Source organism: Aeromicrobium sp. S22 (assembly GCF_009661045.1).
Taxonomy (GTDB): Bacteria; Actinomycetota; Actinomycetes; order Propionibacteriales; family Nocardioidaceae; genus Aeromicrobium; species Aeromicrobium yanjiei.
The window spans coordinates 506,004-616,928 of record NZ_WJWV01000001.1 but is presented as its reverse complement, the minus strand read 5'-3'; the positions used below and the strand labels follow the sequence as shown (position 1 = coordinate 616,928).

General features: G+C 70.4%; 116 protein-coding genes and 1 tRNA gene (2 of these 117 running past the window's edge). 21 read left to right on the top strand and 96 right to left on the bottom strand.

Translation table 11 applies throughout. The annotated features are described in order from the left end of the window. A protein-coding gene (locus GEV27_RS03040) for a SpoIIE family protein phosphatase (protein ID WP_153933445.1) crosses the window boundary here: on the bottom strand, positions 1-132 show its 5' end (the start). Its footprint begins 3,033 nt before the window's first position; 132 of the gene's 3,165 nt are visible here — the first part of the coding sequence; it begins with the start codon at positions 130-132; its stop codon lies beyond the left edge, outside the window. A 197-nt stretch (positions 133-329) separates the two neighbouring features. On the opposite strand from GEV27_RS03040, the gene GEV27_RS03035 reads away from it, so the two are divergent. From GEV27_RS03035 to GEV27_RS03015, 5 genes are all read left to right on the top strand, one after another. Then, positions 330-701 carry a nuclear transport factor 2 family protein gene (locus tag GEV27_RS03035; RefSeq protein ID WP_153910013.1) on the top strand — a complete coding sequence of 124 codons (372 nt, stop codon included), beginning with the start codon at positions 330-332 and terminating at the stop codon, positions 699-701. 86 nt (positions 702-787) lie between these two features. Further along, positions 788-1,993: a thiolase family protein gene (locus GEV27_RS03030; RefSeq protein WP_153933444.1), complete on the top strand. Its 1,206-nt coding sequence runs from the start codon at positions 788-790 to the stop codon at positions 1,991-1,993. Further along, positions 1,990-2,661, top strand: coding sequence for a 3-oxoacid CoA-transferase subunit A (locus GEV27_RS03025; RefSeq protein ID WP_153933443.1), 672 nt, complete (start codon positions 1,990-1,992; stop codon positions 2,659-2,661). Before GEV27_RS03030 ends, GEV27_RS03025 begins: the two co-directional genes overlap by 4 nt. Further along, positions 2,658-3,341: a 3-oxoacid CoA-transferase subunit B gene (locus GEV27_RS03020; protein WP_153933442.1), complete on the top strand. Its 684-nt coding sequence runs from the start codon at positions 2,658-2,660 to the stop codon at positions 3,339-3,341. The genes GEV27_RS03025 and GEV27_RS03020 overlap by 4 nt, the downstream gene beginning before the upstream one ends. 4 nt (positions 3,342-3,345) lie before the next feature. After that, the gene (locus GEV27_RS03015; RefSeq protein ID WP_153933441.1) at positions 3,346-4,143 is read left to right on the top strand and encodes an IclR family transcriptional regulator C-terminal domain-containing protein; all 798 of its coding nucleotides are present in this window, start codon (positions 3,346-3,348) and stop codon (positions 4,141-4,143) included. A 6-nt stretch (positions 4,144-4,149) separates the two neighbouring features. Here GEV27_RS03015 and GEV27_RS03010 read toward each other — a convergent pair whose 3' ends face one another. The 31 genes from GEV27_RS03010 to GEV27_RS02860 all read right to left on the bottom strand — a co-directional run bounded on the left by GEV27_RS03010 (position 4,150) and on the right by GEV27_RS02860 (position 33,109). Further along, entirely contained in the window at positions 4,150-5,046 is an 897-nt protein-coding gene (locus tag GEV27_RS03010; RefSeq protein WP_153933440.1) for a dioxygenase, read from the bottom strand. After that, entirely contained in the window at positions 5,043-6,098 is a 1,056-nt protein-coding gene (locus GEV27_RS03005) for a maleylacetate reductase (protein WP_153933439.1), read from the bottom strand. The genes GEV27_RS03010 and GEV27_RS03005 overlap by 4 nt, the downstream gene beginning before the upstream one ends. Before the next feature lie 2 nt (positions 6,099-6,100). After that, entirely contained in the window at positions 6,101-7,897 is a 1,797-nt protein-coding gene (locus GEV27_RS03000) for an FAD-dependent monooxygenase (RefSeq protein ID WP_153933438.1), read from the bottom strand. Positions 7,898-8,015: 118 nt separating this feature from the next. Beyond that, entirely contained in the window at positions 8,016-8,984 is a 969-nt protein-coding gene (locus GEV27_RS02995; RefSeq protein ID WP_153933437.1) for a helix-turn-helix domain-containing protein, read from the bottom strand. A gap of 9 nt (positions 8,985-8,993) precedes the next feature. Then, complete coding sequence (locus GEV27_RS02990; RefSeq protein ID WP_153933436.1) at positions 8,994-10,025, bottom strand: branched-chain amino acid ABC transporter permease; 1,032 nt, start codon at positions 10,023-10,025, stop codon at positions 8,994-8,996. Further along, positions 10,022-10,891 (bottom strand): branched-chain amino acid ABC transporter permease, encoded by an 870-nt coding sequence (locus GEV27_RS02985; protein ID WP_153933435.1) that lies wholly within the window; start codon positions 10,889-10,891, stop codon positions 10,022-10,024. The genes GEV27_RS02990 and GEV27_RS02985 overlap by 4 nt, the downstream gene beginning before the upstream one ends. Further along, positions 10,891-11,601, bottom strand: a complete 711-nt coding sequence (locus tag GEV27_RS02980) for an ABC transporter ATP-binding protein (RefSeq protein ID WP_153933434.1) — start codon at positions 11,599-11,601, stop codon at positions 10,891-10,893. Before GEV27_RS02980 ends, GEV27_RS02985 begins: the two co-directional genes overlap by 1 nt. After that, a complete protein-coding gene (locus GEV27_RS02975) occupies positions 11,598-12,359 on the bottom strand; it encodes an ABC transporter ATP-binding protein (protein ID WP_309222001.1) in 762 nt (253 codons plus the stop codon). Before GEV27_RS02975 ends, GEV27_RS02980 begins: the two co-directional genes overlap by 4 nt. Then, complete coding sequence (locus GEV27_RS02970) at positions 12,356-13,621, bottom strand: ABC transporter substrate-binding protein (RefSeq protein WP_153933433.1); 1,266 nt, start codon at positions 13,619-13,621, stop codon at positions 12,356-12,358. The genes GEV27_RS02975 and GEV27_RS02970 overlap by 4 nt, the downstream gene beginning before the upstream one ends. Positions 13,622-13,780: 159 nt before the next feature. Beyond that, entirely contained in the window at positions 13,781-14,557 is a 777-nt protein-coding gene (locus GEV27_RS02965; protein ID WP_153933432.1) for a hypothetical protein, read from the bottom strand. Between the two features lie 7 nt (positions 14,558-14,564). Beyond that, the gene (locus GEV27_RS02960) at positions 14,565-15,503 is read right to left on the bottom strand and encodes a fumarylacetoacetate hydrolase family protein (protein ID WP_153933431.1); all 939 of its coding nucleotides are present in this window, start codon (positions 15,501-15,503) and stop codon (positions 14,565-14,567) included. Then, complete coding sequence (locus GEV27_RS02955) at positions 15,500-16,078, bottom strand: flavin reductase family protein (protein WP_153933430.1); 579 nt, start codon at positions 16,076-16,078, stop codon at positions 15,500-15,502. The genes GEV27_RS02960 and GEV27_RS02955 overlap by 4 nt, the downstream gene beginning before the upstream one ends. 47 nt (positions 16,079-16,125) lie before the next feature. Beyond that, positions 16,126-16,806 (bottom strand): 3-oxoacid CoA-transferase subunit B, encoded by a 681-nt coding sequence (locus GEV27_RS02950; RefSeq protein ID WP_153933429.1) that lies wholly within the window; start codon positions 16,804-16,806, stop codon positions 16,126-16,128. Continuing rightward, positions 16,803-17,537 (bottom strand): CoA transferase subunit A, encoded by a 735-nt coding sequence (locus GEV27_RS02945; RefSeq protein ID WP_228764914.1) that lies wholly within the window; start codon positions 17,535-17,537, stop codon positions 16,803-16,805. Before GEV27_RS02945 ends, GEV27_RS02950 begins: the two co-directional genes overlap by 4 nt. A gap of 31 nt (positions 17,538-17,568) precedes the next feature. Then, positions 17,569-18,270 (bottom strand): SDR family oxidoreductase, encoded by a 702-nt coding sequence (locus GEV27_RS02940; RefSeq protein ID WP_309222000.1) that lies wholly within the window; start codon positions 18,268-18,270, stop codon positions 17,569-17,571. Then, positions 18,263-18,679: an SRPBCC family protein gene (locus GEV27_RS02935; protein ID WP_153933428.1), complete on the bottom strand. Its 417-nt coding sequence runs from the start codon at positions 18,677-18,679 to the stop codon at positions 18,263-18,265. Before GEV27_RS02935 ends, GEV27_RS02940 begins: the two co-directional genes overlap by 8 nt. A gap of 80 nt (positions 18,680-18,759) precedes the next feature. Then, positions 18,760-19,404 carry an NADPH-dependent F420 reductase gene (locus GEV27_RS02930; protein WP_194944111.1) on the bottom strand — a complete coding sequence of 215 codons (645 nt, stop codon included), beginning with the start codon at positions 19,402-19,404 and terminating at the stop codon, positions 18,760-18,762. 19 nt (positions 19,405-19,423) lie between these two features. Further along, on the bottom strand, positions 19,424-20,176 hold the full coding sequence (locus GEV27_RS02925) for an ABC transporter ATP-binding protein (RefSeq protein ID WP_153933426.1): 753 nt from the start codon (positions 20,174-20,176) through the stop codon (positions 19,424-19,426). Next, the gene (locus tag GEV27_RS02920) at positions 20,173-20,946 is read right to left on the bottom strand and encodes an ABC transporter ATP-binding protein (RefSeq protein WP_153933425.1); all 774 of its coding nucleotides are present in this window, start codon (positions 20,944-20,946) and stop codon (positions 20,173-20,175) included. The genes GEV27_RS02925 and GEV27_RS02920 overlap by 4 nt, the downstream gene beginning before the upstream one ends. Next, complete coding sequence (locus GEV27_RS02915) at positions 20,943-22,925, bottom strand: ABC transporter permease (protein ID WP_153933424.1); 1,983 nt, start codon at positions 22,923-22,925, stop codon at positions 20,943-20,945. Before GEV27_RS02915 ends, GEV27_RS02920 begins: the two co-directional genes overlap by 4 nt. A gap of 40 nt (positions 22,926-22,965) precedes the next feature. After that, on the bottom strand, positions 22,966-24,207 hold the full coding sequence (locus GEV27_RS02910) for an acyl-CoA dehydrogenase family protein (RefSeq protein ID WP_153933423.1): 1,242 nt from the start codon (positions 24,205-24,207) through the stop codon (positions 22,966-22,968). 82 nt (positions 24,208-24,289) lie between these two features. Continuing rightward, positions 24,290-25,624 carry an ABC transporter substrate-binding protein gene (locus tag GEV27_RS02905; protein WP_194944110.1) on the bottom strand — a complete coding sequence of 445 codons (1,335 nt, stop codon included), beginning with the start codon at positions 25,622-25,624 and terminating at the stop codon, positions 24,290-24,292. Between the two features lie 137 nt (positions 25,625-25,761). Continuing rightward, a complete protein-coding gene (locus GEV27_RS02900; RefSeq protein ID WP_153933421.1) occupies positions 25,762-26,688 on the bottom strand; it encodes a dioxygenase in 927 nt (308 codons plus the stop codon). 13 nt (positions 26,689-26,701) lie between these two features. Beyond that, a complete protein-coding gene (locus tag GEV27_RS02895) occupies positions 26,702-27,457 on the bottom strand; it encodes a dienelactone hydrolase family protein (protein ID WP_153933420.1) in 756 nt (251 codons plus the stop codon). An 18-nt stretch (positions 27,458-27,475) separates the two neighbouring features. Further along, a complete protein-coding gene (locus GEV27_RS02890) occupies positions 27,476-27,931 on the bottom strand; it encodes a VOC family protein (protein WP_153933419.1) in 456 nt (151 codons plus the stop codon). A 63-nt stretch (positions 27,932-27,994) separates the two neighbouring features. Continuing rightward, a complete protein-coding gene (locus tag GEV27_RS02885; RefSeq protein WP_309221999.1) occupies positions 27,995-29,632 on the bottom strand; it encodes an FAD-dependent monooxygenase in 1,638 nt (545 codons plus the stop codon). Positions 29,633-29,741: 109 nt separating this feature from the next. Continuing rightward, positions 29,742-30,674: a formylglycine-generating enzyme family protein gene (locus GEV27_RS02880; protein WP_228764913.1), complete on the bottom strand. Its 933-nt coding sequence runs from the start codon at positions 30,672-30,674 to the stop codon at positions 29,742-29,744. A gap of 57 nt (positions 30,675-30,731) precedes the next feature. Beyond that, positions 30,732-31,250: a flavin reductase family protein gene (locus tag GEV27_RS02875; protein ID WP_153933416.1), complete on the bottom strand. Its 519-nt coding sequence runs from the start codon at positions 31,248-31,250 to the stop codon at positions 30,732-30,734. Positions 31,251-31,392: 142 nt separating this feature from the next. After that, complete coding sequence (locus GEV27_RS02870; protein WP_153933415.1) at positions 31,393-32,193, bottom strand: IclR family transcriptional regulator; 801 nt, start codon at positions 32,191-32,193, stop codon at positions 31,393-31,395. 169 nt (positions 32,194-32,362) lie between these two features. Then, complete coding sequence (locus tag GEV27_RS02865) at positions 32,363-32,947, bottom strand: NADPH-dependent FMN reductase (protein WP_153933414.1); 585 nt, start codon at positions 32,945-32,947, stop codon at positions 32,363-32,365. A gap of 80 nt (positions 32,948-33,027) precedes the next feature. Further along, positions 33,028-33,109, bottom strand: a tRNA-Tyr gene (locus tag GEV27_RS02860). Between the two features lie 92 nt (positions 33,110-33,201). Here GEV27_RS02860 and GEV27_RS02855 point away from each other — a divergent pair. Further along, positions 33,202-33,693 (top strand): YajQ family cyclic di-GMP-binding protein, encoded by a 492-nt coding sequence (locus GEV27_RS02855; protein WP_153933413.1) that lies wholly within the window; start codon positions 33,202-33,204, stop codon positions 33,691-33,693. Positions 33,694-33,840: 147 nt separating this feature from the next. Here the strand turns inward: GEV27_RS02855 and GEV27_RS02850 are convergent, their stop codons facing one another. The 12 genes from GEV27_RS02850 to GEV27_RS02795 form a co-directional block, all read right to left on the bottom strand. Beyond that, positions 33,841-35,244 carry an NADH-quinone oxidoreductase subunit N gene (locus GEV27_RS02850; RefSeq protein ID WP_153933412.1) on the bottom strand — a complete coding sequence of 468 codons (1,404 nt, stop codon included), beginning with the start codon at positions 35,242-35,244 and terminating at the stop codon, positions 33,841-33,843. Next, positions 35,241-36,668, bottom strand: coding sequence for a NuoM family protein (locus GEV27_RS02845; protein ID WP_194944109.1), 1,428 nt, complete (start codon positions 36,666-36,668; stop codon positions 35,241-35,243). The genes GEV27_RS02850 and GEV27_RS02845 overlap by 4 nt, the downstream gene beginning before the upstream one ends. Continuing rightward, positions 36,665-38,386, bottom strand: coding sequence for an NADH-quinone oxidoreductase subunit L (locus GEV27_RS02840; RefSeq protein WP_153933410.1), 1,722 nt, complete (start codon positions 38,384-38,386; stop codon positions 36,665-36,667). The genes GEV27_RS02845 and GEV27_RS02840 overlap by 4 nt, the downstream gene beginning before the upstream one ends. After that, positions 38,383-38,679 carry an NADH-quinone oxidoreductase subunit NuoK gene (nuoK, locus tag GEV27_RS02835; protein ID WP_153654488.1) on the bottom strand — a complete coding sequence of 99 codons (297 nt, stop codon included), beginning with the start codon at positions 38,677-38,679 and terminating at the stop codon, positions 38,383-38,385. The genes GEV27_RS02840 and nuoK (GEV27_RS02835) overlap by 4 nt, the downstream gene beginning before the upstream one ends. After that, the gene (locus GEV27_RS02830) at positions 38,679-39,179 is read right to left on the bottom strand and encodes an NADH-quinone oxidoreductase subunit J (RefSeq protein WP_153933409.1); all 501 of its coding nucleotides are present in this window, start codon (positions 39,177-39,179) and stop codon (positions 38,679-38,681) included. Before GEV27_RS02830 ends, nuoK (GEV27_RS02835) begins: the two co-directional genes overlap by 1 nt. Further along, positions 39,176-39,700 (bottom strand): NADH-quinone oxidoreductase subunit I, encoded by a 525-nt coding sequence (locus tag GEV27_RS02825; RefSeq protein WP_153933408.1) that lies wholly within the window; start codon positions 39,698-39,700, stop codon positions 39,176-39,178. The genes GEV27_RS02830 and GEV27_RS02825 overlap by 4 nt, the downstream gene beginning before the upstream one ends. Further along, entirely contained in the window at positions 39,697-40,665 is a 969-nt protein-coding gene (locus GEV27_RS02820; protein WP_153933407.1) for a complex I subunit 1 family protein, read from the bottom strand. Before GEV27_RS02820 ends, GEV27_RS02825 begins: the two co-directional genes overlap by 4 nt. Continuing rightward, on the bottom strand, positions 40,662-41,186 hold the full coding sequence (locus GEV27_RS02815; protein ID WP_309221998.1) for an NADH-quinone oxidoreductase subunit C: 525 nt from the start codon (positions 41,184-41,186) through the stop codon (positions 40,662-40,664). Before GEV27_RS02815 ends, GEV27_RS02820 begins: the two co-directional genes overlap by 4 nt. After that, positions 41,183-41,695 (bottom strand): NADH-quinone oxidoreductase subunit B, encoded by a 513-nt coding sequence (locus GEV27_RS02810; protein WP_228764993.1) that lies wholly within the window; start codon positions 41,693-41,695, stop codon positions 41,183-41,185. Before GEV27_RS02810 ends, GEV27_RS02815 begins: the two co-directional genes overlap by 4 nt. A gap of 50 nt (positions 41,696-41,745) precedes the next feature. After that, positions 41,746-42,114, bottom strand: coding sequence for an NADH-quinone oxidoreductase subunit A (locus tag GEV27_RS02805; protein WP_153933406.1), 369 nt, complete (start codon positions 42,112-42,114; stop codon positions 41,746-41,748). 144 nt (positions 42,115-42,258) lie between these two features. After that, complete coding sequence (locus GEV27_RS02800; RefSeq protein ID WP_153933405.1) at positions 42,259-43,086, bottom strand: SDR family oxidoreductase; 828 nt, start codon at positions 43,084-43,086, stop codon at positions 42,259-42,261. 57 nt (positions 43,087-43,143) lie between these two features. Beyond that, positions 43,144-43,731: a bifunctional 2-polyprenyl-6-hydroxyphenol methylase/3-demethylubiquinol 3-O-methyltransferase UbiG gene (locus tag GEV27_RS02795; protein ID WP_153654495.1), complete on the bottom strand. Its 588-nt coding sequence runs from the start codon at positions 43,729-43,731 to the stop codon at positions 43,144-43,146. Between the two features lie 45 nt (positions 43,732-43,776). Between GEV27_RS02795 and rarD the strand changes: the two genes are divergently transcribed. Then, the gene (gene rarD, locus GEV27_RS02790) at positions 43,777-44,685 is read left to right on the top strand and encodes an EamA family transporter RarD (RefSeq protein ID WP_309221997.1); all 909 of its coding nucleotides are present in this window, start codon (positions 43,777-43,779) and stop codon (positions 44,683-44,685) included. A 3-nt stretch (positions 44,686-44,688) separates the two neighbouring features. Here the strand turns inward: rarD and GEV27_RS02785 are convergent, their stop codons facing one another. From GEV27_RS02785 to GEV27_RS02710, 16 genes are all read right to left on the bottom strand, one after another. Further along, entirely contained in the window at positions 44,689-45,678 is a 990-nt protein-coding gene (locus GEV27_RS02785; RefSeq protein WP_153654496.1) for a polyprenyl synthetase family protein, read from the bottom strand. Between the two features lie 35 nt (positions 45,679-45,713). Continuing rightward, positions 45,714-47,333, bottom strand: coding sequence for an NADH-quinone oxidoreductase subunit NuoN (gene nuoN / locus GEV27_RS02780; RefSeq protein ID WP_153933404.1), 1,620 nt, complete (start codon positions 47,331-47,333; stop codon positions 45,714-45,716). Next, positions 47,333-48,877, bottom strand: a complete 1,545-nt coding sequence (locus GEV27_RS02775) for an NADH-quinone oxidoreductase subunit M (RefSeq protein ID WP_153654498.1) — start codon at positions 48,875-48,877, stop codon at positions 47,333-47,335. Before GEV27_RS02775 ends, nuoN begins: the two co-directional genes overlap by 1 nt. Beyond that, positions 48,874-50,751, bottom strand: a complete 1,878-nt coding sequence (nuoL, locus tag GEV27_RS02770) for an NADH-quinone oxidoreductase subunit L (RefSeq protein WP_153933403.1) — start codon at positions 50,749-50,751, stop codon at positions 48,874-48,876. Before nuoL ends, GEV27_RS02775 begins: the two co-directional genes overlap by 4 nt. 10 nt (positions 50,752-50,761) lie before the next feature. Continuing rightward, positions 50,762-51,055: an NADH-quinone oxidoreductase subunit NuoK gene (gene nuoK / locus GEV27_RS02765; RefSeq protein WP_153654500.1), complete on the bottom strand. Its 294-nt coding sequence runs from the start codon at positions 51,053-51,055 to the stop codon at positions 50,762-50,764. Continuing rightward, positions 51,052-51,840 (bottom strand): NADH-quinone oxidoreductase subunit J, encoded by a 789-nt coding sequence (locus tag GEV27_RS02760; RefSeq protein ID WP_153654501.1) that lies wholly within the window; start codon positions 51,838-51,840, stop codon positions 51,052-51,054. Before GEV27_RS02760 ends, nuoK (GEV27_RS02765) begins: the two co-directional genes overlap by 4 nt. Continuing rightward, positions 51,837-52,370, bottom strand: coding sequence for an NADH-quinone oxidoreductase subunit NuoI (gene nuoI, locus GEV27_RS02755; protein ID WP_153654502.1), 534 nt, complete (start codon positions 52,368-52,370; stop codon positions 51,837-51,839). The genes GEV27_RS02760 and nuoI overlap by 4 nt, the downstream gene beginning before the upstream one ends. Next, entirely contained in the window at positions 52,367-53,617 is a 1,251-nt protein-coding gene (gene nuoH / locus GEV27_RS02750; RefSeq protein ID WP_153654503.1) for an NADH-quinone oxidoreductase subunit NuoH, read from the bottom strand. Before nuoH ends, nuoI begins: the two co-directional genes overlap by 4 nt. Next, positions 53,614-56,028, bottom strand: a complete 2,415-nt coding sequence (locus tag GEV27_RS02745; protein ID WP_153933402.1) for an NADH-quinone oxidoreductase subunit G — start codon at positions 56,026-56,028, stop codon at positions 53,614-53,616. Before GEV27_RS02745 ends, nuoH begins: the two co-directional genes overlap by 4 nt. After that, positions 56,025-57,335: an NADH-quinone oxidoreductase subunit NuoF gene (gene nuoF / locus GEV27_RS02740; protein ID WP_153909969.1), complete on the bottom strand. Its 1,311-nt coding sequence runs from the start codon at positions 57,333-57,335 to the stop codon at positions 56,025-56,027. Before nuoF ends, GEV27_RS02745 begins: the two co-directional genes overlap by 4 nt. Continuing rightward, positions 57,328-58,110, bottom strand: a complete 783-nt coding sequence (nuoE, locus tag GEV27_RS02735; RefSeq protein ID WP_153909968.1) for an NADH-quinone oxidoreductase subunit NuoE — start codon at positions 58,108-58,110, stop codon at positions 57,328-57,330. Before nuoE ends, nuoF begins: the two co-directional genes overlap by 8 nt. Beyond that, on the bottom strand, positions 58,107-59,435 hold the full coding sequence (locus GEV27_RS02730; RefSeq protein WP_153909967.1) for an NADH-quinone oxidoreductase subunit D: 1,329 nt from the start codon (positions 59,433-59,435) through the stop codon (positions 58,107-58,109). The genes nuoE and GEV27_RS02730 overlap by 4 nt, the downstream gene beginning before the upstream one ends. Beyond that, complete coding sequence (locus tag GEV27_RS02725) at positions 59,432-60,181, bottom strand: NADH-quinone oxidoreductase subunit C (protein ID WP_153654508.1); 750 nt, start codon at positions 60,179-60,181, stop codon at positions 59,432-59,434. The genes GEV27_RS02730 and GEV27_RS02725 overlap by 4 nt, the downstream gene beginning before the upstream one ends. A gap of 13 nt (positions 60,182-60,194) precedes the next feature. After that, complete coding sequence (locus tag GEV27_RS02720; protein WP_153654509.1) at positions 60,195-60,749, bottom strand: NADH-quinone oxidoreductase subunit B family protein; 555 nt, start codon at positions 60,747-60,749, stop codon at positions 60,195-60,197. Beyond that, positions 60,740-61,099 (bottom strand): NADH-quinone oxidoreductase subunit A, encoded by a 360-nt coding sequence (locus GEV27_RS02715; RefSeq protein ID WP_153654510.1) that lies wholly within the window; start codon positions 61,097-61,099, stop codon positions 60,740-60,742. The genes GEV27_RS02720 and GEV27_RS02715 overlap by 10 nt, the downstream gene beginning before the upstream one ends. Before the next feature lie 141 nt (positions 61,100-61,240). Continuing rightward, entirely contained in the window at positions 61,241-61,933 is a 693-nt protein-coding gene (locus GEV27_RS02710; RefSeq protein ID WP_153654511.1) for a demethylmenaquinone methyltransferase, read from the bottom strand. Positions 61,934-61,966: 33 nt separating this feature from the next. Between GEV27_RS02710 and GEV27_RS02705 the strand changes: the two genes are divergently transcribed. Beyond that, positions 61,967-63,229 (top strand): isochorismate synthase, encoded by a 1,263-nt coding sequence (locus GEV27_RS02705; protein WP_309221996.1) that lies wholly within the window; start codon positions 61,967-61,969, stop codon positions 63,227-63,229. Positions 63,230-63,333: 104 nt separating this feature from the next. On the opposite strand, the gene GEV27_RS02700 is transcribed toward GEV27_RS02705, so the two are convergent. The 7 genes from GEV27_RS02700 to GEV27_RS02670 all read right to left on the bottom strand — a co-directional run bounded on the left by GEV27_RS02700 (position 63,334) and on the right by GEV27_RS02670 (position 73,314). Further along, on the bottom strand, positions 63,334-63,762 hold the full coding sequence (locus GEV27_RS02700) for a hypothetical protein (RefSeq protein ID WP_153909965.1): 429 nt from the start codon (positions 63,760-63,762) through the stop codon (positions 63,334-63,336). Between the two features lie 7 nt (positions 63,763-63,769). Next, positions 63,770-64,531 carry an SGNH/GDSL hydrolase family protein gene (locus GEV27_RS02695; RefSeq protein ID WP_309221995.1) on the bottom strand — a complete coding sequence of 254 codons (762 nt, stop codon included), beginning with the start codon at positions 64,529-64,531 and terminating at the stop codon, positions 63,770-63,772. A 37-nt stretch (positions 64,532-64,568) separates the two neighbouring features. Further along, on the bottom strand, positions 64,569-67,448 hold the full coding sequence (locus GEV27_RS02690; protein WP_194839891.1) for a helix-turn-helix transcriptional regulator: 2,880 nt from the start codon (positions 67,446-67,448) through the stop codon (positions 64,569-64,571). A 194-nt stretch (positions 67,449-67,642) separates the two neighbouring features. Then, entirely contained in the window at positions 67,643-69,160 is a 1,518-nt protein-coding gene (locus GEV27_RS02685; protein ID WP_153909963.1) for an aldehyde dehydrogenase family protein, read from the bottom strand. Further along, on the bottom strand, positions 69,157-70,740 hold the full coding sequence (locus GEV27_RS02680) for a GMC family oxidoreductase (protein WP_153933400.1): 1,584 nt from the start codon (positions 70,738-70,740) through the stop codon (positions 69,157-69,159). The genes GEV27_RS02685 and GEV27_RS02680 overlap by 4 nt, the downstream gene beginning before the upstream one ends. 70 nt (positions 70,741-70,810) lie before the next feature. Next, the gene (menD, locus tag GEV27_RS02675) at positions 70,811-72,373 is read right to left on the bottom strand and encodes a 2-succinyl-5-enolpyruvyl-6-hydroxy-3-cyclohexene-1-carboxylate synthase (protein ID WP_153933399.1); all 1,563 of its coding nucleotides are present in this window, start codon (positions 72,371-72,373) and stop codon (positions 70,811-70,813) included. After that, positions 72,370-73,314, bottom strand: a complete 945-nt coding sequence (locus GEV27_RS02670; RefSeq protein ID WP_309221994.1) for an o-succinylbenzoate synthase — start codon at positions 73,312-73,314, stop codon at positions 72,370-72,372. Before GEV27_RS02670 ends, menD begins: the two co-directional genes overlap by 4 nt. 38 nt (positions 73,315-73,352) lie before the next feature. Between GEV27_RS02670 and GEV27_RS02665 the strand changes: the two genes are divergently transcribed. Further along, positions 73,353-74,009 carry an SDR family oxidoreductase gene (locus tag GEV27_RS02665; protein WP_153933398.1) on the top strand — a complete coding sequence of 219 codons (657 nt, stop codon included), beginning with the start codon at positions 73,353-73,355 and terminating at the stop codon, positions 74,007-74,009. 14 nt (positions 74,010-74,023) lie between these two features. Here GEV27_RS02665 and GEV27_RS02660 read toward each other — a convergent pair whose 3' ends face one another. After that, complete coding sequence (locus GEV27_RS02660) at positions 74,024-75,058, bottom strand: AMP-binding protein (protein WP_309221993.1); 1,035 nt, start codon at positions 75,056-75,058, stop codon at positions 74,024-74,026. Next, positions 75,055-75,615, bottom strand: coding sequence for a hypothetical protein (locus GEV27_RS02655; RefSeq protein ID WP_153909961.1), 561 nt, complete (start codon positions 75,613-75,615; stop codon positions 75,055-75,057). The genes GEV27_RS02660 and GEV27_RS02655 overlap by 4 nt, the downstream gene beginning before the upstream one ends. A gap of 77 nt (positions 75,616-75,692) precedes the next feature. Here GEV27_RS02655 and GEV27_RS02650 point away from each other — a divergent pair, with 77 nt between their 5' ends. Together GEV27_RS02650 and GEV27_RS02645 are read left to right on the top strand one after the other, a co-directional pair. Continuing rightward, positions 75,693-76,577 carry a 1,4-dihydroxy-2-naphthoate polyprenyltransferase gene (locus GEV27_RS02650; RefSeq protein ID WP_153933397.1) on the top strand — a complete coding sequence of 295 codons (885 nt, stop codon included), beginning with the start codon at positions 75,693-75,695 and terminating at the stop codon, positions 76,575-76,577. Between the two features lies 1 nt (position 76,578). Next, complete coding sequence (locus GEV27_RS02645) at positions 76,579-77,073, top strand: metallophosphoesterase family protein (protein ID WP_243838783.1); 495 nt, start codon at positions 76,579-76,581, stop codon at positions 77,071-77,073. A 4-nt stretch (positions 77,074-77,077) separates the two neighbouring features. Here GEV27_RS02645 and GEV27_RS02640 read toward each other — a convergent pair whose 3' ends face one another. Both GEV27_RS02640 and GEV27_RS02635 read right to left on the bottom strand, forming a co-directional pair. Then, a complete protein-coding gene (locus tag GEV27_RS02640) occupies positions 77,078-78,160 on the bottom strand; it encodes a PLP-dependent cysteine synthase family protein (protein ID WP_309221992.1) in 1,083 nt (360 codons plus the stop codon). Then, on the bottom strand, positions 78,141-78,407 hold the full coding sequence (locus GEV27_RS02635) for a DUF4229 domain-containing protein (protein WP_153654523.1): 267 nt from the start codon (positions 78,405-78,407) through the stop codon (positions 78,141-78,143). The genes GEV27_RS02640 and GEV27_RS02635 overlap by 20 nt, the downstream gene beginning before the upstream one ends. Before the next feature lie 69 nt (positions 78,408-78,476). On the opposite strand from GEV27_RS02635, the gene GEV27_RS02630 reads away from it, so the two are divergent. Beyond that, entirely contained in the window at positions 78,477-78,746 is a 270-nt protein-coding gene (locus GEV27_RS02630; protein WP_153933396.1) for a PLDc N-terminal domain-containing protein, read from the top strand. 15 nt (positions 78,747-78,761) lie between these two features. Here GEV27_RS02630 and GEV27_RS02625 read toward each other — a convergent pair whose 3' ends face one another. Both GEV27_RS02625 and GEV27_RS02620 read right to left on the bottom strand, forming a co-directional pair. Next, complete coding sequence (locus GEV27_RS02625) at positions 78,762-79,820, bottom strand: ABC transporter permease (protein WP_153933395.1); 1,059 nt, start codon at positions 79,818-79,820, stop codon at positions 78,762-78,764. Continuing rightward, positions 79,817-80,719, bottom strand: coding sequence for an ABC transporter ATP-binding protein (locus tag GEV27_RS02620; protein ID WP_153909958.1), 903 nt, complete (start codon positions 80,717-80,719; stop codon positions 79,817-79,819). Before GEV27_RS02620 ends, GEV27_RS02625 begins: the two co-directional genes overlap by 4 nt. A 197-nt stretch (positions 80,720-80,916) precedes the next feature. Between GEV27_RS02620 and GEV27_RS02615 the strand changes: the two genes are divergently transcribed. Continuing rightward, positions 80,917-81,903 carry a type IV toxin-antitoxin system AbiEi family antitoxin domain-containing protein gene (locus GEV27_RS02615; RefSeq protein WP_153933394.1) on the top strand — a complete coding sequence of 329 codons (987 nt, stop codon included), beginning with the start codon at positions 80,917-80,919 and terminating at the stop codon, positions 81,901-81,903. 105 nt (positions 81,904-82,008) lie between these two features. On the opposite strand, the gene ccsB is transcribed toward GEV27_RS02615, so the two are convergent. The 6 genes from ccsB to hemL are packed head-to-tail and all read right to left on the bottom strand — an operon-like array spanning position 82,009 to position 87,851. After that, complete coding sequence (gene ccsB / locus GEV27_RS02610; protein ID WP_153654528.1) at positions 82,009-82,944, bottom strand: c-type cytochrome biogenesis protein CcsB; 936 nt, start codon at positions 82,942-82,944, stop codon at positions 82,009-82,011. Continuing rightward, on the bottom strand, positions 82,941-84,548 hold the full coding sequence (locus GEV27_RS02605; protein ID WP_153909957.1) for a cytochrome c biogenesis protein ResB: 1,608 nt from the start codon (positions 84,546-84,548) through the stop codon (positions 82,941-82,943). Before GEV27_RS02605 ends, ccsB begins: the two co-directional genes overlap by 4 nt. Next, positions 84,545-85,297, bottom strand: coding sequence for a cytochrome c biogenesis CcdA family protein (locus GEV27_RS02600; protein ID WP_153654530.1), 753 nt, complete (start codon positions 85,295-85,297; stop codon positions 84,545-84,547). The genes GEV27_RS02605 and GEV27_RS02600 overlap by 4 nt, the downstream gene beginning before the upstream one ends. Further along, positions 85,294-85,872 carry a TlpA disulfide reductase family protein gene (locus tag GEV27_RS02595; RefSeq protein ID WP_153909956.1) on the bottom strand — a complete coding sequence of 193 codons (579 nt, stop codon included), beginning with the start codon at positions 85,870-85,872 and terminating at the stop codon, positions 85,294-85,296. Before GEV27_RS02595 ends, GEV27_RS02600 begins: the two co-directional genes overlap by 4 nt. Positions 85,873-85,876: 4 nt before the next feature. Beyond that, entirely contained in the window at positions 85,877-86,527 is a 651-nt protein-coding gene (locus GEV27_RS02590; RefSeq protein ID WP_153654532.1) for a histidine phosphatase family protein, read from the bottom strand. A gap of 7 nt (positions 86,528-86,534) precedes the next feature. Next, complete coding sequence (hemL, locus tag GEV27_RS02585; RefSeq protein ID WP_309221991.1) at positions 86,535-87,851, bottom strand: glutamate-1-semialdehyde 2,1-aminomutase; 1,317 nt, start codon at positions 87,849-87,851, stop codon at positions 86,535-86,537. A gap of 175 nt (positions 87,852-88,026) precedes the next feature. Between hemL and GEV27_RS17520 the strand changes: the two genes are divergently transcribed. Next, positions 88,027-89,271: a lytic transglycosylase domain-containing protein gene (locus tag GEV27_RS17520; RefSeq protein WP_194944108.1), complete on the top strand. Its 1,245-nt coding sequence runs from the start codon at positions 88,027-88,029 to the stop codon at positions 89,269-89,271. Here GEV27_RS17520 and hemB read toward each other — a convergent pair. The 7 genes from hemB to GEV27_RS02545 all read right to left on the bottom strand — a co-directional run bounded on the left by hemB (position 89,265) and on the right by GEV27_RS02545 (position 96,760). Then, a complete protein-coding gene (gene hemB / locus GEV27_RS02575) occupies positions 89,265-90,245 on the bottom strand; it encodes a porphobilinogen synthase (RefSeq protein ID WP_153933393.1) in 981 nt (326 codons plus the stop codon). The two genes, GEV27_RS17520 and hemB, sit on opposite strands and share 7 nt — an antisense overlap. A gap of 2 nt (positions 90,246-90,247) precedes the next feature. Beyond that, the gene (locus GEV27_RS02570) at positions 90,248-91,858 is read right to left on the bottom strand and encodes a uroporphyrinogen-III synthase (RefSeq protein ID WP_153655129.1); all 1,611 of its coding nucleotides are present in this window, start codon (positions 91,856-91,858) and stop codon (positions 90,248-90,250) included. 44 nt (positions 91,859-91,902) lie between these two features. Then, entirely contained in the window at positions 91,903-92,826 is a 924-nt protein-coding gene (hemC, locus tag GEV27_RS02565) for a hydroxymethylbilane synthase (RefSeq protein WP_153933392.1), read from the bottom strand. Further along, positions 92,823-94,115, bottom strand: a complete 1,293-nt coding sequence (locus GEV27_RS02560; RefSeq protein ID WP_153654536.1) for a glutamyl-tRNA reductase — start codon at positions 94,113-94,115, stop codon at positions 92,823-92,825. The genes hemC and GEV27_RS02560 overlap by 4 nt, the downstream gene beginning before the upstream one ends. Beyond that, on the bottom strand, positions 94,112-94,801 hold the full coding sequence (locus GEV27_RS02555) for a redox-sensing transcriptional repressor Rex (protein ID WP_153654537.1): 690 nt from the start codon (positions 94,799-94,801) through the stop codon (positions 94,112-94,114). The genes GEV27_RS02560 and GEV27_RS02555 overlap by 4 nt, the downstream gene beginning before the upstream one ends. Positions 94,802-94,913: 112 nt before the next feature. Beyond that, positions 94,914-95,186, bottom strand: a complete 273-nt coding sequence (locus tag GEV27_RS02550) for a glutaredoxin family protein (protein WP_153654538.1) — start codon at positions 95,184-95,186, stop codon at positions 94,914-94,916. Next, a complete protein-coding gene (locus GEV27_RS02545; RefSeq protein ID WP_309221990.1) occupies positions 95,183-96,760 on the bottom strand; it encodes an AMP-binding protein in 1,578 nt (525 codons plus the stop codon). Before GEV27_RS02545 ends, GEV27_RS02550 begins: the two co-directional genes overlap by 4 nt. Before the next feature lie 51 nt (positions 96,761-96,811). Between GEV27_RS02545 and GEV27_RS02540 the strand changes: the two genes are divergently transcribed. The 3 genes from GEV27_RS02540 (at position 96,812) to GEV27_RS02530 (ending at position 99,616) form a co-directional block, all read left to right on the top strand. Next, positions 96,812-97,684 carry an HAD family phosphatase gene (locus GEV27_RS02540; RefSeq protein WP_153654540.1) on the top strand — a complete coding sequence of 291 codons (873 nt, stop codon included), beginning with the start codon at positions 96,812-96,814 and terminating at the stop codon, positions 97,682-97,684. A 53-nt stretch (positions 97,685-97,737) separates the two neighbouring features. Continuing rightward, positions 97,738-98,436 carry a sigma-70 family RNA polymerase sigma factor gene (locus GEV27_RS02535; protein ID WP_309221989.1) on the top strand — a complete coding sequence of 233 codons (699 nt, stop codon included), beginning with the start codon at positions 97,738-97,740 and terminating at the stop codon, positions 98,434-98,436. 103 nt (positions 98,437-98,539) lie between these two features. Then, positions 98,540-99,616 (top strand): DUF5667 domain-containing protein, encoded by a 1,077-nt coding sequence (locus GEV27_RS02530; protein WP_153933390.1) that lies wholly within the window; start codon positions 98,540-98,542, stop codon positions 99,614-99,616. A gap of 19 nt (positions 99,617-99,635) precedes the next feature. Here the strand turns inward: GEV27_RS02530 and GEV27_RS02525 are convergent, their stop codons facing one another. From GEV27_RS02525 to proC, 6 genes are all read right to left on the bottom strand, one after another. After that, positions 99,636-100,850 carry a lysophospholipid acyltransferase family protein gene (locus GEV27_RS02525; protein ID WP_309221988.1) on the bottom strand — a complete coding sequence of 405 codons (1,215 nt, stop codon included), beginning with the start codon at positions 100,848-100,850 and terminating at the stop codon, positions 99,636-99,638. Further along, on the bottom strand, positions 100,847-101,830 hold the full coding sequence (locus GEV27_RS02520; RefSeq protein ID WP_153654543.1) for an NAD-dependent epimerase/dehydratase family protein: 984 nt from the start codon (positions 101,828-101,830) through the stop codon (positions 100,847-100,849). The genes GEV27_RS02525 and GEV27_RS02520 overlap by 4 nt, the downstream gene beginning before the upstream one ends. 6 nt (positions 101,831-101,836) lie before the next feature. Beyond that, positions 101,837-101,938 carry a 30S ribosomal protein bS22 gene (locus GEV27_RS02515; RefSeq protein WP_019143756.1) on the bottom strand — a complete coding sequence of 34 codons (102 nt, stop codon included), beginning with the start codon at positions 101,936-101,938 and terminating at the stop codon, positions 101,837-101,839. A gap of 198 nt (positions 101,939-102,136) precedes the next feature. After that, on the bottom strand, positions 102,137-102,322 hold the full coding sequence (locus tag GEV27_RS02510) for a helix-turn-helix domain-containing protein (protein ID WP_153654544.1): 186 nt from the start codon (positions 102,320-102,322) through the stop codon (positions 102,137-102,139). A 153-nt stretch (positions 102,323-102,475) separates the two neighbouring features. Next, a complete protein-coding gene (locus GEV27_RS02505; protein ID WP_309221987.1) occupies positions 102,476-103,672 on the bottom strand; it encodes an acetoin utilization protein AcuC in 1,197 nt (398 codons plus the stop codon). Positions 103,673-103,681: 9 nt separating this feature from the next. Continuing rightward, the gene (proC, locus tag GEV27_RS02500) at positions 103,682-104,488 is read right to left on the bottom strand and encodes a pyrroline-5-carboxylate reductase (RefSeq protein WP_153933389.1); all 807 of its coding nucleotides are present in this window, start codon (positions 104,486-104,488) and stop codon (positions 103,682-103,684) included. 23 nt (positions 104,489-104,511) lie between these two features. Between proC and GEV27_RS02495 the strand changes: the two genes are divergently transcribed. Next, positions 104,512-105,471, top strand: coding sequence for a bile acid:sodium symporter family protein (locus GEV27_RS02495; RefSeq protein ID WP_309221986.1), 960 nt, complete (start codon positions 104,512-104,514; stop codon positions 105,469-105,471). On the opposite strand, the gene GEV27_RS02490 is transcribed toward GEV27_RS02495, so the two are convergent. Genes GEV27_RS02490 through GEV27_RS02480 form a run of 3 tightly spaced genes read right to left on the bottom strand, consistent with a single transcriptional unit; the run spans position 105,468 to position 107,863 of the window. Further along, positions 105,468-106,106, bottom strand: a complete 639-nt coding sequence (locus GEV27_RS02490; RefSeq protein WP_153933388.1) for a LysE family translocator — start codon at positions 106,104-106,106, stop codon at positions 105,468-105,470. The genes GEV27_RS02495 and GEV27_RS02490 overlap by 4 nt on opposite strands. A 35-nt stretch (positions 106,107-106,141) precedes the next feature. After that, positions 106,142-106,927 (bottom strand): sugar phosphate isomerase/epimerase, encoded by a 786-nt coding sequence (locus GEV27_RS02485; protein WP_208430982.1) that lies wholly within the window; start codon positions 106,925-106,927, stop codon positions 106,142-106,144. A 24-nt stretch (positions 106,928-106,951) separates the two neighbouring features. After that, entirely contained in the window at positions 106,952-107,863 is a 912-nt protein-coding gene (locus GEV27_RS02480; RefSeq protein ID WP_153654549.1) for a Ppx/GppA phosphatase family protein, read from the bottom strand. A 64-nt stretch (positions 107,864-107,927) separates the two neighbouring features. Here GEV27_RS02480 and GEV27_RS02475 point away from each other — a divergent pair, with 64 nt between their 5' ends. Further along, the gene (locus GEV27_RS02475; protein ID WP_153933387.1) at positions 107,928-108,671 is read left to right on the top strand and encodes a hypothetical protein; all 744 of its coding nucleotides are present in this window, start codon (positions 107,928-107,930) and stop codon (positions 108,669-108,671) included. Between the two features lie 42 nt (positions 108,672-108,713). Beyond that, positions 108,714-109,352: a VOC family protein gene (locus GEV27_RS02470; protein WP_153654551.1), complete on the top strand. Its 639-nt coding sequence runs from the start codon at positions 108,714-108,716 to the stop codon at positions 109,350-109,352. Here GEV27_RS02470 and GEV27_RS02465 read toward each other — a convergent pair. Beyond that, the gene (locus tag GEV27_RS02465) at positions 109,349-110,035 is read right to left on the bottom strand and encodes a hypothetical protein (protein ID WP_153654552.1); all 687 of its coding nucleotides are present in this window, start codon (positions 110,033-110,035) and stop codon (positions 109,349-109,351) included. The two genes, GEV27_RS02470 and GEV27_RS02465, sit on opposite strands and share 4 nt — an antisense overlap. A 125-nt stretch (positions 110,036-110,160) precedes the next feature. Between GEV27_RS02465 and radA the strand changes: the two genes are divergently transcribed. Beyond that, positions 110,161-110,925, top strand: partial view of a DNA repair protein RadA gene (gene radA / locus GEV27_RS02460; RefSeq protein WP_153654553.1) — the 5' portion only. The gene runs 612 nt beyond the window's last position; the window shows 765 of its 1,377 coding nt (coding positions 1-765); its start codon is at positions 110,161-110,163; the stop codon falls past the right edge of the window.

Below are 110,925 nucleotides of genomic sequence, written 5' to 3'. Positions count from 1 at the left end.
TGCCGCGAGGGCGGCGATCTGGTCCAGTGCAGCCTGGTCACGCGCCGCGGCAGCCAGCTGGCGGACGAGATCCTCTCGCGCCCGTGCGTCGCGTCCCGGCCTCGCCACGGACGTCACGTCCTCGGCCCACATGGCGCTCCCCTCTCAGTGCTCGTGCCCGGAGCGACACAGGCGGCCCAAGTACTGCGAATCCTAACGTCGAGCCGGGTCATGGGCCGCCGCAGGCCCGACCCATCCCGTGCGCCCAAGTGGCTGGCCTGTACGGACATGCCGGGGGCTGAGTCTGCTGCGGACGCACTTCGGGACCGACGGGTCGTAGGCTCCAGCCCATGACGACCAATCTCGAGACCACCGTCCGCACCCTCGAACAGCGTCGGTTCGACGTCATCGTCGCCGACGACTGGGACGCCTTCGCGCCCCTCTGCGACGCAGAGCTGCGTTACGTCCACTCCAGCGGCACCATCGACACCCGCGAGTCGTACCTCACGAAGCTGCGGGAGGGCTTCTACGACTACCACCGGATCGACAGCTCGATCGAGAGCATGATCGTCACCCCGGACCTCGTCCTCATCCGCGGCACGATGTACGCCGAGCTCCGGGCCGGGGACAAGGAGATCACGGTCGACAACGTCATTGCCTCCGCGTGGGTGCGCCGTGACGACTCCTGGCTGCTGGCCACGCACCAGTCGACCGGCGTCTGACCCCTTGAAGGTTGCCCCCTCGGTCCCGTACGCTCGACGTGTTCACTGCTTGAACACTCGTTCGCATATCGAACAACGGAGACTCCATGGCGACTTCATTTCTCTACGCGGCCACCCGCACGCCCTTCGGCCGGTTCGGCGGGGCACTGGCTGGGGTGCGTCCCGACGACCTGGCCGCCACCGCGCTCGCCGGCGTCCTGTCGAGGACACCGGCCCTGGACACCGCGGCGATCGAGGACGTCTTCTGGGGCAACTCGAACGGCGCCGGTGAGGACAACCGCAACGTGGGGCGCATGGCCGTGCTGCTCGCCGGGCTCCCCACCTCCGTCCCGGCCACCACGGTCAACAGACTGTGCGGGTCGAGCCTCGAGGCTGCGATCATGGCCTCGCGGACGATCGAGTCCGGCGACGCCGACATCGTGGTGGCGGGCGGCGTGGAGTCGATGACCCGAGCCCCGTGGGTGATGCCCAAGCCCGCACGAGGCTTCCCGGCGGCCAACGTCACCGCATTCTCCACGACGCTGGGCTGGCGTCAGGTCAACGACCGCATGCCCAAGGAGTGGACCACCTCTCTGGGTGAGTGCAACGAGCTGCTGCAGGAGCGGTTCGGCATCAGCCGCGAGCGCCAGGACGAGTTCGCGGCCCGGTCGCACGAGCTCGCTGCCGCCGCGTGGGACGCCGGCTTCTACGACGACCTGGTCACCCCCGTGGAGGGCGCCGACCTGACGAGGGACGAGTCGATCCGCCCGGGCACGACGGTGGACCGGCTCGCCGGCCTGAAAACCGCCTTCCGCCCGGACGGCACCATCACCGCCGGCAACGCGTCGCCGCTCAACGACGGCGCCGCAGCCCTGTTGATCGGCTCCGAGTCCGCCGCGCGCGACATCGGCGTCGACCCCCTCGCCCGGATCGCCGGCCGCGGGGTGCACGCCCTGGACCCGCAGGACTTCGGGTTCGCTCCGGTCGAGGCCGCGAACGCCGCCTTGGCCCGGGCCGGCATCACCTGGTCCGACGTGTCCGCCGTCGAGCTCAACGAGGCCTTCGCGGTCCAGTCGATCGCCTGTGTCGACGCCTGGAAGATCGACCCGGAGATCGTCAACGCCAAGGGCGGCGCGATCGCCATCGGGCACCCGCTCGGGGCCTCGGGGGCCCGCATACTGGGCACCCTCGCGGCCCGACTGATCGAGTCCGGTGGGCGTTGGGGGGTCGCGGCGATCTGCATCGGCGTCGGCCAGGCCCTGGCCGTCGTGCTCGAGAACACCCGCTCGACCGAGACCCCGGCGGCTCCATGACCACCATCGTTCCTGACACCGCGGCCGCCGTCGACGGCGTCGAGGACGGCGCCACGGTCCTCGTCGGCGGATTCGGGATGGCCGGCATGCCGGTCGCGTTGATCGACGCACTGATCGAGCAGGGCGCCACCGACCTGACAGTCGTGTGCAACAACGCCGGCAACGGCGACACCGGTCTCGCGGCGCTGCTCGCCGCGGGCCGGGTCCGCAAGGTCATCTGCTCCTTCCCCCGGCAGTCCGACTCCTACGTCTTCGACGAGCTCTACCGCGCCGGCCGGATCGAGCTCGAGGTCGTGCCCCAGGGCAACCTCGCCGAGCGGATGCGTGCCGCGGGCGCCGGCATCGGGGCGTTCTTCTGCCCCACCGGTGTCGGCACCCCCCTCGCGGAGGGCAAGGAGACGCGCACGATCGACGGGCGGGACTACGTGCTGGAGATGCCGATCAGGGGCGACGTCGCCCTGATCGGCGCCCATGCCGCGGACCGCCTCGGCAACCTCGTGTACCGCAAGACCGCGCGCAACTTCGGACCGGTCATGGCCACCGCGGCCGCCACCACGGTCGTCCAGGTCACCCACGTCGTCGCCACCGGTGAGCTCGATCCCGAGGCCATCGTCACCCCCAGCATCTACGTCGACCGCGTCGTGCAGGTCGGGCAGGAGCCAGCATGACCGTCGATGCCGCAGACCACGTGACCGAGCACCTCGACCGCGGCCCGCTCACCCGCGACGAGATGGCGGCGACCGTCGCCCGGGACATCCCGGACGGGTCGTTCGTCAACCTCGGCATCGGTCAACCCACGACCGTTGCCAACTACCTGTCCCCCGGCTCCGGTGTCATCCTCCACACCGAGAACGGGATGCTGGGCATGGGCCCCGTCGCGGTCGGCGACGACATCGACCACGATCTCGTCAACGCCGGCAAGATCCCCGTCACCGAGCTCCCGGGAGCGTCGTACTTCCACCACGCCGACTCCTTCGCCATGATGCGAGGCGGGCACCTCGACGTCTGTGTCCTCGGCGCGTTCCAGGTCTCCGAGCACGGCGACCTGGCCAACTGGCACACCGGCGCTCCTGACGCGATCCCCGCGGTGGGCGGCGCGATGGACCTGGCCATCGGCGCCAAGGACGTCTTCGTGATGATGAGCCTCTTCGCGAAGGACGGCACCCCGAAGCTCGTGCCGACGTGCACGTACCCACTGACGGGCCTGGCCTGCGTCAGTCGCGTCTACACCGAGCATGCGACGTTCCTGGTGGGTCCCACCGGGGCACGGGTGGTCGAGACGTTCGGCACCACGGTCGAGGAGCTTGCCGGCCGGCTCGACGTGGACCTCGGTCGACTGACAACCTGAGCACATGCCTGCCCAGCCCGTTGCCAGCGATCAGTTCGTCCAGTCGCTGGCGCGGGGCCTGCGGGTCATCACGGCGTTCGACGCCGACCACGCCGAGATGCCGCTGACACTGGTCGCCGAACGCACGGGGCTCAGCCGCGCCACCACCCGGCGGCTGCTGCACACGCTCATCGAGCTGGGCTACGTCCGGATCAACGGTCGCCTCTTCGCGCTCACGCCGCAGGTGCTCCGTCTGGGAACCGCCTACCTCTCCGGCCTCGGCCTGCCCCAGATCGCTCAACCCCACCTCGAGCGACTGTCCGCCGAGCTGTCGGAGTCCACGTCCTTGGCGGTGCTCGACGGCAACGACATCGTGTACGTCGCACGCGTCGCCACCCGCCGGATCATGAGCGTCGGCATCACCGTGGGCACCCGGTTCCCCGCCTACGCGACGTCGATGGGCCGGGTGCTGCTGGCGGCGCTCGACGACGACGAGCTCGACGCCCGCCTCGCGGCAGCAGATCTCGAGGCTCTCACGGCCCGGACGATCCACCGCCCCGCCGACCTGCGCGTGGAGATCGGTCGCGTCCGCGATCAGGGCTGGGCGCTGGTCGACCAGGAGCTCGAGCAGGGCCTGCGGTCACTCGCGGTGCCGGTGGCCGACGCTGAGGGGCGAGTCCGGGCTGCCCTCAACGTGTCCGCGTCGTCGATGTACGACGACCCCGACGACCTCGTGACGTCCGCACTGCCGCCCCTCCTGCGCACGGCGGGAGCGATCGCGGAGGACCTGCGGGCGGTCGGCGGGACCGACCCGCAGGCCTGACCCGGCTCAGGTGTCGGCCGGCGCGAGGACGATGTCGAAGCCCACCCGCGACCAGGACGACTCGCCCAGGTCCCGGCCGTCCGGCGCCGGTGTGCCCGCAGGCTGCTCGACGAAGTCCTTCACGAGCGAGTCCTTCACGCCGAACACGCTGTCGCTCGCCAGCAGCTCGTCGCCACGCACGAAGATGTGCGTCACCAACGTGCGGCAGCCCTCGGCGTCCACCATGAAGTGCAGGTGCGAGGCCCGCATCGGTGAGCGCCCGGTGGCCGCGAGCATCGCGCCCACAGGCCCGTCGTGCGGGATGGGGTAGGGCGTCGGGGTCACGGCCCAGAACCTGAACGAACCGTCCGTGTCGCTGAACAGGTGCGCGCGTCCCGCGACCCGGTCGTCGGCGTACTGGACGTCGTAGAACCCGTCCTCATCGGCTTCCCAGACCTCGATCCGCGCCCCGGCGATCGGCCGGCCGTCGGCATCCTTGACCGTTCCCTCGACCCAGCAGGGCTGCCCCGAGGCGCTGCCGGCGATGTCGCCGCCGAGCTCCACACGCGGCGAGTCCTCGACGAAGAAAGGGCCGAACACGGTGGCCTCGGTGGCGTCCCCGTACGCCTCGTTGTTGATCGCGATGGTCTGCATGGAGGCGCCGAGCGTGTCCGACAGCAGGATGAACTCCTGACGCCGGTCGTCGGTGATGTGGCCGACTGCGGTGAGGAACTCGATGGCCTGCAGCCACTCCCGCTCGGTCAGCCTGACGTCCCGCAGGAACGCGTGCAGGTGCCGCACGACCCCCTGCATCAGCTCCTTCAGCCGCGGATCCGGCGTCCCGTCGAACGAGGACAGCACGACCTGGACGAGCTCCTCCTCGCGCTCTCGCTGCTCCTCGGTCAGGCGCATGTCAGTGGTCATCGCGGCTCTGCTCCTTCCCATGCTGCGTGCAGCAGCGCGGTGATGTTCTCGACGGTGACGGGGGTGGGGTTGTCGGCCGGCGCGACCGCGAGCACGGCGTCGGCGGCCTGGTCGATGCCTGATTCGGGCATCCCGTAGTCGCGCAGCGCTCGGGGCGCGCCCACGCGTTCACGCAGCGCGGCCAGCCCCGCGACGGCGGTGTCGCTGCCGAACGCGGTGGCGATTCGCTCCGCGGCCCCATCGGCCGCAGGCGCGTTGAACGCCAGCACGTGCGGCAGCACCACGGCGTGGGTCTGGGCATGCGGCAGGTCGAACATGCCGCCCAGGACGTGACAGATCTTGTGGTGCAGACCCGAGCCCGCCGACGCGAAGGCGACCGCTGACAGGTAGGCGCCGTAGAGGGCCTGCTCCCGGCCGTCCAGGCCTTGCGGCTCGTCCACGATCGCGGGGAGTCCGAGATTCAGGGCCCGGATGCCTTCCACCGCGAGCGCCGCGTTGATGGGATCTGCGCGGGGCGCCCACAGCGAGTCCACGCAGTGCGCGAGGGCATTCAGCCCCGAGGCCACGCTCATGTCCGTGGGCAGGGACAGCATCAAGGAGGCGTCGTAGACGACCGTGCGCGGCAGCACCCGATCGTCCACGCCCGTGGTCTTCCTGGCGGACTCGGTCATCCCCCAGACGTTCGTGGCCTCCGAGCCCGCGTACGTGGTGGGGACCGCGACGATCGGGATCCCCGCCGTGAGGGCGACCGCCTTGGCCAGACCCGTGGTCGAGCCGCCGCCGACGCTGACCAACAGGTCGACCCGGTGCTCTGCCGCGACCTGCCTCGCGCGGTCCGCGACGTCGGTCGGCACGTGCATCACGACCTCGTCGTGCTGCACGACCACCGGCAGGTCGGCCGTGATCGTCTCGGCCAGCCCGCGCTCGTCCGCACCCGCGATGACCATGACGCGTTCCGCGCCCATCAGCGCCACCTCGGCGGCGAGGCTCTCGCGAGCACCGCCGGAGGCGAACCGGACCCGTTGGCCCAGCGTCTCGTGGTCGAACCGCATGCTCACGCCTCGCGCGAGAGGATCGTGGTCAACGCCTCGCGCAGCGCACCCTCCGCGTCGTCCGGCAGGCCGCTCGAGCGCCAGCAGATGTGCTTGTCCGGGCGCACCAGCAGCGCGCCGCTCTCCTCCACCTCGCGCAGCCGGGACCAGTCGAAGTACAGGTCCGTGACCTCGCGGCCCGGGCCGATGACGACGGTCCTGACCGGCAGCCCCAGCTCGCGCCCGACGGTCTCGAGCGCGGTCTCCCAGGCGGACCCCGCGACACCGGTGATCAGTGTGAAGTGGTCGTACGGTGCGAGGTCCATCATCGCGACCTTGTGCCGGTGGTCGCCGACCCAGGCGTGGGGCAGGTGGGAACCCGGGACCGTGGAGACCTGGTAGTACAGATCGGGGTCGCGCTCCGGCTCGGGCAGTGTCGAGCCGTCCGACGCGATCGCGGTCGAGGTGTAGAACTGCCCCAGCTCGACACCGTGCGCGTTGAACTCGTAGTTCTTGATCGCCATGGCCTTGACCAGCGCCGCGCGCTTCGCCGCACCTTCGGGCGTGTTCGCCTTGCGCTCCTCGATCTGCTCGATCATCTCCTGCTCGGTCTTGGCGTCCGTGACACCGAGCGCCACGAACAGGTCGGCGAACTCACGACCCGACTGGTTGGCCCGCTTGACGATCCGCTCGGCGACGGGCGCACGCTCGGTCGAGTACGTGTCGAGGAGGGCCGGACCGGCCTGACCCCGCAGCACGGCGGCGATCTTCCAGGCGAGGTTGTACGAGTCCTGGATCGAGGTGTTCGACCCGAGACCGTTGCTCGGCGGGTGACGGTGGATCGCGTCGCCCGCGCAGAAGACTCGGCCCTTCTGCAGGTGGGTCGCGTAGACCTCGTTGTTGCCCCACAGCGACGTGCCGGTGATCTCGACCTCGAGCTCGGGCATGCCGAGGAGGTTCCTGACGATCTGGACGGCGGCGGCGTCGTCGACGACCGGCGGCTCCTGCGTGATGTCGAAGCCCCACACGATCAGCCACTCGTTCCAGGGCCGCACCATGCGGACGAGGCCCGCACCGATGCCGCCGACGTTCGAGCCGGGCTGGATCACCCAGTAGAGCACCGAGGGGCGGTGCCCGACGAGCTCGGCGATGTCGGCCTTGAAGGTGATGTTCATCGAGCCGGCGATGTCCATCGAGCCGACGAGCGGCAGGTCGATGTCAGCAGCGACCTTCGACCGGGCGCCGTCCGCTCCGATCAGGTACTTCGCCCGGATCGTGTACGCGTGACCGGTCAGGCGGTCCACGACCGACACGTTCACGCCGTCGGCGTCCTGCTCGTGGGAGACGTACTCGGTGGAGAACTGGGTCTGGGTCCCACGCATCGTGGCGTTCTTGAGCAGGATCGGCTCGAGGTACGTCTGCGGGATGTCGACCGTCAGGCACGGCGACGCGAGCTGGTAGTCGGCCTCCCGGTCGGCTCCTGTCCCCCAGGTCCGGATGCGGCCGATCTCCTCGCCCGCGATCGAGGTGCAGAACACGGTGTCGCCGACCAGGTCGTGCTCGGTCGCGTCCGCCAGCACCTGGTCGTCGATCCCCATGTCGCGGAAGATCTCCATGGCGCGCTGGTTGGTGATGTGGGCCCGCGGCGTGTTCGCGGTCCAGCGGTACTTGGTGATCATGATGTTGGGGATCCCGAGCGTCGACAGGAAGAGCGCCGCCGACGACCCCGCAGGGCCGGAACCGACGATGAGCACGTCGGTCTCGATCACGGAGGAATCAGGCAGGGCGGTCATCTGCTGACCGTCGTCGAACACGGGCATCCGGGTCACCTCTCGTCATGCCCACTACTCGCGGGCGTCCCGATCAGTGTCGTGCGTCACACGTCGCTGGGAGCCGTGCGGCGCCCCATCACGACGCAAAGCCCAAGAAGTGGCCGATTCAGGAAGCCGATGACGCCGCCCGCGCGGCAGCGGCGTCGCGCCGGACGTCCGACGCACGTTCGTCGAACTTCAGCACGAACGCGTTGGAGAAGTGGGCCGCCGAGGCGAAGCCGCAGTGGTGGGCGATCTCCGCGATCGTCATGGACGCCGCTGCCGGCTTCTGCAGCAGGGCACGCGCGACGTCGAGACGGCGAGCGAGGATGTAGCGCGGCACGCTGATCCCGTCCGCGGCGAACACCCGCGAGAGGTGTCGAGCGCTGATGCCGATCGCGTCGGCCACCATCGTCGCCGACAGGGACGGATCGTGGATCCGCCCCTCGATGAACGCCTTGGCCGCGGCCCGATGGGCGGTGTTCAGGTCGTCCCGGGCCCCACTGGCCAGGACGGAGACCAACTCCAGGATCGCCTGCTCGTCGGGCGGCACCGGCCCGTTCGAGCGCGTGGCACGGTTGACGTGGTGCGCGAGGGCGGCGGCGTGCGCATTGCCGCGCTTGCTGAAGTCGAAGACCATGGGGTCGACCAACGACCTGACGCCTGCCAGGTCGTCGAAGATCGACCGCGGCATCTTGATGACCAGCTCCTCCAGGCCGCGGGAGAACCCCCGCATGAACGCCTTGTCGGCGTCGCACAGCAGCAGCTGTCCCGGCCGGACCGTGCGCACCCCGTCCTCGGAGTAGAAGAACGCATCGCCCACCAGGCTGAAGTACATGACCACGGAGTCCGACGGGCGGCGACGGATGAGGTCCGCGTCGCGCTCGACGACGTGGGACGTGCCGACCACGCGCGCCAGACCGATCGAGTCCAGCTGCACGTTGATCTCGGTGGCCTCGAGCTGCGGCGTGTCCAGGGTCCGGCACCGCAGACCGATCAGCGCATCGGCGTTGTGGCCCTCCCACAGCTCGATGCGCTCCTGGTCGGGCAGCCCCACGGTGGAGAACTCGACCGGGCCCACTGTGACGTGCGTCATATGCGGAGACTACTCGACGGACCGGTCACGGCGTACCTGGAATGCGACCGGGAAGAGCGAGTAGCGACCCCGCGAGACCAGGTTCCAGACGCCCTTGGGAGCGAGAAGCACGATGACGATCGCCACGAGGCCCAGAGCAACCAGGTACCACGTGCCCTGCTGGGCGAGCTGCTGCTGCAGCACGAAGAAGATCACCGCACCGATGATCGGGCCCTCGATCGTCCCGATGCCACCGATCACGACGATGAAGATCATGAACGCGCTGTAGTTGACCGAGTAGATGGAGTCGGGAGCCACGCGCAGCGTGTTGATCGCGATGAGCGCCCCCGCCAGGCCCGCACCCGCCGACGACAAGACGTAGACGATCCTCTGCGACCTGCGGACCGAGACGCCGAGGCTGGCCGCGGCCGTCGGATCGTCCCGGATCGCCAGCAGCGCGAGTCCCATCCGCGACCGCATGAGGAGGTAGGTGCCGACGACCACGAGCACGGCGAGGGTCAGTCCGAGCCAGTAGACGGTGGCGACCCGGTCGGTCCGGTCGACACCCCTGAACGCCTCGAGGGACAGTCCCGAGCCGCCGCCGAGCGCGTCGATCTGGGTCGTCACCAGCTTGAAGACCTCGGCCACGACCCACGTGCCGATCGCGAAGTAGCCGCCGACCAGCCGGAAAACGAGGAACGAGGTGGGCAGGGCCAGCGCCGCACACACCACGCCGGCGAGCAGGACGGCCGCCACCAGCGGGACACCGAGCTGGTCGGCCACGTAGATGACCCCGTAGCCGCCCGCCCCGACGAAGGCCTGCTGGCCGATGGAGACGAGCCCCCCGTAGCCGGCCAGCAGGTTCCAGGTGGTGGCCATGATGATCAGCACGAAGAGCCCCACGAGGTCGGTCAGCGCACCGAGCGACACGTTGTACGGCACCCAGAGAGCCAGGAACAGCACCCCCACAGCCAGCACGCCGAGCCCGAGGAGGGAACGGCGGCCACCTCGGCTGACCTGCGCCGGGGAGGAGGACGTGGGTGTGGGCGCGGTCGTGGTCATGCGGTCACCATCTTTGGCATCAGTCCGCTGGGGCGGAAGGCGAGCACGGCGAGGAAGACGAGGTGACCGACGAGCACGCCGTACGCGGGATCGATCTGCGCCCCGATGGTCTGCGCGACACCCAGGACGAGCCCGCCCAACAGGGTCCCCCAGAGGGATCCCAGGCCTCCGATGATCACGGCCTCGAACGCGAAGATCAGCACGAGGTCGCCGTAGCCCGGGGTGAACTGGGTGCTCATCCCGATGAACGCGCCGGCGAGCGCGACACTGCCCACGGCGATGGCCGTGGCGAGCGCATAGAGATGGCGGTCGTCGATGCCCATGAGCTGGGCTGCCTCGCGATCGTCGCTGGTCGCCCGCATCGCACGCCCCACCCTGGTGCGGGCCAGGAACAGCTGGATGCCGGTGATGACGGCGATCGCGACGACCAGGGTCAGGAGGGAGAACACACCGATCGACAGGCCGGACACGATCCGGATGCTGGCGGTCCCGAGGTCGCCGATGCCGATGCTCCGCGAGTTGGCGCTGGCGGTCTCCTGCAGGACGTTGACGACGATCACGGCCAGACCGAACGTCACGAGCAGGGGTGCCAGCTCACCGCGCGAGAGGGCGGCGTTGAGCAGGCCGCGCTGCAGCGCGTACCCGGCACCCGCGGCGACGGCGACGGCCAGCACGAGCGAGATCGGGAGCGGCACGCCGACGCTGTCCACCAGGAACAGCACGACGTACGCCGATGCCACGGCGAGCGCCCCGTGCGCGAGGTTGACGATGCGCATGACTCCGAAGATCAGGGAGAGGCCGCAGGCCAGCAGGGTGTACTGCCCGCCGAGGAGAAGCCCTTGGACGAGGGCGTTGATCCACTCCATCACCGGTCCTCCAGACCGAAGTAGGCCGATGCGACGTCGTCACGGGTGACCGCGGAGGCCGGCGCCTCGAGCACCGTCCGACCCTCGAGCAGGCACTGGACGTGATCGGCCACCGCGAGCGCCTGGGAGACGTCCTGCTCGACGATCAGGACCGTCGTGCCTCGCGAGCTGATGACCGGCAACGCCTTGTAGATGTCCTTCACGACCACAGGAGCCAGACCGAGCGACACCTCGTCCAGCAGGAGGAGACGAGGGTTCGCCATCAGGGCGCGGCCGATGGCGGTGGCCTGCTGCTCGCCGCCGGACAGGTGGGTGCCGACGCGACTGCGGCGCTCGGCCAGCAACGGGAACGCCTCGAACACCGCGGCCAGGTCCCACGGCCCGGGGCGCCTGCTGTACGCCCCGACGCGGAGATTCTCCTCGACCGTCAGCGACTTGAAGACCCGACGGCCCTCAGGCACGAGCGAGATCCCGGCAGCGACGCGTTGGTGGGGCGCCATGCCGAGCAGGTCCTGCCCGCCGAACCGGATGGTTCCACCCGAGGCACCCATCAGACCGGACACCGCCTTCAGCAGCGTCGACTTGCCGGCGCCGTTCGCGCCCATCACGGCCAAGGTCTCGCCCTCGTCCAGCGTCAGCGAGATGCCATGGATCGCCTGGAAGTCACCGTAGTGGACGTCCACCGACTGCAGGTCCAGCAGCGCGGTCATCGTGTCTCGTCCTCCGGCTCGGGGATGCTGCCGAGGTACACCTCGGTGACCTCGGGGCTGCGCATGACCGTCTGCGGATCCCCGGTCGCCACCACGTCGCCCATCGCCAGGCACATGAGCCGGTCCACGACCTGCAGCAACGCGTGCACGATGTGCTCGATCCAGATGATCGCCATCCCTGAGTCCCGGAGACGAGCGATCACGTCGATCAGCTCGGGCAGCTCCCGGTCGGTCAGCCCGCCTGCGATCTCGTCCAGCAGGAGCAGCCGGGGAGACGTCGCCAGGGCGCGAGCCAGCTCGAGCCGCTTGCGGTCGAGCAGACGCAGACTCCCCGCCTGGACGTTCTCCACGTGCGACAGCCCGGCGGTCGCGATCGCGTCGTGTGCCCGCTCGTTCGCCTCGCCGCGGTGGGCGCGGCCCGCGAAGGTGGCTCCGACGAGCACGTTCTCGAACACCGTCAGCCCACCGAACGGACGGGGGATCTGGTGCGTGCGGGCGATCCCGCGCCTTCCCCTCGCCGCGGCGTCCAAGGACGTCACGTCCTGACCGTCGAACACGATGCTCCCCGCGTCCGGTCGCTGACCGCCGTTGACCATGTCGAGCAACGTCGACTTGCCCGCGCCGTTGGGGCCGACCACCCCCAGCACCTCCCCCGCGTTGACGTGGAAGGAGACGCTGTTGGCGGTCGTGACCCGTCCGAACCTCTTGGCCAGGCCGTCGGCGCTCATGAGCGGAGCGGTCTCCGCGAAGGTGCTCACGGGAGGGGCTCGGCCTTGCCGCCCAGCGGGACCTCGGGGGCGAGCTTGTTGGACACGACCACCAGGTCGTACGGGTGATCGGTGCCGGGCCGCCACTGGCCGCCCGCGAGCGGCGTCTTGGCGACGTACGGCGGGATGCTCGAGTCCTTGCCCCAGGTGACGTCACCGACGACCGTGGGCACCGAGAGGGACTTCATGGCCTCGATGACCGCGTCGGAGTCGGTCGAGCCGGCCTCCTTCACCGCGGCCGCCGTGACCTCGAACAGTGCGTGGGCGAAGCCGAGGGGCTGGGTCCACTGCTCCCCGGTCTTCTTCTCGTAGGCGTCCGCGAGCTCCTTCGCGCTCTGGCCGGTCAGCGAGCTCTCGTACGGCGCGGTCGGCGTCCACCAGACCTCGCTCGACAGGTTGGTCGCGATCTTGCCGAGCGCCTCGACCGAGGACGGGAACAGCAGCGCCTTGCCGATGGTCGCGACCGTGGGCTCGTAGCCCTGCTGCTTGGCCTGCTTCCAGAACGTCGTGAAGTCCGGCGGGATCGGGACGCCCAGCAGCACGTCGCTGCCCTTGAACGCCGAGATCTGGGCCGAGAAGTCCTTCGTGCCGTTCGCGTAGTTGCCGGGGTCCTTGATCGTGACGCCGGAGTCCTTGGTGAGCGCCGGGAAGTTCGCGCCCCAGGCCTGACCGTCCGGATCGTTGGGGAACAGGCCGCCGGCCTTGCCGTTGTTGTCGACCTGGCTCCAGATGTCGGAGTAGACCGCCGCGACGTCCTCCAGGCCCCAGAAGAAGTGGTAGCTGTACTTCAGGTCGGCCGGCTTGTCACCGCTGCGGATCGCGAACGGCTGCCAGGGCGCGACGGTCGTGATGCAGGGGACCGAGTTGGCCTCGCACTGCTCGGACACGGGGTTGACGATGTCGGGGGTCGACGACGCGATCACGACGTCGACGTTGTCGCTGTTGATCAGCTGCGAGGCGACCTCGCCGGCACGCGTCGAGTCGCTCTGCGCGTCGCGCACGACGATCTTGACGTCGTACGTGTCGCTGCCGACCTTCAGCGGGTTCTTCTTGAAGTACGCCTTCATCTCGTCGACCACGAAGGTGTTCGCCTCGCCGAAGGGTGCCGATGCCCCGGTCGTGGTCGACACGAAGCCGATCTTCAGCGTCTTGTCGCTCTCGGAGTCCCCACCGCCCACGGATCCGGAGCAGGCCGACAGTGACACCGCCATGACGGCCGCCGCCGTCGTGACGAGAGTGCGCGAGATTGTCATGGGAACCCTCCTGAAACGGTGTGCCGCGAGCCTCAACGGCGTGCAGAGCCTCTGCGGATCACAGTCTGTGACCTGCGTCATGGTCCACACGCCGCTGCGCGGCATTCACGGCACAACTGCGAACCGATGACCGTTCTGCGCAGGTTCGGCCGCCGTGCGTCACCGCTCAGGCGTGAGCTCCAGGTGCCCCGGGGAGACGGTGACGAACAACATCCAGCGGTCGCCCTGGCCCCGGGTCAGGTGGCCGTCGCCCGTGACGTCATCGATGTAGGCGATGTCGCCGGCTCGGGGCGTCGTCACGGTCCCGTCACCGGTCTCGTTCTCGGCACATCCGTTGAGGGTGATGCCCAGCTGTGATCGCGGCCCGTTGTGCCACACCCCGGGGACGTAGCCGTCGTCGCCGTAGTCGCGCCGGGTGACGAAGGCGCCGCGGGACCTCGGCCACTGCTCGACGGGCGGGACCGGCGCCAGGTCGCCGGGCCACCGCAACGGCTCGGAGCGTGAGGTGCCGGCGTCGTCGTGGATCCAGGTCAGCAACGGCCGGCCGGCGCGCTTGACCGCATCGGGTCGCGCCTCGTTGTCGCCGATCTCGGGCAGCCAGCCGTCGGTCGTGACGTAGAGCAGCCAGGCGAAGCCGTCCCACGAAAAGGTGAGCGCATCGTCGGCATGGACGTCGACGCACAGCACGTCCCCCGCCGTGAGCACGGTGCGCTGCGCCCCGCGCGGCTCCACCCCCACCTCGCCGGACAGCACGACGACCGCGTGGCTGCCCAGCGCGGCCGGGGCCGGCACGTCATCCGTGCCGGCCCGCGTGAGCCAGAACGCCGTCGCCGGGATGACGTCCGCCGGCCCCTTCACCCGCGAGTCCCGGTAGGGCAGGTAGCCGCTCTCGGCCTCGACCCCGGTGGAGGTCTCGCGGACCCGCAGAACCCTCATGCGCTCGTCAGGCCGACGGCGCGTAGGGGCCGGTCAGCTGCGGAGGCGTCCTGCCCTCGTTGCCGCCCTCGGTCCACTCCAGACGCGTCTGGCGGCTCCACGTGCGGCGCAGGTCGTCGCGAATCGAGATCGTCAATCGTCCCAGCTCGCCCACCTCGAGATCGATCTGGTCGCCGTCCTGGAAGGAGTGCAGACCACGGTGGTTGGTGCCGGTCGCGATGATGTCGCCCGGCTCGAGGGTGTGCATGGCCGACACGAAGGCGATCGACTCGGCGATGTCGTAGGCCATGTCACTGGTGTTGAAGTCCTGCTTCAGCTCGCCGTTGTTCCACAGCTTGACCGGCAGGTTCTGCGGGTCCGGCACCTCGTCGGCCGTCACCAGGTAGGGACCGATCGGGCAGAACGTCTCGCGCGACTTCATCTGGTAGAACGCGTTCTGCATGGGCGGGATGCCACGTGCCGAGCCGTCGATCAAGTTGGTGTAGCCGAAGATGTAGTCGAACGCCTCGGACGCGGGGACATTCTGCGCGCGCTTGCCGATGACGATCGCGAGCTCGGCCTCGCCCTCGAAGATCGTGGCCGGGATGTCAGGCAGGACCATGGTGTCGCCGTGCCCGATGATCGAGTTCGGCGTCTTGGGGAAGCCGTTGATCGGCGGACGCTCCGTGAGGGTGCCGTTCTCCATGTAGTTGCGCGCCATGCAGTCGATGTTGAGCGGACGCGGCAAGGGCGGACGGACGCGGACCGCGTCCAACGGGATCCCCGCTCCGGCGCTGACGGCGGCCTCGAGGCGGGCACGGTAGCGGTCGTCCCAGCCGGCGATGACCGCGTTCATCACGTCCTGCGGGTGGGCGGCCGGGATGTCCTTGACCTCGCCGCTGACGTCGACGACCTCACCTTCATGCAGGACGCCGAGCTTGAAGTCGTCGAAGAACAGCAGCTTCATGGGTGTTGCCTCTCTGATGGGGATGACCTGGGGGTGTCGAGAAGTGGGTGGAGATCGTCAGGCTGTTCGTGCGGCACGAAGCGCCCGTACTCACCGCGGAAGAAGACGAGGGCGTGCCCGTCCTCGACGGCGTTTAGCTCCGCGACGCGAGCGACGACGATCGTGTGGTCACCGGCGCCGTACTCGGCGTACGTCTCGCAGTCGAGCCGGGCGACGGCGCCGTCCAGCGCTGGGCCGGCCGGCTCGTCGTGCCACGTCTCACCGGCGAAGCGATCTTCGCCGGGCGCGGAGAAACGGCGACTCGTCTGCTCGTGGTGATCGGCCAGGACGCTGATGCAGAACCGTCCTGCGGACCGGATGCGCGGCCACGACGTCGAGGTGCGGGCGACGCAGATCGACACGAGCGGTGGGTCCAGGGAGACCGAGGTGATGGAGTTGACGGCCATCCCGACGCGCCCGGTGGCGGTGTGTGCAGCCACCAGGACGACTCCCGTCGGCAGGTGGCCGAGAACCTTGCGGAACTCGCGTGCCGGGTCCGTGCCGTCGGGGCTCGACCACGGGGAGGGCGCCGCCATGTGCCGCCTCCGTCCAGTGATTCCGTCTAATGAAATGTGATTTCATCTTAGGGCACATCAATCTGGAGCGTCAACCCTTCGACCGAGCTGTCTGCCAGCACCCGGGCGCCGGTGCTGGCACGCACGTCCTCCACCCGCACACCCGGCGCGAGCTCGCGCAGGACGAAGCCGTCAGCGGACACGTCGAGGACGCCCAGGTTCGTGATGATGCAGTCGACCACCCCGCGCCCCGTCAACGGCAGCGTGCACCGGTCGAGGAGCTTGGGCGAACCGTCCCGGCCCACGTGCTCCATCACCACGATGACCCGGCGGGCCCCGGCGGCCAGGTCCATGGCACCCCCCATGCCCTTGATCATCTGACCCGGCACGACCCAGTTCGCGAGGTCGCCGCCGGCCGACACCTGCATCGCGCCCAGCACCGTGACGTCGACATGACCGCCACGGATCATGGCGAACGAGGTCGACGACGACACGAAGGACGCGCCGGGCAGCACCGTGATCGGCTCGGTGCCTGCATTGATGAGATCGGGGTCCCACTCGTCGGGGTCCGGGGTCGGCCCCACGGCGAGCACACCGTTCTCGCTGTGCACCACGACGTGGACGCCCGGAGGGACGTGGTCGGCCACACGGGTGGGCAGACCGATGCCGAGGTTGACGCACTCACCGTCTCGCAGCTCCCGGGCCGCGCGGCGAGCGAGCTCGTCGCGGCTCCACCCGCGCCCCGTCATGCGATGACCTCCTCGGGCACCTCGACGACGCGCTGGACGAAGACGCCCGACAGATGGACCAGGTCCGGGTCGAGGCAGCCGGGCTCGACGACCTGCTCCGCCTCCACGACGGTGACGCGTCCCGCCATGGCGGCATCGGGATTGAAGTTGCGCGCCGAGGCGTGGAAGACCGCGTTCCCGTGGCGGTCCGCGACGGCAGCCCGGACCAGGGCGAAGTCGGTCACGATTCCCTCCTCCAGCACGAACTCGCGCTCGCGGCCGTCCACGGAGAACTGCCTGACCTCCTTCGGCGGCGAGGCGGTCACGACGGTGCCGTCCGCGGCGTGACGAAGCGGCACACCGCCGTCCGCCACCAACGTCCCGACTCCCGTCGGGGTGTAGAACGCGGCGATGCCGGCCCCTCCGGCGCGGAGCCGCTCGGCCAGCGTGCCCTGCGGGTTCAGCTCGACCTCGATCTCGCCCGCCAGGTACTGGCGGGCGAACTCCCGGTTCTGACCGATGTACGACGCGATCACCCGATCGATGCGGTGGTCGTGCAGCAGCATCGCGAGACCGGCGTCGTTCACGCCACAGTTGTTGGCCACGATGGTGAGCCCGTCCGCGCCCTGCGTTCGCAGGGCGCGGATCAGCGCCCACGGGACGCCGGACGTCCCGAAACCCCCCACGGCGATGGACGCGCCGTGGGGGATGTCGGCAACCGCCTCGGCAGCTGACGTGACGAGCTTGTCCATCGTCAGGGTCCCGCCAGGGACGCCGGCGACGTCACAGCAGCACCAGCCCGCCGTCGGGGCACAGGGTCTGCCCCGTGAGCGCCTGCGCCTCGGGCCGCGCCAGGAAGGCCACGACCTCCGCGACGTCGTTGGGGACGAGCGGGCGCTCGAGTGCCTGCCTGGACTGCACGTCCGCACTGACCTCCTCGGTCATGACCTTGACCGGCGGGGGTGTGAGTCCCGGTGCGACGCAGTTGACCGTGATGCCCGACGAGCCCAACGAACGCGCCAGCGAACGGGCGGCACCGATGAGCGCGCCCTTGCTCATGATGTACGGGAGCATGTCCGAGACCGGTGGTGGGTTGTAGAAGGTGTCCGAGACGAGGAACACGATCCGCCCGAACCCCCGTTCGCTCATGGTCGGCTGGAGCTCCTGCGTCAGCCACAGGGCGGCCTCGACGTTGACCGCCATGACGTCCCGCAGCAACGACGCGCTGAGGTCACCGAGGGCTGCGCGGTGGAACGAGACCCCCGCGTGCACGAGCACGTCGACGTGACCGTGCTCGGCGAGCACGTCACGGGCGGCGGCGCGCACCGCCTGCTCGTCGGACAGGTCCACCGCGAGGTCCCCTCCCTGGAGGTCGAGCACCACGACGCGATGACCGGACGCCCGCAGCAGCTCGACGATCGCCGAGCCGATGAACCCGGCCCCGCCGGTCACGAGCGCAACCGGCGCTTCGGAGCTCTCAGGCACCGAACTGGCTGTTCAGACCGTTCAGGGCACCGTCGATGTCCGCGCCGATGCCCATCCGCGCCATGTCCTGCATCTCGTCGGGCACGTCGGCCTCGATCGCGTACTCGACCTCGGAGCCCTCGCCGGCCTCGCGCACGGTGAACGTCGCAGCCAGGTGCTGCATCGGTCCGGGCTGGCCCGGCACGAGCTCGTAGGTCAGCGTGCGCGCCGCGTCGTCCTGGCTCGCGATGCGGTCGAAGACGGAGTCGCCACGGGCGAAGTCGACCTTGCGGTCGCCGTTGGGCTGCATCTCGACGGCGTCGATGTGCGGCTGCCAGGAGGCGTAGCCGCCGAAGTCGCTCACGAAGGACCACACCTTGTCCGCGTCGGCGGGGAGGGTGGTCGTCTTGCTCAGCTGGACAATGGTCATGGTGGTGTTTCCTCTTCTGATCGGCACCGTGCCTGGTGCACGGTGCGGGGGTTGTCGTGTGCGACGGGCTCCGGAACGAGCTAGTTCTTGGTGGCGTCCGCGAGCCGGGCCTTGGCATCCTCCACGGACTGCATCTCCATGACGCCGGGGAGCGGACCGCTCATGCCCTGCAGGAAACCTCCCGTGTGCAGGTCACCGGTGTCGACGGCCACGCCGCCCACGGTGGCGAGCAGCTCGGCGACCTTCTTCTTGGCGTCGGCGTCGTCGCCCGCGACGTACACCGCGTGCTCGGAGCCGTCGCCGGTGCCCAGCGTCGTGGCCATGATGTGGATGGGGGTCACGTTCAGCGCCTTGACCAGGCGGGCGCCCGGCACGTACTCCGCCACGATCTCGCTGGAGATGCGTCCGTCGATGTCGATCAGTCCGTCCGGCCCCGGTGCGCGCCGGTTGTTCGTCGTGTCGACGACGATGCGGTCCGTCCAGTCGTCGACGACCGAGACGGCGTCGGCCGTCTTGGCCCACGGCGTGGCCAGGATGACGATGTCGGCGCCTTCCACCGCGTCGGTCACCGACCCGGCGCTGCAACGCTCGTTGAACTCGTCGACGACGTCGACCAAGGACTCCGGCCCGCGCGAGTTGCTGAGCACGACGTCGTGCCCCGCCCGTGTGAACAGTCCGGCCAGCGCCTGGCCCATGCGGCCTGCGCCGATGATTCCGATCTTCATTTCGCTCCTCTTGGTGTGATCATTGGTGTGTGGTCGTGGGTGCCAGATCCTCATCACTGGCCTCCCACTGCTCGCCGCCCAGATAGCTGGCCCGGAGCAAGTTCTGGTCCTGACGCAGGGTTGCCGCGTCGTGACTGGTCGAGATGTCACCGTGGGCCATGAGGTAGGCCCGGTCGGCGATGTCGAGTGCCAGCTGCACGTGCTGCTCGACGAGCAGCACCCCGCAGCCGGTGTCGTCGGCGAACCGGCGGATCACCGGCAGCAGGCTCTGCACGATGACCGGCGCGAGCCCGAGGCTCAGCTCGTCGAGCAGCAGCAGCGTCGGCTTGCGCGCCAAGGCACGACCGACCGCCAGCATCTGCTGCTCGCCACCGGAGAGGACGCCCGCCTGCCGCGTCGTCAAGGGCTGGAGAGCCGGGAAGTAGTCGTAGGCGATGCCGGCGTCCAGGTGCTCGCCCCGCCGGCTCAGCTTGAAGTGCTCCGCGACCGTGAGGCCCGAGAAGATGCCCCGGTCCTCGGGGACGTGCGCGATCCCGCGACGCGCCCGATGGGTCGGCGAGACGCCCGCCAGGTCCTCGCCGTGCAGCTGCACGGTGCCACCGAACGACTTGACGAGGCCCGACACCGACTGGAGCGTCGTCGTCTTGCCTGCTCCGTTGGGTCCGAGCAGCGCCACGACCTCTCCGGCCCCGACCTCGATCGCGATGTCGCGCACGACGACGGACCGCTTGTAGCCGGCCGAGAACTGCTGGACGCTCAGCACCGCGCTCATGTCTGATCCTTCTCGTCGTCGGGGGCGGCGTCTTGTCCGAGGTAGGCGGCGATGACCCGCGGGTCCGAACGGACCACCTTGGGCTCGCCCGATGCGATCACCTGGCCGAACTCGAGCACGACGACGTGGTCGCACGTGCCGAACACGAAGGAGATGTCATGGTCGATCAGCAGCATGGGCGTCCCCTGGTCCCCCAGCCGGCGCAGCTGGGTGCCCAGGTGGGCGCTCTCCGTGGTGTCGAGGCCCGCCGCCGGCTCGTCCAGGCAGAGGATCTTGGGTCGTGCGGCGAAGGAGCGGGCGATCCCGACGAGCTTGCGCTGCCCCTCGGACAGCTCGGTCGGAAAGGCTTCGGCCAGCTCGGAGATGCCGACGTCCTGAAGGGTGTCGTGGATGGCCGACATGTCGCCCGATCTCCGGCCGGTCATGTCACGCACGGTCGACCGCAGGCTCAGACGTCGAGCGGCGACCGCCAGGTTCTCCGCCACGGTCAGGTCGTCGAAGAGCTCGACGCCCTGCCACGTGCGGCTCAGACCGGCACGCACTCGTGCGTGCGGCCGCTGGTGGCTGACCTCGTGGCCGTCGATCGCGACCGAACCGGTGGACGGCACGAACCCGGTGACGGCGTCCACGAACGTCGTCTTGCCCGCACCGTTGGGCCCGATCAGGCCCACGATCTGACCAGGGCGGACCTCCAGGTCCACACCCCGCAGGGCGCGAACACCGCCGAAACGGACCTCGATGCCGCGTGCGGCGAGCACGGTGGCGCTCATGCGCGCACACTCCCTTCCAGCTGTCGTTCACGTGAGGGCACCCGTGGCACCTGCGCCTTGCGCTCCTTCTTGACCGAGCTCGCCACCAGCAGTCCGTCCGGGAAGAACCGCAGCTGGAGCAGGAGTCCGCCGCCGATGAGCAGCTGGACGTAGAGGGACACGCGGTCCTCCGGGAGGACCCACTTCTGCAGGATCAGTGGGATCACCGAGCCGATGGCTCCGAAGCCGGCCAGCACCGCGCCCTGGGCCAGGGTGACGCCGAGGACGTACACGCTCGCCACCAGGGTGAGCGCGACGGTGATCGAGTAGCTGTTCGCCGAGACCGTGCCGAACTGGTAGGCGTACATGACACCCGCGACCCCGGCCAACGCCGAGGTGATGCCGAACGCGACGATCTTGACCGAGCGCACGTTGACGCCCGAGGCCGCAGCGGCGCGCTCGTTGGAGCGGACGGCCAGCATCTGTCGACCCAGGTCGCTGCTGCGCAGGTGTGCCACGACGACGTACATGAGCGTCGCGACGACGAGGGCCACGAATCCGAACACCGGGCTGGGCAGCGAGCCGTCGAGACCGCGCAGGCCGGCATCGGGACCGAAGTTCATCCCGAACAGGCGCGGCGAGTCGACCGGTGCGCCCGTCTGACCACCACCCCACTGCGAGTTGGCGAAGACGAAGTTCTCGATCGCCACCGCGGCCGCGAGCGTGACCACGACCAGCGTCACGCCGCGCACCCGTAGTGCCGCTGCCCCGATGCCCATGCCCAGTCCGGTGGCCAGGAGTATCGCGATGATCGGGGCGAGTGGGAAGCCCAGGCCGAACTCGGTCCCGAGCCGCGAGACCGCGAAGGCCGCGAATCCCGCCAGGGCGAGCTGGACGACCGAGAGCTGGCCGACGTAGCCCATGATGACGACGAACGACAGGCACAGGACCGTCGCCACGAGACCCACCGTGACCGCCTGCCGGAACTCTGACGGCAGCACCACCAGGGCCACGGCACCGGCGACGAAGACCGGCGCGACCCGGCGCATGAGGCGTTCCTGGCGGGGAACCGGGGGGAGGGAACGCCCGACGATCTCGCCGCGCTGCGGCAACGTCGATCCCCGCCACCACAGCGCGACCACGATCAGGATGAACTCCGCGAGCTGCTGAAGCCCCGGGAGCGCCAGACCGTCCTGCGACGGGAACCATGCCTGCGTCGAGGCGTACGAGAGCAGCGACTCCGCGACGCCGATGAGCAGTCCCACACCACAGGCGATGCCGAGGGAGGTGAAGCCCGCGAACAGGGCAGCGGCCAGCGCCGGGATCACCAGCAAGGGCAGCGTCGAGGCACTGATTCCCACGATGGATGCAGCCAGGATCCCGACGAAGCCCGCTGTGACGTACGCGAGGACCGAGTTGGCCAGCGAGATCGACGCCGGTGAGAGACCTGCCAGCACGGCTGACCGCTCGCTCTCGGAGGCAGCGCGGGTCGCGACACCGAAGCGGGTGAAGCGGTAGAGCGCCGCCAGCGCGACCGAGATGGCCACGACGACTCCCGCGAGGATGAACTGCGCAACCGGAACCGTCGCACCGGCGACCGTCACGACCGACTCGGTCAGCACCGGTGGGCTGTTGAGCGGCGACGTGCCGAACACCAGCTGCACCAACGACTGCAGGAGCAGCAGCACACCGATCGACGCCACCAGCTTGGCCAGCGGCGACGCCGAACGGAGTGGACGGACAGCGGCAAGCTCGACGAGGACCGCCAGCAGCGCCATGAGCGCCAACGTGATGATCAGCGCCGCCGGGGTCGTCAGCGCCGGGAAGAAGTATCCCGTGCGGAGAGCCCAGAAGAGGTAGCCGGCAACCATCACGACCGCTCCTGCGGCGATGTTGATCGTTCCGCTGCCACGCCAGCTCAGCACCACACCCACGGCGATGCTCGCGATGAGCGCGCCGGATCCGAGCCCGAGCAGGGCGAAGAGAAGCAGAGTCTCCATCTGGGTTACACCTCCTTGGTCATGACCGCGACGGCTCGCGTCACGCGCGAATGTCGAGCTGGAGGCCGAAGTGCTGCTGCGCCACGACCGTCGCGTAGGCCTCGTACTGCAGGCCGATGTTGGTGCGGGCGGTCGAGATGTCGCGGTAGTAGCGCTGCATCTTCGAGCCGTTGCTGCCGCCCTCGCTGGTGCCGGACGTCCGGAACAGCAGCTCGACGGCCTCCCAGATCAGGTTCACCGCGTGGTGGGTGCTGGAGTTGATGCTCTGCAGCTCCTCGGCGTCGAAGCCTGCTCCGGTGACGGCCTTCTCGCTCAGCTCGGCGAAGTACTCGCTCATCTGCAGCAGGACGTCCTCGGCGGCGTGGATCTTGCCCGAGGCCAGGCCCCAGTAGCGCTGGAAGTCCTTGTTGTGGAAACGCGGCACCGGGTTGGGACCGAGCGTCCTCTTCTCCCGCAGGATCCGCTCGTACTCGTCGAGCGCCGCGTAGCCGCAGCCCACCAGGACCGAGGTGATCTCGAGCTGCAGGAAACCGGTCGAGTGCCCCGCGTACATCGCGTTCTTGTGCACCTCGTAGCCGGGAGTCTCGAGCCCGCCCTCGAGCTGGAGCACGTTGCCGCGCACCACGAACTCATCGGGCACGGCAGCGCCGTCGACGATGATGCTGTTCGAGCCGCTGCCCCGCATGCCGAAGGCACGGTGCCGCCAGTCGTCCTGCAGGATCCAGCCATTGCGCGGGACGAGGGCCAGACCCTGCCCGGTCATCTGATCGTCCTCCATCAGGCGAACGCCGAGGATGGCGTGGGTCGCGTAGGGCGAGCCCGAGCAGTAGTCCCACGTGCCGGCGATGGCCCAGCGGCCGTCGTCCTGGCGGGTAGCGGTGCCCATCGGGATGCCACGCATCGGCGCCACGAACTCGCCGTTCTCGCCGATCGCCTGGCTCTGAGCCTTCTCGCCGTACAGGCTCCCGATCTGCAGACCGTGACCCGCGCCGAGGCTCAGGCACCAGCCCGAACCGGGGCATCCGCGGGCGATCTCGACGATCATCTTGACGAAGGTGGTGACGTCGAACTCGAGTCCGCCGAAACGACGCGGCACCAGGGTGCGGTAGAGGCCCGCCTCGCGGAACATCTCGTGCGTCTCGGGAGAGTAGGTCCCTCGGTCGTCGGTCGCGTCCTGCTCGGCCCGGAGGTGCTCGCGGAACGAACGGGCTCGTTCGATGAGCTCGTCGGGGCGCAGACCGGGGTCGGACTGTTCGGACGGGGCGTTAGCGATCGCAGTCACGATGGCCTACTTTCGTGGGAATTGGTGGGGGGATGTCAGAACAGGGCCCCGGCCGGCCAGAGGCTGGCCGGCCGGGGAAGTGCTACTTGGCCGACGGCTCGAGCCAGTCGGTGAGCGCCTTGTACGAGCCGTTGCCGGAGTACTCGAACACTCGGGTCTGCGCGCCGCAGATGCCAGGCGCGGCGGAGTCGCCGCCGCACGCGATGGTCTCGCTGCCGAGCACCAAGGGGCCGGTGAAGGACTTCGCCTGCTCGCCGATCGCCGTGGCCGTGGCGTCAGCGCCGCCGGCCGCAGTGGTCAGGCGGGCAGCGGTCAGCACCAGGCCCCAAGCCAGCGCCGCGTCGGGCGTCGACTGCGACTGGTCGGACAGACCTGCCGCGCTGGACGCCTCGATGTAGGCCCGGACGTCCGGCTGGCTCTTGTCGGCGACGTTGGTCTGGGTCGAGATCTGCTGCCACTTGGGCGCTTCGCCACCCAGGCCCTGGGCCACCGGCGCCGAGAAGCAGAAGGCTCCGGCCGACACGACAGGGGCCTTGACCTTGAGCGTGTCGAGGGCCTTGGCCGCCGCGACGCATGCCGGCGGCGAGGAGACGAGCGGGATGATCGCGTCGGCGTCAGCAGCACCGGAGGCCACGGCCGCCGACGTCAGGTTCGTGGTCGACGGGTCGAAGCCGACCGCCTTGACGTCGATGTCGAGGGCGCCGAGAGCCTGCTCGAGGACCTTCGCGCCGTCGGCGCTCTGAGCGTCCTGCGGGTAGATCACGGAGACCTTCTTGGCCTTCACGACGGTCCCGAGATAGGTGGCGAGACCGCGGAAGATCGTGGAGGGGTTGCCGTTGTAGATGAAGACGTTGTCGGCCTGGGCGTCGGTGGAGCTGATGGAGTTGGCCATCAGGACCGGCTTCTGCCCCTTGTTGACCGCGAGGAAGGACTGGTTGCCCGTGATCGTGGACCCGAACAGCACGGTCTTGACGGCCTTGTCGTTCACCAGCTTCAAGCCGCAGGCGTTGCCGTCCTGCTCGTTCTCCACGACGTAGCACGTCTTGAGCTTGAGGGGGTGCCCGTCGATGCCGCCGAGGTTCTTGTTGACGTACTCGACCGCGGCCTCTGCGCCGTCCGTGGCGCTGGGGAAGCCCAGGGCGCCGCCCTGCTGGTTGACCCAGCCGAGCGTGACGGGCGCCAGGCTGTCGTCAGCTGCACCCTTCGTGCCGCCGGTGTACTTGACCAGGTCGGTCACGGCGGCCGGGTTGTCGGCAACGGCGGTGGTCGTCGTACCGGCCTTCGCGCCATCGTCGGTCTCCGATTCCGCAGCGCATGCTGCGGTCACGAGTGACAGGGCCGCGAGCCCAGCGGCCACGCGTGCGGTCTTGGCCCGAGCGGTCGTGACGACCGTGCGACCCACAAGAGAGTTTGCCATTTCCAGTACTTCCTTCGAGAGCATCCGGCGGACGATGCGCACGCGCTTCCCGAGCGGCTCGTACGACAACTTTGGAATAAGTTTCCGAGGTACGGAATGGATCGTAGCGATGTGGGGCCGGTCACACAACCTATTTGTCAGGATGATTTTTCGTCCGTCGCCACGACGGGAGAAATCGACAAATCTGAGGGTGACTCGAGGCGCGTCGCGCCGGCCGGGGCAAGGACGACGTCGAAGCGGACGCGCGACCACGGGCCGTCGAGCCGCCTCCCGTCGGGCGTCGGGGCGTCGCTCGGGTGGCGGTCGAACTCCTTCGCCAGGCCCTCATGGACCCCGAACACGCAGTCCTCGTCGAGCAGCGGGTGGCCGGCGACGAAGATGTGGGTCACCACGGTGCGGAAGTGCTGCGCCCTGACGCGCAACCTCACGTGCGGGGCGCGTTCGGCCGGGCGCCCCAGGGCAGCGAGCATCCTTCCCACGGGGCCGTCCTGGGGCACCGCGAGCGGGGTCGGCACGGATCCCCAGAACGCATAGCGTCCTGAGGGCCCGGTGACCACGTGGGCGCGCGGAGCTGCGCGCTCGTTGCCGTAGTGCGCGCTCTCCCGGCGGTAGTCGTCCGCTTCCCAGATCTCCAGGCGTGCACCGCGGATCGGTCGCCCCTGGGGATCGGTCACGACGCCCTCGACCCAGCAGGGCTCCCCGTCCGTCAGGGGCAGGACGCCCCCCACCGGCACCTCGGGGCTGTCACCGATGACGTACGGACCGGTCACGGTCGGCGGCGTCACGTCCCCCGTGGGGCCGTTCAACGCCACGACCTGAGCCGACGCGCCGAGGACGTCGCACAGGAGCACGGCCTCGCGACGTTCGTCGTTCGTGAACTGACCGACCGAGACCAGGAACTCGATGGCCTTGGACCACTCCGCGTCCGTCGGACGGACGTCGCGGAGGAAGGAGTGCAGATGCTCGGCGAGCGAGCACATGATCGCCTTCAGACGGGGGTCCTCGCAGTGGTCGAACGACCTGACCACCCGCGAGGCGAGGAGCTCCCCCGCGTCATCGATCATGTGCCCGACCCGCCTAGCTCAGATGCTTCTCGTAGAACTCGAACACCCGGAGCCAGCCGTCGACGGCCTGCGCCTGTTGATAGTGCGGGTGGTCCGAGGCGAAGAAGCCGTGGTCCGCACCGTCGTAACGGTGGAACTCGTGCTCCTTGCCGAGCCTGGTGAGCTCGGCGTCGATCGCGTCCACCTGCTCCGGGTCGGGGTTGCTGTCGTCGTTGCCGAAGATGCCCAGCAGCGGAGCAGACATGTCAGGGGCCCGGTGGATGACGCCCCGAGACGGCGCGTTCGGACGATCCGGGTCGGCCGGCTGCGGCATGATGCTCCCGCCCCAGCAGTCGACCGCAGCGTCCAGCGACGGCACGTCGCACGCGGCCAGGAAGGCCTGCCGGCCACCGGAGCAGAATCCGATCACGCCGGCCTTGCCGTTCGACGTGGGCTGCGCCTTCAGGTGGTCCACGGCACCGGCGATGTCGCCCATGACCTGGTCGTTCGGCATGGCCTTGCCGAGCCCCTCGGCGCGTGCCGCCGCGGCGACGTCGGCCCAGTGGCCCGGGCCACGACGGTGGTACAGGTTGGGCGCCAGCGCGGCGTAGCCACCCTCGGCGAACCGGCGGACGACCTCCCTGCACCAGAAGTCGAGCCCGGGGGCGTGGTGCAGGACGACCACGCTGCCCTTCGGCTCAGCAGTGGTCGGCCTGGCCGAATAGCCTTCGATGATGTCGCCGTGGTGGCCGGGGAACCCGACCACCTCGGCGATCATTCCGTCCTTCATCGTCCTTGTCCCGAGTTCCTAGGCCGCGACCATGTCGTCGAGCACCTTCATCAGCTCTTCCTCCGACAGGTGGAGGTCGATCGGCTCGCTGAACGGCTGGGGCCAGTTGATGCCCGTCTGCCAGTAGACCTCCACGCGGTTCCCCTCGGGGTCGCGGAAGTAGCAGCCGATCGCGTTGCCGTGGTTGCTGATGTGGTCGACCTCGTACTTGCGCTCCACGATCTCGGCGTAGAACTGGCGCAGATCGGCCAGGTTCTGCACGTGGAACGACAGCTGCTGCGGGTCGGTGTGGCGCTCCTCGTTCTTCGCCAGGAGAAGCTCGTGGTGCTCCTCCTCGGGACGCGCACTGAGGAACACGCGGCGCTCGTCACGGTCGGTGACGGTCATCCCGAGGAAGTTGGAGTAGAAGTCGAGCATGATCTCGGGGTCCTTGACGAACAGTCCGACGTGACCGAGACGGGTGACACTGGGCATGATGGTGGAGCCTTTCGTGTGGGTGTTGACGTGGTGGGGACGAGGCGGGGGCGGACGTGCGGGCTAGGCCCAGGACACCGACCCCGTGATGACGTCGAGCAGCCGGTCGAGGTCGTCCGGAAGGGCATCGCCGCGCCAGGCGACGTGATGGTCCGACCGGATGAGTGCCGCACCGGTCTCGTACAGGACCGTGAGCTCCGCGAGATCGGGCTCCTCGACCGTGAGGACCTCGAGCGGGACCCCCCGGGCCTCCGCGCGACGGACGAGCTCTCCGGCGTCGAGGTCGTTGAGGACGAGCAGGGTGAACCCGTTGCCGAGGTGGTCGTACAGCGACGACCCGTCCTTCAGCCAGTGGTGCGGAGCCCGGTTGCCGGGAGCGGACGAGGGCACGTAGTCCTCGAAGGACGGTGCCGGCTGGTCGGTGCCGTCACGGAAGATGATCGGAGAGGACGAGTAGCGGTAGCCGAGCTGACCGCCCATCCGCTTGAACTGGCGAGCCTTCTGGATCTGGATGTCCTCGCCGACCTGGGCACGCACGGCGTCACCGATCGGTCCGTCCTCCTCGATGCCGTCCCGCACGAGCTCGCGTGGTCCGACCGCCTGGTTGCTCTCGCAGCCCTTGAGGATGAACCGTGCCGCTTCGCCGCGCTCGATGCTGTAGCTCGGGATCAGTGCAGGACCGCCCCAGCCGTCGAGGACGGCGGCAAGCTTCCAGCCGAGATCGGCTGCGTCGCCGATGCCGATGTTCATGCCGAAGCCGCCCATGGGCGACACCATGTGGGCGGAGTCGCCGATCAGCAGGACACGCCCGAAGTCGTACCGGGGCGCCTGGATCGAGTGGGTGATGAACGTGCCGCCCGCCAGCGGCTCGACCTCGAACTCCTCGCCGATGGCGCGGAACAGCATCGCGCGGCAGGCCTCCCAGTCGTCGCCGTCGACGCCGTCCGGGACGGGTGAGGCGAAGTAGGCCCAGTGGTCGGTGCCGGACTGGGGCACCAGGCTGTCGCCGGCGCGGTCCTCGTTGTAGAACAGCAGCATCGACGACATCGACGTGGCCTTCCACAGCTCGGCCAGGCCCGGGGCGTAGATGTGCCAGAGGAAGCTGCGTGCCAGGTTCGGGTGGCCTTCCATGCGGACGTTGAGCCCGTCGCGACGCAGCTTGCTGCGGCTGCCCTCGGCCACGACCAGGTACTGGGCGGTGTGCGACTCCTGACCGTCCGGACCGTCGACGGTCACGGTGACGCCCGCGGCGTCCTGCTCGAAGCCGAGGACCTCGCTGTCGAAGCGCAGATCGACCAGCGGCAGGGAGCGGACGCGGTCACGCAGCGTCTTCTCGATCGCTTCGTTCGGCGCCCACTCGGCCACCTCCGACGCAATCGGCAGCCGCTCAGACCACTCGTACGCGCGAGGGAACCGCAGGATCTCGTGTCCGCTCAGGCGGGTCACGAACGCGACGTCCCGCTGGACCTCGGTGCTCACCGGGTCGTTCTCGCGGAGCGCATCGGCAATGCCCCAGCGGCGGAAGTGCTCCATCGAGCGCACGTTGGTCATGTTGGCCCGTGCGACGATCCGCTCCTCCTCCGAGCGCTTCTCGAACAGCACGCTCGGGATGCCCCGCAGCGCGAGGTCAATGGCCAGGGCCATGCCGACCGGGCCCGCGCCTGAGATGGCAACTGGGGGGACATCCTGACGAACTGACACGAGGGCTCCTTGAGAAAGAACAGATTCAGATTCCGTCTAGCGGTATCGCTTTCCACGTTAGCAGCGGGTGAGGTGCAGTGTCCAGCGTCACAGTGCGCGGATTCGCGGCTCAGGACCGGGGGCCGGGCGTCCGCAGGACGCAGCGAAATCCGATGTGCGACATCGACGACTCGACGGGCTGGGCCTGGCGGGCGGCCGGACGGTATCGGCGGCAGTAGTCGTCCGAGCACAGGTGCGATCCACCCTTGAGGACGCGGCGCGGGATCCGGCCGGCTGGGTCGCCGGGATCCTGGCTGCCGTCAGGAGCGGTCACCCGCGGGTTCTGCTGGGGCCCGCAGCAGGCGCGACCCGCCGTCTCCCCGTGATCGGAGCGGTAGAAGTCGGAGGTCCACTCCCACACGTTGCCGGTCACGTCGTAGAGCCCGTAGCCGTTCGGTGGGAACGACCGCACGGGCGTCGTGCGCTGCCATCCACCGGCGTCCACGCGCCGCCACGGGAAATCGCCCTCCCAGTAGTTCGCGAGTCGTCTCCCGTACGGGGACTTCTCATCGCCCCACGCGTACGTCGCGCCGTCGAGGCCCCCGCGGGCGGCGCGCTCCCACTCGGCCTCGGTGGGGAGGTCCTTGCCCACCCACCGGGCGTAGGCCGCGACGTCCTCCCAGCACACGTGGACCACGGGATGGAGCTCCCGTCCCCGGGTGTCCGAACCGGGACCCTCCGGGTGCTTCCAGCTCGCTCCCGCCACGTACCGCCACCACGTGCGCCAGTCGGTCAACGGCACCGGGCCCGACGTCGGCGTGAACACGAGCGACCCCGGGACCAGCAGGCCCGGGTCCACATCGGGGTAGTCACGCGGGTCGATCGCCCGCTCCGCGACGGTCACGTAGCCCGTCGCCTTCACGAAACGCCTGTACTGAGCCACCGTCACGGGCGACTCGTCGATCCAGAAGCCGTCCACTTCGACCGAGTGGACGGGCCCCTCCTCGGGATACTCCGGGATGTCCGAGCCCATCGCGAACCGGCCCGCCGGGATCCAGCGCATGGACCTCGAGGGTGCTGTGCCAGGAGGGGGCGTGGCCGAGCTCATCGGACGAGACTCTCAGACCTGGTCGTGCGGGGCGAACCGCCCGTACGAGCCGCGGAAGAACACCAGCGCGCGACCGTCGTCGACGGAGCCGAGGTCGAGCACCCGCGCCACGACGATCGTGTGGTCACCCGCGCCGAACTCGGCGTACACGTCGCAGTCGAGCCACGCCACGGCGTCCTCCAGGACGGGCCCACCGGTCTGCTCGCGCAGCGGCACGCCCGTGAAGCGGTCCCGGTCGGGTCCGGCGAATCGGCGGCTGGTCTGCTCGTGGTGATCGGCGAGGATGCTGATGCAGAACCGGCCCGCCGAACGGATCCGCGGCCAGGTCGAGGAGGTGCGCGCGACGCAGACCGAGATCAGCGGCGGGTCCAGCGAGACGCTGGTGATCGAGTTCACCGCCATCCCCACCGGACCGTCGGGCCCGTGGGCGGTCACCACGGCGACACCGGTCGGCAAGTGCCCGAGGACATTGCGGAAATGGCGTCGAGGATCGATCTCGGCCGGTGCGGCAACAGACAATGCCACGCTCATGGCTACCCCTTATTTCACCTGGTGGAATTGGATTTCATGCCACACTACGATGTGAGGTCCCGCCCGTCAAGCAGTTCCGGCCCACGGGCGGCGCTGGTGAGGGGTCGGGGAGAGCCGTGGCGGCTGGACTAGCCGGGCAGCGTCATGACGCTGAGCCGGCCACCCCGTCGCCGGCGTCCGGGTCGGCCAGGTCCAGGGCCGACGCGGGCAGGTCGCCTGCACCCTTGAGCCGCTCGGACATCTCCCGGGTCAGGGCCAACATCTGCTGGACGATCTCCGCGTCCTGCGCAGGATCGATCTTGCCCAGGCACAGCATGGCCGCGATCGGACGGCCCTCGGTGTCCATGACCGGCGCCGCGATGCCGCGTCCCGCCGCGAACCGCTCGAAGTCGTCCACGGCGTAGCCACGCTCCTGGATCGTCGCGAACTCCTGCTCGAGAGTCACCGGATCGGTGATCGTGCCGGGCGTGAACGTCCGCAACGGCTCCGCCTCGTACAACCACCGTCGCTGCTCCGCCGGCATGTACGACATCAGCAGCTTGCCGTCAGCCATCGCGTGCGCCGGCTGCGGATGCCCCGGCTCGAACTCGATGAACTCCGTCGCCGAGCCGGCCACGCGCGTCAGCTGGACCGTCTTGAACCCGACCAACGTGCTCAGGACCGCATCATGGCCTGACCACTGCGCCAGCCGCGACAAGAACATCCGCGCATCGTGCAGCACCGGGTTGGACACCAGGCCCACCATGCCCACGCCCACCGTCTGCATCCCCAGCCGGTACTTCGCGGTCCGGGTGTTCTGCTCCACCCATCCCACCTGCACCAAGGTCACCAGGATCCGGTGCACGCTGGCCGGCGACAGCTGCACGAACTGGGCCAGCTCCACGATCCCCAAGGGAAACGGATGCTCGGCCAACGCCGTGACGATCCGCGTCGCACGGGCCACCGCGCGCACCTGACCCCCATTGGCGGACGAACCCGACCCCGCACCCCGATCGCTCACGCCGTCTCCATCCCCCGATACTAACGACCCTGCCACGCCGACACCCCCATCAAAACGTCTCGGGACCCCGAGAACATGCGTGATTCCGGTGACAGCGAACCATCACCGAGGGTCAGACCCTCGCCGTGGCCGGTCGCAGCAGCCGCAGGAGACGTCCGAGCTCGTCGAGCATGGCCGCCGAGCTGCTGAGCATGAGGGGGGACGTCGTAAGCTCGCCGTCCTCGTCGATGACCCGGCGGATGAACGGGATCGCGACGGCGTCGAACACCGGGACCATCCTGACCGTCGTCACGATCTGCAGGAGCTGCTGGACGGCCCTCGTGCCGGCAGCGACCCCGCCGTAGCTCACGAAACCGACCGGCTTGTCCCGCCACTCGGCGTGCAGGAAGTCGATCGCGTTCTTGAGCACCGCGCTCGGGCCGTGGTTGTACTCGGGTGTCACGAACACGATCGCGTCAGCTGCGCCGACGATCTTCGACCAGTCCCGCGTGTGCTGGTGGGCGTAGTCGCCGAGCCGCGGGTGACGAGGCTCGTCGAAGAACGGCAGAGCGATCTCGGCGAGGTCCGCCACGACCGGCTCGAACCCGCCGTGCTCGTGGACGCGGCCCTCGAACCATCTCGCCACGTGATGCCCGGAACGGCCCGGTCGCGAGCTCCCGACGATGATCAGCAGCCGTGGCCGCTCTGCAGGTGACATCCGCACATGATGACACGCAGAGGAACGACTCAGGCCCTGACCGGCACATCTGTGCTGGTCAGGGCCTGAGCTTCGTGCTGTGGCAGGTGCAGGGTTCGAACCTGCGTAGGCTGAGCCGTCTGATTTACAGTCAGATCCCTTTGGCCACTCGGGCAACCTGCCGGGGTGTTGCCGGGGCAACGACAAGCAACACTATCGCAGGCGTTTAGTCTGAGAGAAATCAGACCCACCGCAACGCTTCAGGAGCACCCGTCATGGCCGACTCATCCTTCGACATCGTGAGCAAGATCGACCGTCAGGAGGCCGACAACGCGCTGAACCAGGCGGTCAAGGAGATCCAGACCCGCTACGACTTCAAGAACACCGGCGCCGAGATCAAGTGGAGCGGCGAGTGGGGCGTCGAGATCACCGCGAACGCCGACGAGCGCGCACTCGCAATCCTCGACGTCTTCAAGGACAAGCTGATCAAGCGGGGCATCTCGCTCAAGTCGCTGGAGGAGGGCGAGCCCCGCCAGTCCGGCAAGGACGTGAAGATCAACTGCACGTTCGGCGAGGGGATCAGCCAGGAGCAGGCCAAGAAGGTCTCCAAGCTCATCCGCGACGAGGGCCCCAAGGGCGTCAAGGTCCAGATCCAGGGCGACGAGCTGCGGGTGACCAGCAAGAAGCGCGACGACCTGCAGGAGGTCATCGCGCTGCTCAAGGGCGCCGACCTGGACTTCGCCGTCCAGTTCACCAACTACCGCTGACTGGCCCCCCCGGGGCGGACGCAAGATGAGGGTTTCCGGTAGCTGCGGCTACCGGAAACTCTCATCGTTCGTCGCCGCCGGGACGGAGGGTGAGGGTTTCGGGCGGCAGGAGCTGCCGCAAACCCTCATCGTCGGTCCGCCGGAGGCTCAGGGGAGGTGGCGGAGCAGGAGGTCGGGCCAGGCGCTGAGAGCCAGGAGCGCGGCCGTGCCGATCAGCACCGTGGACTTGGCGACGCGCACCGACACCGGTGGGGACGGGCTCACGTACGGCTCGCCGTGGGGGCGGTCGCACAGCCGCACGACGAGGCGCAGGTAGTACGCGAGGCCCAGCATCACGTTGAGGCCCATCACGACCGCGAGCCAGACGTGGTCGGACTCGACGACCGGGCGGATGACGACGTACTTGGTCACCAGGCCGATCACGGCGGGCGGGAAGCCGGCCAGCACGAGCGCCGCGACGACCAGCGGGATGCCCATCCACGGATCGGTGCGGGCCATGCCCCTGAGCTCGTCGAGGCTCGTGCTCCCCCGCAGCCGCAGCACGACCGAGAGCGCCGCGAACGCGACCAGATTCGCCAGGGCGTACACCGCGAGGTACTGCACCGGGGCGGTCAGGCCCTCGCGCGACAGCACCGCGACGGACGGCGCGATGAGGAATCCCGCCTGCGCGATCGACGACCAGGCGAGCAGGCCGATCGCATCGCTCTGCCGCAGGGCCCCGAGGTTGCCGATCGTCATCGTCGCGGCCGCGACCACCGCGAGCACCGGCTGCCACGCCGTGTACGCGTACGGGAGCGCGACATTGACCAGGATCAGCAGCGCGCCCAGCGCGGCAGCCTTCGAGACCGTCGAGAGGAAGCCCGCGACCATGACCGAGGCGCCCCCGTACGCATCGGGGACCCACACGTGGAACGGCACCGCTCCGAGCTTGAACAGCAGACCGACCAGGATCAGCACGACGGCCACCGCGACGACGCTCCCGGGCACGTCGGGGCGGGCCAGCGCGTCGCGGATCTCGTCGTAGGCCATCGACCCCGTGACCCCGTAGAGCAGCGAGATGCCCATGAGGGTGACCGCGGTCGAGACGACTGACGCGAGGAAGAACGTCCACGCCGACCGGATGGCGACCCGGTCGCCCTGGCGCAGGCCGACCAGGGCGATCGACGGCAGGGAGAGCAGCTCCAGCGAGACCACGAGGGTCACGAGGTCTCGCGCAGAGACCATGAGGACGCCGCCCGCGGCAGCACTCATCAGCAGGAAGTGGAACTCCCCCGGCGGCATCGCGGTCTCGAAGTTCATGATGTTGGCCGCGACCACGACGAACAGCGTCCCGACCAGGACGATCGCCGTCAGCGCGAACGTGTAGCTGCCCAGGTCGTCGCGGTACGCGTGCGCGAGCACCCCCGCGCCGAGGAGGGCGGCCGCGGCGGGCAGCTCCGGGCCGTTCCAGGTGCGGCGAGGGAAGAACGCGTCGACCAGCAGCGCCACGAGGGCGCCGGCCATGACGACCACGGCGGGGGCGACGAGATGCCAGTCGACAGGAATGTTCATCGGGCGAACGACCTCGTGAAGGGCTCGAACAGGTCCAGGAGCGGCCCCGGCCACAGGCCGAGGACGACCGCGGCGACGACGAGCGTGCCGAGCACGGCCACCTCACGCCGATCAAGGTCGCGGTCGCCGTCGTGGGGCACGGGCTCCCCCTGCGCCAGCAGCCGGATCGCCCGGGTGAAGTACGCCGTCGTCAGTGCGATGCCGAGCAGCGCCAGGCCGAGCGCGGTCCACGCGACCGGCCGGGTGAGCACGTCCCCGATCTCGTACGCCGCGCGCAGCGACAGCAGCTCGCCCCAGAAGCCCGCGAGCCCCGGCAGCCCCAGGCTCGCGACGGCGGCCAGGACGAAGGTGACCGCGAGCCACGGCGTGCGCGCGTAGAGCCCGCGACCGATCGCGGCCATCGACGCGGAGCCGAAGCGGTCCTTGAGCGATCCGGCGGCGAAGAACAGCAGGCCCGTGACCACGCCGTGCGCGACCGAGCCGAACACGGCCGCCGCGAGACCGACCTGGCTCTGCGTCGAGATCGCGATCACCACGAATCCCATGTGCCCGATGCTCGAGTACGCGATGAGCCGCTTCAGCTCGTCCTGCGCGTAGCAGGCGAGCGCGGACCACACGATGCCCAGCGCGCCGGCGATCGCGAGGTAGGGGGCGACGTCGGCGAAGCGCAGGAGGATCGGGCTGAACAGGATCAGCCCGTACGTGCCGAGCTTGAGGAAGACCGCCGCGAGCAGCACCGAGCCGACCGTGGGTGCCGCGCTGTGGGCACCCGGCAGCCAGGTGTGCAGCGGGACGACCGGTGTCTTGACCGCGAAGCCGAGCGTCACCAGCACGGCGGCCAGGAGGGACCCCGACGTCGCGTCGCCGACCTGCAGCGATCCGCCGTCGAGCCCGATCGCCACGATGCCCACCAGGAGCAGGCCCGAGCCGGTGACCGTGAAGAGCAGGAACCGCGTCGCGGCCGTCCTGGCCCCTGCGGCCTCGTCGCCCCACCAGGCGATGACGAACCACATGGGGATGAGCGCGAGCTCGAAGAACACGAAGAACAGCAGCAGGTCGAGCGAGCTGAACACGCCGAGGGACGAGGCGCTGATGACGAGCACGAGCCCGACCAGCGCCGGCGCGGCGTCCCGCGCGACCAGCCACAGGCAGCACAACAGGCCGATCGCCGCCGTCATCAGCAGGAACGGCCACGAGACCGCGGTGACCCCCAGGTGCAGCCGGGCACCGACCGGCTCGATCCACGGCTCGTCGACCTCGCCGGAGACGACGTCGCGCCCCTCCCACGCCAGGGCGTACAGGACGAGCGGGACGGCCATCGCCGCCGCTCCGGTCCACGCGGCCACCGGACCCGAGAACCTGGCCCGGCCGATCAGGAGCACCAGCCCGACGACGGCGGGCACGAGAAGAGCGACGACGATCATGTCAGGACCACCCCGACGACCACGAGCACCAGCACGCCCGCAGCGATGAGCGTCGCATAGCGCTGCACGTTGCGGGACTGGGCGAGACCGAGCACGTGGGATGCGCGTTCGGCCAGCCCCGCCCCCGCGCGGGGGTACGCGTCGACCGCCTCCTGGTCGAGGTCGACGACCGTGCGGGAGACCCCCCGCACGACCGCGGGCAGCCAGCGCGAGAAGGGCCGGTCGAGGCCGAGCTCGGCGGTCAGCGGGCCGATCTCGAGGTCGACGGACGCCCCCCTGCGCCGGAGCAGCACGATCGTGGCGACGCCCGCGACAGCGAGCGCGGTGGTCAGCAGGCCCGTGCCGAGATGGAACGGCTGGCCGATCGAGAGCGCGAACGTCGCCACGGCCAGCACGACCAGCGGGCCGGTCATCGCCCATGGCGCCTCGCGGCCCGTGTGGTCGTCGGGCGCGGGACCGAAGAACGCCTTCAGCCACAACCGCGTGGCGTACGCCGCGGTGAGGAAGACGGTCACGAGCGCGGCGGCCAGCAGCGCGTACGCCGTGCCGGTCGCGAGGCCACCGTCGTGGTCGGCCGCCTGCTCGATCGAGTGGAGCACCGAGTCCTTGGTGAAGAAGCCTGCCGTGGGGACGAGACCCGCGAGGGCCGCGAACCCCACGGTCGTCGACCAGAAGGTGACCGGCATCGACGCCCGCAGGCCGCCCATCGCGCTCAGCGCGCTCGAGCCGACCGCGTGCATGAGGCAGCCGCAGCCGAGGAACAGCAGGGCCTTGAAGACTCCGTGCGAGATCAGGTGGCTGAGGCCGGCGTCTGGGTCGGCCGCTGCGATCGCCCCGAGCATCAGGGCGAGCTGGCTGACGGTCGACCACGCGAGCGCCCGCTTCAGATCTGTCTGCACGAGCGCCAGGACCGCGCCCAGCAGCATCGTGATGCCGGCGACGACGGCCATCGCGGTCACGACGACGGTCGACTCGGCGTAGAGGAAGAACAGCCGCGCCGCGAGGTAGACGCCCGCCGCCACCATCGTCGCGGCGTGGATCAGCGCCGTGATGGGTGTCGGGCCGGGCATCGCGTCGGGCAGCCAGGTGTGCAGCGGGAACTGCGCAGACTTGCCGATGACCGCGACGAGGACCAGCAGGCCGATCGCGGTCGCGTGCTGCGGGCTCTGGCCGGCGGCGATCTCGACGCCGATCAGGTCGTACGTCCCGTAGGTCTCGCCGATCACCAGGATCGCGAGCACCAGGCCGAGATCGGCGACCCGGGTCATCAGGAACGCCTTCGCGGCTCCGGCGCGGGCCTCCGCGGTCTGCCACTCGTGACCGATCAGGAGATAGGAGCACAGGCCCATGACCTCCCAGCCGACGAGCAGCACCCACAGGTTGGTCGTGCCGACCACCGCGATCATCGCGACGAGGAACAGCACGATGACCAGCGCGTACGACCGATAGCGCGGGTGGTGCCCGAGGTAGGCCGTCGAGTAGATCTGCACGAGCAGGCCGACGCCGACCGCGAGCAGCACGAGCTGCGCCGAGGCGGGCAGGAGGAAGAGATCGGGCGACAGCGAGGGGAACGGCGGTCGGGTGCCCCCCGGCTCCCCGTCGTAGTAGGCGAACCACGCGGTCTCGTAGAGGTGCGGGATCGCCCAGATGGCTGCGGCGATCGCGAGCGCCGCGGTCAGCGCGACGTACGCCCAGTGGCGCCCGGCGACGCGGCTCATCGGCCCACCTCGTCGACGTCGACCGTCCGCAGGGCGCGGAACAGGGCGAGCACGATCGCCAGGCCGAGGCCGATCTCGGCGGCCGCGATCGTGATCGTGAAGAGGGTCAGCACCTGCCCCGAGTGCAGGGCGTCGGCGAACCACGCGTCGAAGGCCACCAGGTTGAGGTTGACGGCATTGAGCATGAGCTCGACGCCGAGCAGCATCATGACCGCGTTGCGGCGGGCCAGCACCCCGTACACGCCGATCCCGAAGAGGGCGGCCGCCAGCACCAGCGGATAGAGCAGCGGCATCAGCGGTCGGATCCTGACCGGGAGAGGACGATCGCGCCGACCAGCGCGGCCAGCAGCACCCCGCTGAGGATCTCGAACGGCAGCACCCAGTCGTTGAACAGGGCGTCGCCGATCGATCCGGCGGTGCCGATCCGGCGTCCCTCGATCTGCTCGCCGCGGAACCCCGCGACCATCGTGGCCCCCAGCCCGACCGCTGCGGTCAGGCCCACGAGGGCAGCGATCCAGCGGTTGCCGGTCACCTCCGCGGAGCGCGCGCCGCTCGGCTGGCGGGTCAGCATCAGGGCGAAGATCACGAGCACGACGACCGAGCCGACGTACACGAGCACCTGCACCCACGCGACGAACTCGGCCGTCATCAGCACGAAGCAGCCGGCGACTGCGCCGAGCGTCACGACGAGCCACAGGGCCGCGTGGACCAGCTGGCCGCTGGTCATCGACAGCAGCGCGGAGCCGACCGCGACGACGGCCAGGACGAGGAAGACGATCTCGGTGAGGCTCATGCGTCCTCCTGCGGCAGCGAGGCGCGGTACGTGTCGAGCTCCTTGCCCTGCGCGGCGCCCGGGTCGAGGGGCTGCGGCGGCGGGACGGAGTCCATCCACGTACGCAGCCGGTTCATGTCGTGCGTGAGGTCCTTGAGGTCCCCCTCGGCGTACGCGAACTCCGGCGACCAGTGGAGCGCGTCGAACGGACAGACCTCGACGCAGATCGAGCAGTACATGCAGATCGAGTAGTCGATGTCGAAGCGGTCGAGGACGTTCTGGCTGCGGTCGCGCCCGCCCTCGGTCGTCGCCGGGATGATCTCCTTGTGCGAGTCGATCGTGATGCACCACGAGGGGCACTCACGGGCGCAGAGCATGCACGACGTGCAGTTCTCCTCCTGCAGCGCGATCACGCCCCGGCTGCGCGGCGGCAGCTTGGGCTCGACGTCCGGGTAGTGCGCCGTGACGCTGCGGTGCGTGAGATTGCGCCACGTCACGGCGAGCCCCTTCAGCAGGCCGCGGCCCCAGGTCCGGCGGGTCATGCGATCACCACCAGCGTCGTGATCAGCAGCTGGGCGAGGGCGACCGGCACCAGCACCTTCCAGGCCAGCGCATTGACCTGGTCCTCGCGGAGGCGCGGGTACGCGACGCGGGCCCAGATGACCAGGAACGAGACGAGCGCGATCTTGAGCAGCGACCACACCCAGCCGAGCTGATCGGACCAGGGCCCGGCCCAGCCGCCGAGGAACAGCACGGTCGTCAGGGCGGCCAGCACCACGATTCCGGCGTACTCCGCGAGCAGGAACATCGCGAAGCGCATGCCGCCGTACTCGGTGAGCGGTCCCATGACGAGCTCGGCATCGGCCAGCGGCGCGTCGAACGGCGGCCGCTGCAGCTCGGCCAGTCCGGCGACGAAGAAGACGACGAGGCCGGGCAGCTGCACGAGCAGCCACCACGGCTCCCAGGCGTCCGCGATGCCGACCAGCGACAGGGTGCCGGCGGCGATCGCGACGCTCGCGGCGGTCAGGACCATCGGCAGCTCGTACGACATGAGCTGCGCCGCGACCCGCATGCCACCGATGTAGGAGTACTTGTTGCCGCTGCCGAGCCCGCCCATCAGGGTGCCGAGCACGCCGACGCTCATCGCGGCGAGGACGAAGAACAGCCCGAGGTCGAGGTCCTGGCCGATCAGGTTGCCCTGGCCGAAGAACGGTCCGAGCGGGATCGCGAGCATTGCGACGAGGTACGGCACGAGCGCGACCACAGGGGCGAGCTCGAACACGCGGCGGTCGGCCGCGACCGGGGTGATGCTCTCCTTCTGGACGAACTTGATGCCGTCGGCGACGAGCTGGGCCCAGCCGTGGAAACCACCCGCGGCCATCGGCCCGACCCGGCTCTGCATGTGCGCCATGGTCTTGTGCTCCATCTGGCCCACCAGCAGCGGGAGGGTCAGGAACGCGACCAGGACCAGCAGGCAGCGCAGGAGGGTGTCGAGCAGCTCGCTCATGGTCCCCACTCCCCCGGATCGGGCACGCCGGGGGGCTTGACCCGTCGGCGGCTCGGCGAGTGCGTGGAGTCGGCATCGCTCTCACCGGGCTCCTTGCCGCCCGGCCACGGCTTGGCGACGCGCGAGGCGAGCACGAACTCCTTGCGGAGCGGATGCCCCTCGAAGCCGTCGGGCAGCAGCAGGGGCTCGGTGCTGGTCGGCTCGGCGTCGGCGGTCACGAAAGTGATGCCGAACATCTCGTGGGTCTCGCGCTCGTGCCACGAGGCGCCGGCGAACACGTCCGCGACCGAGTCGACGACCGCGTCGTCGCGATCCAGGTAGGTCACCAGGAGCACGTGGTCCAGGGGGCGGGGCCGGGCCAGGTGCACGACGAGGCGGAACCCCTCGGGGTGCTCGTCCACCGCCGAGAGCCAGTCGAAGTACGTGTGGCCGTCCCGCTTGAGCCCCGCGACGGCGTCGTGCCAGCCGCCGCGCTCCACCACCCGGTGCGGGGGGCCGAAGGCGTTGTCCTCGATCGTCACTGATCGTCCACCGGCGGCGCCGGGACGCGCGGACTCAGCAGGGACGTCGCCGAGCGGGTGTAGCGCTGCGAGAGGTCCTCGCCCGCGATCTTGTCCTGCAGCGTGACGATGCCGTTGAGCAGCGCCTCGGGACGCGGCGGGCACCCCGGGACGTACACGTCGACGGGGATGATCTGGTCGACGCCCTTGGTCACCGAGTAGGAGTCCCAGTAGGGGCCGCCGGAGTTGGCGCACGAGCCGAAGCTGATGACGTACTTGGGCTCGGGCATCTGGTCGTACAGACGCTTGATGGCCGGCGCCATCTTGTCGGTGACGGTGCCCGACACGACCATGAGATCGGCCTGGCGCGGGCCGGGCGCGAACGGGATGACCCCGAGCCTGATGAAGTCGTGGCGCGACATCGAGGCCGCGATGAACTCGATCGCGCAGCACGCGAGACCGAAGTTGAAGACCCACAGGGAGTACTTGCGACCCCAGTTGAGCAGGTAGCGGGCCGGCTTGGGGGCCATCTGCGAGCCGATGCCGAGGCTCTGCGGCGCGACGGTCGGCATCGGGAGGCTCACGGGGTCCACGACAGCACCCCCTTGCGCCAGGCGTACGCGAGGCCCACGACGAGGATGCCGATGAAGATGCCCATCTCGGCGGCGGCCGCGCGACCGATGTCGTCCAGCACGACGGCCCACGGGAACAAGAAGACCGCGTCGACCGCGAAGATCACGTAGAGGAACGCATAGACGTAGTAGCGGACCGTGGACTGGGCCCAGCCCTCGCCCACGGGGTCGACACCCGACTCGTACGTCGTGGTCTTGGCGCGCGACGGGACCTGCGGCCGCATGAGCCGGTTGACCCCGAGCATCGCGGTCGCCAGGAGGACGCCGACGAGGATGATCGCGCCGACGGCGGCGTAGTCGTCCAGGTAGGCGCGCATGCCCCCACTCTAGGCCCGTGGCGCCCCCCGGCTGCGGAGCCCCACACGTCCAAGATGTGGCGGTTCGAGCCCGCCAAACCTCACGCACCGTGAGATCTGGAGGGCCCGATCCGCCACATCTTGGGTGGGGTCGGGGTCGGGGCGCTAGCCCTGGGCGAGCTCGGAGACGTGGTTCCACTTCTCCCAGGTCTCGAGGCGCTTGGCGTAGTCGGCCTTGGCGATGCCCAGCGGGGCGGTGCCGAAGAAGACGCGCAGCGGCGGCTCCTGGGCGTCCACGATCTGCAGGATCGCGGCGGCCGAGGCATGGGGGTCCCCCGGCTCGGCGTTGCGGCTCGCTCGGCCCTGCATGGTCTTCTCGCGGAATGCGTCGTACGCGGGGTTCTGCTCGGAGTGCGAGGCCGAGGCGCCGCCCCAGTCGGTGGAGAAGCCGCCAGGCTCCACGAGGGTGACGTGGATGCCGAAGTCGGCGACCTCCTGGGCCAGGGCCTGCGAGAAGCCCTCGAGGCCCCACTTCGACGCGTGGTAGATGCCGACGAGCGGGAATGCCGAGATGCCGCCGATCGAGGACACCTGGATGATGTGGCCGCTGCCCTGCTCCCGCAGGAACGGCAGCGCGGCCTGGGTGACCCAGAGCGCGCCGAACAGGTTGGTCTCGATCTGGGCGCGGGCCTCGTCCTCGGTGATCTCCTCGATGAAGCCGAAGTGGCCGTAGCCCGCGTTGTTGACGATCACGTCGAGACGGCCGAAGTGCTCGTGCGCCTGCGCGACCGCGGCGAAGTCCGCGTCGTGGTCGTTGACGTCGAGCTGCAGGGGCAGGATCGCGTCGCCGAACCGCTCGACGAGGTCGTCGAGGGTGGAGGTGTCGCGTGCCGTCGCGGCGACCCTGTCGCCGCGCTCCAGCGCCGCGATGCTCCACTCCCGACCGAAGCCGCGCGACGCACCAGTGATGAACCAGATCTTGGGTGAGGTCATGCCCCCGACGTTACGACCTGGAGCACACTCCAGCACAAGTCGAGGTGGCCGTGACGCTCACGGCACCCGCAGGAACGTGACCGCGAAGTCCGCGTCCTCGGTCCACGGCACCAGGTCCCACGTCGCGAACCGCTGCTCGTGCACGAGACCGGCCGCTGCGACGTCGGCGTCGAAGTCCGCCAGCGCGTACTCGCGATCAGTCGCGAAGCCCACGACGACCCGTCCGCCGGGACGGACGGCCGCGCGCACCGACGAGAGCACCGACTGCTCGGAGTCCGGCGCGACGAACACCATGACGTTGCCGGCCATGACCGCGAGGTCGAACGGCTCCTCGTCCAGCGCCAGCGTGGCCAGGTCCGCGACGACCCAGCGGGGCCCGGGGTGGTCCTCCTCCGCGGCGGCGATCAGGACCGGATCCGCGTCCACCCCCACCACGGTGTGCCCACGGGCGTGCAGCTCGGCGCCGACCCGGCCGGGTCCGCAGCCGGCATCGAGGATGCGGGAGCCCGGCGCGGTCGCCGCGTCGATCAGCCGCGCCTCGCCGGCGAGGTCGACGCCCTCCGCGGCCATGGTCCTGAAGCGTTCGACGTACCACGCGGAGTGGCCGTCCTTGGTGTCGGTGAACCAGCGGGGTCGATCAGTCATGCCTCCATCGTCGCCGACGCACCCCGGCGGGCGTACCCTCGGCTGGTGAACGACTCTCAGCGCGGCGCCGCGTTCGGCATCGCCGCCTATCTCTGCTGGGGGTTCTTCCCCCTCTACTGGCCGCTGCTGGAGCCCGCCGGATCGCTCGAGATCCTCGCGCACCGCTTCGTGTGGTCGATGGTGTTCGTCCTCGTCGCGATCACCGCGATGGGCAAGTGGCGGTCGTTCATCGCGATCGCCCACGACCGCAGGATGATGCTGATCCTCGCTGCCGCCTCCGTGGTCATCGCCGGCAACTGGGGCGGCTTCATCTACGGCGTCACCAACGGGCACGTGATCGAGACGTCGCTCGGCTACTTCATCAACCCGCTCGTGACGGTGATGCTCGGCGTCTTCGTGCTCAAGGAGACGTTGCGGCCGGCGCAGTGGGTGGCCATCGCGATCGGCGCCATCGCGGTCGTCGTCCTGACCGTGGACTACGGCCGGCTCCCCTGGGTCGCGCTCCTCGTGGCGTTCTCGTTCGCGGCCTACGGCTTCTTGAAGAAGAAGGCGGACCTCGGCGCCTTCGAGGGGCTGGGCATGGAGACGGCGATCCTGTTCCCGGTCGCCCTCGCGTTCCTCGTCGTGCTCCAGTTCCGTGGCGAGCTCGCGTTCGGCCACGAGGGTCCCGGCAACGTGGCCCTCCTCGTGGGGACGGGCCTGGTCACCGCGATCCCGCTGCTGCTGTTCAGCGCGGCGGCGACGCGCCTGTCGCTCACGACGATCGGGCTGCTGCAGTACCTCGGCCCCATCATCCAGTTCATCGCGGGCCTGACGATCTTCGACGAGGACATGACCGACGCCCGCTGGGTCGGCTTCGTCCTGGTGTGGACGGCGCTCGTGATCTTCACCGCGGACGCCGTGCTCAGCCGTCGGCGGGTCCTGCACCGCAGCGCGGAGTCCGCGGCGCTGTAGGCCTCAGCCGACGCGGGTCACGACCGTGTCGCACAGCTCCTGGAGCGCCGAGCGGGCCGACGAGTCGGGCAGCTTGGCGAGCAGGACGCCGGCGGCGTCCGCCTCGGCGCGGACGTACGAGCGGGCCTCGGCCATCGCGGGGTGGGCCCGCAGCAGCGCGAGCGCCTCGGCGTGCTCGGCGTCGTCGGTGAGGGGCCGGCCGAGAAGCGTCCGGAGCCGCTCGCTGCCGGGATCGGTCGAGCGCAGCGCGATGAGGGTCGGCAGGGTCGGGACGCCCTCACGCAGGTCGGTGCCGGGCGTCTTGCCCGAGTCGCCGGTCTCGCTGGCCACGTCGATGATGTCGTCCGCGAGCTGGAATGCGGCACCGATGCGCTCACCGAACTCGGTCAGCGTCTCCTGGACGTCTGCCGGTGCGCCGGCCATCTTGGAGCCGAACAGCGCCGCGGTCGCGATGAGCGAGCCGGTCTTGTCCGCGACGACCGCGAGATAGTGCGCCAGCGCGTCCTCGTCGTCGGCCGGGCCGATCGTCTCGCGGATCTGGCCCTGGACCAGCCGCGAGAACGTGCGCGCCTGGATGCGCACCGCTTCGGTGCCGAGATCGGAGACCAGGTCGGAGGCCTGCGCGAACAGGTAGTCGCCCACGAGGATCGCGACCGAGTTGCCCCACCGGGCGTTGGCGCTGGGCGCCCCGCGCCGCACGTCGGCCTCGTCCATGACGTCGTCGTGGTAGAGCGTCGCGAGGTGGGTCAGCTCGACGACCACGGCCGACCGTGCGACGTCCGCCCGGGACGACTCACCGAACTCGGCCGCGAGCAGCACCAGCAGCGGGCGGAAGCGCTTGCCGCCCGCGTTGAGCAGGTGGGCGGCCGCCTCGGCGACGAGCCGGTCGGGGCTGTCGACGGCAGCCCGCAGCTGTCGCTCGACCTCCTCGACGCCCGCGAGCACGCGTGCCTCGAATGCGGCGTCGGTGAACGAGACACCCAGAGTGGACACGCACAGCTCCTAGCACAAACAGTCCCGCGAAATGGTCAACGCACGAAGGCGCCCGCATGCTGCGCAAGATCCAGCACCGGTCCCGGAATGATACCGAGTCCCACTGTGGCGACCGCAGCCACGACGATCACAGCGCTCGTCAGCGCGCTCGGGACTGCGACCGTCGGCCCGTCCCCGACCGGGTCGGTGAAGAACATCAGCACGATGACCCGCACGTAGAAGTACGCCGCCAGCGCGCTCACCAGCACGCCGATCACGACCAGCCACCAGAACCCTCCGGCGTACGCCGCGCTGAACACGCCCCACTTGCCGATGAAGCCGCCAGTGAGCGGGATGCCCGCGAACGACAGCATGAAGAGGGCGAACGCCCCCGCGAGCCATGGCGACGTCCGGCCGAGGCCGGCCCACCTCGACAGGTGGGTGGTCTCGCCACCGGAGTCACGCACGAGCGTCACGACCGCGAACGCGCCGATCGAGGACACCCCGTAGACCGCGAGGTAGAACAGCACGCTCGAGACCGACGTGATGCGGTCGGCCGAGGCCACGCCCGCGTACGCCCCGACGAAGCCCACGAGCAGGAAGCCCGCGTGCGCGATCGAGGAGTACGCGAGCATCCGCTTGACGTCGGTCTGCGAGATCGACACGACGGCTCCGAGGAACATCGTGATGATCGCGATCGCGACGATCGTGGGACGCCAGTCCCACTGCGAGCCGCCGAACGCGACGAAGAAGACCCGCAGGAGGGCCAGGAACGCCGCCGCCTTGGTGCCCGCGGCCATGAACGCCGTGACGGGCGTCGGCGCGCCCTGGTAGACGTCGGGCGTCCACGTGTGGAACGGGGCCGCGCCGATCTTGAACAGCAGGCCGACCGCGATGAGCGCGATCGCCGCGAGCAGCATGTTCTCGCTGCCGGCGCGGCTCGAGACCGCGGTGTCGATCGCGGACAGCTCGAAGCTGCCGGAGTAGCCGTATGCCAGCGCGATGCCGTAGAGGAAGAAGACCGACGAGAACGCACCGAGCAGGAAGTACTTGAGCGCGGCCTCCTGGCTGAGCAGCCGCCGCCGGCGGGCCAGCCCGCACAGCAGGTACAGCGGCAGGGACAGCACCTCCAGCGCCACGAACATCGTCAGCAGGTCGTTCGCGGTCGCGAACAGCATCATGCCGACCAGCGCGAACATCGCGAGAGGGAAGACCTCGGTGTGCTCGACCCGCAGCTTGACCGCCTCGGCCTCGGACGCCGAGCCTGGGGCGTCCGCCGCACGGCCGGTGAATGCGCTCAGCCCGCCCTCTAGCCGGCGCTCGGCGAACAGCAGCATGCTCAGCAGGGCGAACAGCAGCAGGATGCCCCACGCGAAGACGCCGGGGCCGTCGATCGAGAGCGCGCCCTCGGCGGCGACCTTGCCGCGGGCGACGAGCCCGGACTCGACCGTGTCGAGATCGGTGTAGACCCAGACGGTGTCCGCCAGGGCGGCGACGATGCCGACAACGGCGAGGACGACCTGGGTCATGAACCGGGCCGGGCGGGCGCAGAAGGCCTCGACGAGGACTCCCACCACGGCCACGCCGGCGATGATGAACAACGGGCCGAGCAGCGCGTACTCGATCTCGGGTGCCGCGATCGGGGGCAGGTCCGTCGCGGTGATGAGGTTCCGCATCAGTGACCTCCCTCTTCCTCGGCGGATGTGTCGATGGTCGTGGGCGTCCTCGGCGGAGGATCACCCTTGCCGACGTTGCTCATGACCGTGTCGATGGCCGGCGAGATCGCGTTGAGCATCGGCTGGGGGAAGAAGCCCAGGGCCACGATCAGCACGATCGCCGGGGTCAGGGCCGCGATCTCGCGCGGCTCGAGGTCCGTGACGCCCTCGCTGCCGGGCTGGAGCGGCCCGGTCATCGTGCGCTGGTACATGATCAGGATGTAGAGCGCGGCCAGCACGATGCCGAGCGTGGCCACCGCGGCCGCCGGGATCGAGCGCGTGAACGTCCCCGCCAGGACCAGGAACTCCGAGACGAACGGGGCCAGGCCGGGCAGCGACAGGCTCGACAAGCCGGCGATGAGCAGGACTCCGGAAAGGATCGGCGCGATCTTCTGGACGCCGCCGAAGTCACCGATCCGGGCCGACCCACGGCGGGCGATCATGATGCCGGTGACCAGGAACAGCGCCGCGGTCGAGAGTCCGTGGTTGAACATGTAGAGGGTCGCGCCGGCCATCGACGTCGTCGTGAAGGCGAAGATGCCGAGGATGATGAAGCCGAAGTGCGACACCGAGGTGAACGCGATGAGGCGCCGGATGTCGTCCTGCCCGATCGCGAGCAGCGCACCGTAGATGATGCTGATGACGGCCAGGACGATGATCACCGGGCTGGCCCAGTCCGCGGCCTCGGGGAACAGCCCCACGCACCAGATGATCATGCCGAACGTGCCGATCTTGTCGACCACGCTCACCATCAGCACCGAGGTGCCGGGGGTCGCCTGGCCGGCCGCGTCGGGCAGCCACGTGTGCAGCGGGAACAGCGGCGCCTTGATCGCGAACGCGGCCATGAAGCCGAGGAACAGCAGCCGCTCGGTCGTCTGGCCGAGATCGAGCCCCTGCAGGTCCGCGAGCAGGTACGACGCATCGCCCTGGCGCGAGCTGACCACGTACAGGCCCACGATCGAGGCCAGCATCAGCAGGCCGCCCACGAGGTTGTAGATCAAGAACTTCACGGCGGCGTACGAGCGGTGGGGACCGCCGAACGAGCCGATGAGGAAGTACAGCGGGATGAGCGTGGCCTCGAACAGGACGTAGAACAAGAACGCGTCGGTCGCGGAGAAGGCCCCGATCGCGAGGCCCTCGACCGCCAGCATCCACGCGAGGTACGCGTTGGTGCTGCGCGGATCGGGCAGCCGGTCGCCGATCGCGGCCAGCAGGACGATCGGGGTCAGGATCGTCGTCAGCAGGATCAGCGTGATGCCGATGCCGTTGACGCCGACCGCGTAGTGCGCGCCGAAGGCGCTGATCCACTCGTGGGTGCTGGTCAGCTGGTAGCCACCGGACTCGGGGTCGAACTGCGCGAGGGCGACGAGCGCCAGCGCGAGGGTGATCAGCGAGACGGCGAGGGCGATCGTCTTGGCCCGCAGCTGCGAGCCGGACTCACGGGGCAGGAGCGCAAGGATCAGCGCGCCCGCGATCGGGGTCGCGGCCAGGATCGTCAGGATCATGCGAGGGTCACCGCCAGGAGGCACAGGACGAGGATGGCGACGCCACCGAACATCGTGAGGGCATAGGAACGGACGTAGCCGGTCTGCGGCTTGCGAAGGAACTGCGAGGTGTCACCGAGCCGGTCGGCCACACCCGTGACGAAGCCGTCGATGCCCCGGCCGTCGAACCACACCAGGAACCGGGTGAGGTGGCGCATCGGGCGGACCACGACCGCGTCGTTGACCTCGTTGCCGTAGAGCTCGTGGCGGCCGGCGCGGGCCCAGATCGACACGTCGGCGTCGGGGGGTGTCTCCCCCGCGATCGGCTTGCGGCCGTAGGTGAGGAAGCCGAGTGCGACGCCCGAGGCAGCGACGAGGGTGATGATCGCCGTGAGGGCGATCGCGGGGATCGCGAGCTCCTCGTGCTCACCGTGCCCCACCACGGGCTCGAGCCAGTCCACGATCCAGTCACCGAGCAGCAGCAGGCCGCCCAGCAGGGACAGGGCACCGAGGGCGATGAGCGGGACGGTCATGACCTTGGGCGACTCGTGCGGGTGGACGCCCTCCTTCCACCGCTTGTCGCCGAAGAAGGTCATCATCATGAGGCGGGTCATGTAGAACGCGGTGACGCCGGCGCCCAGCAGTGCGCCGAGGCCCACCCAGACGTTCTCGCCGAATGCGGTCTCGATGATCTTGTCCTTGGACCAGAATCCCGAGAACCCCGGGAAGCCGATGATCGCGAGGTAGCCGAGCGCGAACGTCACGAACGTGACCGGCATGGCCTTGCGCAGCGCGCCGTAGTGGCGCATGTCGACGTCGTCGTCCATGCCGTGCATGACCGATCCGGCCCCGAGGAACATGTTGGCCTTGAAGAAGCCGTGCGTGATGAGGTGGAAGATCGCGAACGGATAGCCCGCCGGGCCGAGTCCGGCCGAGAGCATCATGTAGCCGATCTGACTCATGGTGGAGCCGGCAAGCGCCTTCTTGATGTCGTCCTTGGCGCAGCCGATCCACGCGCCGGCCAGCAGCGTGACGAGGCCGACGATCATGACCGCGGTGCGCGCCACCTCCGAGGAGTCGAACACTCCGCCGCTGCGGACGACGAGGTAGACGCCCGCGGTGACCATGGTCGCCGCGTGGATCAGGGCCGAGACCGGGGTCGGGCCCTCCATCGCGTCGAGCAGCCAGCTCTGCAGCGGCACCTGGGCGGACTTGCCGCACGCCCCGAGCAGCAGCAGCAGGCCCAGCGCGGTCGCGACCCCGTCGCCGGCTCCCGGTGCGGCGGCGTTGACGGCGTGGATCGCCGTGGTGCCGAACTGCGCGAACATCAGCATGATCGCGAGCGCCATGCCGATGTCACCGACACGGTTGACCACGAACGCCTTCTTGGCCGCTGCGGCCGCGGACGGCTTGTGCTGCCAGAAGCCGATGAGCAGGTACGACGCGAGGCCGACGCCCTCCCAGCCGAGGAACAGCACGAGGTAGTCGCTCGCGAGCACGAGCGTGAGCATCGCGGCGATGAAGATGTTGAGGTACGCGAAGAACCGGCGTCGCCGCGGGTCGTGCTCCATGTAGCCGATCGAGTAGACGTGGATCAGGGTGCCCACGCCGGTGATCAGCAGGACGAACAGGCCCGAGAGCTGGTCGAACGTGAAGCCCATCTCGACGTGGAACGTCCCGGTGTCCATCCACGTGAACAGCGACGTGGACTGCGAGCGGTCCTCGGCGTCCTTGCCCAGCAGGGACGCGAAGAGCACCGCACCGAACAGGAACGAGGCGGCCGACGCGGCCGTCCCGATGAGGTGGCCGAACCGGTCGGACTCCTTGCCCCAGACCAGGAGCAGGGCGCCGCTGGCCAGTGGGATGGCGATGAGCAGCCACTGAAGATCGAACATCGTGCTCCCCCTACGACTTCAGCAGGCTCGCGTCGTCGACCGAGGTCGAGCGCCGCGTGCGGTAGATGGACACGATGATGGACAGCCCGACGACGACCTCGGCCGCGGCGACGACCATCACGAAGAAGGCGGCCACCTGCCCGTCCAGGTTGCCGTGCTGGCGCGAGAAGCTCACGAACGCAAGGTTGGTCGCGTTGAGCATGAGCTCGATGCACATGAAGACGATGATCGCGTTGCGCCGGATCAGGACGCCCACCGCGCCGATCGTGAAGAGGATCAGCGACAAGGTGATGTACTCGTTCACTTCGGTCCTCCCAAGCCGGAGCCGGACGAATCGGGATCGTCCTCGTGCTCGAGCTGGTCGGCCGTCCGGGCGACGTCGTCCGAGAAGCCGCTGCGGACCTGGCCGCGCTCGGCGATGCTCGGTGACACCGATGCGTCCAGCGGCGTGCCGTCGGGCAGGAGGGCCGGGGTGTCGACCGCGTTGTGCCGAGCGAAGACGCCGGGTGTCGGAGCGTTGCCGGGGTGGCGTCCGGTCTCGGCGTACTCGCGCATGCGGCGGGCCGCGATGTCGGCCTGCGTCTGCCGCTTGGTGAGCCGCTCCTTGTGGGCCAGCACCATCGCGCCGAGAGCCGCAGTGATGAGCAGGGCGCTCGTGAACTCGAACGCCAGGACGTACTTGCCGAAGAGCAGGTCGGCCAGCCCGTACGGGTTGCCGTTCGCATTGGCGCGGTCGAGGCCGACGACGGTGCCGGTCACGGTCTGCCCGATCGCGAGCACCGCGGTCACGCCGAAGAGCAGACCGATGACGATCGCGGCGAGGCGCTGCCCCGAGATCGTCTCCCGGACGGCCTCGGAGGTCTCGACGCCCACCAGCATCAGCACGAACAGGAACAGCATCATGATCGCGCCGGTGTAGACGATGATCTGCACCGCGAACAGGAACGGTGCGCCCTGCGCGGCGTACAGGATCGCGAGGCTGATCATCACGACCGCGAGCGCGAGCGCCGCGTGCACGGCCTTGCGGGCGAACAGCAGGCCCAGGGCGGCGATCACCATGATCGGCGCGAGCAGCCAGAACGTCGTCACGAGACCTCCACGATCGGCAGGGTCTTGCCGCGGTAGTAGTCGTGGTGGTCGTCGCTGATCATCATCTCGTGCGGCGGCTCGACCATGCCGGGGAGCAGCGGGGCGAGCAGATCGCTCTTCTCGTAGATGAGGTCCTCGCGGTTGTTGTCGGCCAGCTCGTACTCGTTGGTCATGGTCAGGGCGCGGGTCGGGCACGCCTCGATGCACAGGCCGCACAGGATGCAGCGCAGGTAGTTGATCTGGTAGACCCGCCCGTAGCGCTCGCCCGGGCTGTGCCGGTCGCCCTCGGTGTTGGACGCACCCTCGACGTAGATCGCGTCCGCGGGGCAGGCCCACGCGCACAGCTCGCAACCGATGCACTTCTCCAGACCGTCGGGCCAGCGGTTGAGCTGGTGACGACCGTGGAAGCGCGGTGCGGTCGGCACCTTCTCGAACGGGTACTGCTCGGTGACGGTCTTCTTGAACATCGTCCGGAACGTGACGCCGAAACCGGCGACCGGGTCCAGGATCGTCTCTTTCGGGGAGCTCATGACGAGGTCCTCTCGGTCGAAGCGGCGGTGGTGTCGGTGTCCTGGCCGGGCATGGGCGGCACGGGGTAGCCGCCGGCGAAGGCGTCCCACTCCTCGGGCTCGGGCTCCGGCTCGGGCTTGCCCTCGGGGATGAACATCGACGCGACGATCACCACGCCCGCGACGGCCGCCACGATCAGCAACGTGCGCTGGTCGAGCATGTCCTCGCTCTTGAGCTTGCGGATGAACGCGACGGCGATGATCCAGACCAGGGAGACCGGGATGAGGATCTTCCAGCCGAAGCTCATGAACTGGTCGTAGCGCATGCGGGGCAGGGTGCCGCGGAGCCAGACGAACAAGAAGATGAAGAACAGCGTCTTGCCGAAGAACCACAGCAGCGGCCAGTAGCCGGTGTTGAAGTAGCCGTCGTTGATCTGTCCGATGCCGAACGGGGCCCGCCAACCGCCCAGGAACAGCGTGGTGGCCAGCGCGGAGACCGTGACCATGTTGACGTACTCGGCCAGGAAGAACAGCGCGAACTTCAGCGAGGAGTACTCGGTGTGGAAGCCGCCGACCAGCTCGCCCTCGGCCTCGGGGAGGTCGAACGGAGCGCGGTTGGTCTCGCCGACCATCGCGATGCAGTAGATGACGAACGAGGGGAAGAGCGGGATGAAGTACCAGAGGTCGTCCTGCGCCGCGACGATCTCCGAGGTGGACATCGAGCCCGCGTACATGAAGACCGACACGAACGACAGACCCATCGCGACCTCGTACGAGATGACCTGGGCGCTCGAGCGCAGACCGCCGAGGAGGGCGTAGATCGAGCCGGACGCCCAGCCCGCCAGCACGATGCCGTAGACGCCGATCGAGGTCACCGCGAGGACGTACAGCACCGCGACCGGCAGGTCGGTCAGCTGCAGCACGGTCTTGGTGTCGGTGAACGGGATCGTCACCTCGGGGCCGAACGGGATGACCGCCCAGGCCAGGAAGGCCGGGATCGTGGCGAGGATCGGCGCCAGGATGTAGACGACCTTGTCGGCCGCCTTGACGACGATGTCCTCCTTCAGCGCGAGCTTGACGCCGTCGGCCAGGCTCTGCAGCAGGCCGAACGGGCCGTTGACGTTGGGGCCGATGCGGTGCTGCATCCTGGCCACGACGCGGCGCTCGAACCAGATGTTGAACAGCGTGTAGACGAGCAGGAAGACGAAGATCAGCACCGCCTTGAGCGCGATCACCCAGAACGGCTCGTTCCCGAACAGATCGCTCATGACGGGGCTCCGTCGGTCGGGGCGGGCGACAGGGTGACCCGGTCGGCGTAGCCCGCGCCGAGGGCGGCACGGAGGCTGACGCCGGAGTTGGACGGCGCCCACACGACGCCGTCGGGCAGGTCTGCGACCTGGGTCGGGAGAGTCACGCTGCCGACCGCGGTCGACAGCGTTGCCGGTCCCCCGGGCTCGACGTCGAAGGCCTTGAGCGTGACCTCGCTGGCCCGCAGCACCGCCGGACGGGCCGTGGCCTTGAACGCGTCCTGGCCGTCCTGGCCGCGGGCGTCGTCGACGAGGAGCCGCCAGGTGTCGAGCACGACCGTGCGGGGATCGGGTGCCGAACGGCTCGGCTCGACCGTGGGGGTCGCCGCGCGGGCGCCGTCCCACGGGCCCAGCTCGGTCATGGCCTGCCGGGCGGCTGCGACGGTGCGGAAGCCCAGGGGCCGGCCCATCTCCTCGGCGATCCCGGCCAGCACGCGGATGTCGGTGAGCGAGCCCGGCGCGTGGAGCACCGCGTCGAACGTTCGCGCACGGCCCTCCCAGTTGACGAACATGCCGGGCCGCTCGACCATCGGGGCGACCGGCAGGACCACGTCGGCCACGGCCGTCACGTCGCTGTGCCGCACCTCGAGGCTGACCACGAAGTCGGCGGCGGCGAGTCCTGCGCGGGCCGTCGCGGGGTCGGGCAGGTCGTCGATCTCGACGCCGCCGACCAGCAGGGCCTTGACGTCGCCGCGCTGGGCATCGGCGAGCACCTGCGAGGTGTCGCGTCCGGGCGTCGAGGGGATCGAGGTGACGCCCCAGGCGACCGCCAGATCGGTGCGTGCCTCGGCGTCCTCGAGCGGACGGCCGCCGGGCAGCAGATGGGGCAGGCACCCGGTCTCGACCGCACCACGGTCGCCCGCACGGCGCGGGACCCACGCGAGGCGGGCGCCGGTGCGGGCGGCCGCAGCAGCAGCCGCGGACAGTCCGCCGGGCACCGAGGCCAGCCGTTCGCCGACCAGGATGACGGACCCCTGCGGCAGGTCGAGCGCCGCGAGGGCGGCCGGCTCGTCGCCGGGGACCGTGCGGATCAGCTCACCGGACATCTTGGCGAGGCCACGTGTCGTGTGGCTTGCGATCGAGACGACCGTGACGCCGTGCTGACGGGCTCCCTTGCGCAGCCGCAGGAAGATGCTGCCGTTCTCGTCCTCGGGCTCGAGGCCGGCCAGGACGACCGTCGAGGCCCGCTCGAGGTCCGCGAAACGGACGACCAGCTGGGTCGCGGCGACGTGCGAGGCCAGGAACGCGGCCTCCTCTGCCGAGTGTGCGCGGGCGCGGAAGTCGATGTCGTTGGTGCCGAGGACCGTACGGGCGAACTTGCTGTAGGCGAAGGCGTCCTCGGCGGTGAGCCGGCCCCCGGGCAGGACCCCGACCCGGCCGTTCGCTGCGGCGAGGCCGCGGGCGGCGATCGCGAGGGCCGCGGGCCACGAGGCGGGCTCGAGCTCGCCGTCGGCACCGCGGACGAGCGGGGTCGTGAGGCGGTCACCCTGCGTCGCGTACGTGAACGCGAACCGGTCCTTGTCGGTGATCCACTCCTCGTTGACCTCGGGGTCGTCACCCGCGAGGCGGCGCATGACCTTGCCGCGCCGGTGGTCCACCCGGATCGCGGAGCCGCTCGCATCGTGCTCGGCGACCGAGGGCGTCGAGACCAGGTCGAACGGGCGCGAGCGGAAGCGGTAGTCCGCACTCGTCAGGGCTCCGACGGGGCAGATCTGGATCGTGTTGCCCGAGAAGTAGGAGCTGAAGGGCTCCTTCTCGTAGATGCCCACCTGCTGGCGGGCGCCGCGCTCGATCAGCGCGATGAACGGATCGCCGGCGATCTGCTCGGAGAACCGGGTGCAGCGGGCGCACAGGACGCAGCGCTCGCGATCGAGCAGCACCTGCTCGGACACCTTGACCGGCTTGGGGAACGTCCGCTTGGTCTCGGTGAACCGGGACTCGCCCTGGCCGTGCGTCATCGCCTGGTTCTGCAGCGGGCACTCACCGCCCTTGTCGCAGACCGGGCAGTCCAGCGGGTGGTTGATGAGCAGCAGCTCCATCGTACCGCGCTGCGCCTTCTCGGCGACCGGCGACGTGACCTGGGTCTTGACGACCATGCCGGCGGCGACCTCGATCGTGCAGGACGCCTGCGGCTTGGGGAAGCCGCGGCCGTTGCCCGCGTCGGTGATGTCGACGAGGCACTGCCGGCACGCGCCGACCGGGTCGAGCAACGGGTGGTCGCAGAACCGCGGGATCTCGGTGCCGATCAGCTCGGCGGCGCGGATCACGAGCGTGCCCTTGGGGACGCTGACCTCGACGTCGTCGATCGTCAGGGTGACGAGCTCGACCGGAGTCTCGCCGGCCGATCCGGCGGGGGCCTCTTGGACGGTCATGCCGTCACCTCCTGGGCGAACAGGGTGGACGCCGCCGGGGGGAACAGCTCGCGCGACGGGGTGTGCATGCCGGCCTCGAACTCGTCGCGGAAGTGCTGGATCGCGGACGTGATGGGGCTGGTCGCACCGTCGCCCAGCGCGCAGAACGACCGGCCGAGGATGTTGTCGCACAGGTCCAGCAGCAGCTCGATGTCACCCTCGCGGCCCTGGCCCTCGTCGAGGCGCTGCAGGGTCTGCACGAGCCACCACGTGCCCTCGCGGCACGGCGTGCACTTGCCGCACGACTCGTGCTTGTAGAACTCGGTCCAGCGCAGGACGCAGCGCACGACCGAGGTGGTCTGGTCGAAGACCTGCAGGGCGCGCGTCCCGAGCATCGACCCCGCGGCGCCGACCGACTCGTAGTCCAGCGGCATGTCGAGGTGCTCGGCGGTCAGCAGCGGCGTGGAGGACCCGCCGGGGGTCCAGAACTTGAGCTCGCTCCCCTCGCGCATGCCACCCCCGAGCTCGATGAGAGTGCGCAGCGTGATGCCGAGCGGTGCCTCGTACTGTCCGGGCTTCTTGACGTGCCCGGACAGCGAGTAGATGACGTAGCCCTTGGACTTCTCGGTGCCCATCGAGGCGAACCACTCGTGGCCGCCGCGGATGATCGAGGGCACCGAGGCGATCGACTCGACGTTGTTGATGACGGTCGGGCTCGCGTAGAGGCCCTCGACCGCGGGGAACGGCGGACGCAGGCGGGGCTGGCCCCGGCGGCCCTCGAGCGAGTCGAGCAGCGCCGTCTCCTCACCGCAGATGTACGCCCCCGCGCCCGCGTGGATGACCAGGTCGACGTCGACGCCGCTGCCGAGGATGTCGCGGCCGAGGTAGCCGGCCTCGTACGCCTCGCGGCACGCGGCACGCAGGCGGCGGATCACGTGCAGCACCTCGCCGCGGACGTAGATGAACGCCTGCTTGGCGTTGATCGCGTGCGCCGCGATGATGACCCCCTCGATGAGGGTGTGCGGCGTGGCCATCATGAACGGGATGTCCTTGCAGGTGCCCGGCTCGGACTCGTCCGCGTTGACGACGAGGTACTTCGGCTTGGGGTTGTCCTGCGGGATGAAGCTCCACTTCATCCCGGTCGGGAAGCCTGCGCCGCCGCGACCGCGCAGGCCGGACTCCTTGACCATCTCCACGACCTCGGCGGGCTGCATCTTCAAGGCCTTGTCGAGTGCCTGGTAGCCACCTGCGCTGCGGTACGCGTCGAGCGTCCAGGCGCGGTCGGTGCCCCAGTCGGCCGTGAGCACCGGTGTGAGCGTGTCAGTCATCCTTGCCCTCCTCTGCGGTGTGCGCGGGCGATTGCTCGATCACGGTCTCGGTCTCGGCGCGCGAGGTGTCCGCCTGCGCGGCCGCACCGGCCTTGGTGTCGGCCGTCCCGTCGCTCCCCGACCCCGAGGTCTCGCCGACGTCCGGCGCCGACCACCCGTTGGCCTGCGCGATCTCGAAGCCCGCGAGGGACGCCCCGGCGGCGGTGGGTCCCTCGTCGACGAGGCCGTCCTCGAAGCCGGCGATCACGCGCTCGGCCTCGCGCCAGCTCGTGATGGTCGCGCCGCGGGTGGCCTGGACCGGCTCGCCCGCGCGAAGCCGGTCCACGAGCTGGACCGCGGACTCGGGGGTCTGGTTGTCGAAGAACTCCCAGTTGACCGTGACCACGGGCGCGAAGTCGCACGCGGCATTGCACTCGATGTGCTCGAGCGTGACCCGCCCGTCGTCGGTCGTCTCGTCGTTGCCGACGTCGAGATGGCCCTTGAGCCGCTCGAAGATCAGGTCGCCGCCCATCACGGCGCACAACGTGTTGGTGCAGACCCCCACGTGGTGCTCGCCCATCGGCCGGCGCTTGTACATCGTGTAGAACGTCGCGACGCCCGAGACCTCGGCGGCGCTGATGCCGAGGATCGCGGCGCACACCTCGATGCCCTCGTTGGTGACGCTGCCCTCGGCGGACTGGACCAGGTGCAGCATCGGCAGCAGCGCGCTGCGGGCCTGCGGATAGCGGCCCGCCAGCTCGCGCAGCTCCGCGAGCGTCGTGTCGGACAGGCTCATCGGTCGACACCTCCCATCACGGGGTCGATGCTGGCGACCGCGACGATCACGTCCGAGAGCATGCCGCCCTCGCTCATCACGGACGTGCCCTGCAGGTTGACGAACGAGGGATCGCGGAAGTGCGCCCGGTAGGGGCGGGTGCCGCCGTCGGACACCAGGTGGCAGCCGATCTCGCCGCGCGGCGCCTCGATCGCGGCGTACGCCTGGCCGGCCGGGACCCGGAAGCCCTCGGTCACGATCTTGAAGTGGTGGATGAGCGCTTCCATCGACTCGCCCATGATGTGCTTGATGTGCTCGGCGGAGTTGCCCTGTCCGTCCGCGCCGACGCTGAGCTGCGCGGGCCAGGCGATCTTCTTGTCCGCGACCATGACCGGCATGCCCTCCATGCCGGCGAGCCGGTCGATGGCCTGGTCGACGATCCGCAGGCTCTCCCACATCTCGTCCAGGCGGATGCGGAACCGTCCGTAGGCGTCGGGCTCGTTGCGGGTGACGACCTCGAAGTCGTACGTGTCGTAGCCCCAGTAGGGCTGCTTCTTGCGCAGGTCCCAGTCGTACCCGGTCGAGCGGAGGACCGGCCCGGTCAGTCCGAGGGCCAGGCAGCCGGCGAGCTCGAGGTGTCCGACGCCCTTCAGGCGGCCCTTGAAGATCGGGTTGGCGTTGCAGAGCGCGGCGTACTCGGGCAGCCGCTTGCGCAGCAGCGCCACGGTCGAGCGGAGCTTGTCGATCGCACCCTCGGGGAGGTCCTGCGCGACACCGCCGGGGCGGAAGAAGGCGTGGTTCATGCGCAGCCCGGTGATCATCTCGAACAGGTCGAGGATGAGCTCGCGATCGCGGAAGCCGCAGGTCATGACGGTCAGCGCGCCGATCTCCATGCCGCCGGTCGCGAGGCACACGAGGTGCGAGGAGATCCGGTTGAGCTCGAGCAGCAGGACCCGCATCGTCTGCGCCTTCTCGGGCGCCTCGATGCCCAGCAGCCGCTCGACCGCCATGACGTACGCCGCCTCGTTGGAGAACGGGGCCACGTAGTCCATGCGGGTGCAGAACGTCACGCCCTGCGTCCAGGTGCGGTACTCCATGTTCTTCTCGATGCCGGTGTGCAGGTAGCCGATGCCCGCGCGGGCGTCGCGCACCGTCTCGCCGTCGATCTCGAGGATCAGGCGGAGCACACCGTGGGTCGAGGGGTGCTGCGGACCCATGTTGATCACGAGCCGGTCGCCCTCGACCGCCGTGGCGTCGATCGTGTCCCAGTCCTGTCCGGTGACGGTGAAGACCGGGCCCTCGGCCGACTCGGTCGTGCCGGCGTACGGATCGGTGGTGGCGCTCATGAGTAGCTCCTGCGCTGGTCCGGCGGCGGCACGGTCCCGCCCTTGTACTCGACCGGGATGCCGCCCAAGGGGTAGTCCTTGCGCTGCGGGTGGCCCGGCCAGTCGTCGGGCATGAGGATGCGGGTCAGCGCGGGGTGGCCGTCGAAGATGATCCCGAACATGTCCCAGGTCTCCCGCTCCTGCCAGTCCGCGGTCGGGTAGATGCTGACCACGCTGGGCACGTGCGGATCCTCTTCGGGCGCGGTGACCTCGAGCCGGATCCGGCGGTTGTGGGTCATCGAGAGCAGGTGGTACGCCACGTGCATCTCGCGCCCGGTCTCGTGCGGGAAGTGCACCCCGCTGACGCTGGAGCAGAACTCGAACCGCAGCACGGGATCGTTGCGCAGGTGGGTCACCGTCTCCAGCAGCAGCTGGCGGCGGATGTGGAAGGTGATCTCCCCGCGGTCGACCACGACCTTCTCGATCGCGTCGCCGAGCCCGGTGCCGGCCTCGAGACGCTCGGCGACCTCGTCGAACCAGCCGCCGTACGGCTTCTGGCTGGCGCCGGGCATCACGACCGGGCGGGTCAGCCCGCCGAAGCCGCTGGTGTCGCCCGTGCCGTGCGCACCGAATGCGCCCTCGCGGATCTCCACGACCTCGAGCTGCGTCGTGCCGGCCCGGACCAGCTCGTCACGTGTCTCGTGCGAGCCGTCCTGGGTCTCGGTGCCCGCGTCACGTGCGTCCCGGTCGCCCTTCGGATCGGTCATCGCTGCTCACCCGTCATCGCATGAGGCCCTTCATCGCGGAGGTGGGCGTCGCGAGCAGCGCGGTGCGCTCCTCCTGCTTGATCTCGGCCAGCCGGTTGGCACCGAGCTTCTGGTGCTGGATCTGGTCGTGCAGCTTGAGGATCGCGTCGATCAGCATCTCCGGACGCGGCGGGCACCCCGGGAGGTACATGTCGACCGGGACGACGTGGTCGACGCCCTGGACGATCGCGTAGTTGTTGAACATGCCGCCCGAGCTCGCGCACACGCCCATCGCGAGGACGTACTTGGGGCCGGCCATCTGGTCGTAGATCTGGCGCAGGACGGGGGCCATCTTGTTGCTGACCCGGCCCGCCACGATCATCAGGTCGGCCTGGCGCGGCGAGGGGCGGAAGACCTCCATGCCGAAGCGCGCGGAGTCAAAGCGCGGGGCACCGAAGGTCATCATCTCGATCGCGCAGCACGCGAGACCGAACGTCGCCGGCCAGAACGAGGCCTTGCGCATGTAGCCGGCCAGTCCTTCGACGGTCGAGAGCAGGACCCCCGACGGCAGCTTCTCTTCTAGTCCCATTCGAGTCCTCCACGGCGCCAGACGTAGGCGTAGGCGATGAACACCGTCGCCATGAACAAGAACATCTCGATCAGGCCGAACCAGCCGAGCGCGTCGAAGGCGACCGCGAACGGGTAGAGGAAGATGATCTCGATGTCGAAGACGATGAACAGCATCGCGATGATGAAGTAGCGGATCGACACCTTGCCGCCGCCCTCGGGCAGCGGACTGGGCTCGATGCCCGACTCGTAGCGGTCCAGCTTGGCGCGGTTGTAGCGCTTGGGGCCGGTCAGCGGCGCGATCGCGATGCTGCCGATCGCGAAGAGGGCGGCGAGCCCACCCAGCACGAGGATCGGCGTGTAAGCCGTCACGACACCTCCCGGAACTCAGCTGAGCGTGGAACCTGTGATCGCGTGCTTGTGAATTGCTTCACAACGTGATCAGGGTCTCACCCTACGCCCGAGGAATGTCAGTTGTAACTTAGGTCACACTAACTCGCTGCGAGGAAGCTCTCAGGGCTTGGTGGAGCGGTGCAGCGCGACGATCCCGCCGGAGAGGTTGTGCCACTCGACCCGGCCCCAGCCGGCCTCGACCATGCGCAGGGCGAGGCCCTTCTGATCCGGCCACGCGCGGATGGACTCGGCGAGGTAGACGTACGACTCGGGGTTCGACGAGACCGCCCGCGCCACGGGGGGCAGGGCCCGCATGAGGTAGTTGGTGTAGACCGCGTCGAAGGGACCCCAGGTGGGGGTGCTGAACTCGCAGATCACGATGCGGCCGCCGGGCCGGGTCACGCGCCGCAGCTCCCGCAGGCCCTCGATCGGGTCGACGATGTTGCGCAGGCCGAACGAGATCGTGACCGCGTCGAAGGTCTCGTCGCCGAACGGCAGCAGCATGCCGTCGCCGGCGGTGAACGGCAGGTGCGGGCGGGCCTGCTTGCCGACCTCGAGCATCCCGAAGGAGAAGTCGCACGGCACGACGGTCGCGCCCGCGTCCGCGAACGGCTGGCTCGAGGTGCCGGTGCCGGCCGCGAGGTCCAGGATCACCTCGCCGGGCTGCGGTGCCAGCAGGTCGACGACGCGCTTGCGCCAACGGCGGTCCTGCCCCATCGACAGCACGTCGTTGGTCAGGTCGTACTTCTTGGCCACCTTGTCGAACATCTTCGCGACGTCGTGGGGCTCCTTGTCCAGACCGGCTCGGCTCACCTGCCCACCATCCCACGAGTACGCTCATGGATTGTGAGCAACCCCGTCCTGGCCGACGTCATCGGACCCCTCCTGGTCCGATCGGCACCGATCGCCGACCCCGGAGAGCTGCTCGCGCTCCTGCCCGAGGACGATGCGTTCGCGTGGGTCCACGCAGGTGACGGGCTCGTGGGCTGGGGTCGCGCCGCCGAGCTGCGCACCTCCGGCGCCGACCGGTTCACCCATGCGGCGACGTGGTGGAGCGAGCTGGCCTCCCACGCGGTCGTGCGCGACGACGTCGACGTCCCGGGCTCGGGCCTGGTCGCCTTCGGCTCGTTCACGTTCACCGACGACGCCGAGGGCAGCGTGCTCGTCGTGCCCGAGGTCGTCGTGGGTCGGCGCGACGGCGTCACCTGGGTCACCGTGATCGACACCTCGATCAGCGCGGTGCCGCCGATCGCCCCGACGAGCGCCCCGCGCGACCCGGTCGGCACGGCGTTCGCGGACGGGCCGGTCGACAGCCTGACGTGGCAGGGCCTCGTGGCCGAGGCCGTGCGCCGCATCGTCGCGGGCGACCTGGACAAGGTCGTCCTCGCCCGTGACCTGATCGCGACGGTCGACGAGCCGCTCGACGTCCGCTCGCCACTGAGCCGGCTCGCCGCCGAGTACCCGAGCTGCTGGACGTTCCACGTCGACGGCTTCTTCGGCTCGACACCGGAGATGCTGGTCCGGCTCGAGCGCGGGCTGGTGACCTCGCGGGTGCTGGCCGGCACGATTCGCCGCACCGGGGACGATGCGCACGACCTGGCCCTCGCGGGATCGCTCGCGCGCTCGAGCAAGGACCTCGAGGAGCACGAGTACGCGGTGCGATCGGTCGCCGACGCGCTCGCCCCGCACTGCACGAGCATGAACGTGCCGGAGACGCCCTTCGTGCTGCACCTGCCCAACGTCATGCACCTGGCCACCGACGTCACCGGCGTGATGCGGAACGGCGCGAGCGCGCTGACCCTGGCGGCGTCCCTCCACCCGTCCGCGGCGGTCGGTGGCACCCCCACCGACGCGGCGGTGCGCCTGATCGAGCAGATCGAGCTGCTCGACCGCGGCCGCTACGCCGGCCCGGTCGGCTGGATCGACGCCCGGGGCGACGGCGAGTGGGGCATCGGGCTGCGGGCGGCCCAGGTCGAGGACGACGGGCGCACCGTCCGACTCTTCGCGGGCTGCGGCATCGTCGCGGACTCCGTGCCCGCCGACGAGCTCGCGGAGTCCAACGCCAAGCTGATCCCGGTCCGCGACGCCCTCACCCCCCGCGACGACTGACCCCCGCCCAGATTTGCGGACTCCTGCACCTTTTTGAGCCCGGATTGCGTGCAGAAGTCCGCAAATCGGGGCGGGGTGGGACGTGGGCGGGGAGGGACGGTCGGTCAGCGCCAGACCTTGGCCTCGAGGCTCTGGCCCATGATGCGCGCGGCCAACAGGCGGTGCAGGCCGTCGAGGTGCCACCAGCCGTGCCCCTGCCCCACGTCGTAGACCCGGGCCGCCTTGATGCTCTCGCCCGCGTCGAGCCGGGTCAGGTAGTAGTTGACCTTCGCGACGCCCACGAGCCGCTGCGGAGTCATCACGACGGTGTGCGGTCGCAGCACGACGACCTCGCCGGTGGAGCGCGGCCGGCTGTCGTCCTTGAGCTGCAACGGTCCCGCGAACACCACGGCGAGCCACAGCAGCCTGCGGGTGCTGACGACGTCCTGGTCGCCCGTCATGCGGATGAACTGGTCCAGCCGCTCCATCGAGTCGTCGTCGAGGTCCGTCGGCGGAGGCGCGAGCTTGGGGCCGAGCCGCGGCAGACGGACCATGACGACGTCAGCCGGCCGTGACCGGTGCGAGCGCGGGCCAGCGGGGGCTCAGGTTGTCGCCCGAGGAGGTGCCGGTCAGGCGCCGCTTGACCCAGGGGGCGGCGTACGCCTTGACCCAATCGACGTTGGCGGCGCGGCGGTCCCGGCCCGTGAGCACCGGACGCTCGGTCAGCTCGAGCGGACGCAGGTCGTGCTCGATCCCCAGCGTGTCGAGCACCGCGATGGCCATCCGTTGGTGACCCGCGCTCGACATGTGCATGCGGTCGACGTCCCAGAGCCGGTCGTCGCGGTAGTCGCCGAGGCGCCAGAAGTCGACGAGCGTGGTCCCGTGCCGGTCTGCGACCTCGCGGACCAGCTCGTTGTAGATCGCGAAGCGTCCCCGCAGGGCGCCGAAGATCGGCGCGTCACCCGGGTCGTACGCCGTGAACATGACGACCCGCGCGCCGGTCTCGGTGAGCCGGCCGATCGCGTGGTCGTACGACTGCATGAGCCGGTCGATGTCGACCCGGGGCCGGAGCACGTCGTTGGCACCTGCGTAGATCGTCACCAGATCGGGCTGCATCGCGATCGCCGGGTCGATCTGCTCGGCGACGATCTGCAGGAGCTTGCGGCCGCGGATCGCGAGGTTGGCGTAGGCGAAGTCGTCGCCCTTCAGCACCTCGGCGACGCGGTCGGCCCAGCCGCGCACGCCATTGGGTCGAGTGTTGTCGGGATCGCCGACGCCCTCGGTGAACGAGTCGCCGAGGGCGACGAAGCGGGAGAAAGTCACCCGCTCAGGATACGTGGGCGCCGGCCGCGGACCGGCCTCAGTCGAGCAGGCCCTTGCGGCGGGCGATCGCCGCGGCCTCCGTGCGCCCGGCCGCCCCGAGCTTGGCGAGGATGTTGGACACGTGGACCGAGACGGTCTTGGTGCTGATGAACAGCCGGGAGCCGATCTCACCGTTGCTGCGTCCCGCTGACACCTGCTGCAGCACCTCCAGCTCGCGAGGGGTGAGCTCGACCTCCGAACGTGCCTTGCCGCCGAGCGCAGCGATCTCGGCCAGCAGCGGCTTGGCGCCGAGGGAGCGTGCGGTCTCGCGTGCCGCGGCGAGGCACGAGCGCGCCTCCTCGTCGCGTCCGGTCGCCAGGAGCAGCGCCGCCAGCCGGGTCGCCGACCGAGCCTCTTCGAACGGCTGCCCGAACGCTGCGAACGCCGCGACCGCGTCGCGCCAGGCCCGCTCGAGCTCGTCGGCGGACGGCGCGTCAATGCCGGTCACCCAGCGCAGCCGCGCGGCCTCGGCGGTGAGGCGCAACCGCCAGGCGTGACCCTCGGGCCCCATCGTCGGATTGGCCTGCGCGACCTCCGCGGCCAGGGCCTCGAGGCCCGCGGCCTCTTCGAGCAGATCCGCGTGCTCGGAGCGGGCGAGATCGGCCGCGGCGGTCGCCATCTGTCCCACGACGAGGGCGCCGAGGCGTACGTGCGCCATGAACAGGTGACCGTCCCAGACCCGCTCGATGATCTCGGCGACGTCACGGCGCACGGCACGGGCCGCGTCGAGGTTGCCGCTGTCGCCGTGCAGATCGATCAGCGCGGCACCGCTGTGCACGGCCAGGGCGATGTCACGCTCCCAGACCCCTCGCAGTCGCGGCTCCTCGACCAGCGCGTCGACCTCCCCACGCCCCGCGGCGACCATGAGCGCCTCACCTGTGAGGATCGCGTCGGCGAGCAGGGGCGCACCCGTGCCCACGTCCTGCAGGGCGAGCGCCTCGTCCCAGCGACCACGGATGTAGCAGATCACCCCGGCGAAGGCCTTGCCGTCGAAGCCGTAGGGGGCCCACGTCCGGCCGGTGGCCTGGGCGCGCGCCATGGCCGCACGGAAGGCGGCCTCGGCGGCGTCGAGGTCGCCGGCGTTGAGCAGGACGAAGGCGAGGTTGTGCAGGCCGCGCAGCTCGCCGAGGACGTTGCCGTCCTTGCGGGAGCTCTCGATCAGCTCGTCGTAGCGTTGCCGCGACTTGTCCAGATCGCTGCCGCCCGTGCGCGACAGCACTCGCGCGAGCGTCACGGTGACCTCGGCGACGATGTCGTTCGCGCCGAGGTCCTCGGCCATCGCGACCGCGTGCTCGCCGAGCTCGAGGGCCTCGTCGTCGCGCCACGCGTCGGCGAGCACCGCGGTCCGCAGCGCCTCGGCCCGCGCCCGCAGCACCGTGCGCTCCGGCCCGACCACCTCGAGCACCTCCTGGCTGACACGTGCGGACTCGGCGTCGCGCTCGGCGATCAGCGCCATCGTGCCGATCGGGATCATCAGCCGGGCCCGGTCCTCGGCCGAGGTGGCGGCGGGCAGCGCCTCGAGGTGCTCGTTGAGCAGGGCGAGCGCGCGGAGCAGGTGTCCCGACGTCATCCACGAGTCCGCGGCGGCCACAAGCAGGCCGATGACGTCCGTGCCCTCGGGTGCGGACCCGAGCAGGTCGAGCGCCTGCTCGTAGTGCCGCGCGGCCTCGTCGTAGCCCGACAGGCGTACGGCCGACTCCCCCGCCTCGACGCTGGCGACGAACGCCCGCGTGAGCTCGCCGGCGGCAGCGGCGTGCATCGAGATCTCCGCCGCGGACCCGTGCGACCCGTCGGCGGTGAGCACGTCGAGATAGGCATGGTTGATGCGGCGGCGCTCACCGGGCAGCAGGTCGTCGCGGACCGCCTCGGCGAGCAGCGCGTGCCGGAACGCGTACGCGTCGCCGTCGACCTGGGTCATGATCTTGTGGTCGATCGCCGAGCGGATCGCCTCGTCGAACACCGGGCCGGGCAGGCCCACGACCTGCGACAGCACGCGGTCGCTGACCCGTCCGCCCGAGCAGGACGCCGCCCGGACGACCTGGCGTGCCTCGTCGTCGAGCCGGTCGAGCCGGATCAGCAGCAGGTCGGCGAGCGTCTCGGGCAGCATCGCCCGGGAGTCGGCCAGGCCCGCGTCGAGGAGCTCCTCGGCGAAGAATGCGTTGCCGGCGGCGCGGCGCACGACCGCCGAGAGACCGTCGCCCGCCAGGTCGGAGGCACCGCGCGCGCGGACGAGATCGGCGACGGCGACGTCGTCGAGAGGGCTGAGCTCGACTCGCCGCACAGCGGGCAGCCGCGCCCACTCGGCGATCGCCTGGCGCAGCGGGTGCCGCCGGTGCAGGTCGTCGGCGCGGTAGCTCACGACGACGTGGACGGGGTGGGTGAACAGGTAGGACAGGGCGTACCGGATGAGGTGCCGGGTCGAGGCGTCCGCCCAATGGGCGTCCTCGATGACCAGCAGGAGCGGCTGCTCGGCGGCCAGGAGGTCGAGGCCCGCGACGACCGACGCGAACAGCTCGGACCGATCGACACCGGCGGACTGCTCGGCGCTCGGCCACGGCAGCAGCGGGGCGAGCGCCGGGAAGCGGGCTGCGAGCTCGTCTCGCTCGGCGTCGTCGATCGACGCGAACGCCTCGGCGAACGGCTGATAGGGCATCGCGCTGTCGCCGAGGTCGAGGCAGTGGCCGGCCACGACGCGATGGCCGGCCGCCCGGGCCCGCTCGGCGAGCTCACGCAGCAGCCGGGTCTTGCCGATGCCCGCGTCGCCGCCGAGCAGCACCGCCGCGGGGTCCCCGGCGAGCACGCCGGAGGCGACCAGGAGCTGCTCGAGCTCGGCCGCGCGGCCGAACAGGGGCGTCGAAGGGGTGCGGTCGGTCGCCATGGTGTCCATGATGGCCGATGCCGCAGACGTTTCGGCAGGGACGAACGATGAGGGTTTCCGGCAGCTGGGGGTGCCCCTAACCCTCATCGTCGGTCCCCCCGGCGCCGGGCCGGGACGGACGATGAGGGCTTGGGGCAGCAGCGGCTACCGCAAACCCTCATCGTTCGTCCGCCCGTGGGCCGGCCCGTCGTGGGCTAGCGGAGGGTCTTCTTGCCTCCGTGCAGCAGGGTGATGAGCTGCGCGACCTTGCCGTCGGTCTTGGCGTCACGGGCGAACGACGTCAGGAGCATGGGCGGGTTGAACCGCTGCCGGGTGATGGACTTGGCGTACGTGAACTCCTTCAGCCCCTCGGGGCCGTGGATGCGCCCGAAGCCCGACTGACCCACCCCGCCGAACGGCAGGGACGGCACGCCCGCGAAGGCGATGATCGAGTTGACCGACGTCATGCCCGAGCGGATCTGCTTGGCCACCTCGAGGCCGCGCTTCTTGGAGAACACCGCGCCTGCGAGACCGTACGACGTCGCGTTGGTCAGCCGGATCGCCTCGTCCATGTCCTTGACCGGGTTGACCGCCAAGGTGGGCCCGAAGGTCTCCTCGGTCATCTCGGTGGAGTCCTCGGGGACGTGCGTGAGGATCGTCGGCTGGACGAACCGCTCGCCGATCGCGTCGGGGCCGCCGAGGGCCACGTGGGCACCCTTGGCCACCGCGTCCTCGACGTGGCTGCGGATGACGTCGAGCTGCGACGGCATCGTGATCGGGCCGATCTTGGCGCCCGCGTCGGCACCCGCGCGCAGGCCCTTGGCCTGGTCGAGGATCTCGCTCATGAACTGGTCGAAGACCCGCTCGTGGACGTAGACCCGCTCGGTGCCGATGCAGGTCTGCCCCGCGTTGGACATGCCGCCCCACAGCGCCGCCTCGGCGGCCTTGGCGATGTCGGCGTCCTCGTCGACGATGAACGAGTCCTTGCCGCCGGCCTCGATGATGACCGGCGTGAGGTTCTCGGCGCACGCAGCCATGACCTTCTTGCCCGTGCGGCCCGAGCCGGTGAACGCGAGCTTGTCGATCGCGGCCGTGCACAGCGCGTTGCCGGTCTCGCCGAGCCCCGTGACGACCTGCAGCACGGGGCGGCCCTGGACGACCTCGGTGAACGTGTCGGCGAGCCACTGGCCCACGCCGGGGGTGTACTCGCTCGGCTTGAAGACCACGGTGTTGCCGGCGGCGAGGGCGTACGCGATCGAGCCCATCGGCGTGAAGACCGGATAGTTCCACGGGCCGATCACGCCGACCACCCCGAGCTGGCGGTACTCGACCGTCGCGGCCTGGTTGGCCATCAGCAGACCCGCGCTGACCCGGTGCGGGCCGAGGACCTTCTTGGCGTGCTTGGCGGCCCACGCGACGTGGTCGATCGCCAGGACGATCTCGAGCTGCGCATCGCTGTGCGGCTTGCCGGTCTCGCGGTGCGCGAGATCTGCGAGCTGCGCGATGCGACGGGTGATCACGCTGCGCCACGTGAGCAGGAAGTCCGCGCGCTCGTCGAACGACAGGTTGCCCCACCAGTCGGCGGCCTCACGGGCCCGGGCGACGGCCGCGTCGACCTCGGCTCCCGACGCGATCGGGTGGGTGCCGACGAGATCGCCGTTGGCCGGGTTGAACGAGTCGAACGTCGCGCGGGGGGCGTCGTTCGTCGTGGTGTTCTCGAGCGTTGCGGTCATCGTGACTCCTTGATGAGGTCGGCGCACTTCTCGCCGATCATGACGGTGGGGGCGTTGGTGTTGCCGCGCGGGACCCGCGGCATCACGGAGGCGTCGGCGACCCGGAGGCCCTCGACGCCGTGGACGGTGAGATCGGGACCGACGACGCTGCCCTCGACCGTGCCCATCGCGCACGTGCCGACCGGGTGATAGAGCGTCTGGCCGAGAGCACCGATCGTCTCGATGATCTCGTCGTCGGTCGGCTCGGCCGAGGACGGGAGCCACGGCTCGTCGACGTACTTGGCGATCGGCCCCTCACGCAGGATGGCCAGCGCGGTCCGGTAACCGCCGATGATCGCGTCCAGGTCGGCCCGGTCGTCGAAGTAGCCGGGCTCGATCTCGGGGTGCCAGCTCGGATCGGCCGAGCGGAGCCTGATGTGGCCCTTGCTCTGCACGTTGACGAGCGTCACGGCGGTCGTCAGGGCACGTCGCACGGGCTCGTGCATCCCGTTGTCGTAGAACCCGGTCGGCGCGACGTGCAGCTGGATGTCGGGCAGGTCGAGATCGTCGCGCGAGGAGTAGAACGCGCCGGTCTCGGCCACGTTGGAGCTGAGCGGCCCCTTGCCCGTGGCCTTCCACTTCACCAGGTTGCCGAGGCCAAGCATCTCGGCGACGTCCGTCGTGTCCTTGGTGTAGCTGAGGATGCCGGAGACGGGGTGGTCCTGGAGGTTCTGGCCGACCCCCGCGGACTCAACCGCGACGTCGATGCCGAGCGAGCGCAGGTGCGCGCCGGGTCCGATGCCCGAGAGCATGAGCAGCTGCGGGCTGTTGATCGCCCCACCGCTCAGCACGACCTCGGCGTCGGCCCGCGCGACGTACGTCTGCCCGTCGCGGGCGTACGCGACGCCGACGGCGCGGGTGCCCTCCAGGACGATCCTGGTCACGAAGGCCTCGGTGAGGATCGTCAGGTTGGGCCGCCCGGCAGCGGGACGGATGTAGCCGTCCGCGACCGACCAGCGCCGGCCCTTGCGGCAGGTGACCTGGTACGACCCGATGCCCTCCTGGTCGACGCCGTTGAAGTCGTCGTTGCGCTTCAGCCCGGCCGAGACCCCGGCCTCGATGAACGCGGTGCTCAGCTCGTGGTTGTAGGTGCGGTCCTCGACGTGGATCGGACCGCCCTGACCGTGGAACGGATCGCCCAGGCGGGTGTTGTCCTCGGCCTTCTTGAAGTAGGGCAGGACGTCGTCGTGGCCCCAACCGGTCGCACCGTACGCATCGCGCCACTCGTCGTAGTCCGCGTGGTTGCCGCGGATGTAGATCATCGCGTTCATCGAGGAGCACCCGCCGAGCGCCTTCATGCGTGGCCAGTACGCGCGCCGGCCCGCGAGGTGCTTCTGCGGGGTCGTCTCGTAGTTCCAGTCCCACTTGGTCTTGAACAGCGTCGAGAAGCCCAGCGGCATCCGGATCATGTCGTCGTCGTCTGCCGGACCGGCCTCGAGGAGCAGGACGCTGACCTGCGGATCCTCGGTGAGCCGGGACGCGACCACGCCACCGGCGCTGCCGGAGCCGATCACGATGTAGTCGTAGCGCTCGTCGGCCATCGCTGCCCTCGTTGTCATTGGTGACGTGGGCCACAAACCTACTGCGGGTATGACGATGACACAACCACTGTCACGGTTTGAGCGCGACTTTCGCCGCGCGCGCGAGGCGCTCACCCAGCTCACGGCGCCCCGAGCGGTCGACCGGGACCTCGAGCACCCGGAGGCCGGCGACGTCCTGCGCGAGCGCCTCCGCGAGCTCGCGCGGGCGGACCACCCGGTGCGACACCCCGTAGCCCGCGCACAGCGCGCCGATGTCCGCGCCGGTCGGCGTGGCGTAGATCCGCTCGAACGAGGCCGCGTAGTCGGGCCCGCCCTGCTCGAGCGTCGAGAAGATGCTGCCCCCGTCGTCGGACGCCACCACGACGGTCAGGTCGGGACGCGGCTCCTGCGGACCGATCAGCAGGCCGTTGCTGCCGTGCAGGAACGTCAGGTCGCCGACGTACGCGATCGCCCGGCTGGACGGCCTGGCGAGCGCTGCGCCGATCGCACTGGACAGGACGCCGTCGATGCCCGCGAGCCCGCGGTTGGCGATGATCAGGCGCTTCTCGCCGACCGGGTAGGGGCGGGCGACGAGGTCGAGGTCGCGGATCGGGCTCGACGAGCCCACGAACAACAGGCCGCCCGGCGGGACGGCGGCGTTGACGGCCTTCGCGACGTCGTACGGCGTGGTGCCGTCGAGCTCGGCGTCGATCGCTGCGGTGGCGAGCGCGTCGGCAGCCTTCCACTCATCGAGCCACGACCGCGGCCCGGGCCCGGCGATCGTCACCCGGTCCGCGAACGTCACGTTGTCACCGGCCGGGACCGGGAACGTCGACTGGCCGCCCACGTGGACGATCTCGACGTCGGTGCGGGCCAGGAGCCGGGACACGGGCCGACTGAGGGTCGCGTGACCGAAGCTGACGACCCGCTCGATCCGGTCCGCGAGCGGCGGGTGCCCCAGCAGCAGGCGGTACGCCACGATCGCCTCGTCGCCGTTGCGCGAGCCCGAGCTCGGCTCGGCCAACAGCGGCCAGCCGCCCTCCAGCGCCGCGATGCGAGCCGGCTGGCGGGCGTCGTCCCCCGCGACGACGACGGTGCGGGGCCCCGGGGCCAGGACGACCGGATCCGGATCGGGCCGGGCCGCGCCGACCGAGAACGCCGGTCGCAGGTCCCACTCGACCGGCTCGATCAGCGGCTCGTCGAGCTCGAGGTTGAGGTGGGCGGGCCCTCCTGCGATCTGCGTGACCCGCTCGATGAACGGCACGCCGGGGAAGATCTGCCGCTGGTCGGTCGTCTGGTTGGCGCCCGTGCCGCGCAGGCGTCCCGGCCGGTCGGCCGTGATCGCGAGCACCGGGACGTCGGCGTGGACGGCCTCGAGCATCGCGGGGTGCAGATTGGCCACCGCGGTGCCCGACGTCGTCACGACCGGCACGAGGCGATGCGATGCCTTGGCCAGGCCCAGGGCCAGGAACGCGGCCTCCCGCTCGTCGACGCGGACGTGCAGGCGGATCAGGCCCTGCTCGTCGGCGGCCGCGAGCGCCAGGGCGAGCGGCCCCGAACGTGAGCCCGGCGCCAGCACCGCGTCGGTCACCTTCCAGCCCAGCAGGGCGTTGACGAGCCGCCGGGCGACGCCGACCGATCGCTGCTCGCTCATGCCAGCACCGCCCGCACGGCCGAGAGCCTGGCCTGCCACCGCGCATCGGTCTCCCCGTCGGCGGCCACCGCCGCGTACGCCTCGAGGTCGACGGCTTGGCGGCCCACGGGCAGGTAGCCGTCGACCGGGACGAGCGGCGAGGCGACGACGTCGCCGTCCAGCAGCGAGGTCGTGCCGAGCCCGCACGCGTACGGAAGCTCCGGCAGCGCGGCGGCGAGCGCGAGCCCCGCGGCCAGCCCGATCGAGGTGTCGACCGCGCTGGAGACGACCACCGGCAGGCCGATCTGCTCCGCGATCCGCAGGGCGGCGTGGACACCCCCCAGCGGCGCCACCTTGAGCACCGCGACGTCCGCGGCCTCGAGCTCGACCACGCGGAACGGGTCCGCCGCGCGACGGATCGACTCGTCGGCCGCGATCGGCACGTCGACCCGGCGGCGCACCGCGGCGAGCTCCTCGACCGTCGCGCACGGCTGCTCGACGTACTCCAGGCCCCCGGCCGCGAGGTCGATCGCGTTGATGGCCCCGAGGGCCTCGTCGACCGACCAGCCGCCGTTCGCGTCGACCCGCACCCGGCCGGCCGCGCCGAGCGCGTCGCGGACCGCCTCGACCCGCGCGACGTCCTCGGCCAGCGACTGGCCCTTCTCGGCCACCTTGACCTTCGCGGTGCGGCAGCCGCTGCGGCGCACGATGTCCGCGGCCTGCTCCGGGCCGACCGCGGGCACGGTGCAGTTGACCGGGATCCGGTCGCGCAGCGCCGCAGGCCACTCCCGCTCCGCGGAGTCGATCGCGGCGGCGAGCCACGGGGCGCTCTCGCGGGCGTCGTAGTCCAGGAACGGGCTGAACTCGGCCCAGCCGGCCGGGCCCTCGATCAGCATGCCCTCGCGGCGGGTGATGCCGCGGAAGCGGACCGGCATGGGGATCGCGAAGGTACGAGGCTGCACGACTGGCAACTTACCGTCACGACCGTAACGTGGACGGCATGAGCCGAATCGCGATAGTCGGAGGCCACGGCAAGATCGCCCGCCTCCTGATCCCCCTTCTCGTCGACGGCGGGCACGTGCCCGTCGCCCTCATCCGCAACCCCGACCACACCGCCGAGCTGGAGTCGGCCGGCGCCGAGGTCACCCTCCTCGACATCGAGGCGTCCGACACCGACGACTTCGCCCGCGCCTTCGACGGCGTCGACGCCGTCGTGTTCGCCGCCGGCGGTGGCGCCGACGGCAACATCGAGCGCAAGAAGACCGTCGACCTCGGCGGCTCGCTGAAGTCGATCGACGGTGCGGCCCGCGCCGGCGTGACCCGTTTCGTGCAGATCTCCGCGATGGGCGTCGACGAGCCGCTCGCGGACGACACCAAGGACACCTGGGTCGCGTACGTCGAGGCCAAGCGCGACGCCGACGTCGCCCTCCGGGAGAGCAGCCTGGACTGGACGATCGTGCGTCCCGGCGGCCTGACCGACGACCCCGGCACGGGCTCGATCACCCTGGCCGAGAAGGTCGACCGCGGGCAGATCCCCCGCGCCGACGTCGCCGCCCTCATCGCCGCGGTCCTCCCCGACCGCTCGACGTACGGCAAGCAGTGGGAGGTCATCAGCGGCGACACCCCGATCGCCGACGCGATCTCCTCGGCGAGCTGAGCCGTACCGGCCTCTCAGCCCGTGTTCCCCTGCAACGCCCGGCGGTCGACCTTGCCGCCGGGCAGCAGGGGCAGCTCGTCCAGCAGCACGACGTCCCGAGGGGCCCAGCTCCGCGGCAGCCCGCGCTCCTCGACCGCGTCCCGCAGCGCGTCGAGGCGCAGCCCGTCGAGGCACACCGCATCGGCCGGCACGACGTACGCCACGACCCGCGTGCCCCACTCCTCGTCCGCGGCACCGAGCGCGATCGCATCACGCACGCCGTCGACCTCGCGCAGGGTGCGGGTGACCGCGGGCAGCGCGATGTTGACCCCGCCGCTGATGACCACGTCGTCCGACCGCCCCGTGACCCGCAGCCTGCCGTCGACGATCTCACCGAGGTCCGCGGTCGCGAACCAGCCGTCGCGCAGCACTGCGGCGGTCGCGGCGGGATCGGCATAGCCGTCGAACAGCACGGGGCCCGCGAGCAGCACCTGCCCCGTCTCGTCGACGCGCATCTGCACGCCGTCGAGCGGGACGCCGTCGTAGACGCAACCACCGCACGTCTCGCTCATGCCGTACGTCCGCACGAGGTTGACCCCCTCGAGCGCGTCGAGCAGGTCCTGGGGCGCCGCGGCCCCGCCGATCAGGAGCGCGTCGAGTGACCTGAGGACATCGACTGAGCCGCTCTCGACCAGCCGGTGCGCCTGGGTCGGCACGAGCGATGCGTAGCGCCGTCCGCCGGGGATCGCGCGGATCGCGTCGGCCAGCGACGGGTGCTCCGCGGCGTGGACGGGCTCGAGTCCCGCGAGCGCCGAGCGCACCAGCACCTGCAACCCGCCCACGCCCGTCACCGGCATCGCCTGGAGCCAGCCACCCGGCCCACCGAGCCGGGCCAGGCTCGCCCGCGCCGAGGCGAGCATCGCCGCGTGGGACAGGATCACGTCCTTGGGCTCGCCCGTGCTCCCGGACGTACGGATCACGATCGGCTCCCCGCCCTCGCGGACCCACTCCTCGACCAGGGCGAACACCTCACGCGGCTCGCCCGACACCGGACGCAGGCTCGCGCTCACGCAGGCTCCCCCGGCACGGCCGGGACGTCCAGCGGACGTTTGAGGTACGTCCACGGGAACCACATCGAGCCGATGCGCTCCCAGCCCGCCGCCTCCAGGTCCTTGACCCGGCCGCTGCCCACCACGGCACGGCAGTGCTCCCACTGGACCGGCGACTTCTCGACGTCGTGGAACAGCGGGCCGAAGCCGACCGAGTGCCAGCCGTGCCGGCCCCACTCGTTGAGCTGGTCGATCTCGGTGAACGCCGTGAGGCCGACCAGCTGGCGGTGCTCGGCGGTGCCCGGGATGACCGTGGGACGACGGCCGAAGCGCTGCTGAGCCGCCTGCCGGGACATGCCCAGAGCGGTGCCGATGGCCTCCCAGCTCAGGCCGGCCGCGCGGGCGGAGGACACCGCCGCCAGCAGCAGCGTGTTGGTCTCCTCGTGCGCGCGGCGGGTGATCACGACCAGGTCGAGGTGCGCCTCGGGCTCCTGCTCGAGGCGTTGCTCGAGGCTGGGGTCCAGCTGGGCGACCGCCCGTGCGATCAGGTCCGAGAGCTCCGCGTCATCGATCGCCATGGCGTCAACGCTAGCTTGACACCGAAGCCGCGTCAATCGGAGGTTGACAGGTCGGGCGAGTGGCAGACTGGTGCGTCATGACCGCCACCCACTCCCCCGCCCAGCTCTGGATCGCCGGAGCGCGGCCGCGCACCCTGCCCGCCGCGGTCGCACCCGTCCTGGCCGGCACCGGCGCGGCGGCGTACTCCGACTCCGTGGTGTGGTGGAAGGCCCTGCTGGCCCTGGGCGTCTCGCTCGCTCTCCAGGTCGGCGTCAACTACGCCAACGACTACTCCGACGGGGTCAAGGGCACCGACGACAACCGGGTCGGTCCGCTGCGTCTCGTCGGCTCCGGGCTGGTCCCGGCCAAGCGGGTCAAGGCGGCCGCCCTCCTGTTCCTCGGCATCGGCGGCGTGCTCGGGTTCGTCCTGGCCGCGACCTCCAGCTGGTGGATGCTGCTGGTGGGCGTCGCGGCGATCGGTGCCGCGTGGACCTACACCGGCGGCCCGTCTCCCTACGGCTACCGCGCGCTCGGCGAGGTCAGCGTGTTCGTCTTCTTCGGCCTCGTGGCGGTGCTCGGCACGGCGTACGTGCAGGTCGAGGAGATCACCGCGCCCGCGGTGGCCGCCGCGATCGGCATCGGCGCCCTGGCGTGCGCGATCCTGGTGGCCAACAACCTGCGCGACATCCCCACCGACTCGGTCACCGGCAAGCGCACGCTCGCGGTCGTCCTCGGCGACGCGGGCACCCGGAGGCTCTACGGCCTGCTCATGGTCGTGGCGATCGGCGCCCTCGTGTGGGCTGCGTTCTCCACCCCGTGGGCGCTCCTCGGCCTGCTCGCCCTGCCCCTGATCGGTCGCGCCGCGAGCATCGTGGCGTCCGGGGCGAAGGGCATGGCGCTGATCCCGGTCCTGCGCGACAGCGGGCTCATCGAGCTCGTGTACGCAGCGGGGCTCGCGATCGGCCTGGCGATCGGCGGCTGACGTGCTGCGCGTCGCGGTCGTGTCCGACACCCACGCCCCACGGTTCTGGAAGGCGATGCCCCCGGCGGTCGCCGAGCAGCTCACCGACGTCGACGTGATCCTGCACGCGGGCGACGTGTGCGTCCCGTCGGTGCTCGACGAGCTCGCGGCGTACGCGCCCGTGCACGTCGTCGCGGGCAACAACGACGGTGCGGACGTGACCGCCTGGGGCGCGCCGGAGACGCTCGAGCTCGAGCTCGACGGCGTGCGCATCGCGATGATCCACGACTCGGGCCCCAAGCAGGGTCGTGCGGCGCGGATGCGCCGGCGCTTCCCCGACGCGGACCTGGTCGTGTTCGGCCACTCGCACATCCCGTGGGACACCGAGCAGGACGGTCAGCGGCTGCTCAACCCGGGGTCGCCGACGGACAAGCGCCGGCAGCCGCGCGGCACGATGGCCCGCCTCGTGCTCGACGCCGGCCGGATCGTCTCGCTCGAGCTCGTCCCCACGACCTGAGCCGCTAGACCTGCGGCAGCACCCCGGTCGCGGAGAACTCCTCGAGCGCCGCGGCGTACGGGGCGATGTCGATGCCCTTGTCGGCCAGCCACGCGTCGTCGTAGTAGGTGTGCGCATAGCGTTCGCCGCCGTCGCACAGCAGGGTGACGACGCTGCCCTCCTGGCCGTCCTCGACCATCTGCCCGATCACGCCCAGCGATGCCCACACGTTCGTGCCGGTGGACCCGCCGACCGGACGCCCGAGGATGCCCGAGACCCAGCGCATCGTGGCGAGGGACGCCGCATCGGGCACCCGGACCATGTCGTCGATGACCCCGCCGACGAACGACGGCTCGATCCGCATACGGCCGATGCCCTCGATGCGCGACGGGCTCGATGTCGTGACGTCGGAGCGGTCGGACTCCCAGCCCTCGAGGAATGCCGAGTTCTCCGGATCGGCCACCGCGATCCGCGTCTCGAAGCGGCGGTAGCGCACGAAGCGCCCGATCGTCGCAGACGTGCCGCCGGTGCCCGCGCTCACCACGATCCAGCTCGGGCAGGGGTGACGCTCGGCGGACATCTGCTCGTAGATCGACTCCGCGATGTTGTTGTTGCCCCGCCAGTCGGTCGCCCGCTCGGCGTACGTGAACTGATCCATGTAGTGCCCGCCGCACGCGGTCGCGAGATCGCGGGCGACGTCGTACACGGTGCCGGGATCGTCCACGAGGTGGCAGCGCCCGCCGTAGAACTCGATCAGCGCGATCTTCTCGGTGCTCGTCGAGGCCGGCATCACGGCGACGAACGGCAGGCCGATGAGCCGCGCGAAGTACGCCTCGCTGACCGCCGTGGACCCGCTGGACGCCTCGATCACGGTCGACGACGGGTTGATCCAGCCGTTGCACAACGCGTACAGGAACAGCGACCGCGCGAGGCGGTGCTTCAGGCTGCCCGTGGGGTGGACCGACTCGTCCTTGAGGTACAGGTCGATGCCCGGGACAGGGATCGGCAGGACGTGCAGATGGGTGTCGGCGCTGCGGTTGGCGTCGGCCTCGACCCGGCGGATCGCCTCGGCGATCCAGGCCCGGCTCTCAGTCGACGTCTTCGGCACGGCGGGACTCCTCCAGCCGCGACGACATGCGCTCGGCGCGTGCGTGGACGTCCGCCGCGAGGCGCGCCCGCAAGCCCGACAGCGCGAAGATCGAGATGATCGAGGAGATCACCAGCGCGATCAGCAGCACGAAGATGTTGACGACCTCGGTGCGCTCGAAGAAGATCGGCGCCGCGAACCACACGACCGCGAACACCACCGCGAAGACCGCGAACCGAGCCAGGGTGTAGGTCCAGAATGCCTTCATGCTTCCAGCCTAATCGGTCGCACACGCAGTTCATCCTGCCGGTTGTGAACGCCCCGATACGGTGGGCACATGGGGAAGGCAGTTCTGGTCGTCATCGGCGTCGTCGTGTTCGTGTACGCGGTGTTCGACCTGGTGGCGACCCCCAAGTCGCGAGTCAAGCTGCTCCCCAAGATCCTGTGGTTCGTGATCCTGCTCGTGCCGATCGTCGGGCCGATGCTGTGGATCTTCTGGGGTCACATCGGGGACGCCCCGCCCAAGCCCCGCAGCTCGGGCGGCTGGTCTCCCCCGCCGGGGCCCCGCGGACCCGACGACGACCCCGACTACCTGCGCGGACTCTGAGCTCGCCGCGGCCGCTCAGTCGTCCCAGCGGAAGACCCGCGCCGCGATCGCGGTGACGACGATCGCGAAGCCGAGCAGGATCGCCATGGGCACGAGCGCCGCGGACGGCCCCTCCCCACGCACCATGGTGTCGAGCATCCCGTCGTTGAGGTGCTTGAGCGGCAGCACCTTGCTCACCGCCGTGACGTAGCCGGGCGCCCCGTCGAGCGGGAAGAACGAGCCGGACAGGAACGCCATCGGCAGCACCACGAAGTTGGCGATGCCGACCGCAGCCTCCTCGGTCCGGGCCACGGCCCCCGCGAGCAGGCCGATCGCCATGAACGCCAGGGTGCCGCAGATCAGGAGCGGCACGATCATCGGCCACGAGCCGGTCAGCCGCAGCCCGAACAGCACCATCCCCACCCCGAGGAAGATCGCGGCCTGGACCACCGCGATCGCGATCGACACGGCGACGCGCGCCGTGACGACCGAGCTCGTCGAGATGGGCGCGAGTCGCAGCCGGCGCAGCAGCCCGTTCTTGCGCCAGACCACGAGGTTGGTCGCGGCGCCGAAGGTCGCGCCCGACGCGATCGCCCAGCCCATGAGGCCTGGCGTGTAGTACTGGATCGCCTTCAGCGACTCGTCCTCGACCTGGTCGGTCGTGAGGGTGAACTTCGGCTTCTGCCCCGTCTCGGCGATGTTGGCCGACTGGACGATCGCCTGGAACGTGCCCTGGACCGTCGCGGCCTGCACCTGGTCGGCCCGCGAGTAGCGGACGAGCAGGTCGTCGCCCTGCTGGGAGATGACCGCGTCGGCGTCCCCCTTGCGCACCTTCTCGATCGCGTCCTTCAGATCGGACGACTTGGTGATCTTCAGGCTCTCGTCGAGGTACGTCTTGAGCTGCTTGGGCGTCTCGTCGAGGACGGACACCGGGCCGACCTGGATGATCTCGGACCGGGACGTCCCGTCGTCGGTGAAGAGGCCGCCGAACAGCACGAGGAACATGAGCGGGAAGATCACCGCGAAGAAGAACGCCATCCGGTCGCGGAAGAAGCCCTTGAGCATCGCGCGGGCCAGGCTGCGGAAGGCGGTCATGCGCGGTACTGCCGGCCGGTGAGGTCGAGGAAGACGTCCTCGAGGGAGGCGCCCTTGACGCTGAGGCCCGCGAGCGCGTCGCGGGCGGCGAGATCGCTGAGCACCCGGGAGGCGTCCCGCGTCGTGATCGTGGTGCCCGAGCCGTCGACCTCGACCACGTCGCCGCCCGCGACGGCGCGGGCGTCCTGCGCGGACAGCGTGCCCGGCGCGAGGCTGATCCGCACGGGCGCGTCGAGCCCCCTCACCAGGGCGGCCGGGGTGTCCATCTCGAGGATCTTGCCGGCGTCCATGATCGCGACCCGGTCGCACAGCACCTCCGCCTCGTCCATGTAGTGCGTCGTCAGGATCACGGTCCTTCCGGAGGCGTTGATCGTGCGCAGCACGTCCCACAGGTTGTGCCGGGCCTGCGGGTCGAGCGCCGCGGTGGGCTCGTCGAGGAAGACGACCTCGGGGTCGTGGATGAGGGCACACGCGATCGACAGCCGCTGCTTCTGGCCGCCGGACAGATCCTCGGTGCGGACGTCGGCCTTGTCGACCAGGCCGACCTGCTCGAGCATCTCGTCGGTGCGTCCCGCGGGCACCCCGTAGAGCGCGCCAAACGTGTCGAGCTGCTCGCGGGCGGTCAGCCGCTCGAAGAACGAGGACGCCTGCAGCTGCACCCCCATGCGGCGCTGCAGCTCGGGCTCGCGCTTCCACGGCTCGTGCTCGTCGATCCGCACGGTGCCACCCATCGGCTTGCGCAGCCCCTCGACCATCTCCAGCGTCGTGGTCTTGCCCGCGCCGTTGGGCCCGAGCAGCCCGAAGAACTCCCCCGGCGCGACCGTGAAGCTCACCCCGTCCACCGCCCGCACGTCCCCGTACGTCATGACGAGCCCCTCGGCCCGAATCTCCACACCCATCCCCCGACCCTAAGCCCCGTCGTCGGTTTCCCACGGGACCGTGGGGTTTGTGCACTCCCCTCGCGTCTCAGCGCGCGGGACGTGCACAAGACGCTCGGAAAGTGCGCCCGTCCACAGGACGTCCCCGCGGCCCCGGCCGTCCACAGGCGGCCCGCGACCCCCTCCCCCAGCCTGCTCACCCTGGCGAGCATCGACGGATGAACCTCGACGACCTCATCGCCACCGGCCGCGGCTACGTCACGCGTGGACAGTTCCTCGACAGCGGATACGACGACCGCGACATCCGGGCGGCGGTCCGCACGGGTCTGCTGCGGCGACGTCGCCAGGGCGTGTACGTGCACGCCGCGACGTTCGACGTCCTCTCACCCGAGCAGCAGCACATCATCGACGTACGATCGGTGGCCGACAAGCTCGGCCCCGCCGTCGCGATCAGCCACCAGTCGGCCTGCGCGATCCACGGGGCCGCCATGTACGGGACACCCCTGGACCGCATCCACGTGACCCGTCTCGACGGCGCGGCCGGGCGCACCGCCCACGGGATCGTGCACCACGAGGGACGCATCCTCCGTGACGACGACCTCGAGGAGATCGACGGCATGCTGGTGGTCAAGGCGCCGCGGGCGATCTTCGAGCTCAGCACGACCGGCACGGTCGAGTCGGCCATCGTCGTGATGGACTCCGGACTGCACCTCGCCCTCACGACGCCCGAGCAGCTGGCCGATCTCGGCGACCGGTTCGAGAGCTGGCCGGGAGCGCGCCGGGCCCGCTACGCCGCGTCGCTCGCGGACGGACGCGCGGAGTCACCCGGCGAGTCCCGCTCGCGCTACCTGTTCCGCCGGCACAACCTGCCGACGCCCCAGCTGCAGGTCCCTGTCCACGACGAGGACGGCGAGCTGATCGGCTGGACCGACTTCGGCTGGATCGAGTACCGGCACCTCGGGGAGTTCGACGGCAAGGTCAAGTACGGCGGGCTGCCGGACGATCTGCGTACGCCGCAGGAGATCGCGTTCGCCGAGAAGAACCGCGAGGACCGGATCCGCCGCCAGCTGTTCGGGGTGAGCCGATGGACGTGGCGGGAGATCGAGCCCTCGCGCGAGCACGCGACGGTGCGCCGCATCGAGGGCGAGCTCCACCAGTCGCGCCGGCTCTACACCCGGAACCGCGTCATCATTCCGCTCGACTGATTACTTCCCGCGCGTCCTTGTCACTTCCCTCGCGTCGTGACCCGCGGGAAGTGACCAAACCCCACGGTCCCGTGGGAAACCGGCAACGGGGGGACCTGCGCGGGGCTACTTCGCGTAGGAGTGGAGGCCGCCGACGAAGAGGTTGACGCCGACGAAGTTGAACACGAACGTCGCGAAGCCGATGAGGGCGAGGATCGCGGCGGCCTTGCCCTTCCAGCCGGCGGTCGCCCGGGCGTGCAGGTAGCCCGCGTAGACGACCCAGGTGATGAACGCCCAGACCTCCTTGGGGTCCCAGCCCCAGTAGCGTCCCCACGCGTACTGCGCCCAGATCGGTCCCGCGATGAGGGCCGCGAAGGTCCAGATCGGGAAGCCGAACGCGTGCACGCGGTACGCGAGCTGGTCGATCTTGGCAGCGGGCGGGATGCGCCACAGGAAGCCCGTGCGCTCGCCCTCGGGCGTCGTGCGCTCGGCCTTGGCCTTGACGAGGTAGAGCACCGACGCCGCGGCGCCGACGAGGAAGGCGGCACCCGCGATCATCGCGCCGAGCACGTGGATCACGAGCCAGTACGAGTGCAGTGCGGGGACGAGCGGTCCCGCGGGCACGAAGACCAGGGCGGAGGCGCCCAGCACGACGGTGCCGGCACCCGTGATGATCGGTCCGACCCAGTCGATGTCCCAGACCCGCACCAGCACGACGTACGCGATGAGGGCGGCCAGGGTCGAGGCGCAGCCGAACTCGTACATGTTGCCCCACGGCACGCGCTCGGCCGAGAGCCCGCGCGCGACCACGCCGGCGAGCAGCACGACGGTCGCGAGCTGCGTGAGCGAGAAGCCGATGCCACCTGCCATGTTGCTGCGCTGGACCGGGTCCGACGCAGGAGCCGGAGCCGGCTCGCCGTCGGTGAGCACCAGCTCGCGGTCCGGGGCGACGCCCCGCGCGAGGCTCCACTGCAGGACGTACGCCACGAAGGCGAGGGCCAGGATGCCGGTCGCGGAGGCGACAGCGTAGTTCGAGAACTGTTCGTACTGAGCGAGCGTCATGCCTGCACTCTTTCGTCGGTGTGCGTGAGCGAGTCCTTCAACCGCTCCAGGAAGTCGTCCAGGTCAGCGGGCAGGTCATCACGGGGCACACGGTCCAGGACGGCGACGTCCACCACGGTACGTGAGCCGTCCCGACGAGTGCGAATCCAGGTCCTGCGCGGCTTGACCGTCAGCGAGACCATGAGACCGATCAGGCCCGCGATGATGCCGATCAGCGGCACCTTGACCAGCGGGGCCGAGCTGATCTGGAACCGCGCGAACTGCGCGACCTCGACGAACTCGATCGTCCCGCCGTCGGGCAGGTCCGCGGTCTGACCGGGGGCCAGCGAGATCCGCAGGTTCTTGCCGTTCTCCTTGTACTGCGTCATGTCGGACTTGTCGAGGATGAAGACCGACTGCGGAGTGCCGTCGTCCAGGCCGAGATCGCCGTGCCAGACGTTGAACGACAGCAGCGGGTTGGCAGCGGCCGGGTGGACCGAGATCGAGACGCCGTTCTGCTCCGCGGCGGTCGGCAGGAAGAAGCCCTGGAAGCCGAGCTGCTCGGGCTGCGCGTCCGGCACCTTCAAGATCCCGTTGGAGGTGTACGTCGCATCGGCCGGCAGGAACGGCACCGCGTCGTCGAAGACCACGTCGCCCTTGCTGTCGGTGACCTTGAGCACCGGCGCATAGCCCTGGCCCACGAGGTAGACCGATGTGCTGCCGATCGACAGCGGGTGGTTGACCGTGATGTCGAACGGCTTCTCGGCCGAGCCGGGCTCGGAGGTGTACGTCCCCTGGGCGCGGAACTCGCGCGGGGCGCCGGCCTGCTGGCTGCCGAAGGGCTGGAACCGGGCGGTCATCTTGTCGAGGGTCAGCGCGAACGGCGGCAGGTCGCCGTTGGTGAACAGGGCGCCCGCGCTGAACTCGTCGTACTGGGTCAGCGAGTTGGCGAACTGCCCGCCGTCGTCGGTCACCATGACCGAGCCGCGGTAGCCGAACAGCGTGCCGATCGCGACGCCGATCAGCACCACGACGATGCTGACGTGGAAGACCAGGTTGCCGGCCTCGCGCAGGAAGCCCTTCTCCGCGCTGACCTCGTGCACGCCGTCGCGGTCCACGACGTCGACGCGGGAGCGGCGAAGGACGCTGCGGGCGGCGGTCACCACCTCCTCGGGCGAGCGGTCGGTCTCGAACGAGGCCGACGCCGGCAGGCGCGCGAAGTTGCGGGGCGCGCGAGGCGGACGGGCCCGCAGCGCCCGGAAGTAGACGAACGAGCGGGGCAGGATGCAGCCGATCAGCGACACCATGAGCAGCAGGTAGACCGCGCTGAACCACGGCGAGCTGTAGACGCTGAAGAAGCCGAGGTCGTCGAGGATCGGCGCACTCTTGGGGTGGTCCAGGAAGTACGCCTCGACGGCGCGCGCGTCGACACCGCGCTGCGGCACCAGGGAGCCGGGGATCGCCGCGATGGCGAGCAGCAGGAGCAGGAACAGCGCGGTGCGCATCGACGTCAGCTGACGCCAGAACCACCGGGTGAGCTCGCGGCGGCCGAGGGCCGGGACCGCGTTGGAGGTCCCGCCCCGGCTGGGACGGTCCTCGGTGGTGGGACGCTCGTCGACGCTCATACGGGAGCCTCGAATCCGCCGACCCAGGTCTGCATCTCCCCGACCAGGTCGTTCCACCAGCCGGTCACGAGCATGATCCCGACCGCGATGAGCAGGGAGCCGCCGATGATCGAGACGGCGCGTTGGTGACGGCGGAACCACGAGAGGGCATGCATGAACTTTCCGAAGCCGAGTGCTGCCAGGACGAAGGGGATCCCGAGGCCCAGGCAGTAGGTGAATGCGAGGAAGGCGCCGCGGGCCGCGGTCGCGTCATCCGTCGCGAAGGACAGGCCGAGCACCGCGGCCAGGGTGGGCCCGATGCACGGCGTCCAGCCGAGGCCGAAGAAGACGCCGAGGACCGGCGCGATCGCCAGGCCGACGGCCGGGACGGCGTGGACGCGGCCCTCGCGCTGCAGGAACGGCACGAAGCCGATGAAGACGAGCCCCAGCAGGATCACCAGGATGCCGGTGACGACCGCCAGCGTGTCCTGGTACTGGCGCAGCTCGAGGCCCACGGACCCGAACAGCGCTCCGCCGAGCACGAACACCACCGAGAAGCCGAGGACGAACAGCAGCGCACCCGCGAGCAGCCGCCCACGGCGCGCCGACTCCAGGTCCTGCGCCGCGACCCCCGAGACGTACGAGAGATAGCCCGGCAGCAGCGGCACGACGCACGGGGAGAAGAACGAGACGAGCCCCGCCAGGATCGCCACTGGCGCCGCGAGGAGCAGGTTGCCGGAGGAGACGGTGTCGCTGAACCAGTCGGTCACGCGGTGCTCTTCTGGACGTCGTCGATCAGGTCCGCGAGCGTCGAGGCGCTGACCTTGTCGAGGATCCGGGCGGCCACGCGCCCCTTGGAGTCGATGATCCACGTGGTGGGGATCGCGATGCTCGGCAGGCTGTCGTTGAAGCCCAGGTCGAGCTGACCGCCCTGGTCCTTGAAGCTCGGGTACGTGATGCCCTTGCGGCGGTTGAACGCGATCGCGGTCGCGGGGTCCTTGGTCTTGGTCAGGACGCCGACGAACTGGACGCCCTTGTCGGCGTACTGCTCGGCCACCTCGTCGAGAGCGGGCGCCTCGGCGCGGCACGGCGGGCACCACGGCCCCCAGAGGTTGACCACGATGGTCTTGCCCGCGAAGTCGGCGGTCGACAACGGCTTGCCCTCGAGGTCCTCGCCCTCGAGGACCGGCGCGTCCTTGCGGTCCGCGGGGTCGACGCGGGTGATCGAGCCGTCACCCGACACGTAGCCGTCGGTGGTGCCCCGGTTGCCGGAGCCGCCGCACGCGGCGAGCAGGGCCAGGGCCCCGATCGCCGCGACGGTCCGGGCGCGGAAGCGGTGGGTCATCGGATCAGGCTCCGCCGACGACCTTGCCGCGCAGCGGTGCCGGCAGCAGGTCGGCCGCCGGCTCGCTGTAGGTGCAGCCCACGAACTCGTCGCCGTCGAACGTGAGGCTGGTCAGGCTCGCGAGCGTGCACTGACGCTTGCGCGGATCGTGCACGAAGGTCTTCTTCTCGTACGCCCGGCGGGCGATCCAGACCGGCAGCTGGTGCGACACGATGACCGCCTCGTGCCCGCGGGCCGCCTCACGCGCGTCGTCGACCGCGGCCGTCATGCGCGCGGCGATCTCCTTGTAGGGCTCGCCCCACGACGGACGGATCGGGTTGCGCAGCATCCACCAGTTGCGGGGGTTGGTGAACGCGCCGTTGCCGACGCCGACGGTCTTGCCCTCGAAGAGGTTGTCGGCCTCGATGACCCGATCGTCGGTGTGGACCGGCACCTCGAGCAGCTTGGACAGCGGCTCGGCAGTCTGCTGCGCGCGCTCGAGCGGCGAGGCGACCATGTGCACGATCTCGTTCTTGGACAGGAAGTCCGCGGCCCGGGCCGCCATCTGGTGCCCGAGGTCGGACAGCACGAACTCGGGCAGCCGCCCGTAGAGGACACCCTCGGGGTTGTGGACCTCGCCGTGGCGCATGAGGTGCACGATCGTACGTTCGGACATGGATTTCCTAGCTCTCGGTCGTGGCCTGGGCAGCAGCGCGCGCGGCACCGGGCAGTGCCTCGGCAATTCTAGAGAGTGCCTCCTCGTCGTGGGCAGCCGAGAGGAACCAGCACTCGAATGCGCTCGGCGGGAGATACACGCCGGCGTCCAGCATCGCGTGGAAGAACGGCTTGTAGCGCCACGCCTCCTGCGCCTGCGCACCCGCGAAGTCGGTGACCGGCGCGTCCACGCCCCAGAAGACGCTGAACATGTTGCCGGCGTTCTGCAGGACGTACGGCAGGCCGGTCGGGTCGAGCGCGTCCCGCACCAAGGACTGCAGCTGCGCCGAGACGGCGTCGAGGCGCTCGTACGCCGCCGCGTCCGCGAGCCGCAGCGTCGTCAGGCCCGCAGTCGTCGCGATCGGGTTCCCGGACAGCGTGCCCGCCTGGTAGACCGGGCCGACGGGCGCGAGCTGCTCCATGACGTCGCGCCGTCCACCGAATGCCGCGGCCGGGAAGCCGCCGCCCATGACCTTGCCGTACGTCACGAGATCGGGCGTCCAGCCCTCGCGCTGACCGTCCAGGCCCCAGTGACCCGCCCGGGTGACCCGGAAGCCGGTCATCACCTCGTCACTGATGAACAGCGCGCCGTTCCGTCCGCAGATCTGCGAGAGGAACTGGTTGAAGCCGGGCTCGGGCGGGACGACGCCCATGTTGCCGGCCGCGGCCTCGGTGATGAGGCACGCGATCTGGTCGCCGTGCTCGGCGAACGCCGCCTCGACCGCAGTCCGGTCGTTGTAGGGCAGCACGATCGTGTCGGCGGTGACGTGGGCGGGCACGCCCGGCGTCTCCGGCAGGCCGAGCGTGACGACACCGGAGCCGGCCTGGGCCAGCAGCGCGTCGACGTGTCCGTGATAGCAGCCGGCGAACTTCACGATCTTGTTGCGCCCCGTGAAGCCACGAGCGAGACGGATCGCGGACATCGTCGCCTCGGTTCCGGAGGAGACCATGCGGACGCTCTCGGCGGAGGTCCGGTCGACGATCTCCTCCGCCAGCAGCACCTCGGGCTCGCTGGGCGTCCCGAACGAGGTGCCGCGGGCGGCCGCCTCGCCGACCGCTGCGATCACCTCGGGGTGGGCGTGGCCCAGCAGCATGGGGCCCCACGAGCCGACGAGGTCGACGTAGCGGCGGCCGTCGACGTCCGTGAGCCACGCACCCCGCCCGGAGGCCATGAAGATCGGGGTCCCGCCGACGGCACGGAACGCCCGGACCGGCGAGTTGACACCGCCCGGCGAGACGGCACGGGCGCGGTCGAAGAGCTGCTGCGAGGCGGGTGTCGGGGTCACGGGACCATTGTCTCTCGTCGCACAATCCCCCGGACAGGCGGCTTCTCAGGGCGTGACCCCCGCCTCGCCCGCTCGTTGAACCGGTGACTGCAGGGCTGTACGGCCGTCGGAGGCTGCTGTAACATCGGTTTACGCAAAGGCGCGTGGGTGGCGCCGGTCTGGGGAGGGCACGATCATGGGAGCTCGCACGCTGACGCGCTGGCAGAAGGCCGGCGCTCTCGCACCGATGGTGATCCTGGTGGGCGCGTGGGGCGCAGCCCTCGGCAACTCGGGCCTGGCGACCGCCTCGGGCGGCTCGTCCGACGACGACGTGCCCGCGGTGCCCGCGACCGCGTTCGAGCAGCCCGCCAGCGTGCAGCAGACCCCCCAGGGCGTCGACCGCAAGGCGGGCACCGCCGGCACCGTCGCGACCCTGTCGACCAACGGCATCCCCGCCTCGGCGCTCTCGGCCTATCGCCGCGCCGAGACGCTCCTCGGCCGGGCCGACGACGAGTGCAAGCTGCCCTGGAACCTCGTCGCGGCGATCGGCCGCGTCGAGTCCAACCACGGCCGCACCAACGGCAATGCGCTCAGCTCCGACGGCCTCGCCGAGCCCGGCATCTACGGCGTGCCGCTCGACGGCAAGGACGGCCGGGCCCGCATCCTCGACAGCGACAGCGGCTCCCTCGACAAGAACTCGGTGTACGACCGGGCGGTCGGCCCCATGCAGTTCATCCCCGGCACCTGGAAGTCCGTGGGCGTCGACTCGGACAACGACGGCACCAAGAACCCCCAGGACATCGACGACGCGGCCACCTCGGCCGGCGTGTACCTGTGCTCCGGCGAGGGCGATCTGTCCAAGCGGGCCGACGCCGCCTCGGCGGTCAAGCGCTACAACCACTCGGACTCGTACGTCGAGCTGGTCCTGAAGATCTCGGCGGCGTACGCGGGCGGTGACTTCACCAAGTCGCCCGACGGGCTCTCGACCGCTCCCATCCTGACCTCGACGGCCTCCGACCAGACGCTGAGCGCCTCCGAGCGCAAGGCCGCGGTCAAGGCCGAGCAGAAGGCGGCCAAGAAGCCCAAGCCCCAGAATGACCGCGGCGGGGCCGGCGGCGGCGGCTCGACCGGGGGCGGAACAGGCACCGGCACGGGTGGCGGGACCGGCACCGCGCCCGGCACCGGCGGCGGGACGGGCACGGGCGGTTCGGACGGCGGCAGTGGCGGCGGTGGCACCCCCAGCGGCGGTACGGTCGGCGGCGGCGTCCAGGACCTGGTCGAGGGCACCCCGCTGGCGCCCCTGGCCCCGGTCACCAAGCCCGTCACGGGCCTGCTGACCGCGGTCGAGGCCAACCTGCAGTGCCTCGCGACCGTCGCGACGCTGCCGGTCAGCACCTACCGAGCCCGGTTCGCAGCCTGCATGGCCGCCTTCGGCTACTGAGCGCGCAGGCGGGTGGCGACCTCGGTCGCCCAGTACGTCAGCACGACGTCGGCGCCGGCTCGACGGATCGACACGATGATCTCGTCGATCGCCCGCTCGCGGTCGATCCAGCCGTTCGCCGCCGCGGCCTCGACCATGGCGAGCTCGCCGGAGATGTTGTAGGCCGCGACGGGCACGTCGACCGCCGCACGGACGTCCGCGATGAGGTCGAGATAGCTCAGCGCCGGCTTGACCATGACCATGTCGGCGCCCTCCTCGATGTCGAGGAGCACCTCCCTGATCGCCTCTCGGCCGTTGGCCGGGTCCTGCTGGTAGGTCTTGCGGTCGCCCTGCAGCGATGAGTCGACGGCCTCGCGGAACGGACCGTAGAACGCGGAGGCGTACTTCGCGGCGTACGCGAGGATGACCGTCTCGTCGTGCCCCGCCTCGTCCAGCGCGGCCCGGATCACGCCGACCTGGCCGTCCATCATGCCGCTCGGCGCCACGACGTGGGCCCCGGACTCGGCCTGCACGACACCCATCTGGGCGTACAGCCCCAGGGTCGTGTCGTTGTCGACCCGGCCCCGGTCGTCCAGGACCCCGCAGTGGCCGTGGTCGGTGAACTCGTCGAGGCACAGGTCCGCCATCACGAGCAGGTCGTCGCCGACCTCGGCGCGCGCGTCGGCCAGCGCCACGTTGAGGATCCCGTCGGGATCGAGCGCACCCGATCCCTGCGCGTCCTTGCGCTCGGGCAGGCCGAACAGCATGACGCCCCCGAGTCCCAGCTCCGCCGCCTCGGCGTACGCGCGACGGGCCGAGTCACGCGTGTGCTGGACGACGCCCGGCATGCTGCTGATCGCCCGGACCTCGGTGCGGCCCTCGGCCACGAACATCGGCAGCACCAGCTGGGACGGCTGCACGTGCGTCTCCGCCACCAACCGTCTCATCGCCGGCGACGAGCGCAGGCGACGAGGACGGTCGGCGGGGAACGACATGACTAGGCCTTCCGGCGGGTCGACGGACGCTTCTGCGACGGCTTCGTGACCGGCTCCCCGGCCTCGACGAAGCCGAGGCGACGCGCGGTGCCGAACTCGGCCAGGGCGTCGGCGAGCTCCTCGACCGACGGGGACTCGGCGAGGACGTCGACCCGCAGGCCGTGCTCCTCGGCGGTCTTGGCGGTCGCCGGGCCGATGCACGCGATGATCGTCGACGTGTGCGGCTTGCCGGCGATGCCCACGAGGTTGCGGACCGTGGACGACGAGGTGAACATGACCGCGTCGAACTTGCCGGTCTTGATCGCCTCGCGCGTCGGCGCCGGCGGCGGGGCGGCCCGGACGGTCCGGTAGGCGGTGACGTCGTCGACCTCCCAGCCAAGATCGATCAGGCCGGCCACGAGGGTCTCGGTCGCGATGTCGGCGCGCGGCAGGAAGACCCGGTTGATCGGGTCGAGCAGCTCGTCGTACGGCGGCCAGTCCTCGAGCAGGCCGCGGGCCGACTGCTCGCCCGACGGCATGAGATCGGCGCGGATGCCCCAGGTCGCGATGGCCTCGGCGGTCTTCTGACCGACCGCGGCGATCTTCAGGCCCGAGAACGCGCGCGCGTCGAGCCCGTACTCCTCGAACTTCTCACGCACGGCCTTGACCGCGTTGACGCTCGTGAACGCGACCCACTCGTAACGACCCTCGACCAGACCGCGGACGGCCTTGTCCATCTGCTGCGGGTTGCGGGGCGGCTCGACCGAGATGGTCGGGACCTCCTCGGAGATCGCGCCGAATCCGCGCAGGCGCGATGCGAGACCTGCGGACTGCTCCTTGGTGCGGGGCACCAGGATGCGCCAGCCGTAGAGCGGCTTGGTCTCGAACCACGACAGCGCCTCGCGCATCGAGACGACCTCGCCGACGACCGTGATGGCCGGGGACGTCATGCCGGCGGCCTTGGCGTCCGTGGCGATCTCGGCCAGCGTCGACACGACGGTGGTCTGCTCGGTCGTGGTGCCGACGCGGGTCATCGCCACCGGGGTGTCGGGCTTGCGCCCCGCGTCGATCAGGCCGGTGGCGACCTCACCGATGCGGGCGACGGCCGAGAGCAGGACCAGGGTGTCCTGACCTGCGTGATCGGCCCAGCTGATCGTCGCGTCCCCCACGCTGACGACCGAGTACTCACGGTGCGTGCGGTTGGTCAGCGGCACGCCGGCGTACGCCGGGACCGCCGAGATCGACGAGACGCCGGGCACGATCTCGAAGCCGATGCCGGCCTTGCTGCACGCAGCGGCCTCCTCGGGTCCGGTCGCGTACGTGAACGGATCGCCGGCCATGAGGCGGACGACGTGTCCGCCGCTCTTGGCGTGCTTGACGACGAGGCGGGCGCGAGCGGCGTGGGTGAGGAGCTCGCCGTCCTCACCGACGCCGCCGTCGACGATCTGGGCACCGTTGGTGACGAGTGCCACCTGCTCGGGCAGCTCCGTGATGACGACGTCGGCCTGCGCGAGCAGCTCGGCCGCGCGGACCGTCAGGAGGCTTGCGTCTCCCGGTCCGGCGCCGACGAAGCTCACGTGGCCCCGCGGGGCCTTGCGGGCGGGCGGCGTCGGCGTGGGCGGTGCTTCTCGCATCGGGGTGATGGTCACGGTGTTCCTTTTCTTGGTCTGTCAGGGGGTCAGGAGGCGGCGGCCACGAGGGCGTCGGCACCTTCGGCGAGCATCTCGACAGCAAGACGTTCACCGACCGCGGCAGCCTCGTGAGGGAGGCCGGTCGCGGACAGTCGGATGGTGGGTGAGCCGGAGACGTCTCCGACCACGGCACGAAGCCAGAGCTCAGGGCCGTCGTCGCCGTCGGCGATCTCGGCCAGGGCTCCCACCGGGGCACTGCAGCCGGCCTCGAGTGTCGCGAGGAGGCTTCGCTCGGCAGTGACGGCAGCACGGGTGTCGCTGTCGTCGAGCTGCGCGAGCAGACGAGTGGTCGCGACGTCGTCGACGCGGCACTCGCATGCCAGCGCTCCCTGCCCGGGGGCAGGAAGCATCTGGAGAGGATCAATGACTTCGGTGGCCTCGTCGGCACGACCGAGACGGACCAGGCCGGCACGGGCCAGCAGCACGCCGTCGCACTCGCCCGAGGCGATCTTGCCGATGCGGGTGTCCACGTTGCCGCGGATCCCGACGACCTCGACCCCGAGGCCGAGGGCGTTCAGCTGGGCCTGGCGGCGGGGTGAGCCGGTGCCGACGCGCGCACCCTGCGGCAGCTCGCCGAGGGTCAGGCCGTCACGGGCGACCAGCACGTCGCGCGGGTCCTCGCGGCGCGGGATGGCCGCGACGGCGAGGCGCGGGTCGGGAGTCGTGGGCAGGTCCTTGAGCGAGTGGACGGCGAAGTCGACGTCGCCGCGCACGAGCGCCTCGCGCAGGGCCGCGACGAAGACGCCCTGGCCGCCCATCGAGGCGAGCGGGGCCGTGCTGCGGTCGCCCTCGGTCGAGATCGTCACGAGCTCGACCTCGACGCCGGTCTCCGCACGGAGCCGGTCGGCGATGTGCTGGGACTGGGTCACCGCGAGCGCGCTGGCGCGGGTGCCGAGACGGAGTGCGGTCATGACTTGTCACCCACCTGGGTCACGGCGTCGACCGCGGACTGGTCGAGCGCGAAGAGATCGGCCAGCGCATCGGCGTACGTCAGGCCGGCCGGTCCGTCGATCAGCTGCTGCACGCGCACGGTGGGCGAGTGGATGAGCTTCTCCGCGACGCGGTGCAGGGCCTTGCGGACGTCGGCCCGCTCGTCGTCGGTCAGATTGGGCAGCCGTGACTCGATGCGGGCCTGCTCCGAGGCCACGATGTCGGTCGCCATGGTGCGCAGCGCGACGACCGTCGGCGTGATGTGCGAGGCGGCCTTGGCCGCGAGGAACGTGCGGACCTCGGAGTCCACGATCGAGCGGACCTGGTCGACGTCCGCAGCCAGCTCGGCGTTGGCAGACAGCTGGGACAGGACGATCAGGTCGACGAGGGTGATGCCCTCGATGTCGCCCACCGCGGGGTCGACGTCGCGGGGCAGCGCCAGGTCGAGCAGCGACATGCTGCGTCCCTGCGCTGCGGCCTCGACCCGGGCCGTGTCGAAGACGAAGCCGTTGGCCCCGGTGCAGCTGATCAGCACGTCGGCGCCCGCGAGCTCGACGTCGAGCGCCTGCCAGCGCACCGCGCTCACGCCGAAGGTCGCGACGAGGTTGTACGCACGCTGGTACGTGCGGTTGGCGACCATGATGCGGTGCGGCTCGACACCGCGATCGATGAGCGTACGGACCGCGAGGCTCGCCATCGTGCCGGCACCGGCGACCAGGAATCGGGTGTCCGGGGCGTCGACGACCGCACCTGCGGCGTCGAGGCCGGCCGTGACGATCGACGGGGCGAGCCGGTCGATGCCCGTCTCGGCGTGTCCCCGCTTGCCGATGCGCAGCGCCTGCTGGAACAGGGCGTTGAGCACGGAGCCGACGGTCGACTCGGCCTGCGCAGTGTGCAGGGCGTCGCGGACCTGACCGAGGATCTGGCTCTCGCCGAGGATCATCGAGTCCATGCCCGACGCGACACCGAACAGGTGCGCGACCGCGGCCTCGTCGAAGTGGACGTAGACGTGGCGGACGAAGTCGACACGGTCCAGCCCGGCGTGCTCGGCCAGGAGCCGCGAGATCTCCTCGACGGCGCCGTGGAAGCGCTCGGCCTCGACATAGATCTCGACGCGGTTGCAGGTCGAGATCACGACGGACTCGGAGACGAACGGGGTCTCGAGCACCAGGTGCGAGAGCTTCACCGCCGAGTCGACGTCGAGCGCCGCGTGCTCGAGCACGTCGATGGGAGCCGACTTGTGGGACATCCCCACGACCAACACACTCATATGCCACTCACTTTCGGCTCGATGCCCGCCTTGCGCTGCTCGTGGTACGCGAGGATCTGCAGCTCGATCGACAGGTCGACCTTGCGGACGTCCACGCCGTCGGGCACCTGCACGAGGGCGGGCGCGAAGTTCAAGATGCTGGTGACGCCGGCGGCCACCAGACGGTCGGCGACCTCCTGGGCCGCGGTGCCGGGGGTCGCGATGACGCCGATCGAGATCGCTCGTTCCGCCACGACGGCGGCCAGGTCGTCCATCGACGTGACGGTCAGGCCCGAGACCTCGGTGCCGACCCGCTGCGGATCGGCGTCGACGAGGGCCGCGACACGGATGCCGCGGGTGCTGAAGCCCTGGTAGGCGGAGAGGGCGGAGCCCAGGTTGCCGATGCCGACGATGACGACGTCCCAGTCCTGGGTCTGGCCGATCTCGCGGGCGATCTGGTAGCGCAGGTACTCCACGTCGTAGCCGACGCCGCGGGTGCCGTAGGAGCCGAGATAGGACAGGTCCTTGCGCAGCTTGGCGGGGTTGACACCGGCGTTCTCGGCCAGCTCGATCGAGGAGCACGAGGCGACGCCCTGCTCGGTCAGTGTGTTGAGTGCTCGAAGGTAGACCGGCAGACGGGCGACGGTGGCATCAGGGATGCCACGGGCGCTTCCGTCGGCGAGCCGAGGACTGCGAAGTATGGTCACGGTGCTCCTGCACCGGCATGCTGGGGATTATCCCTTGCAGGATGACATGCAGTGCTTCGCCAGTTTAAGAGTTTGTGAACGCGTTAACAAAATCGAGACCGGCGCCGGTGGGTTATGTCACACGTCGGCGACGCCTCGCCAGTGCCCTGCGGAGCCTCGCGGGGTCGACCCGCCAGAAGTCGTGCTGGGCGCCGTCGACGAACGTGACCGGGACCTGCTCGGTGAAGCGCGAGCGAAGGTCCTCGTCCCCGTCGATGTCCACCCGCAGCCACGAGTCGCCGGTCTCACGGCAGATCTCGGCGACCTGCGCCTCGGCGATCTCGCACAGGTGGCAGCCCTCCCGTCCGTAGACCACGACCCGCGCGGCGTCGGCGTGAGCGATCACCGCGCACCCAGACCCAGCGTCTCGCTGCGGACCAGCGACCGCAGACGCCCCTTGGCGACCTTGCCGGTCGCGGAGTGCGGCAGCCCGGTCACGACGATCACGCGGCGGGGCTGCTTGAAGCGGGCCAGGCGCGTACGGCAGTGCTCCTCGACGGACTCCACGAGCGCGTCCTCGTCGCCGGACGCCTCCTCGGTCGGCACGACGAACGCCGCGACGGCCTCCCCCGTCTCCTCGTCGGGCAGCCCGACGACCGCGACCTGCGCGACCCCCGGGACCTCGGAGATGACGTCCTCGACCTCGAACGGGTAGACGTTGAAGCCGGAGACGATCACGAGCTCGCGCAGGCGGTCGACGAGCGTGAGGTCACCGTCCTCGTCGAGGAAGCCGATGTCGCCCGTCGGGTACCAGCCGTCGGGGCGCGGTCCGTCCACGCCGTCCGGCCAGTAGCCCGAGAAGACGTTGTCGCCCCTGACCCAGATCTCCGCGGGATCGCCGGGAGCAGCGTCCCGGCCGTCGGCCTCGACGATCCGCACCTCGATGCCCGGCAGCGGTCGCCCGACCGATCCGGCCTTGGGCGGCGATCCGGGCTGGCGAGGCGATCCCATCGTCGTCGCGATGACGGGGGCGGTCTCGGTGAGCCCGTAGCCCTGCTCGATGTACTTGCCCGTCGACGCGTGGAACATCTCGGCCAGCTCGGGGTCGAGCGCGGAGGCGCCCGACAGGACCATCGAGACGCTGCTCAGCTGGTCGCCGAGTCCCTCACGTCCGGCCCAGGCCGCGACCACCGGGGGCGCCAGCGGGATGTTGGTGACCCCCTCGGCACGCACGAGATCGAGGAGACCGGCGGGGTCGAAGCCGTCGACCATCACGACGCGGGCGCCCTGCCGCACGGCCTGCCCCAGCACGCAGTTGAGCCCGTAGATGTGGAACATCGGCAGCAGGCCGAGGCAGATGTCGTCGGGCGTGACCGCGGGCGGGTCGAGCTGCGCGATCTGCTCGATGTTGGCGATCAGCGCCCGGTGGGTCAGCATCGCGCCGCGCGGCTTGCCGCTCGTGCCGGACGTGTAGAGCACGACGGCGAGGGCCTCGGCGTCGGCGGGCGAGGCCGGGGGCGCCCCGGACGCGTCCTGGAGGAACGTCTCGAAGGAGGTCTCCCCCGCCACGGGCTCGGCGCCGTCGACGATCACGCTCACCTGCTGGTCGTCGGTGATCGCCTCGCGCACCTGGGCGACACCGGCCTCGTCGCACAGCACGACCCGGGCGCGGGAGTCCGCGAGCATGCGGCCGATCTCGCGGGTGGTCGAGCGAGGGTTGACGGGCACCGCGACCATGCCGCCGCGCAGGATGCCGAAGTAGGCGATCGGCAGGTCGATGCGGTTGGCCATCACCACCGCGACCCGGTGGCCCGCCACCAGGCCCCGACCGGACAGCGCACGGGCCACGGCGTCGGCCGACTCGTCGAGCTCTCGCCAGGTCACCTCGCGGCGTGCGTCGCCCCGGTGCTCGACCAGAGCCACCCTGTCCGGGGCGTTCGTGGCGGCCGTGTGGACGTACTCGCTGACATTGACTGTCACCCCTTGAGTCAACCACAGCTGGTGAGCCCGGGAGGGCGTTAGGCTCGGCACATGGCACGGGATGCAGCACCCGATCAGCCCCGCAACCTGCAGTCGCGCTCCGTCCTGGCAGGCCAGGCCGCTGCGTCCGCCACGGAGATCGAGAGCGCGTTGTCGACCGCTCCGGACCCCACCGCCGCCGCCTTCTTCGACGTCGACAACACGATCATGCAGGGCGCCTCGATCTTCCACTTCGCGCGCGGCCTCCACCGGCGCGAGTTCTTCACGACGCGCGACATCCTGGGCGCGGCCTGGCAACAGCTCTACTTCCGGGTCGTCGGCAGCGAGGATCCCGAGCACATCGCGAAGGCACGGGCCAGCGGGCTCGCGTTCATCGCCGGCCACAGCGTCACCGAGCTCGAGGAGATCGGTGAGGAGATCTTCGACGAGCGCATGGCGGCCCGGATCTGGCCCGGCACGCGCGCGCTCGCCCAGTGGCACCTCGACCGCGGCCAGCGGGTGTGGCTCGTGACCGCGGCACCCATCGAGATCGCGACCGTGATCGCCCGTCGGCTCGGCCTGACCGGCGCGCTGGGCACGGTCGCGGAGCACGTCGACGGCATCTACACGGGTCAGCTCGTCGGCGAGATGCTCCACGGGGCGGGCAAGGCCGTCGCCGTCCAGGGCGTCGCGGACCGCGAGGGCCTCGTCCTGGCCGACTGCTACGCGTACTCCGACTCCAGCAACGACCTGCCCATGCTCTCCCTCGTCGGCCACCCGTGCGCGATCAACCCCGACGCGAGCCTGCGCTCCCACGCGAAGACCAACGGCTGGCGGGTCCGCGACTACCGCACCGGTCGCAAGGTCTTCCTGGCCGGCGCCAAGGGCACCGTCGCGGCCGTGGCCGCGGGCACCACATGGCGGACCCTGCGACGCCGCAGATAGGCGACGACCGGGCCCGCCTGCGGCTACACTCGCGGCAAATCAGGGAGGCCTGGGTGGAGCACGTCGGAGCGCTGCGCATCGCGCTGTCGCTCGCCCTGAGGCTGCGGGACGACCGGTCGCTCCAGGTCGCCCTTGCCGTGGCGGACTCACCCGCGTACGCCGCGTCCGGCGGCCAAGGGCCGGCCCCTCACGACGACGACCCCGAGGCCGCCCGGCTGCGGGCGCTCGTCGACCTGGCCAAGGAGGGCGACGCCGAGGCCTTCGGCCAGCTCTACGACCACTACGTCACGGGGATCTTCCGGTTCGTCTACTACCGGGTCGGCTCGCGACAGCTCGCCGAGGACCTCACGAGCGAGACCTTCGTCCGGGGGCTCCGGGCGATCCAGCGCTTCAGCTGGCAGGGCAAGGACTTCGGCGCCTGGCTGACCACGATCGCCCGCAACCTCGTCGCGGACCACTTCAAGTCGAGCAGGTCGCGCCTCGAGATCGTGACCGAGACGATCCCCGAGGGTCTGACCCCGGCCTCGGGACCCGAGCACGAGGTGCTCGCGCACGTCACCAACGAGATCCTGTTCGCGGCCGTCAGGGCCCTGCCCGACGAGCAGCGCGACTGCATCCTGATGCGCTTCATCCAGGGACTGTCGATCGCCCAGACCGCTGCGGCCATCGGCCGCAGCGAGGGAGCGATCAAGCAGCTGCAGCTCCGGGCGATCCGCAATCTCGCCAGGTCCGTCCCGGCGGAGGTCCGATGATGACCTCCTGGCCACCGATCGTGTCACCGTCCCGGTCCCGTAACCCCGGCACGCCCGGTGTCGTTGATCGTGCTGATCCCACCTCGACAGGCAGGAACCCCTCATGATCGGCCGTCGCTCCCACGACGACGCCCAGTCCTTCGACGAGGCCTGGGGCGGCGCCGACCCGCGGGACGAGGAGATCGCCGCTCTCGTCGCCTTCGCCGAGGCCCTGTGCGCGGCGGCCCCGGTCGAGCCCACGGCGCAGTTCCGGTCCACGCTCCGCGCGCAGCTGATGACCGAGGCGACCACGGTCCTCGAGCCCATGCCGGGGGCCGCCCGCCCGGCCGCCACGCCCGCCCGGCCCCGCAGCACGCGGCGTCGCCTCGCGGGCCTGACCGCAGCCCTCGTCACGTCGGCCGGCGCGGTCGGCCTCGTCGCGTCCAGCGCGTCGGCGCTGCCCGGCGAGATGCTCTACCCGGTCAAGCGCACGGTCGAGTCCGTCGAGCTCACCGCGTTGCACCACGGCGACGAGTCCCGAGGCTCCTTCCAGCTCGGGCAGGCCGAGGAGCGCCTCACCGAGGCTCGCCTGCTGAGCGACAAGGGCGCCTCCGACACCCTCGTGGCCGACGCCCTCGACGACTTCTCCTCCGCAGCGTCCGACGGCTCCGCCCGGCTCTTCACGGCGTACGCCGACACCCGCGAGGACACGACGGTCCGCCGGGTCAACGACTTCGCGACCGCCGCGAGCGTCGAGCTGTCCGAGCTCAAGAGCAAGCTGCCCTCGCAGGCGGGCGACGCGTACGCCGCCGCGACGCGCGAGGTCAACCGACTCGCGAGCCGGGCGTCCACGCTGTGCTCCAGCTGCGGCTCGGCCGACGTCGACCCGCTCGTGGACGTCGTGAGCGGTCTGGCGCGCGACATCCCGGCACCGAAGAAACCTGCCAAGGACGACGCCGCACGAGCTCCCGACCCGGCCGCGAGCCCGGCGCCGGCCGCACCCGGCGGCACGTCGCCGGGCGGTCCCGCCACGTCGCCGAGCCGATCTGCGCCCACCGTCCCGGCACCGGCGGCGCCGACCCGCAGCCCGTCGCTGTCCGACGTCACGGACCCGCTGCTCGGCGGGCTCCTCGGCGACGAGGACCAGGAGGGGCTCGTGCCAGGCCTGCTCAGCGGACTGCTCGGCGGTGGACGCCAGTAGGTGCCCGGGATCGCCGGCGTCAGAAGAAGGCGTTGCCCCGGTCGACCAGCAGCTGGTAGAGCGTCTGCTGGATCGTCTCGCGCACCTGGTCGGTGACGTTGAACAGCAGCATCGGATCGTCCGCGGCCTCGGGCTCGTAGGCGTCGGTGCGCACCGGCTCGCCGAACTCGATGATCCACTTGCTCGGCAGGGGGATCAGGCCGAGCGGACCCAGCAGCGGGAAGAACGGCGTGATCGGCAAATAGGGCAGCCCGAGCAGGCGGGCGAGGGAGGGCACGTTGCCCACGAGGGGATAGATCTCCTCGGCACCCACGATCGAGACCGGGACGATCGGCACGCCCGCGCGCATCGCGGACGAGACGAAGCCGCCACGACCGAACCGCTGCAGCTTGTAGCGCTCGGCGAACGGCTTGCCGACCCCCTTGAAGCCCTCGGGCCACACGCCCGCGAGCTCACCCTTGGTCAGCAGACGCTCGGCGTCCTCCTGGCAGGCGAGCGTCGCACCCACCTTGCGGGCGATCTGTCCCACGCCGGGCAGCGAGAACACGAGGTCCGCGCCGAGCGGGCGCAGATCGCGGCCTGCGTACTTCTTGACCGCATAGCCCGTGATCAGGCCGTCGAGCGGGACCGTGCCCGAGTGATTGGCGACCAGGAGCGCGCCGCCGTCCTCGGGGATGTTCTCGACGCCGCGGACCTCGAGCCGGAACCACTTCTCGGCCAAGGGCTCGACCGCTGCGGTGAGCACCTCGGCGATCTCGGGGTCGAAGCCGAACTCGTCGACCTCGTAGTCGCCGCTGAGACGCTTGCGGACGGTGGCGATCAGGGTCGCGACGCGGCTCTCCCAGTCGGTGCCCAGCACACGCTGGGCGGCCTCGATGACCGCCACGAAGATCTCGTCCAGCGGGATGCCCGCCGACAGGGGGGCGGAGCCGGCGGTGCGGGTGCGGCGCGCTGCCTCCTCGGCGGCGGCTGCCGCAGCTGCCGCGGCGTCCTCGTCGGTGACCGCACGCAGGTGCGGCTTCTCCGTCGGCGGCGGCTGCGCCGGAGGGGTCGTGGACGTGCCGGTGGTCTGCTCGTCCGGGGTGGCCTGCTTGGCGGCAGTCTTCTTCTTCGCAGCGGGCTTGCGGGGCGCCGATCCACCGGCCAGCGAGCGGGCCGCTGCGGAGGGTGACGTCTCGCGGTTGCCCCGGCCGGGGGTGCCGCCGGATCCGATCGTCTTGCGTTCGTCCTTCACGAGCGTCCTCCCAGCGCGGCCAGCAGGCCGGGCTTCAGTGAGGCCCGGAACTCGTCGAAGGTCTCCTCCGACGTGCGCGCGAGCTCATAGCCGAAGATGTCCCGCAGTCCGGTGGTGTCGACCGCCCGCCCGAACGTCAGCAGCCGGTGCAGATCGGGCGGGATGTCCGAGCCCATGGCCCGGACGACCCGGCGCGCGGCCATCGCGAAGCCCACCGGGGGCAGCGGGATGACCGGGCGGCCCAGCCGGCGTGCGGCCTGGCTCAGCAGGACGACTCCGTCGCCTGCCGCGTTGAACGTGCCCGGGCGATCGCGGACGACGGCTTGGACGAGGATCTCGAGGGCGTCCTCGAGGCTCAGGAACTGCAGGCGGGGATCGAATCCGAGCACGGACGGCAGCACGGGGTTGGAGAAGTAGTTGCGCAGCGGGCTGTCGATCTCGGGGTGCAGCACCTGTGCGGCGCGGATCGTCGTGATCAGCACCTCGGGCCGGCGGCGAGCGAACCCGCGGACGTACGACTCGACCTCGACGATGTCCTTGGGGAACCCCGTGCGCACGCCGTTGCGCGCGAGCAGCGACTCGGTGAACATCGCCGGATCACGCGGGGACGAGCCGTACACGGCGGTCGAGGACCCGAGCACGAGCTTGCTCACCAGCGCCGAGCGCTGGCACGCGGCCAGCAGCTGCATCGTGCCGATGACGTTGAGCTCCTTGGCGCCGGCTCCGCGGCCGCGCTGGGGCGGGTTGACGTCCAGGTGGACCACGGTGTCGACGTCGTCGACCGCGATGACCTTGCCGACGACCGGGGTGCGGATGTCGGCGCGGACGAACTTCACGCTGCCGAGGTCGGCATCGGGCAGGATCGTGTCGATGCCGACGACCCGCTCGATGCCTGCGCCCTCGCCGATGTCAGCGAGCCGCCGCGCGAACTTCGACGCGAACGAGCCCGCCACACCAGTGACGAGGACGACCCGGCTCATCTGGGGTTACTTGCCCAGACGACGACGCTGCACTCGGGTGCGCTTCAGCATCTTGCGGTGCTTCTTCTTCGACATCCGCTTACGGCGCTTCTTGATGACTGAACCCACGGGTCACTTCACTTCTCGTCTGGCCACGCGTACGTGGACTGGTGTGCACTTGAGACTGGTCGCCACCTGGAGGAGCCGAGCGCGAACTCAGACGCCCTGCGGCCCCGGTGATGGCTGCCCTCAGCGTACACGTCTGCTGCGGCCCGCATCCCTGGTGACCGGGGACGCGGATGCCGGGCACCAGCAGGACCGGCCGGCTCAGCCCGCCTGGAAGTAGGACTTGCCCAGGAACTCCTGGACGGCACGCTCGGGCACGCGGAACGAACGCCCGACGCGGACGGCCTCGAGCTCACCGGAGTGGACGAGACGGTAGACCGTCATCTTCGAGACGCGCATCTGACTCGCCACTTCCGCGACGGTCAAGAACGTCGGTCCGGGGGCCATGTCCCACCTGCTTCCTGAGGGGCACGCGCGCTCTCTGGCTTCCCCACCAGAGAAACAGCGCGCGTGCCTTGGTCGAGCGTAGTGCCTCGTGATGCCGCAGGGACAGGGGTTGTCCAAAATCCCCACTGATTCGACCGAGATCGGCCCCGATCGTCAGGGCTGGTGGTCGAGCCCCACGAGGGGGAACGAGGCCGTCCGGGTCGCGTGGATCGAGCGGTCGAGCCAGCTCGCGGGGTCGTAGCCGTCCTCCCACGGGCGATACGCGACGGTCCGTCCGTCGGTCATGCGCTGCGGGCCGGGCATCCCGCGCAGGTGCGCGATGCGCTCGCGCCACTTGTCGGGGGTGAGGGCCGCGGGATCCAGTGGCCTGCCCGAGACGATCGCGAGCAGGTGCGCCCAGGCGCGCGGCACGACGTCCATCACGGCATAGCCTCCGCCACCCGTGGCGACCCACTTGCCGTCGCACACCTCCTCGGCCAGCGCCTCGAGAGCGAGATAGGAGGCGCGCTGACCGTCCACGCTCAGCATCAGGTTGGTCAGCGGATCGTCCATGTGCGAGTCGCAGCCGTGCTGCGTGACCAGGATGTCGGGGGCGAACTCGCGGATCAGCGGCGGCACCACGGCGTGGAAGGCGCGCAGCCAGCCGGCGTCCGACGTGCCGGGCGGCAGCGGGACGTTGACCGCACCGCCCTCGGCACCCTCTCCCCCGGTCTCGGTCGAGAAGCCGGTGCCGGGGAACAGCGACTGCGGGCCCTCGTGGATCGAGATCGTGAGGACGCGGGGGTCGTTCCAGAACATCTTCTGGACCCCGTCGCCGTGGTGGGCGTCCACGTCGACGTACGCGACCTTCTGCGCCCCGTTGTCCAGGAGCCAGCGGATCGCGAGCGCGACGTCGTTGTAGATGCAGAAGCCGCTCGCGTTGCCGGGCATCGCGTGGTGCAGGCCGCCGCTGATGTTGATCGCGCGCGGCGCCGCCCCGGTCCAGACCCGCCGGGCCGCCTCGACGCTCGCGCCGGCGATCAGGGCGCTTGCCTCGTGCATCTGCGCGAAGACCGGGTTGTCCTCGGAGCCCAGACCGATCGTGAGATCGCGGTAGACGGGGTGGTCGCTGAGCTTCTGCACCCGCTCGATGTACGACGCGGTGTGCACCAGGGCGAGCTCGTCCTCGGTCGCGGGCCGGGCACCGACGACGTCCAGCCCCTCGATGATCCCCAGCTCCCGCGCCAGGTCCATGGTCAGCTCGATGCGGACCGGCGCCATGGGGTGCGACTGGCCGAAGTTGTACTGGATCAGCTGCTCGTCGAAGACGACGCAGGCCCGATCCTGCGTCGGGTCTGTGTGCTCACTCACACCATGAGCCTATGCCGGGCCCGAGAGCTCGGCCGAGCGGGCCGCTGCGGCGGCCATCCCGGCCACCAGCCCGTCCCTCACGCCGGCGGTGTCGAAGGTCGTGATGGCCGCATGGGTCGTGCCGTTCGGCGAGGTCACCCGGCGCCTCAGCTCCTCGGCGGTGTCGCCGGACTCCGCGAGCAGCTTCGCGGCGCCCACGAGCGTCTGCGTCGTGAGCTCACGCGCGGTCTCCTCGTCGAGACCCTGCGCGATCCCGCCGGCGATCATGGCCTCGGCGAGGTAGAAGACGTACGCCGGGCCCGAGCCCGACACCGCCGTGACGGCGTCCTGCCGGCTCTCGTCGACCACGACGACGCGGCCGCCGGACTCGAGCAGGGTGCCGACCGCCGAGAGCTGCTCGTCGGTGACGCCGGGCCCCGGCGAGATGCCGAACATGCCCTCGCCCACCAGGGCCGGCGTGTTGGGCATCGCCCGCACCACGGCCACGCCGTCCGGCAGGGCCGAGGCGATCGTGTCGATGCGGATGCCTGCGGCGAGCGAGACGACCGTGGCGCCGGGGCGGACCGAGCCGGCGATCTCGGCGAGCACGGCACCCACGTCCTGCGGCTTGACCACGATCAGGACGACGTCCGCGCCTGCGGCCGCCTCGGCGTTGCCGGTCACCTCGACACCGTGCGCGTCACGCAGCTCGGCGGCACGTTCGTCACGCTTCTCGCTGATGACGATGTCGCTGACGGGGTGGCCGGAGGACAGGATCGCCGACAGGAGGGTCTCGCCCATCACGCCGGCGCCGAGGATCGCGATCCGCTGAGTCATGGACCTCACACTAGTGTCGGGGCGTGCGCCAACGACCCGACCCGTTCATCGTGGCGCTGCTCGCCGCCGCGCTGGTCGCCTCGTTCCTCCCCGTCACCGGCGACGCGCTCGACGTGCTGAAGGCGGTCTCGGCCGGCGCGATCGGCCTGCTGTTCTTCCTCTACGGGGCACGGCTGTCGACCGCCGAGACGATGGCAGGCCTGGGCAACTGGCGCCTGCACGCGGTGATCCTGTCGACCACGTTCATCGTCTTCCCGGTCCTCGGCCTCGCGACCCAGCTGCTCGACGGCAACCCGCTGAGGCCGTCCCTGGCCAGCGGCGTCCTGCTGCTCTGCCTTGTGCCCTCGACCGTCCAGTCCTGCGTGGTCTACACGGGCATCGCGGGCGGCAACGTCGCGGGCGCAGTCGTCAGCGCGTCGCTGTCCAACATCCTCGGCGTGTTCCTCACCCCGGCCCTGGTCGCCCTGCTCATGGCCTCCGACGCCCAGGTGGACGCGGGCTCGATCGTGCGGATCGTGCTGCAGATTCTGGCGCCGTTCGTGCTGGGGCAGGTGCTGCGCCCGGTCGTGGGCGGATTCGTGCAGCGCAACGACTCCCGGCTCAAGCCCTACGACCGCTCGAGCATCGTCCTGGTGGTGTTCGTGGCGTTCAGCGAGGGGGCCGAGGCGCACATCTGGTCCGCGCTCAGCGTCTGGTCGGTCCTCGCGGTGGCCCTCGTGTGCGCGTGCCTGCTGGCCGTGGCCATGGGCTGGGCCGTGCTGATCGGCCGCCTGTCGGGGCTACCGCGCGAGGACCGGGTCGCGGTGCTGTTCTGCGCCTCCAACAAGTCCCTCGCGAGCGGTCTGCCGATCGCGACGGTGCTGTTCGGCGGCGGCGAGGTGGCGTTGATCGTCCTGCCCCTGATGCTCTACCACCAGATGCAGATCATCACGGGCGCCGTCCTGGCCAAGCGCCTGGCTCCTCCTGCGGAGCCCGTGCGCTAGTCGCCGCTCAAGGCCAGGCCGACGCCCAGCCCGATCATCGACGTGCCGCCGGCGACGCCCAGCGCGGCACCTCGACGGGGCGAGGCGTTGAACCACGACCGCAGCTGGCTCGCGATGACTGCCCAGAGCGAGTCCGACGCCAGCCCGATGACGACCGCGACGAGCCCCAGCACCAGCATCAGCAGCGGGACGTGGCCGCCGTCGCGGACGACGAACTGCGGCAGCACCGCACCGAAGATCATGAACGCCTTGGGGTTGGACAGACCCACGACGAATCCCTGCCGCACGACCGTCGTCCAGGCCAGCACCGGCGCCGAGCGCTCGGCAGCGTCCCGCACGACGAACGCCGAGCGGTGCCGGATCGCCTGGACGCCCAACCAGACGAGGTACGCAGCACCTGCGAGCTTCAGGACCGTGAACACGACGATCGACTCCTGCACGATCGCGCCGAGCCCCAGCGCGACCAGCACGACCACGACCAGCAGGCCGAGGGTGTTGCCCGCGACGGTCGCGAGCGCGACCCCCCGGCCGTACGCGAGCGCGCGACCGATCACGAAGACCACGCTCGGCCCCGGGATCGCGATGAGGACGAGCGCCGCGAGCCCGAACGTCACGAGCTGATCGAGGGTGACCATCCCCACATCGTAGGTCTGCGGGCGCGGCCCCGGGCTCAGACCGAGGCGTGCAGGCGGGTGAAGGCCAGCGCCTCGAGGAGGTCGGCCTCGCGCTCGGACTGGTCCTTGGCCTTGCGCGTGTTGATCTCGACGACGATCTCACCGTCGTATCCCGATCCCGCGACCGCGGCCAGGAACTCCTCGCACGGCTGGCTGCCGCGGCCGGGGATCATGTGCTCGTCCTTGGCCGATCCCGAGCCGTCTGCGATGTGCACGTGCGCGAGCCGGTCCCCCAAGGCGTCCGCCATCGCGAGGGGGTCACCACCGGCCGTCGAGCTGTGCGACAGGTCGAGCGTCACGTGGGCGTAGTCCTGCTCGATCGGGTCCCAGCCCGGCGCGTACGCCTGGAACTCACGCTTGCCGGTGCGCCAGGGATACATGTTCTCCACCGCGTACGTGATGCCGTGCTCGGCCTCCAGGTCCGCGATGCCCTCGACGAATCCCTTCGCGTAGTCGCGCTGCCACCGAAAGGGTGGGTGCACCACCACGACCGACGCGCCGACCTCGTGGGCCATCTCGGCGCTGCGGTGCAGCTTGCCCCACGGGTCGGTGCCCCAGACCCGCTGCGTGACCAGCAGGCAGGGCGCGTGGACCGACACGACCGGCATCTCGTGGAACGAGCTCAACGCCTTGATCGCGGTGATGTCGGCGCTGACGTCGTCGATGCCGACCATGACCTCGACCCCGTCGTAGCCCAGCCGGGCTGCCGCCTCGAATCCGCTCGCGGTCGACCCCGGGTAGACCGACGAGGTCGACAGGGAGACGCGGAGGGGATCGGGCACGACTCCCACTGTAGGTCGGGACCCTCAGAGTGCGTCGAGATGCTCCAACAGGACACCCTCTCGCAGCGCCCAGGGGCAGATCTCCAGCTCGGACAGGCCGAACAGGTCCATCGCCGCATCTGCCACGATCGCGCCCGCACGCATCTGGTGGGCCCGGTCGGGCGAGACCCCGGGCAGTGCGGCGATCGCCTCGGGGGTCATCGTCCCCAGGGACGCGACGAGGGCCGACAGGTCGCTCCGGCGCAGCACCCGGCGCACGTACGGACCCTCGGCGGACGGGGCGGCACCGCAGATGCGAGCCAGTGAACGGAACGTCTTGCTCGTGGCCACCGCCCGGTCGAAGGTCCCGCCGCGAAGCACCGCTCCCGCCCCGTCGGCGATGACAGCGCGGACGTGCAGCCGCAGATCGGCGGCGGACCGCCCGGCCTCGAGCCACTCGCGGGTCAGTCGGCCGGCGCCGAGCGGGACCGACCGGGCGACGTCCGGGGACTCGTCCGAGCCCGCGGCGATCTCGAGCGAGCCGCCGCCGATGTCGAACACCCCGAGCCGGCCCGAGGACCAGCCGAACCAGCGCCGCACCGCGAGGAACGTCAGCCGCGCCTCGTCCTCCCCGGACAGCACCTGCAGCTCAAGGCCGCTGGCTGCGTTGACGGCCGCGATGACCTCGTCGGCGTTGACCGCGTCACGCACCGCCGAGGTCGCGAACGCCAGGATCGTCGTGCAGCCCTTGTCGGCCGCCTCGGCGCGCGCCTCCACGACGTACTTGACGAGACGGGACACGCCCTCCTCCGTCACCGCCTGGTCGGCGTCGAGCTGCTCCGCGAGTCGCAGGGGCTCCTTGTAGGAGTGGGCCGGGACGGGTGGACCGCCGCGAAAGGCGTCGACGACGAGGAGGTGGCCCGTGTTGGACCCGATGTCGAGGACGCCCATACGCATGCGGCCATTGTCGCACCTGCGGCCCGCAGGCCGGGCGGGACCGACGCGGATAGGCTGGTCGGCGATGCCTGAAGTCGAGCTCGGATTCCCCCGCACGTACGTGGAGTTCGCCAACCCGGACGACCCCACGGAGGTCTTCCGCTGCGACCTGACCTGGCTCACGTCGCGCTGGACGTGCATCTTCGGCCAGGGCTGTCCGGGCATCTACGACACCAGCCCGGACGCCGGCTGCTGCACGCTCGGCGCCCACTTCGCGGACGACGAGGACGCCGAGCGCACCCGCGCGATCATGGTCCAGCTCACCCCCGAGGAGTGGGAGAACCACGACGAGGGGCACCGCAGCGGCTGGACCGAGCGTGACGACGACGGCGAGCTCAAGACCCGCGCGTTCCGGGGCGCATGCATCTTCCACAACTCGCGCAGCTTTCCCGGCGGCTACGGCTGCGCGCTCCACGGCTTCGCCCTGTCGAACGACCTCAAGCCGCACACCACCAAGCCCGACGTGTGCTGGCAGCTGCCGCTGCGTCGACAGTTCCGCGACGTCGACCGCGGTGACGGGACGACGTACACCGAGACCGAGATCGGCGAGTACACCCGCGCGGGCTGGGGCCCCGGCGGCGCGGACCTGGACTGGTACTGCTCGTCCAACACCGAGGCACACGTGGGCCCGGAACCGGTCTACCGGACCAACCGGGACGAGCTCGCGGCCATGATGGGCGAGGCCGCGTACGCCGAGCTGGCCCGCCATTGCAGAGACCACGAGGCCCGCGGCGCCAATACACCACATCTGGCGGATCCCCCTCGCTGACCCCCTGTGCGACGGTGCTACACCCCTGGGTCAGAATGCCGTATGCATCTGGACCACGTTTCTTTTGCCGTCGGCGCCAAGGGCCTCGGGGGCACGACCGCAGAGCTTTCCCAGCTCCTGGGCGCGGAGTTCGTCGACGGTGGGGCGCACCCCCGATTCGGCACCCGCAACATGATCCTGCCGCTGCAGAACCGGCAGTATCTGGAGGTCGTCGAGGTGCTCGACCACCCCGCCGCCGACAAGGCCGCCTTCGGCCAGGCCGTCCGTGCACGCCGTGACGCCGGCGGAGGCTGGCTCGGCTGGTGCGTCTCGGTCGATGACATGACCGAGGTCGAGCACCGTATGGGCCGTCACTCGGTGCCCGGCAACCGCCGACGTCCCGACGGCTACAACCTGGAGTGGCGCCAGATCGGCACGAGCGGGATGAAGGCCGATCCGCAGCTGCCGTTCGTGGTCAAGTGGGAGAAGGACCCGGCCGAGCACCCGTCGCAGATGGCCGACACCGGCATCACGCTCACCGCGTTGGAGATCGCCGGCGACCCGCAGCGCCTCGCGGACTACCTGGGCGAGCCGGTGATCGAGGCCCTCGAGGAGATCGAGGTCCGCTGGGTCGCGCCGCACGGGACCCCGGGCATCCTCACCGCAGTCTTCTCGACCCCCTCGGGCGACGTCCGCATCTAGACGTCGGCCGAGCGGGGCTCGGGGGGGCGCACCTCGGCGGTGCGCACCTGGTGGGCCAGCTCCAGCTGTGGCGCCACCTCGGTGAGGCGCCCGCGGCTCCACAGGATGTAGACCCACACCCCCGCGATGATCGAGCCCAGCGCACCGAGCGACATGTCGCTGAGCGTGTCCGCGTAGGCCCCCAGCCGTTCGGGCGACCAGCGCAGGAACGCGAAGTACTCCGCGATCTCCCACAGGAGCGCGGCGCTCACGCCGAAGGCCAGGGTGCGCTCGAGGACGGCGCCGAGTGTGCTCGAGCGGTGCATCGTCAGCAAGATGAACGCGGCCGTCAGCAGGCCCGTGTTGACGAAGTGGATGATGTTGTCAAAGGACTCGACCGTGTCGTACAGGTTGAGGGCGTTGCCGAACATGTCGCTGAAGCACACGAACGTCACGAGGAAGTCGACGGTCCAGGGGAATGACGCCCGCTGGCGCCACCACGTGAACCAGATGAACGGCACGGCGAACGCCAGGAGCGGATAGGCGATCGCCCGCGGGATGAGGCCCTTGCCGTCCAGATTGCCGAATCCGGGCACGATCAGGGCGAGCAGCACCAGCACGAGGAGGCCGGTCTTGGCGGCGATGTCAGCTGACTTGAAGACGGGCGGCGCGGGATAGCGGGTGGCCACGGCGACGGACGTCATCCCCCGAGTTTAAGTGGTCGGTCCGGTTCCAGGACCGGCGGACACCCCGCAGGCGTTCGGGAGCCCGGCGCGCCCGCCCTCCTCGACCGACCGTTCTGTCGCCCCCCTCGCCTAGGGTGAGGGTCATGGCCAGCACCAAGACAGCCCGACCTGCCTACGTCTGCGCCGAGTGCGGCTGGACGACGAGCAAGTGGGTCGGTCGCTGCGGCGAGTGCCAGGCCTGGGGCACGGTCGACGTGGCCGCGCCCGCCCGCGTGGGTCGCACCCAGGCCGCCCCCGTGGCGGCCCCTGCCGTGCCCATCACCCAGGTCGCGGTGGAGTCGGCCCGCTCGGTCGGCTCGGGCATCGGCGAGCTCGACCGTGTGCTCGGCGGCGGCGTGGTCCCCGGCGGCGTCCTGCTCCTCGCCGGCGAGCCCGGGGTCGGCAAGTCGACCCTGCTCCTGGAGGTCGCCGCCCGTTGGGCGCGGGCCGGTCGACGCACCCTGTACGTCTCGGGCGAGGAGTCCGCAGCCCAGGTCCGCCTCCGCGCCGAGCGCACGGGCGCGGTCGACGACAACCTCTACCTCGCCGCCGAGACCGATCTCGGCGGCGTGCTGACCCACATCGAGACGGTCGGCCCCAGCCTGCTGATCGTCGACTCGGTCCAGACGATCGGCTCGGCCGACGTGGACGGCGTCCCCGGCGGCGTGACCCAGGTGCGCGAGGTCGCGTCCGCGGTGATCCAGCGGGCCAAGCGCGACGGCATCGCGACCCTGCTGGTCGGCCACGTCACCAAGGACGGCTCGGTGGCCGGACCGCGCGTGCTCGAGCACCTGGTCGACGTGGTGCTGCAGTTCGAGGGAGACCGCAACTCACGCCTGCGGCTGCTGCGGGCGGTCAAGAACCGCTTC

Excerpts from the sequence above, each read along its gene's own strand:
- GEV27_RS02475 (WP_153933387.1), top strand. The coding sequence starts at position 107,928 with ATGCCTGAAGTCGAGCTCGGATTCCCCCGCACGTACGTGGAGTTCGCC.
- GEV27_RS02625 (WP_153933395.1), bottom strand. The coding sequence starts at position 79,820 with ATGACCGCCTTCCGCAGCCTGGCCCGCGCGATGCTCAAGGGCTTCTTC.
- nuoK (WP_153654488.1), bottom strand. The coding sequence starts at position 38,679 with ATGCCGCTGCTCTATCCGCTGGTGCTGGCGGCCGCCCTCTTCGGGATC.
- nuoH (WP_153654503.1), bottom strand. The coding sequence starts at position 53,617 with ATGAGCGATCTGTTCGGGAACGAGCCGTTCTGGGTGATCGCGCTCAAG.
- nuoF (WP_153909969.1), bottom strand. The coding sequence starts at position 57,335 with ATGACTGACACGCTCACACCGGTGCTCACGGCCGACTGGGGCACCGAC.
- GEV27_RS02890 (WP_153933419.1), bottom strand. The coding sequence starts at position 27,931 with ATGCCCAGTGTCACCCGTCTCGGTCACGTCGGACTGTTCGTCAAGGAC.
- GEV27_RS02825 (WP_153933408.1), bottom strand. The coding sequence starts at position 39,700 with ATGACCCGCCGGACCTGGGGCCGCGGCCTGCTGAAGGGGCTCGCCGTG.
- GEV27_RS02730 (WP_153909967.1), bottom strand. The coding sequence starts at position 59,435 with ATGAGCGCCACCACCGATCCGTACGCCGGCACGACCGAGTCGGCCGAG.
- GEV27_RS02920 (WP_153933425.1), bottom strand. The coding sequence starts at position 20,946 with ATGAGCGCCACCGTGCTCGCCGCACGCGGCATCGAGGTCCGTTTCGGC.
- GEV27_RS02540 (WP_153654540.1), top strand. The coding sequence starts at position 96,812 with ATGGCACGGGATGCAGCACCCGATCAGCCCCGCAACCTGCAGTCGCGC.
- GEV27_RS02875 (WP_153933416.1), bottom strand. The coding sequence starts at position 31,250 with ATGAGCGTGGCATTGTCTGTTGCCGCACCGGCCGAGATCGATCCTCGA.
- GEV27_RS02810 (WP_228764993.1), bottom strand. The coding sequence starts at position 41,695 with ATGGCCCCCAAGCCGGCCCGCTACCTGCTCAACTGGGGTCGCAAGTAC.
- GEV27_RS02935 (WP_153933428.1), bottom strand. The coding sequence starts at position 18,679 with ATGACCATTGTCCAGCTGAGCAAGACGACCACCCTCCCCGCCGACGCG.
- GEV27_RS02820 (WP_153933407.1), bottom strand. The coding sequence starts at position 40,665 with ATGAGCGAGCTGCTCGACACCCTCCTGCGCTGCCTGCTGGTCCTGGTC.
- GEV27_RS02605 (WP_153909957.1), bottom strand. The coding sequence starts at position 84,548 with ATGAGCGTCGACGAGCGTCCCACCACCGAGGACCGTCCCAGCCGGGGC.
- GEV27_RS03030 (WP_153933444.1), top strand. The coding sequence starts at position 788 with ATGGCGACTTCATTTCTCTACGCGGCCACCCGCACGCCCTTCGGCCGG.
- GEV27_RS02685 (WP_153909963.1), bottom strand. The coding sequence starts at position 69,160 with ATGACCGCAACGCTCGAGAACACCACGACGAACGACGCCCCCCGCGCG.
- GEV27_RS02560 (WP_153654536.1), bottom strand. The coding sequence starts at position 94,115 with ATGAGTGTGTTGGTCGTGGGGATGTCCCACAAGTCGGCTCCCATCGAC.
- GEV27_RS17520 (WP_194944108.1), top strand. The coding sequence starts at position 88,027 with ATGGGAGCTCGCACGCTGACGCGCTGGCAGAAGGCCGGCGCTCTCGCA.
- GEV27_RS02480 (WP_153654549.1), bottom strand. The coding sequence starts at position 107,863 with ATGCGTATGGGCGTCCTCGACATCGGGTCCAACACGGGCCACCTCCTC.
- GEV27_RS02655 (WP_153909961.1), bottom strand. The coding sequence starts at position 75,615 with ATGGCGATCGATGACGCGGAGCTCTCGGACCTGATCGCACGGGCGGTC.
- GEV27_RS02830 (WP_153933409.1), bottom strand. The coding sequence starts at position 39,179 with ATGAGCCTCACCGAGATCGTCTTCCTCGTCCTGGCCGTCGTCGCGGTC.
- GEV27_RS02805 (WP_153933406.1), bottom strand. The coding sequence starts at position 42,114 with ATGCGCGCCTACCTGGACGACTACGCCGCCGTCGGCGCGATCATCCTC.
- GEV27_RS02915 (WP_153933424.1), bottom strand. The coding sequence starts at position 22,925 with ATGGAGACTCTGCTTCTCTTCGCCCTGCTCGGGCTCGGATCCGGCGCG.
- GEV27_RS02865 (WP_153933414.1), bottom strand. The coding sequence starts at position 32,947 with ATGTCACCTGCAGAGCGGCCACGGCTGCTGATCATCGTCGGGAGCTCG.
- GEV27_RS02615 (WP_153933394.1), top strand. The coding sequence starts at position 80,917 with ATGAACCTCGACGACCTCATCGCCACCGGCCGCGGCTACGTCACGCGT.
- GEV27_RS02925 (WP_153933426.1), bottom strand. The coding sequence starts at position 20,176 with ATGAGCGCGGTGCTGAGCGTCCAGCAGTTCTCGGCCGGCTACAAGCGG.
- hemB (WP_153933393.1), bottom strand. The coding sequence starts at position 90,245 with ATGTCGTTCCCCGCCGACCGTCCTCGTCGCCTGCGCTCGTCGCCGGCG.
- GEV27_RS02590 (WP_153654532.1), bottom strand. The coding sequence starts at position 86,527 with ATGTCCGAACGTACGATCGTGCACCTCATGCGCCACGGCGAGGTCCAC.
- GEV27_RS02665 (WP_153933398.1), top strand. The coding sequence starts at position 73,353 with ATGAGCCGAATCGCGATAGTCGGAGGCCACGGCAAGATCGCCCGCCTC.
- GEV27_RS03000 (WP_153933438.1), bottom strand. The coding sequence starts at position 7,897 with ATGCCCGTGTTCGACGACGGTCAGCAGATGACCGCCCTGCCTGATTCC.
- nuoN (WP_153933404.1), bottom strand. The coding sequence starts at position 47,333 with ATGCGGAACCTCATCACCGCGACGGACCTGCCCCCGATCGCGGCACCC.
- GEV27_RS02950 (WP_153933429.1), bottom strand. The coding sequence starts at position 16,806 with ATGACGGGGCGCGGGTGGAGCCGCGACGAGCTCGCTCGCCGCGCGGCC.
- GEV27_RS02490 (WP_153933388.1), bottom strand. The coding sequence starts at position 106,106 with ATGGTCACCCTCGATCAGCTCGTGACGTTCGGGCTCGCGGCGCTCGTC.
- GEV27_RS02955 (WP_153933430.1), bottom strand. The coding sequence starts at position 16,078 with ATGGCGGCGCCCTCCCCGTGGTCGAGCCCCGACGGCACGGACCCGGCA.
- GEV27_RS02465 (WP_153654552.1), bottom strand. The coding sequence starts at position 110,035 with ATGACGTCCGTCGCCGTGGCCACCCGCTATCCCGCGCCGCCCGTCTTC.
- GEV27_RS03025 (WP_153933443.1), top strand. The coding sequence starts at position 1,990 with ATGACCACCATCGTTCCTGACACCGCGGCCGCCGTCGACGGCGTCGAG.
- GEV27_RS02680 (WP_153933400.1), bottom strand. The coding sequence starts at position 70,740 with ATGGCCGACGAGCGCTACGACTACATCGTGATCGGCTCCGGCAGCGCC.
- GEV27_RS02895 (WP_153933420.1), bottom strand. The coding sequence starts at position 27,457 with ATGAAGGACGGAATGATCGCCGAGGTGGTCGGGTTCCCCGGCCACCAC.
- GEV27_RS03015 (WP_153933441.1), top strand. The coding sequence starts at position 3,346 with ATGCCTGCCCAGCCCGTTGCCAGCGATCAGTTCGTCCAGTCGCTGGCG.
- hemC (WP_153933392.1), bottom strand. The coding sequence starts at position 92,826 with ATGACCGCACTCCGTCTCGGCACCCGCGCCAGCGCGCTCGCGGTGACC.
- GEV27_RS02980 (WP_153933434.1), bottom strand. The coding sequence starts at position 11,601 with ATGACCGCGCTGCTGGACCTGCAGTCGGTGGACGTCCACTACGGTGAC.
- GEV27_RS02965 (WP_153933432.1), bottom strand. The coding sequence starts at position 14,557 with ATGAGGGTTCTGCGGGTCCGCGAGACCTCCACCGGGGTCGAGGCCGAG.
- GEV27_RS02635 (WP_153654523.1), bottom strand. The coding sequence starts at position 78,407 with ATGAAGGCATTCTGGACCTACACCCTGGCTCGGTTCGCGGTCTTCGCG.
- GEV27_RS02850 (WP_153933412.1), bottom strand. The coding sequence starts at position 35,244 with ATGAACATTCCTGTCGACTGGCATCTCGTCGCCCCCGCCGTGGTCGTC.
- GEV27_RS03005 (WP_153933439.1), bottom strand. The coding sequence starts at position 6,098 with ATGCGGTTCGACCACGAGACGCTGGGCCAACGGGTCCGGTTCGCCTCC.
- GEV27_RS02620 (WP_153909958.1), bottom strand. The coding sequence starts at position 80,719 with ATGGGTGTGGAGATTCGGGCCGAGGGGCTCGTCATGACGTACGGGGAC.
- GEV27_RS02725 (WP_153654508.1), bottom strand. The coding sequence starts at position 60,181 with ATGACCGATCCGAAGGGCGACCGGGACGCACGTGACGCGGGCACCGAG.
- nuoI (WP_153654502.1), bottom strand. The coding sequence starts at position 52,370 with ATGAGCTCCCCGAAAGAGACGATCCTGGACCCGGTCGCCGGTTTCGGC.
- GEV27_RS02900 (WP_153933421.1), bottom strand. The coding sequence starts at position 26,688 with ATGATCGATGACGCGGGGGAGCTCCTCGCCTCGCGGGTGGTCAGGTCG.
- GEV27_RS02970 (WP_153933433.1), bottom strand. The coding sequence starts at position 13,621 with ATGACAATCTCGCGCACTCTCGTCACGACGGCGGCGGCCGTCATGGCG.
- proC (WP_153933389.1), bottom strand. The coding sequence starts at position 104,488 with ATGACTCAGCGGATCGCGATCCTCGGCGCCGGCGTGATGGGCGAGACC.
- GEV27_RS02630 (WP_153933396.1), top strand. The coding sequence starts at position 78,477 with ATGGGGAAGGCAGTTCTGGTCGTCATCGGCGTCGTCGTGTTCGTGTAC.
- GEV27_RS02800 (WP_153933405.1), bottom strand. The coding sequence starts at position 43,086 with ATGACCTCACCCAAGATCTGGTTCATCACTGGTGCGTCGCGCGGCTTC.
- GEV27_RS02930 (WP_194944111.1), bottom strand. The coding sequence starts at position 19,404 with ATGAAGATCGGAATCATCGGCGCAGGCCGCATGGGCCAGGCGCTGGCC.
- GEV27_RS02945 (WP_228764914.1), bottom strand. The coding sequence starts at position 17,537 with ATGGACAAGCTCGTCACGTCAGCTGCCGAGGCGGTTGCCGACATCCCC.
- GEV27_RS02520 (WP_153654543.1), bottom strand. The coding sequence starts at position 101,830 with ATGAGCCGGGTCGTCCTCGTCACTGGTGTGGCGGGCTCGTTCGCGTCG.
- GEV27_RS02530 (WP_153933390.1), top strand. The coding sequence starts at position 98,540 with ATGATCGGCCGTCGCTCCCACGACGACGCCCAGTCCTTCGACGAGGCC.
- GEV27_RS02990 (WP_153933436.1), bottom strand. The coding sequence starts at position 10,025 with ATGACCACGACCGCGCCCACACCCACGTCCTCCTCCCCGGCGCAGGTC.
- GEV27_RS02570 (WP_153655129.1), bottom strand. The coding sequence starts at position 91,858 with ATGCGAGAAGCACCGCCCACGCCGACGCCGCCCGCCCGCAAGGCCCCG.
- GEV27_RS02650 (WP_153933397.1), top strand. The coding sequence starts at position 75,693 with ATGACCGCCACCCACTCCCCCGCCCAGCTCTGGATCGCCGGAGCGCGG.
- GEV27_RS02905 (WP_194944110.1), bottom strand. The coding sequence starts at position 25,624 with ATGGCAAACTCTCTTGTGGGTCGCACGGTCGTCACGACCGCTCGGGCC.
- GEV27_RS02745 (WP_153933402.1), bottom strand. The coding sequence starts at position 56,028 with ATGACCGTCCAAGAGGCCCCCGCCGGATCGGCCGGCGAGACTCCGGTC.
- GEV27_RS02720 (WP_153654509.1), bottom strand. The coding sequence starts at position 60,749 with ATGGGACTAGAAGAGAAGCTGCCGTCGGGGGTCCTGCTCTCGACCGTC.
- GEV27_RS02470 (WP_153654551.1), top strand. The coding sequence starts at position 108,714 with ATGCATCTGGACCACGTTTCTTTTGCCGTCGGCGCCAAGGGCCTCGGG.
- GEV27_RS02795 (WP_153654495.1), bottom strand. The coding sequence starts at position 43,731 with ATGACTGATCGACCCCGCTGGTTCACCGACACCAAGGACGGCCACTCC.
- GEV27_RS02855 (WP_153933413.1), top strand. The coding sequence starts at position 33,202 with ATGGCCGACTCATCCTTCGACATCGTGAGCAAGATCGACCGTCAGGAG.
- GEV27_RS02595 (WP_153909956.1), bottom strand. The coding sequence starts at position 85,872 with ATGACCCACCGCTTCCGCGCCCGGACCGTCGCGGCGATCGGGGCCCTG.
- GEV27_RS03010 (WP_153933440.1), bottom strand. The coding sequence starts at position 5,046 with ATGACCACTGACATGCGCCTGACCGAGGAGCAGCGAGAGCGCGAGGAG.
- GEV27_RS03035 (WP_153910013.1), top strand. The coding sequence starts at position 330 with ATGACGACCAATCTCGAGACCACCGTCCGCACCCTCGAACAGCGTCGG.
- GEV27_RS02985 (WP_153933435.1), bottom strand. The coding sequence starts at position 10,891 with ATGGAGTGGATCAACGCCCTCGTCCAAGGGCTTCTCCTCGGCGGGCAG.
- GEV27_RS02845 (WP_194944109.1), bottom strand. The coding sequence starts at position 36,668 with ATGATCGTCGTCGCTCTTCTCGTGCCCGCCGTCGTCGGGCTGGTGCTC.
- nuoE (WP_153909968.1), bottom strand. The coding sequence starts at position 58,110 with ATGAGCCTGTCCGACACGACGCTCGCGGAGCTGCGCGAGCTGGCGGGC.
- menD (WP_153933399.1), bottom strand. The coding sequence starts at position 72,373 with ATGAGCGAGCAGCGATCGGTCGGCGTCGCCCGGCGGCTCGTCAACGCC.
- ccsB (WP_153654528.1), bottom strand. The coding sequence starts at position 82,944 with ATGACGCTCGCTCAGTACGAACAGTTCTCGAACTACGCTGTCGCCTCC.
- GEV27_RS02700 (WP_153909965.1), bottom strand. The coding sequence starts at position 63,762 with ATGGTCCGTCTGCCGCGGCTCGGCCCCAAGCTCGCGCCTCCGCCGACG.
- GEV27_RS02995 (WP_153933437.1), bottom strand. The coding sequence starts at position 8,984 with ATGACGCACGTCACAGTGGGCCCGGTCGAGTTCTCCACCGTGGGGCTG.
- nuoL (WP_153933403.1), bottom strand. The coding sequence starts at position 50,751 with ATGTTCGATCTTCAGTGGCTGCTCATCGCCATCCCACTGGCCAGCGGC.
- GEV27_RS03020 (WP_153933442.1), top strand. The coding sequence starts at position 2,658 with ATGACCGTCGATGCCGCAGACCACGTGACCGAGCACCTCGACCGCGGC.
- GEV27_RS02775 (WP_153654498.1), bottom strand. The coding sequence starts at position 48,877 with ATGATCCTGACGATCCTGGCCGCGACCCCGATCGCGGGCGCGCTGATC.
- GEV27_RS02840 (WP_153933410.1), bottom strand. The coding sequence starts at position 38,386 with ATGAGCCGCGTCGCCGGGCGCCACTGGGCGTACGTCGCGCTGACCGCG.
- GEV27_RS02880 (WP_228764913.1), bottom strand. The coding sequence starts at position 30,674 with ATGCGCTGGATCCCGGCGGGCCGGTTCGCGATGGGCTCGGACATCCCG.
- GEV27_RS02690 (WP_194839891.1), bottom strand. The coding sequence starts at position 67,448 with ATGGCGACCGACCGCACCCCTTCGACGCCCCTGTTCGGCCGCGCGGCC.
- GEV27_RS02510 (WP_153654544.1), bottom strand. The coding sequence starts at position 102,322 with ATGGCCCCCGGACCGACGTTCTTGACCGTCGCGGAAGTGGCGAGTCAG.
- GEV27_RS02960 (WP_153933431.1), bottom strand. The coding sequence starts at position 15,503 with ATGAAGCTGCTGTTCTTCGACGACTTCAAGCTCGGCGTCCTGCATGAA.